Genomic DNA, 115,343 nt, shown 5'->3' with positions numbered 1-115,343 from the left:
CGGCCGCGCACCGTCCCCGGCCGCGCACCACGCGTCTGCCCAGGCCGCGCACCACGTGCCGGCCACGGAGGGAAGGCTCCCCCGCGAAGGCGGTTCAGCCCAGGTCCGACCCGCCGGGTTCAGCCCGCCGGGTCCGACCCGCCGAGTTCAGCCCGCCGGGTCCGACCCGCCGGGTTCGACCCAGGGGAAGCCGCCAGGTTCAACCCAGGGGGAAGGCCGGGGAGGAGGGGCCGTTCTCGGTGAAGTCGGTGGTCCCGGTCTCGTTCTTGATCAGCGGCTCCCACTTGGTGGAGTTCCAGAACAGGACCTGCCGGTCGCCCTGCTCGTCCCTGGCCCCGGCGAGCAGGGTGCCGTCCAGGGCGGTGATGCTCTCGATCCGCGAGTCGAAGGGCAGGGACTTGGGCTCGGCGGTGACCGAGGCCTCGAGCAGCTCCGACTTGCCGGTGAGCGCGTACAGGGTCTTGCCGTCCTTCCAGGCGATGTCCTTGATCGTCCGGTTTCCGTCGGTGTCGACCACGGTCTGGAGGTTGGCGATGCGGGTCTTCTCCCGATCCCCGATGACGGTTCCGACCTGGACCTGCTCGCCCAGCCCGTCCCTGACGACCACCGCGACGTGCACGCCGTCCCGCGCGACCTTGAGCGACTCGATGTGGAACGTCTCCAGGTCGGGGGCGGACACCCGGTACTGGTGCTTGTTGTCGCCGTCGTGCCGGGTGATGACCGAGGTGTGGTCGTTGGGCCGGTCGACCGTCCAGAGCGTGTGGTAGCGGTCCCAGGCCGGCGGGGCGAGGGAGACCCCCGTGGCCCACACCCGCCACTCGCCGCCCGCGGCGAGCGGCGCGACGGAGACGCTCCTTCCGCCCCCGGAGAGTGCCGCCACCTGCTGCAGGGGCTGGCCGCTGATCGCCGGGTTGGTGAGCCCGACCCCCTTCTGGCCGGCCCTGCCCGGCACGATCCGCCCGATGTTCTCCTTGTCCAGCAGCCGCAGCGCGCCGTCGGCGAGATAGAACGGGTAGACGGCGTCGGGGGTCGTCCAGGGGTCGAAGTTCGACTGCTCCTGGGCGTCGATCCGGAGAGGCGCGTCGGGATAGTACGGCTCGCCGTTCACCTTGACCTCGAAGCCCCAGCCGCCCTTGGTGAGCGCGGCGAGGGTCGCGGCGAGCTGGGCCGACATCGGGTCGATCAGGTCGGAGTCCACCCGCCTGGTGAGGTCGACGACGACCCTGTTGTTCTCGATGGTGACGTCGATGAGCTCGGTGTCGGTGAAGGCGGTGCGCACCGCGTCCTTGAGGGAGCTGCTCGGTCCCCGCAGCAGCCGCTCGACCGTCGTCTTGGCGAAGTTGGAGCCGGGGTCGATCGGCACCCGTACCTGGTCGACCACCAGCCCCTTCCACTGGGAGTCGAGGAAGTACAGGTCCACGGGCAGGTAGCCGCGGGCGACGTCGGCCTCGGACAGCAGGAGGCCGTCGGGGGCCATGCTGATGCGCCACTCGCCGTCCGCTCCCCTGGCGAGCGTGAAGGGCTGGTTCAGCGGGCCACCGCTCGGACGGTATCGACCATCCTGGTCGATGATGGCGGTTTTGGTGCCCTTGAGCGTGACCTGAGCCTGCTTGTCCTCATCCGTGAGGGGAGCGAACTCCTCGTAGTCGCCCTGCCGGTAGACCGTGACGCCGCTGCGCGGGTTCCACTTGGCGGCGAAGTCGCCGGTGAGGTATTTGCGGGCCACCTGGAAGCCGGGGTCGTCGGGGCTCGCCATGGCCGCGCGAAAGCCGGTGACGACCTCCTCGGGCGACCAGCCGGCCTTCGGCGGCATGGCGATGACCCGCGCGTACGGATCGCCTAGCGGGCTGCCCTTGCGCTCGTTCTCCACCGCGACGACGGACTTGCCGCCGGTGGGGATGACCGAGCAGGCGGTCACCCCGTAGACCAGGGCGATCGCCAGGAGAACGGTCCCCGCGTTCCGCGCCGGCCCGCGCCCGTGCCGCCTCCCGCCGGTCCGGGACCGCGTCGCGCCTCCTGCCGGCACCGGCCCGTACCGCGCCTCGCGGGTTCCGGGCCGCGCGGCGCCCCCCGCCGGCTCCGGCCGGCGTCGCGCCCGTTCGGTTCTAGTCCGCATCGCGTCCCCCGTCGGCCACCGCCGGCGACAGCACCGGCGTCACGTGCCCTCGCCACGTGCGTCGCATCTCCACCTCCGGGGGTACGAGCGGCAGGGGCGAGCCCCTGAGCACCGCCCCGGCCACCCTGGGCAGCGAGAGCCGGAACTGCGACCCCTCGCCGTGCGAGCCCCACGCCTGAAGCCAGCCGCCGTGCAGGATGGCGTCCTCGCGGGAGATGGCCAGCCCCAGGCCCGTACCGCCGATCGTGCGCGCCCGGGACGGGTCGGCCCGCCAGAACCGGTCGAAGACCAGGTTCTCCTCGCCGGGTTTCAACCCCACCCCGTGATCCCGTACGGCCACCGCCACCGCGTCCCTGTCGGCGGCGACCGAGACGATGACGTCGCGGCCCTCGCCGTGCTCGATCGCGTTGAACAGCAGGTTGCGCAAGATGCGCTCGACCCGGCGGCTGTCCATCTCCGCCATGCACGGCTCGCCGGGAAGGCGCAGGTCGAAGCGGGTGGAGTGGCGCTCGGCCAGCGCCTCGGAGTCGGCGACGGCGCGGAGCACCACGTCCCTGACGTCCACCGGGTCGACGTCGAGGTCGGCCGCGCCCGCGTCGTAGCGGCTGATCTCCAGGAGGTCGGCGAGCATCGCCTCGAACCGGTTGAGCTGGTTCTGCATCAGCTCGGCCGACCTTGCGGCCATCGGGTCGAAGTCCTCGCGGGCGTCGAAGAGCAGGTCGGCGGCCATCCGGACGGTGGTCAGCGGGGTGCGCAGCTCGTGCGAGACGTCCGAGACGAACTGGCGCTGCACCTGGGAGAGCTCCTCCAGCTGGTGGATCTTCAATGCCAGGTTGGCGGCCATCTCGTTGAAGGAGGTGGCCAGGCGGGCCAGGTCGTCCTCTCCGCGCACCTTGAGCCGCTCGTCCAGGCGCCCGGCGGCCAGCCGCTCGGCGGCCTGCCTGGCCAGCCGCACCGGCGTGACGACCTGCCGGGTGACCAGGGAGGAGATCGCGGCCAGCAGCAGCACGAGCCCGGCGCCGACGAGGATGATCATCTGCTGCACCGAGGCGAGAGTCTGCTCCTCCCTGTCCAGCGGGACCAGGTGGTAGATCTCGTACGACGAGTCGAGGCGGGTGCCGATGATCATTCCGGGCACCGGTTGCTCGGGCTGCCCCTTGTAGTACAGCGGGGTGTACCAGGTGCTGTCCTCGCCCGCCTCCTTCTTGAACAGCTCCTCGCGCTGCCTGGGCGGGATGCTGCGGGGGTCGATGTCCGTGGTCCCGTAGAACGCCCCGGGCAGCTCCTCGTTACGGATGATCACCGAGTAGCGGCTGGCCGAGCCCGCGCGCCGCGCGAGCGCCTCCGTGGCCTGGCCGAGCGGGCTGCCCCCCGCCGCCTGCGGCGCCTGGCCCGGCTCGACGGGCTGCTTGGCGGCCTCGGCGGCCGGCTGGTTGAGATAGCCGAGCACCGCGTTCCTGTCGGCCTGCGCCTCGCTCTTGGCCGCGCTCTCCCTGGTCTCCAGGGTGGTCCTGATGATCTGCTGCATGAGGAAGACGCCGAGCACGCCGACGACCACGATGGAGATGACCATCGTGCTGGTGACCACGCGCAGCTGGAGCGAACGCCAGAAGACGCGGCGCGCCCGGCCGGCCACGCGCCGGGTGCGGCGCCGCACACCCCGCAGCAGCTGGCGCGGGGTGCGACGGCGTTTCTTCGGTGCGGGAGGCATCTCGGGGTCCGGGGGAGGTCGGCGGCTAGGCCGGCCCGGCCTTGTAGCCGACCCCGCGGACCGTCACGACGATCTCGGGGTGCTCGGGATCCTTCTCGATCTTCGCGCGGAGCCGCTGGACGTGCACGTTGACCAGGCGGGTGTCGGCCGCGTGGCGGTAGCCCCAGACCTGTTCGAGCAGGACCTCGCGGGTGAAGACCTGGCGCGGCTTCCTGGCGAGGGCGACCAGCAGGTCGAACTCCAGCGGGGTGAGGTTGATGGTCTCCTCCTCCCGCTTGACCGAGTGCCCGGCGACGTCGATCGTGATGTCGCCGATCTGCAGGATCTCCGGCGTCGGCTCGTCGGTGCGGCGCAGCCGGGCGCGGACCCTGGCGACGAGCTCCTTGGGCTTGAAGGGCTTGACGATGTAGTCGTCGGCACCCGACTCCAGCCCGAGCACCACGTCGATGGTGTCGCTCTTGGCCGTCAGCATGACGATCGGCACCCCGGACTCGGCCCTGATGCGCCGGCAGACGTCGATCCCGTCGGCGCCGGGCAGCATCAGGTCGAGCAGGACCAGGTCCGGCCGGGTGTCGCGGAACGCGTCGAGCGCCTTGTCACCGTCGGAGACGAAGGAGGGTTCGAAGCCCTCCCCGCGCAGCACGATACCGAGCATCTCGGCGAGAGCGGCGTCGTCGTCGACGACCAGCACGCGTCCTTTCATGGCCCCTCATTCGGTTTACGCAGTTCGGGAGTTATTGGGATAAACCGCTCGATCGTCGAAGATTACCCTTGTCCGCCTACTGGATGACACCGGTCGACGACCGGGCGTCCAAATGACGAATTTTAGGCGCACGCAACGTGAAACGCGCAGTGGTGCCCCCCTACGGCCGCCGCCGGCCCCGGCGACTGCGGACGCCGGGCGGTGAGGACCACGGTCACAGTCTGCGGTAAACCACGGCGTCTCGGCCATCCCTCCGCCATCTCCGGCGCTCTCCGGAAGGATGAAACGTTCGCGTGATCGCCCGATCACCACGGATGGCGGGTCCACATGTCAGGATTGGGATATGTCAGACGGTCACGGCTCCACCCCCGGCGCTCCCGACACGCCTCCCGGCTGGGCGTCCAACCAACCGCCGCCGTACGGAAACGCCCCGGGATCGCCGTGGACCGCGCCCGGCCCGGCGTCCGGCACTCCCCAGGGCCCGCCCCAGGGGTTCCCGCCGGGCCCTCCGCCGGACCCCGGGCAGCCCTACGGCCAGGCGCCGTACCAGCAGCCGTACCCGCAGGGCCCCTACGGCGCGAGCGCGCCGCCCCCCGCGATGCGCCCCGGCATCATCCCGCTGCGCCCGCTCGGCCTGGGCGACATCCTCGACGGCGCGATCAAGCTGATGCGCTCCAACCCCAAAAGCGTCCTGGGCCTGTCGGCGATCGCCGCCGCGCTGGGCGCGATCCCCCTGGCGGTCGGGCAGGCGATCATGCTCGCCTCTCTCGCCCCGATCGTGGAGAACCCGGCCGCGACCCCTCCCCCGGAGAGTTTCCTCACCCAGTACGGCGGCAGCCTGCTCTCCTTCGCGGTCCAGTTCGTCGCGGTGACGCTGCTGACCGGCGTGCTGACCCGCATCCTGGGCCGCGCGGTGTTCGGCGGCAAGATGACGGCCGGCGAGGCCTGGACGCTGACCCGCAACCGGGTGCCCACCCTCTTCGGGCTGGTCGTCGTGAACCTCCTGATCCTGCTCATCCCGATGGCCCTGATCGTCGGCCTGTTCCTCGCGCTCGGCGCGGCCGGGGCCGGGGTCTCCGCGATGGCGATCGTGGGCGTGGTGGCGCTGCTCGCCTACGTGGCCTACGCCTTCTTCGTCACCACCCGGCTGCTGCTCGCCCCGGCGGCCGCGGTGCTGGAGCGGCGCGGCGTCGTCGACTCCCTGCGCAGGTCCTGGCACCTGGTGTCGGGCGGTTTCTGGCGGACGCTCGGCATCATGATCCTCACCCAGATCATCGCCTTCCTGGTCGGCCAGGTGCTCGCCTTCCCCTTCGTCCTGGGCGGAAGTTTCTTCGCCGTCCTCGGCGGGGGCTCCACCGGCGCGCAGATCGCCTCGGCGGTCCTCATCGCCGTGGGCGTCACCCTCGGCTCGATGATCACCTATCCCTTCCAGGCGGGGGTGAACGGCCTGCTCTACGCCGACCGGCGGATGCGCTCCGAGGCGTTCGACCTGGTGCTCCAGACCGCGGCGATCGAGCAGCGGCGGCAGGGATGGGTCCACGCGTCGGCCGACGACCTGTGGGATCCCTCCATCACGCCCGGGGGCCCCGCCGGGCACGGGTCCCCCGGCCGGGGAGCCCCGTGGTCCCACTCCTGACGTCCCCGATCGACGTCGAGCGCGAGGAGGCGCGGCGCCAGGCGATCCAGGAGCTGCTCAGGTCCGAGTACGCCAAGGAGTCCCTGGTCGACCGCCTCTGGCGGAACGTCAACCAGTTCCTCGGCGACCTGCTCGACCAGGAGTCCCTGGGCGCCGTCGGCAGCGTGGCGGCGCGGGCGGTCCTCCTGGTGATCGTGATCGGGATCGTCGTCGCGCTGCTCCTGATCGCCCGCAGGACCGCCGGGGGCGGCGCCTCCCGCGCGGAGGGGATCTTCGGAGACCGTCGCCTCACCGCCGCAGAGCACCGCGAGGCCGCCGAGCGGCTGGCGAAGGAGAGCCGGTGGGCCGAGGCGGTCCGCGAGCGGCTCCGGGCCGTCGCCCGCGATCTGGAGGACCGCGTGATCATCGACTACACACCCGGCCGTACCGCCGGTGAGCTGGCCGTCGAGGCCGGCCGCGCGCTGCCCGCGCTCGCCTCCGAGCTGGCCTCCGCGGCCCGGGTGTTCGACGACGTGACCTACGGCGAGGTGCCCGGCACGCCCGAGGCGTACGGGGTCATGCGCGATCTCGACGATCACCTGCGCGCGGCCCGCCCGGCGCCCGTCGTGCGGGCGGACGCGCCGTGAACCCCGCCGCGCCCGGACAGCCGGGATCGACCGCACCCGAGACCGCCCCTGAGGCCGCCGAGGCCGTCCCCGAGGCCGCCACCGGGGCCGTCCCCGAGCCCTCCGGGCGGACCGGCACGCCTACCGCCGGGCAGGCCGCCGCGCGGGACTCCGCGACGACCTCCGTCTCGCCGACCGCCGCCGGCCTCTGGCGCGGCGGCAGGGGCGCCCTCCTGGTGGCACTCCTCGTGGTCGCCGTCGCCGTCACCGGCGTGCTGCTCGGCGGCTCCGGCGGGCAGGGCAGGACCCTCGACCCCGCCGGCACCTCGCTGTCGGGGGGCAAGGGCCTGGCCAGGCTGCTGCAGGCGCGGGGCGTGCGGATCGAGCGGGTCACCTCGGTCTCCGAGGCCGCGGCGCTGGCCGGTCAGGCGGGTCCCGCGGGCAGCACCCTGCTGGTGAGCCCGGACTTCCCGCTCGACGAGGACGAGGCGGGGCGGCTCGCCGCGCTGCCCTCGGACCTGCTGGTGGCGGGCGTGCGCACCCACCTGAACGTGCTCGCGCCGGGAGTGGCCCCGATGCGGGAGGCGCGGGCGCGCTCCCGCGAGCCCCGGTGCGGGCTGCCGGCCGCGGAGAGGGCGGGCAGCGCCTACACCGGCGGCGTGGCCCTCACCCCACCCCCGGGGTCGATCGGCTGCTACCCCGCGGACGGGGCGCCCACCCTGGTCTCCCACAGCGGCGCGGGCCGGACGGTCACCGTCGCGGGCGACGGGCAGTTCATGACCAACCTGCGGCTCGCCGAGGACGGCAACGCCGCGCTGGCGATGAACCTCGCCGGCGGGCGGCCCACCCTGATCTGGCTGACCGCCCCCGAGACCGCCGCCCCCGCGGGCGGCGGCAAGGCGGGCTTCTACGACCTGGTCCCCGAAGGGGTCAAATGGGCCGTGGTACAGGTGCTCGTCGCGGTGCTGCTGCTGGCACTATGGCGGGGCCGCAGGCTCGGCCCCGTGGTGGCCGAGCGGCTGCCCGTCGTCGTGCGGGCGGCCGAGACCGTCGAGGGACGCGCCGGGCTCTACCGCGCGCGGCGGGCCCGCGACCGGGCCGCCGCGGCCCTGCGGGCGGGCTTCACCGACCGGGTCACCCCCCGCCTCGGGCTGCCCTCGGGGACGGGACCCGACGCGCTGGTGAACGCGATCGCCGAGCGGACCGGCCAGGCGGCGTCGCACGTGGGCGCCGCCCTGTACGGACCGCCGCCGGTCGACGAGGCGGGGCTGGTAGCCCTGGCCGAATACATGGACATCGTGGAAAGGCAGGTCGGAAAGTCGTGACCACACCACCGGGGAACGGCGGTCTCACCGAGGCGACCTCCGTCGTCAGGACCCCGCCCGGCGCATCCGCCGTGCCCGCCGCGCAGAGCGCGGACCGCGCCAGGGAGGCGCTGGGAGCCCTGCGCGCCGAGGTCTCCAAGGCGGTCGTCGGCCAGGACGCCGTGGTCACCGGGCTGGTGATCGCGCTGCTCTGCCGGGGCCATGTGCTGCTCGAGGGCGTGCCCGGCGTCGCCAAGACCCTGCTCGTCAGGACGCTGGCGGCTGCGCTCTCCCTCGATTTCAAGCGGGTGCAGTTCACCCCCGACCTCATGCCGGGCGACATCACCGGCTCGCTGATCTACGACGCGAAGACGTCGGAGTTCGAGTTCCGTGAGGGCCCGGTCTTCACCAACCTCCTGCTCGCCGACGAGATCAACCGCACGCCCCCGAAGACGCAGGCCGCGCTGCTGGAGGCGATGGAGGAGCGCCAGGTCAGCGTGGAGGGGTCGGCGCGCGGGCTGCCCGACCCGTTCATCGTGGCCGCCACCCAGAACCCCGTCGAGTACGAGGGCACCTACCAGCTGCCCGAGGCGCAGCTCGACCGGTTCCTGCTCAAGCTGACCGTCCCGCTGCCGCCCCGCGACCAGGAGATCGCGGTGCTGGAGCGGCACGCGCTCGGCTTCGACCCACGCGACCTGTCGTACGTCAAGGCCGTGGCCACCGCCGCCGACCTCGCCGCGGGACGCGCGGCGGCCGGCCAGGTACACGTGGGCCCCGAGGTGCTCGGCTACATCGTGGACATCGCCAGGGCCACCCGCCAGTCGCCCTCGCTCCAGCTCGGCGTCTCCCCGCGCGGCGCCACCGCGCTGCTGGCCGGGGCGCGGGCCTGGGCGTGGCTGTCCGGCCGCGCCTACGTCACGCCCGACGACGTCAAGGCGCTGGCCAGGCCCGCGATGCGGCACCGGATCCAGATACGTCCCGAGGCCGAGCTGGAGGGCGCGACCGCCGACGGCCTCATCGACGCCATCCTCGCCTCCGTCCCCGTTCCCCGCTGACCATGGCGCTGACGGGACGGGCCGCGCTGCTGGCACTGCTGGGCACCCTGGCCGTGCTGCTCGCCCCCCGGCCGGGGCCGGCCGTGGCCGGGGTGGCGCTGCTGATCGTGGCGCTGGTCGTGGTCGATCTGCTGCTGGCCGGGAGCGTGCGCCCGCTGCGCTTCACCCGTTCGGGCGAGCGGCTGGTACGGCTCGGCGAGTCGGTCGCGGTCGAGCTGATCGTGGAGAATCCCGGCTCCCGCCGGGCGCGCGGCGTGCTCAGGGACGCCTGGCCGCCGTCCGCCGGTGCCACGCCCCGGCACCTGCCGCTGGACGTGCCCCCGGGCGAGCGCCGCCGGCTGGTCACGACGCTCACTCCCACCCGCAGGGGCGACCGCGAGGCGGTCACGGTGACGGTGCGGTCGCTGGGCCCGCTGGGCGTCGCGGCCCGCCAGGGCTCGCACCGGGTGCCCTGGTCGGTCCGGGTGCTGCCGCCCTTCCTCAGCCGCAAGCACCTGCCCGCCAAGCTGTCCAAACTCAGGGAGCTGGAGGGCCGGCACCCGTCGATGATCCGGGGGCAGGGCACCGAGTTCGACTCGCTGCGGGAGTACGTGGTCGGTGACGACGTCCGCTCGATCGACTGGCGGGCCACCGCTCGCCGCAACGACGTCGTGGTCCGCACCTGGCGGCCCGAGCGCGACCGCCGGGTGCTGATCGTGCTCGACACCGGACGCACCTCGGCCGGCCGGGTGGGCACCGCCCCGATCCCGCTGGCCGGCGAGGTGCCGGGGGGCGCCGGGCGCGAGCGGTCGCGGGTCGTGCCCGGCTGGCCCCGCCTGGACTGGTCGATGGACGCGGCGCTGCTGCTGGCCGCCCTGGCCTCCCGCGCGGGCGACCGGGTCGACTTCATGGCCCACGACCGGGGGGTGCGCGCCTGGGTGTCCGGCACCGGCCGTACGGAGCTGATGTCGTCGCTGGTCAACGCCATGGCCCCGATCGAGGCCGAGCTGGTCGAGGCCGACTCCGCGGGGATGGTCGCGGCCGTCATGGCGCGGGCCAGGCGGCGCTGCCTGGTCGTCGTGCTGACCGATCTCAACCCGGCGGCACTGGAGGAGGGCCTTCTGCCGGTCCTGCCCCGCCTCTCCTCGCGGCACCTGGTGCTCCTGGCCGCCGTCTCCGACCCGCAGGTGGCCGAGATGGCCGCCGGGCGCGGCACCTCCGAGCTGGTCTACGGCGCGGCGGCGGCCGAGCACCTGAGCGCGGGGCGGCGCAGGATCACCGCCCTGCTGCGCCGCCAGGGCGTGGAGGTCGTGGACACCGCCCCCGAGCAGATCGCCCCGGCCCTGGCCGACGCCTACCTGGCGCTGAAGGCGGCCGGGCGGCTCTGAGCCGCGTGGCGCTCAACCGGGCGCCGGGCGCGAACAACCGCCTGCGCGCCGCCTGGCGCTGAAGACGGCCGGGCGGCTCCGAGCCGCGTGGCGCTCAACCGGGCGCCGGGCGCGAACAGGCGATTGTGCGCCGCCTGGCGCTGAAGACGGCCGGGCGGCTCCGAGCCGCGTGGCGCTCAACCGGGCGCCGGGCGCGAACAACCGCCTGCGCGCCGCCTGGCGCTGAAGACGGCCGGCGGCTTCGAGGTGGGGCGCTCAACCGGCGCTGGGGGCCAGGTCGGGGGCGCGCTCCACGTCGCCGCTCTCGCCCGCGGCCGCGGCCCGGCGGCCGAAGAAGATCACGTAGGCGAGGAAGGCCGCCTCCGCGACCACCCCGATGCCGATCCGCGCCCAGGTCGGCAGCCCCGAGGGCGTGACCAGGCCCTCGATGAGCCCCGAGATGAGCAGCACCACGACCAGGCCGAGGGCCACGCTCATCACGGCCCTGCCCTGCTCGGCCAGGGCCTCGGCACGCCTGCGCGGGCCGGGGTCGACGACCGTCCAGCCGAGGCGCATACCGACGGCCGCGGCGAGGAACACCGCGGTGAGCTCCAGCAGGCCGTGCGGGGTGATCAGTCCGAAGAAGATGTCGAGCTTGCCGCGCGAGGCCATCAGCCCGGCGGAGACGGCCACGTTGAACGCGTTCTCCCACAGGACGTAGGGGATCGGCAGGCCCAGAAAGATCGACATGATGATGACCTGCATCGAGACCCAGGCGTTGTTGACCCAGACCTGCCCGGCGAAGGAGGTCGCCGGGTTCTCCGAGTAGTAGTCGGCGAAGTCGTGTTCGACGAGCTGGGTGATCTCCTTGGGGGTGGCGATCGCTCCCTGGACATCGGGGTTCTGCCCCACCCAGACGGCGACGACCGTGGAGACCAGCAGGAACGCGACGCTCGTGGCCAGCCACCACCAGCGGGCCCGGTAGGCGACCACCGGGAAGGAGACCGTGAAGAAGCGGACGAACTCCCGCCAGGCCGGGGTGTGCGCCCCGGTCACGGCGGAGCGGGCGCGGGCGACGAGCGCCGACAGGCGGCCCACCAGGATCGGGTCGGCGGAGGCCGAGCGGACGAGGGAGAGGTGCGTGGCGACCCGCTGGTAGAGGTCGACCAGCTCGTCGACCTCGGCGCCGTCCAGCGAGCCGCGCCGCCGGACCAGGTCCTCGAGACGGTCCCAGGCGGGCCGGTGCGCGGTGACGAAGGCGTCGATGTCCACGCGGGCAGCCTATCCAGTCGAAGGTAGGGTGCTGATTGTGTCCGATGTCGTAACCGGCGAGGCCGTCGTCGTCGAGGTCCGTATCGCCCAGCTTCCGAGCAGGGCCGCGGCGCTGCTGATCGACTTGACGCTCCAGGTCGTGACGCTGTTCGGCGCCTCCCTGCTGGTCGGCAGCCTGGGGTTCCTGAACGATTCGGCACTGACGACGATGGTCTACATCGTGCTCACCGTGCTCGTGGTCGTCGGCTACCCGGTGGCCTTCGAGACGCTCACGCGCGGGCGCAGCCTGGGCAAGCTCGCGTTGGGGCTCCGGGTCGTCAGCGACGACGGCGGCCCCGAGCGGTTCCGGCAGGCCCTGTTCCGCGGGCTGGCGGGGGTCCTGGAGTTCTGGATGCTCAGCGGCGCCCCCGCGCTGATCAGCTCGCTGATCTCGGAGAAGGGCAAGCGGCTCGGCGACGTCTTCTCCGGCACCATGGTGATCTCCGAACGCGTCCCGCGGCAGTACGGGCCGCCGCTGGACATGCCGCCGCCGCTCGCATCGTGGGCGGCGACGCTGGAGCTGTCACGGCTGCCCGAGCAGGTCGCGGCCACCGCGAGACAGTACCTCATGCGCTGGCACGACCTGACCCCCGCCGTCCAGCACGAGATGGGCGTGCGCATCGCCACCGAGATGTCGGCCTTCGTGTCCCCGCCCGCCCCGCCCGGCGTGCCGCCGTTCGCCTACCTGACCGCCGTGCTGGCCGAGCGCCGCCGCCGCGAGCAGGCGCGTCTGTCCCAGCAGTGGCACGACCGGCAGCGGTCCGGTGAGCAGTGGGCCGGTCAGCGGTCCGGTGAGCAGTGGCACGACCGGCAGCGGTGGTCCGGTCACGGCGCGCCCCCGCCCCCGCCCATGCCCCACCAGGCTCACCCGCCGTCGCTCCAGCCCTACCCGGCCGCGCCACCCCCGCCGTACGCGCCCTCAGGGGACGGAAACGGGTCGTACGCCGGTGGTGGGCCGTACGCGCCTCCCGGGTCGGTGCCCGGGCCTCACCGGCCCGACCACCGGCCGCCGCAGCCGCGGATCCCGTTGCCTCCCCCGGCGAACCCGCCCCACCCGGCACCCCCGCCGCCCGCAGCCGGGCCCTCCACGCGGGAGCCCGGCGGCCTCACGCCCGGCGGATTCGTCCCTCCCGCCTGACCTCTTTCCTCGGATTTCCCTCGGATTTCCCCCCGGATCTCCCCCGGATCTCCCTTGGGCTTTTCTCGGACCCCCGCCGGCGCGCTGCCGTACGGGCGTGACGTCGACGGCGGCGCGGGAACGCGAAGAGGGACGGCGGGAGACCCGCCGTCCCTCTCCTCATGAGACCCGCGAACCCGCTACGGGTGTCTCATCGGTGCCGCTCGCCCTCGCGGGCGACCGCGCGTCAGTGACCGTGGCCGCCGTAGGAGGACTGGGTCTGCACGTTCAGCCGGTCCAGGCGGACGCCCTTGGCCGGGTCGGTGAGACGGTCGTCGATCTTGAGGACGTCCAGTCCCCTGCGGAAGTCGCTGGCGTAGATGTAGCCGTTGTAGTAGTACGCGGACCAGATGCCGCCGCCTCCGCCGTCGGGCTCGGGGCCGCGCTCGAAGAAGCCGAACTCCTTCGGCTGGGTGGAGTCGGTGAAGTCCACGAAGGAGACGCCGCCCTGGTACCAGGCCTGGACCATGATGTCCTTGCCCTTGACCGGGATCAGCGAGCCGTTGTGCGCGACGCAGTTCTCGGTGTCGGCCTGGTGACGGGCGATCTTGAAGTAGCTCTTGAAGACCAGCTTGCCGCGGACGATGTCGTAGTAGGCGTTGGCGCCGCGGTTCGGGCCGATCACCTCGTTGCAGGTGGCCTGGCCGCCGCCGCCGAGCTCGTCGGTGAAGACGACCTTGGTGCCCTTGTTGTTGAACGTCGCCGAGTGCCAGAAGGCGAAGTTCGGGTCGGTGACCCGCGCGGTGATCACCGGGTTCTCCCGGTCGGAGATGTCGAACAGGACGCCGTCACCCATGCAGGCTCCGGCCGCGATGTCCTTCTCCGCGTAGACGGTGATGTCGTGGCAGCCGCTGGTCGGCAGCAGCAGGCCCGGCTGCGTCTCGTTGCCGCCGTCGGGGAAGATGACCGGCGTCTTGACCACGGCCGCGGCGGTCGGGTTGCGCAGCGGCACCTTGATGACCGAGATCTTGTCGTGCGGGGGCAGGCAGTCGGGGAACGTGGCGTTCGGGTTGTAGGAGGAGACGTAGAGGTAGACGTTACGCCGGTCCCTGGACTTGCCGGGAACGAGTGTCAGGGTGTGGGAACCGCAGTTGGTCTCGACCGACTTGATGTACTTGGGGTTCTTCTTGTCACTGATGTCGAAGATCCGAACCCCTTCCCACGACTCCTTGACGCTGGCCGGCTGGCCGACGCTGTTGCAGGAGTCGTCGCTGCGGGAGTTGTCGACCGCGGCGAACAGCAGGTCGCCGTGGACCGACACGTCCATCTGGGAGCCCGGGCACAGGACGCCGCTGACGAGCTTGGCGCGCCTCGGGTTCCTGATGTCGTAGATCGAGAAACCGCCGTAGTTGCCGACGTAGGCGTAGTCGCCCTGGAAGGCGATGTCACTGTTGGTGGTGGCCTCAAGACCGGGGAGCTTGGGCAGGGTGCCCACGTGCGTCACGTTGGGGCTGGTGACGATCTCACCGGGTGGGGGAATGTCGGCGGCCTGGGCCGAGACCGTGGACATCAGCATCGCGGCGGCGGTCGCCGCCACCACCAACGCCCGGACGGTCTTTCGGGGAGCGAACACTCGGATGCCTCCTTGGAGCAGACATAAGGCATGCATAAATTAGCAAATCACCCCTCCTGACAGCCGGATCGACGCAACATGACTTTGTCACAATAAAATATGAGATGAACTCTTTACGGGAGTCCGAGAAAAGTTTAGGGTCTATGCCCTTTCTGTGATCTTTGGATTTTTCTCCGCACGCAGGACGGCCACCGGGCGCTCGTCGAGCGCCCGGTGGCCGTCACCGGGTGGTGGCCGTGGCCGTCGTCAGAGGTCGATGGCCGTGACCGCCCTCAGAGATCAGTGACCGTGACCGTGGCCACCGCGGTAGGACGCCTGGGTCTGCGCGTTCAGGATGTCGAACTTGACCTTCTCCGCCTTGTCCGTACGCCGGTCGTGGATCTTCAGGACGTCAAGGCCGAGGTTGAAGTCGCTGCCGTAGATGTGGCCGTTGTAGTAGTACGCGGACCAGAAGCCGCCGCTGAGCGCGGGGGCGGTGTTGTCGGGGCCGCGCTCGAAGAACGCGATCTCCTGCGGGTTGGCCGAGTCGGTGAAGTCGACGACCGAGATGCCGCCCTGGTACCAGGCCTGGACCATGATGTCCTTGCCCTTGACCGGGATCAGCGAGCCGTTGTGCGCGACGCAGTTCTCGGTGTCGGCCTGGTGGCGAGCGATCTTGAAGTAGCTCTTGAAGGTGAGCTGGCCGTTCTCGAGGTCGTAGTAGGCGTTGGCGCCGCGGTTCGGGCCGATCGCCTCGTTGCAGGTGGCCTGGGTGCCGCCACCGAGCTCGTCGGTGAAGATCACCTTGGTGCCCTCGTTGTTGAACGTCGCCGAGTGCCAGAACGCGAAGTTCTGGTCGTCGCGGACCGTGGTGGTCACCTTCGGCTCGATCGGGTTGGAGATGTCCATCAGGACGCCCTCGCCCATGCAGGCGCCGGCGGCGATGTTCTTCTCCGGGTACGCGGTGATGTCGTGGCAGCCGCTCGTGGCCGAGGTGCGCTCGGGGTAGGGCAGGGTCTCACCCGGGTTGCCGCCGTCGGGGAACAGGACCGGGGTGGCGACGACCGAGGCGGACGCCGGGTCACGCAGCGGCACCTTGATGATCGAGATCTTGTCGTGCGGCGGCTGGCAGTCGGGGAACGACGCGTTCGGGCTGTAGGAGGAGACGTACACGTAGACGTTCTTGCGGTCCCTCCCCTTGCCCGGGACGAGCGTCAGGGTGTGCGAGCCGCAGTTGGTCTCGACGGCCTTGATGTACTTGGGGTTCTTCTTGTCGCTGATGTCGAAGATCCGGATGCCCTCCCACGACTCCTTGGTCGCCGCGCTCTGGCCGACGCTGCTGCAGGAGTCGTTGTTGCGCGAGGAGTCGACCGCGCCGAAGAGCAGGTCGCCGTAGACCGACACGTCCATCTGCCCGCCGGGGCAGACCACCGAGCTGACCAGCGAGGTCTTGCTCGGCTTCCTGATGTCGTAGATCGAGAAACCGGTGTAGTTGCCGACGTAGGCGTAGTCGCCCTGGAACGCCATGTCGGTGTTGATGTCCGTCAGCGGACCGGGCTTGGGCACGTTCAGGACGTGCTCGATGTTCGCGCTCTTGGCGATCTCGCCGGGAGCCGGGATATCGGCGGCCTGCGCGGGGAACGCAGCCAGCGCCGTCGCGACGGCAACCCCGGCCACAAACAGGAAACGGCCGGTCAGGCCCTTCCCGAGGGGGGTGGACACTCGTGAACCTCCTTGACACATGCACCCAAATAAAAGGTGCATAAATGCTTAAATGGTTCATGGTGTACGGTCATCCGGCAAGCCGTCACAGTGTCAGTAACTGTTGCCGGTGTGCGGTCTTTACGGACCGGCCCCGCAGGGGTTACGGTCTTTCGTCACTGGACAATCGTGAAGGAGGCGGGGTGCGCGTCGCGCTCATCGTCGTGATCGCCGCCCTGTCTCTCAGCGCGTGCAGCTCCGAGCCCGAGCCGGCCCCGTCCCCTCAGGCGTCGGCGCCGATCATCGTTCCCGGCAGGCCGGGTGAGGTCGCCAGGACCGTCGGCCCGAGCGAGGCCGCCACGCTCGTGCCCACTCCCACCCCCAACGCGGCCGACGTGACGTACGTCCAGAAAATGGTCGTCCACCATCGCCAGGCCCTCGACATGGCCTCCCTGGCCCCGACCCGGGGCGAGCACGTCAGGCTGAAGAGCCTCGCCTCGCGCATCAAGGACTCGCAGGGGCCGGAGATCCAGTTCATGATCTCCTGGCTCCAGCAGCAGGGCCTGCGGGCCCCCGAGCACCACGCCGAGCACGACGCCATGCCCGGCATGGCCTCGCCCGAGCAGATGGAGGCGCTCAAGGCCGCCTCGGGCAAGGACTTCGACCGGCTCTTCATCCAGCTCATGACCGCGCACCACCAGGGCGCGCTCAAGATGTCCGAGCAGGTGCTGATCTCCGGCTCGCACCAGCGGATCGAGGAGCTGGCCAACGACGTCTCGGCCGGCCAGAGCGCCGAGATCCGCAGGATGCAGGAGATGCTGGCCGAACTCTGACGACGGCGGGCGTGACGGCGAGGCTCAGGCGGCGACGCCCGGGAGCGTGGCTACGAGCCGAGCCGCCAGGAGTGGAGATACTCCTCCTGGTCGGGGGTGAGCTCGTCCATCTCGATCCCGGCCGCGGCCAGCTTGAGCCGCGCCACCTCCACGTCGACCTCCCCCGGCACGTCGTAGACCCCCGGCTCCAGCCGCGCCCGCTCGCGGACCAGCCACGCCACCGAGAGCACCTGCGCGGAGAAGGACATGTCCATGACCGCGGCCGGATGCCCCTCGGCGGCGGTCAGGTTCACCAGGCGGCCCTCGGCGAGCAGCAGGAGCCTGCGGCCGTCGGCGAGGACGTACTCGTCGGTGTTGGGGCGCACCCCCCGATGGACGGCGTGCGCCAGGTCGTCCAGGGCACGGACGTCGATCTCGACGTCGAAGTGCCCGGCGTTGGCGAGGATCGCGCCGTCCTTCATCTCCGCCAGGTGCTCGCCCCTGATCACGTCACGGTTGCCGGTGACCGTGACGAACACGTCCCCGGCACGGGCGGCCGCCGCCATCGACCGTACGTCGTAGCCCTGCAGCGAGGCGTCCAGCGCCTTGACGGGGTCGATCTCGGTCACCACGACCCGCGCCCCCAGGCCCCTGGCCCGCTCGGCGACGCCCCGGCCGCAGTAGCCGAATCCGGCCACCACCACGGTCTTGCCCGCGAGCAGGGTGTTCGTGGCGCGCATGATCCCGTCCATGGTCGACTGGCCGGTGCCGTAGCGGTTGTCGAACATCCGCTTGGTCCGCGTGTCGTTGACCGCCACCACGGGGAACCTGAGGGCCTTCTCCGCGGCCATCTGGCGGAGCCTGATGATCCCGGTGGTGGTCTCCTCACACCCGCCGGAGACCGTCTCCAGCAACTCGGTCCGCTCCGTGTGCAGGATGTTGACGAGGTCGCAGCCGTCGTCCAGGACGATGTCCGGGACGATGTCGAGCGCCTGGTGGATGTGACGGTAGTAGGCGTCCATGGTCACCCCGGCCTGCGCGTGCACGACGACGCCGTACTCGCGGAGCGCCTCGGCGACGTCGTCCTGGGTGGACAGGGGGTTCGACGCGGCCAGGGCGATCTCGGCCCCGCCCGCCTTGAGGGTCCCCATGAGCACGGCGGTCTCGGCGGTGACGTGCAGGCATGCGGCGATCCGCAGCCCTTCGAAGGGCCGTTCGGCGGCGAACCGCTCGCCGAGGGCGGTGAGCACCGGCATCGCCCGCGCCGCCCACCCGATCCTCAGCTCTCCCTCGGCCACCAGAGCGCTGTCCACGTCTCTCCCCAGATTGCCGGAACCTCAGATTGCCGGGACCCCGGATCGCCCGGAACCCGGGACCCCGGGACCTCGAACTCCGGGACCCCGAACTCCGGAACTCCGAAACCCGAAACCTCGAATTCCGGAACCCGGAACCCCGGATCGCCCGAAGGCCCCCGCGAAGCCGCGGGGGCCGGTGGAAGTCGACCGAAGGTGTCAGTAACGGTAGTGGTCGGACTTGTAGGGGCCCTCGACGTCCACGCCGATGTACTCGGCCTGGGCCTTGGTGAGCTTGGTGAGCTTCACGCCCAGGGCGTCGAGGTGAAGGCGGGCGACCTTCTCGTCCAGGTGCTTGGGCAGCACGTAGACGCCGACCGGGTAGTCCTCGGTCTTGGTGAACAGCTCGATCTGCGCGATCACCTGGTTGGTGAAGGAGTTGGACATGACGAACGAGGGGTGGCCGGTGGCGCAGCCCAGGTTCATCAGGCGGCCCTCGGCGAGCACGATGATCTGCTTGCCGTCGGGGAAGCGCCAGGTGTGGACCTGCGGCTTGATCTCGGTCTTCTCGATGCCCGGAATCCGCGCCAGGCCGGTCATGTCGATCTCGTTGTCGAAGTGACCGATGTTGGACACGATCGCGTTGTGCTTCATCTGGGCCATGTGGTCGGCCGTGATGATGTCGAAGTTGCCGGTCGTCGTGACGAAGATGTCGGCGATGCCGACGACCTCCTCCAGGGTGGTGACCTGGAAGCCGTCCATGGCGGCCTGGAGCGCGCAGATCGGGTCGATCTCGGTGACGATGACGCGGGCGCCCTGGCCCTTGAGCGCCTCGGCGCAGCCCTTGCCGACGTCGCCGTATCCGGCGACGACCGCGACCTTGCCGCCGATCAGCACGTCGGTGGCGCGGTTGAGGCCGTCGATCACCGAGTGGCGGCAGCCGTACTTGTTGTCGAACTTGGACTTGGTCACCGAGTCGTTGACGTTGATCGCCGGGAAGAGCAGCGTGCCGGTCTTGAACATCTCGTACAGGCGGTGCACGCCGGTAGTGGTCTCCTCGGTGACGCCCTTGATGCGGGAGGCGACCTGGGTCCAGCGGCCCTCGTCGGTGACCGTGCGGCGGAGCAGGTCGAGGACGACGCCCCACTCCTCGGGGTCGTTCTCGCCCGTGCTGGGCACGGCGCCGGCCTTCTCGTACTCGCTGCCCTTGTGGACGAGCATGGTGGCGTCGCCGCCGTCGTCGAGGATCATGTTGGGGCCGTCGTTACCGGGCCACGTCAGGGCCTGCTCGGTGCACCACCAGTACTCCTCCAGGGTCTCGCCCTTCCAGGCGAAGACCGGGACGCCCTGGGGGTTCTCCGGGGTGCCCTCGGGGCCGACCACCACGGCGGCGGCGGCGTGGTCCTGGGTGGAGAAGATGTTGCAGCTCACCCAGCGGACCTCGGCGCCGAGCGCGACCAGGGTCTCGATGAGCACGGCGGTCTGGATGGTCATGTGCAGCGAGCCCATGATCTTCGCACCGGCCAGCGGCTGGGACGCGGCGTACTCCCTGCGGACGGCCATCAGGCCCGGCATCTCGTGCTCGGCGAGCTGGATCTCCTTGCGCCCGAAGGCCGCAAGAGAAAGGTCGGCGACCTTGAAGTCCATGTGTGGTTACCCCTCTGGTTGATGGCGGCGTTCGCCTCACACCCTCGCCCGTCGCGCTCGTCTCGCGATCGGGCTTCGCTCCGGGGCCGGGCTCGCCGTTCCATCGGAACAGTCGACGCCTGCGAGTTTAAGCGGCCTAAGCACCTCCGCGCACCTTCTGAACGGGTAACCTGACACAAGAATGTAAGGTTTCCCGCAAAACCGCTGGAAAGAGGTCACCGATGCGGATCACCGAGGCCGCCGGCAGGCTGGGCATGTCCCCCCGGATGCTTCGCTACCGCGAGGCGCTCGGCCTGCTCCCCCCGGTCAGGAACCAGGGCGCGCACCGGCGGTTCGGCCCCGACGAGCTCTCGGCCGTCGCCCAGAGCCTCGAGCTGGAGAAGCGGTTCGACGTCTCCCCCGCCGAGCTGGCCTTCGCGCTGCGGGCGCTGAGCGAGCCCGCGGTCGCGCAGGCCGTACGGGAGCTGGGGCTGCGGATCGGCCGCCTGCAGGCACCCCGCAGGGCACTGGACTTCGAGAAGGAGAAGGCGCTGCGCCTGCTCCAACGTCGCTCCCAGGGATGACGACGCCACACCCCACGATTGGCAGTATTCCCGGCATGGATTTCCTCACCGGGCTGGCCCGCGCGGAGCAGCGGGTCGCCTCCTTCGACAGCCGGAGGGTCATCGAGTCTCCGCTCACGGACATCGCCGTCGCCGTCGTCCTCTCGGGAACCGCGTTCGTGGCGGCCGCGTTCGCGGACTACGACTACCTCGCGAGGGGGGTGCCCCTGCTGGTCACCGCGTTGCTGGCCACCGCCCCGCAGGCCGTCCGCCGCGACAGGCCCTGGGCGTCCGCGGCCCTCGTCCTGTTCGGCACCGCCGGAGCGGCTGTGTGCGGCGCGGCCCACAGCCCCGTCCTCGTCCTGACGATCGGCGTCTCGGTCGTCCTCTCCTACTACACGGTTCTCCGCCGACTCGGCCGGTGGAGCGCGTGGCTGGTGGCGGCCTGCGTCTCCGGCGCCTCCTTCCTCCTCTTCTTCGACAGGTCCCGGAGCGGCCTGGTACTGCTCATGGTCATCGTGGGCGTGGCCGTGACGACGGCACTCATCGCCGACATGCGGCGGAGCCGCACCGAGGTCGAGGAGGTACGGGCCGACAACCTGGAGGCGCTCAGGAAACAGGCGGCGATGGCCGAGCGGGCCAGGATCGCGCGGGAGATGCACGACATCGTGGCCCACTCGGTCTCGATGATCGCCGTTCAGGCGGAGACCGCGCCCTACACCCTCAAGGACCTGGACGACCAGACCAGGCGGGAGTTCGCCGACATCGCCGCCTCGGCGCGCAACACGCTCACCGAGATGCGCCGCCTGCTCGGCGTGCTGCGCGCCGACGTCACGTCCGCCCCGGAGACCGCGCCGCAACCGGGACTGGCGCTGCTCCCGGAACTGGTCGAACACCACGACGGCGAGGTGGACCTCGACGTGGTCGGCGAGGAGGTGGCGGTGCCCCATGCCGTGGACGTCTCGGCCTACCGGATCGTCCAGGAGGCGCTGACCAACGCCAGGATCCACGCGCCCGGCGCCCGGGTGTCGATCGAGCTGACCTACCGCCCGGCCCTGCTGGTGCTGCGGATCACCGACGACGGCCCCGGCCCCTCGGGAGACACGGAGAACGGGCACGGCCTGGTCGGCATGCGCGAGCGCGCCCTGGCGCTCGGCGGCTGGTTCGAGGCCGGCCCCGGGCCGGCGGGCGGCTTCCTGATCCACGCCGGGCTCCCGCTGGAATGACCGTCCCCGGGAAGGACTCCTCCCCCGGCCGCACCCGCGACGACCGTGGGGTGGCGGGCACGCCGATCCGGGTGCTGATCGCCGACGACCAGCCGATCGTGCTGCGCGGGTTCGCCGCCGTGATCGACGCGCAGCCCGATCTCAGCGTCGCGGGCACCGCCCCCGACGGGGAACGGGCCGTACGGCTGGCACGGGAGACCCACCCGCACGTCGCCCTCCTCGACGTCCGGATGCCCGGGATGGGCGGGATCGAGGCGACCCGCCGGATCCTGGAGACCGAGACGACCAGAGTGATCATCATCACCACGTTCGACCTGGACGACTACGTGTACGACGCGCTCACCGCGGGGGCGAGCGGGTTCCTGCTCAAGGACGTCCGGGCGAACGACCTGGCCGAGGCGGTCAGGATCGTGGCGCGCGGTGATGCGCTGCTCGCCCCCAAGATCACCAGACGACTGATCGCGGAGTTCTCCCGGCAGCGGCGGCCGGTGCCGACCGGCAGCCCGCTGACCCCGCGCGAGGCCGAGGTGCTGCGCCTGGTCGCCAGGGGGCTGTCCAACGCCGAGATCGCGGCACACCTCGTGGTCACCGAGCACACGGTGAAGACCCACGTGGCCCGGTTGCTGGCCAAGCTGGGCCTGCGCGACCGCACCCAGGCGGTGATCCACGCCTACGAGTCGGGCCTGGTCGTCCCCCGTGCCTGAAGAGCACGGGGACCCCGGCGCACCCGCCGGGGTCCCCGTCTCTCCGGACCTGCGGGCTCCGGGATCAGACCGGGCCGTTGACGCTGCTCCTGTCGAGGTCGGGCTCCAGGTAGATGACGCGGGCCTCCGGGACGGCCGCGCGGATGCGCTGCTCGGCCTCGTCGATGCCGCGGGCCACGTCGGCGGCCGTGTCGTCGTGGTCCACCGCGATCTTGGCGGCGACCAGGATCTCCTCGGGGCCCAGGTGGAGCGTGCGCATGTGGATGACCCGGCTCACCTCGGGCGCGCTCTCCAGGGCGTCCGCGATGCGGGTCTCGACCTCGGGCCCGGCGCCCTCGCCGATCAGCAGCGACTTGGTCTCGATCGCCAGGACGACCGCGATCACCGCGAGCAGGACGCCGATCATGATGGTGCCGATGCCGTCCCAGACGGGGTTCCCGGTCACCACGGCCATGGTCACGCCGAAGAGCGCGAAGATCAGGCCGAGCAGCGCGCCCAGGTCCTCAAGGACGATGACCGGCAGCTCGGGCGACTTGGAGCGGCGGATGAACTGCACCCACGACTGGTTCCCCCGGACGTGGTTGGACTCGATGATCGCCGTCCGGAAAGAGAACGACTCGGCGATGATCGCGAAGATCAGCACGCCGAAGGCCCATGCGGGGGTCCTCAGGGCCTCCGGGTGGGAGAGCTTGTGCCAGCCCTCGTAGAGCGAGAACACCGCGCCGATGGTGAACAGCACCACCGCCACCACGAACGCGTAGAAGTAGCGCTCCCGGCCGTACCCGAAGGGGTGCTGGGGCGTGCGCGCCCGCTGGGCGCGCTTGCCGCCCAGGAGCAGCAGCGCCTGGTTGCCCGAGTCGGCCACCGAGTGGACCGACTCGGCGATCATCGATGACGAACCCGTGAAGAGAAACGCCACGAATTTGGCCACGGCGATCGCCAGGTTGGCCGCCAACGCCGCGATGATTGCCTTAGTACCGCCGCCCGCGCTCACGGCAGCCTCCGCTCAGCTCGTTAGTCAGGAAAGACGAGACAAGGATCCTATTGCGAAACCCTTGCCTTGAGTTCTGTGATCGCCGACACAGTGGCCGGGTCGATCCCGTACCCGAGAGCAAGGTACGTACTCGCGAAATCCCCGAGCGCGATCAACGTGGCGAGCCGCTCCAGCGGGTGTGTCCCCTCGGCGGCGATCTGCGTGACCGGGACGCCGCGATCCTCCGCCAGCCGCACCGACACCTCCCGCTGCCGTATCACCCGGGGATGCTCCTCCACGTCGCGCAGCACGAACAGCCGGAGCGACCGGCCGCTCTCGTCGGCGAAGATGTCGCGCTGGGCGAGCGGGCCGTCGAGGACGGCCACCTGGTCGTGACCGGCCTCGGGGAGCTCCCCCCACATCGCGGGATATTTGCCGTTCGTGGTGAGCTGACCGGCCCACCGGCGGGCCGCGACGGCCGCCAGCGGGGAGGACCCCCAGATCATCGGCACGGTCTCGGCGAGCTCCATGGCGAGCGACTTGCCCGGGTTGATGAACGACTCGCTCGCCGGGCGGCAGCGGTGGGCGAGATCCTCGAGGCGCTTGGCCACCTCCTCGAACACCTCCTCGCCGGCCTCGACCAGGCCGAGCTCGGCGGCGGCGACGATCAGCGGGACCGACAGCGCCCACACCGCGGCGCTCACCCGCCCGCCGCTCGCGACGGGCACGAACGGCGCCCCCGCCTGCCTGGCGATCGCGTGGAGCGGCGAGTCGGGCCCGCCGACGGCGAGCAGGCGGCAACCCCGGCGGACGGCCTCGGTGGCCACCGCGAGCGTCTCCTCGGTCCTGCCCGAGCGCGACACCGCGATCACCAGGTCGGTCGCGCCGATCCAGCCGGGCAGCCGGTAGGACCTGACGGTCAGGATCGGCAGCGGGGCGCCGTGGCCGCACACCACGTTGAGGATGTCACCGGCGATGCCGGAACCGCCCATGCCGGCGACCACGACCGCACGGGGCCGGCCGTCCCCGGCGAGCGAGGACAGGCCCGACTCCAGGGCGGCCCTGCGGGAGGTGCGGACCTGCGCGGCCGAGTCGGCCACCGCCCGCAGCATGCCCGCCGGGTCGCCCTCGGCCAGCCGTTTCTGGTCGTCGAGCCGATCGGGCTCCCAGTTCACGACTTACGGGCCTCGTCGACCAGCAGGACCGGGATGTCGTCCCGGACCGGGTAGACCAGGCCGCACGACGCGGAGGTGCAGGACAACTCGTCCACCTCGGGTTCGGCTCGCAGGGGGGACTTGCAGTTGGGACAGGCCAGGATCTCCAGCAGCCAGTCGTCGATCTTCACTCGTTCAGCTCCTCACGACAGCAAGGACCTCGTCCCTGATCGCTGCCATCTGAATCTCGTCGGCCGCCTCGGCGTTCAGCCTGAGCAGCGGCTCTGTGTTGGACGGACGAAGGTTGAACCACCATCCGGGGCCGGAGACGGTCAGGCCGTCCAGCTCGTCGAAGGTGACGCCGTCGCGGGCGGCGAAGACCTCCCGGACCCGCTCCGTCGCCGCGTCCTGGTCGGCGACCGTGCTGTTGATCTCCCCGGAGGCCGTGTAACGAGTGTATTCGGAGAGGATGTCCGAGAGCGGCTTCTCCTGCTCGCCCAGCGCCGCCAGCACGTGCAGCGCGGCCAGCATGCCGGAGTCGGCGAACCAGAAGTCCTTGAAGTAGTAGTGAGCGGAGTGCTCGCCGCCGAAGACCGCACCGGTCCCGGCCATCTCGGCCTTGATGAACGAGTGGCCAACGCGGGTGCGGACCGGGCGGCCGCCGTGCTCGGCGACGATCTCCGGGACGCCCCTGGAGGTGATCAGATTGTGGATGATCGCGGCACCGGGGTGCCTGCCCAGCTCGCGGACCGCGACCAGCGCGGTGATCGTGGACGGGGAGACGGACTCGCCGTGCTCGTCGACCACCCAGCAGCGGTCGGCGTCGCCGTCGAAGGCGAGCCCGATGTCGGCGCCCACGTCGAGCACGGCCTTCTGCAGGTCGCGCAGGTTGTCGGGCTCGATGGGGTTGGCCTCGTGGTTGGGGAAGGTGCCGTCGAGCTCGAAGTAGAGGGCGGTCAGCTCGATCGGCAGCCCCTCGAACACCGTCGGGACCGTGTGCCCGCCCATCCCGTTGCCCGCGTCGACCACGACCCGCAGCGGCCGGATGCCGGACAGGTCGACCAGGGTGCGCAGGTGGTCGGCGTAGCCGCGCAGCAGGTCGCGTTCGGAGACCGTCCCGCCCCCCTGGCCGCCGAGGGTGCCCGAGGCCAGGATCGCGGCGGCCCGGTCGCGGATCTCGACGAGCCCGGTGTCGCCGCCGATCGGCACGGCGCCCGCCCTGCACATCTTCATGCCGTTGTAGCGGGCCGGGTTGTGGCTGGCGGTGAACATCACCCCGGGCAGGCCGAGGCTGCCGCTCGCGTAGTAGAGCAGGTCCGTGGAGCCCAGGCCCGCGTTGATCACGTCGGCCCCCCGCGAGGTCGCCCCCCGGGTGAAGGCCGCGGCCAGCGGCACCGACGACTCGCGCATGTCGTGTGCCACGACGGCGGTCTCCGCCCCGGTCGTCTCCACGAAGGCGGCGCCGACCGCCTCGGCGGTCGCCTCGTCGAGCTCGTCCGGCACGACGCCACGAACGTCGTACGCCTTGAAGATCTTGGCGAGGTCGCCCACTCCAGCTCCACCCTTTACGTCGTGTTCGTGCCCCCCAGCCTAGTAGGGTCAGCGGTCACGCTGTGGCTGAGCGGAGCGCAGCACGCGCAGATGGCCTCGGCGGCCGACCTCGACCCCCTGGCCGACGGGCTCGGTGCCACCGCTCGGCGCGGGTCTGGCCGCCTCGCGGACCGCGTTGGCGAGGGCCTCCAGGTCGTCCGTGCTCGGCGGGGCGCCGTCGGTCGGCAGGCGGACCACCTCCCAGCCTCGGGGGGCGGTGAGCCGCTCGGCGTGCTCGGCACACAGGTCGTAACAGTGCGGCTCGGCGTACGTCGCCAAGGGCCCGAGAACAGCGGTCGAATCGGCGTAGACGTACGTGAGCGTGAAAACGGCAGGCTGACTGCACGCGGTGCGGGAACAGCGGCGGACGGGGCTCACGGTGGGACCGTATCCGGTAAGCGTCCGGGGCGCCACTATCTGAGCGCTCTTAACGAGCGTGTCGCCACAATTCGGACACGTGTCCCGGCTTCCACCCGCCTGTACGGCTTACACCTCCTGTCCGCACGCCTCCCGGTGGCATCTCCCCTCACCCCCGCACCCGCCGTCACGGTTCCCACCCGTCCGCACCGCGGTCACGGCACCTCCCGCCCCCGTCCGGGTCACGTCTAAGCTGGGGCCGTGAGCCCGGCACCCGGCAGACCCCGTTCTCCCCGCAGGCGCGACAGGCACGGTCGCGGCCTGCGCGGCCCGCTGGCGCCCTCGCACGTGCCGATCGCCAAGGCCCGCAGCGAGCGGTTCGACGATCTCGTCCTGGACGCCGTCGACCGGCTCAAGCCCCGATGGGCCAAGCAGTTGTCGGCCGTGGAGTTCGCGGTCGAGGAGGTCCCGCCGATCAGCGAGCTGGGCGACGGCCCCGGGCTGCTGACCGGCGAGCCCATCCCGTTCGGGCGGGCGGAGCCCGCCGCGGGAAACCGCCCGGCCGTCGTGATCATCTACCGCCGCCCCCTGGAGAGCAGGGCACGCGACCGCGACCACCTGGGCGCGATGGTGCACGAGGCGGTGGTGGAGCAGGTCGCGGGCCTGTTCGGTCTCTCCCCCGAGTCGGTCGATCCCGGCTTCGACGACCACGACTGACCACCCGCCTCCCGAGACGGCCACGACCGGCCCTTCCACCTCGCAGGGCGACCACGACCGGCCCCGCCACCTCCAGAGACGACCACGACCGGCCCGCCGCGCTCCAGGGCGATCCGGCGGTCCGGCCGTCTCTCGAACTCTCAGGGTCAGGGCCTCAGGGCCTCAGGGCCTCAGGGCCTCAGGGCCTCAGGGCCTCAGGGCCTCAGGGCCTCAGAGCCTCAGGGCAGGACGGTCGCGACCGACTCGGCGATCGGCGGGACCAGCGCCCACATGCGGGCGGGGGCCAGCGGCTGCACGGTGAGCGCCAGCCCGTCCTTGAGCCGCTCGTCCAGGACGCGCCCGCCGTAGACCGGCCCCGAGCCGGGCAGCGGCTGTACGACCACCGCGAAGGGCCCGTCCACCTTGGTGAGCCCGACCTGCTTGGTCCGCGAGGCGGGGATCTCCACCTGGAACGGCTCACGCGGCTCGCCCTCGCGCGGGACCACCTGCACGCTCACCGCTCCCGCCGCGTCCGGCGCGGTCAGCAGCAGCCGGGAACTCACCTTGCCGCCCGTACGGTTGTCGGCGACGACGCTGCCCAGGTCGACGGGGACCGCTCCGGCGGTGAAGGCCACGTCGGTCCTCGAACCGGTCCCGGTGGCGACGAGCCCGGCGACGATCGGGGTGTCCGAGGTGAGCACCAGCGCGGACGGCAGGCCGCCGATCCCGCTGGACAGGTCGACGGAGACGACGGAACCCGCGGGCACCTCGACGAGCTCGTGGCCCTCCAGCTCGTACGTACCTTCGGAGGTGAGGGCCTTGACCTCCACCAGCGTGTCGACCTCCTCGGCGGAGGCGACGAGCAGCTCGCGCCTCCCTCCGCCGCCGGGGATGCCCGGTACGACGACCCGGGTGGCGGGCGCCGCGGCGACCGGCAGCCAGTCCACGCCGCGCCCGTCGTTCATGATCGCCCGCGCCGCGGCGGTGACCCGCCCCGAGCTGGTACGGACCTGGATCGCCAGGGCGAGCGCCGAGGGCGCGAGATCCAGGACCTTGATCGTGCGGCTCTGCCCCGGCTTGAGGGTGAACACGCCACCGGTGTCGTCGAACACCGGGCCCTCACCCGTGTAGACCATGATCTCCGCGATGGCCGGGGCGGGGTCGGCGTTGGTCAGGTACAGCGTGACGTCCGCCGCGGCCGGCCCCGGCCCGACCAGCCAGGTGCTCGCCACCGGCTCGGCACAGCGCGTCCCGGCCAGTCCCCGCTGCTTTCCCGACTTCTCCCGGCGGGTCTGCGCCACCTCCAGGCCCGCGGCCATGCTCCCTTCGGCCGCGACGACGAGGGGCGGCGACGAGGCCGGCACCTCGTCGTGCCAGAGACGGCCGGGAGTGTCGACGGTGGCCAGGGTCTTGTCCCCGGTGACGAGCGTCGCGGAGCCCGGCTCCCGGCTGCCGGGCGGGGACACCACTCCGACGGAGGCGTCGCCGGGGGACGGGCAGACGGCCGTCACCGAGGCGACGGGCACCTTCTCGAACCCCGGCGCGGGGGTGGCGACGGCCGGCGGCTGGGTGGCGTAGGCCACCCCGTACAGGGCGAGCAGGGCCACCAGGACCAGCACCAGCAGGCTGAACCGGTTCTCGATCAGGGATTTCACCGGGCAGCCAGCTCTCTGCGAGGTTCGGGCAGGTCCTGGGGGACGGCGGGCTCGTCGGGCTCGGTGCGTGACCCCGGCGCGGCCAGGACCGAGACGATCAGCACCAGCACGGCCTGGGCCCAGAGCCAGCGGCCGTGCCAGGGGTCGCCGGGCGGGGTCGCGGGAAGGGCGATCGGCTGGGTGAGCCGCCACACGCCGACCGAGCGGGACAGGCTCATCCTCGCCAGCGAGGGCTGCGAGTCGAGCGCGTGGCTGATCTCCGGGTCGACGGGCGCGGTCACCACGACGAACCGCACGCCGTGGGCGGCGAGGACCCGGGCGTCGTCGCCGCCCCTGCCGGACACCAGCCCGGCCGCGGCGACCCGGACCAGCTCCCTGGGACCGTCGGGGACCGGGATGTCGGCCTCGCCGATCACCGGGGTGCGCCCGCGCAGCACGGTGAAGAGCAGGCCGCCCGGCGAGGCGCGCAGCAGCAGGGTCCGCTCGCCGCCCGCGGAGTTCTCCGCGGCGAGGGCGGGCACGACGTCGCGCACCGTCCCGCGGAGCGGGCCGTCCACTCCCTTGGCGATCCACATGCCCGCCGCGAGCAGCGGCGTGGAGAACGCGACCAGCACGACGCCGAACGCGGCGAGCCTGCGCGCTCCCCCGGCCGCCCGGAACTCCACGACCCGGTCGGCGGTGAGGGCGGCCACCACGAGCATGCCGGTGGCGGCGAAGGCCAGCGGCACGCCCGGCCAGGCGGGGGCCTCGACGTCGCCGTTGATCGAGGTGACGGTGGTCCTGCTCACCAGGATCGCCACCAGCACGCCGAAGAGCGCGACGCCCCAGCCGACCGCGATGACCATCCGGTTGCGGCGCATCAGCAGCGCGGCCAGGCAGGCGGCGAGGAGGCCGCCGGTCACCCAGAGCGGCGGCATGCCGGGACCGCCGGGGCTGAGCAGCAGCAGCGACCCGGCCGGCAGCCCGGGGTCGACCAGCGCAGGCTGGTGCAGCCCGGCCTCCAGCAGGAGCTGCCCCGGGTCGGCGACCACCTGGGCCAGCCAGGGGAACAGCAGGACCACGGGGACGGCGAACGCGACGAGCATCGAGACCGCGACGCCCCTGCGCGGGAAGGCCAGCGCCGCCAGCGCGCCGAGGATCGCGGTCAGCGGGTAGACCAGCGGGGCGAAGGCCGTGCCGACGGCCAGCAGGAGCCCCAGCCCCCAGGCGGCGCGGCGGGCGCGGCGGCGCTCCCCGGCGAGCACCGTGGTGGCGAGCGCCGCGTAGACGGGCAGCAGCACGAAGACCACCGCGGTGCCGAGCCGCCCCGCGGCGACCGCGCCGGTGGCGACCGGCAGGAGGGCGTACGAGGAGGCCAGCCAGACCCTGGTCCAGCGGCCGGGGACCATCGACCGGGTGGCCGCGTACGCGGAGATCCCGGCCAGCGGCACGCAGCCGAGCAGCAGCAGCGACACCGCGAGCCACGTCTTGCCGAACAGCACCGTGGAGAGCACGGCCAGCACCGCCACGTAGGGCGGGGCCCACGCGTCGGTGCCCAGGCCCACCTGGTGGTAGCTCTCGCGGTAGAGGTTCCACAGGTCGGAGGCCCCGCCGATCACCGGGACGAGCGCTCCGCCGCCCAGCCTGGCGCCACCCGTCACCGCGCGCTCGGCGACCAGCGTGACCGCGGTGAGCGCCAGGAAGAGCAGGACGCCGGGGTTGCCGAAGAACCGCTGCATCACCCCGGCGTCGGTGAGCAGCTCCTCGCCGTCCTCCTGCGCGTCCGGCGAGGCGGCCACGGCGTGGTGGCGCCCCGCGGACTCCACGAACCCGCCCCCGGCCAGGTAGCTCTGGGCGCGGTCGACGAGCCGCCGGTAACCGGCGCCGGGCGGGGTGAGCAGCCGGCTGACCGCCGCGTACCCCTGCCTCCTGCCCTTGGCCCGCGCCCGCCGGGCCTTGATCATCCGGATGGGGTGACCGAAGACCGAGCCGAACGCGAGGAACTCGTCCAGCGCGTTGGCGGGCTGCTTGGCCACCAGGAACAGCACCGTGCGGAAGAGCGACCCGAACGCGTTGCGCACCAGCGCCCACAGCAGCGGGCGGGCGGGCAGGTTCGCCATGACGACGAAAAGGGCGTTGCGGCGGTCCAGGCGGCGAGGGTGGTCGCCGCTGGCGGTGATGCGGCGCCGCCGCCGGGTGGCCGCCTCGGCGTGCCAGGCGATCGCCCGGGTGACGTTCTGCACGCGGTACCCGGCGGTCCTGACGCGCCAGCACAGGTCGAGGTCGTCGCGGAACAGCGGCAGCGCGGGATCGAGCCCGCCGACCTCCTCCCAGACGTCCCTGCGGATCAGCATGCCCGCGGTGGAGACCGAGAGCACGTCCCTGGTCCCGTCGTACTGCCCCTGGTCGAACTCGCGGGCCTCCAGCCCGGTGTCCCTGCGGCCGGTACGGTCGACGGTGACGCCGACCTCCAGCAGGAGCCGCCGGTCGAGCCAGTCGCGGAGCTTGGGGCCGAACACCGCCGCCTTGGGATCCGCGTCGGCGGCCTCCAGCAGGAGCCGCAGGGCGTGGACGTCCGGGGCGCAGTCGTCGTGCAGCAGCCAGATCCACTCCCGGCCGCCGCCGGGGCCGAGCCGGTCGAGGACCTCGGCGACGGCCTCGCCGAAACCGGTCGAGCGGGGCAGGGTGAGCACCGCCCTGGCACCGAGGGCGGAGGTCAGCAGCGCGGCGCTGCCGTCCCTGCTGCCGTTGTCGACCCCGACGACCCGGTCCACCGGGCGGGTCTGCCTGAGCAGGGCTTCCAGGGTCTCCCCCAGCCAGCGGGATCCGTCGTGGGAGACGACGATCGCGGTGACGGTGTGCTGGGGGCGCTGGGGGTGAGGGGGGTCGGTGATGGACATACGTCCCGTGTTCAGGAGTGGTGGTGATCGGCGCGACAACGATACGGCACCCTCTGTCTGACTATGTCTTACACCTGGTCGCGCGCACGAAAAAAGGGTCACGTGACCGACGGTCACGTGACCCCGTGGACATATTCGTCAAGCGCCTCGGAGAGGCGTCACATACTTCACTCAGACCGCTCGACCGTCTTCAGCACTTCTTCGGTGTCGATCGGTGTTCATAGTGTTCATAGTGTTCATCGGTGCTCGGACGTCCGGATCGTCCGGATCCCGGAGCGCTCAAACCTTCCCGCCATCCGGTTCGCGGACGGCTCAGACGGCCTCGCGCTTGATCCGGCGGCGTTCACGCTCCGACAACCCACCCCAGATTCCAAACCGCTCGTCATGCTCGAGCGCGTACTCAAGACACTCGGCACGCACCTCGCAGGAGCGGCAAACCTTCTTGGCCTCGCGGGTGGACCCTCCCTTCTCCGGGAAGAACGCCTCCGGGTCGGTCTGCGCGCACAAGGCGCGCTCCTGCCAGCCAAGCTGCTCTTCAGCGATGCTCTCCTGTGCGATGACCAGGTCGGCCACTGCACACCTCCCTGCCGCACGCCCGCAAAATTGGAGCCCCCCTATGAACGCCTCCCCCTTACCCACCCAGAGGAAGGCGTAACAACACGTGTGTAATTACACGCGCGTGGTCGGTGTGGCGTCAAGCGGCATGCTGGTATCCGGGGAAAGACCTGCTCTCCCCGGTTGTGGGTCGTGTGCCTGCCACGACGGCAATTGCACCAGGTGATCGCTTCGACCGCCAGGGGCTCAGTGCTCTCGGCGGTCGGAACCGTACCAGGACATGTTCTGATCCTGACCGGGGCCCACCCTCTCTCTATCCGGGGTTTCCTCATCCGTGACCTGACCTGGGCGTTGTTCAGGCTTGTAGATCGCCGTGGGGTCTATCGGCTGCGAGTCCCACGTCCTGGCGGCGGGCGCGGGGTCGCTCAGCGGGTCTCCCTGGTAGGCGTTCGGGTCGAACCGGAGCGTCGCCTCGGACTGGGGGTCCCACTGGTGGGACTGGTAGGGCGGCGTCTGGGGAGCCTGGGAGGCCTGCGGAGCCTGGGGGGCCGGCGCGGGCTGGGGATTCTGCGGGGCCTGGGGGGCCTGAGAGGTCTGCGGGTGCCCGAACGGACCCTCGTAGCCCGGGGAGCCGTACTCGGGGACGCGCAGCTGGGGCTCGGTGCCACCCTGCTGGGCCTGCTGCTGGTAGCTCTCCGCCTGCTGGTAGGCCTGGGCCATCTGCTGGGACCTGAGATCCACCGGGTCGGGCGCGGAGTAGGACGAGCCCTGCTCGGCCTGACGGCCGAACTCCGTGCCCGAGTAACCGCTGAACGGCTGGCCGTAGTTCTCCGGAGGCTGCGGGAAGGACTGCGGCGGCCGGCCGTCGAACGGCGGGCGCGACCGGTCGTCGAGCGGCTGGTCCTGGCGTCCGTCGGCCGGCGGGTAGGACGCGGGGGCCTGCTGCTCGGGCTGGTGGCCGTACCCGGGCGACTGCGGCTCCTGCTGCCTGCCGAAGCCCTGGGCCTCGGACCGCTGGTAGCCCTGGGAGTCGGCCTGCGGGTACCCCTGCTGATCGGACTGCTGGTAGCCCTGCTGCTCGGACTGCCGCCGGGAACCCGACGGCTGCGGCTCCTGCCCGTACGCCGGAGAAACCGGGGAGGCCGGGGAGAGCGGCGAGGCCGGGGAGAGCGGCGAGGCCGGAGGCTCGGCCTGCTGGCCGAAGAGCGGGTCGGACTGCCCGTAGTCGGGCTGCGACCGGTCCGAGCGCTGGCCGTACGCGGAGGAGTCGGACTGCTGGCCGAAGCCCTGCGAGTCGGGCTGCCCGTACGACGAGGACTCCGAGTACTGGGAGTAGCTCGGCAGGTTGGGGCTGGAGTGCCGCCCGGAACCCGACGACTGCGGCTCCTGCCCGTACACCGGGGACACCGGCGAGGCCGGAGGCTCGGCCTGCTGGCCGAAGCCCTGCGACTCCGGCTGCCCGTACGACGAGTCGGGCTGCCCGTACGAGGAGTCGGGCTGCCCGTACGAGGAGGAGTCCGGGAACTGGGGGTAGCTCGGCAGCCGGGGTTCCGTCTGGGCCTGCGGCTCCACCGGGGCGGCGTAGACCGGCGGGTCGTAGGCCGCGGCCGGCGGGTCGTACGGCTTGGCCGGGGCCGGGGGCTGGACGTCGGCCGCGACGTACGGGCTCGGGGTGTAGCCCGCGGCCGGGGCGGCGGGCTGCTGCGCCTGCGGGTAGCTCTGCGGCTCCGGCTGCGCGTACCCCTGCCCCTGGGGCTCCGGCTGCGGGTAGGACTCGCTCTGGGGGGCGTACTGCTGGTTCTCGGCGGGCGGCGCGTAGGGGGCCTGGGAGTATCCGTCACCGGCCTGCGGCGCGGGGGACGCCTGCGGCACGGACGCCGCGTGGGAGGGCGCCTGCTGGCCGTACCCCTCGGAGGCCCCGGCGGAGCCGTACCCCTCCGAGGCCCCGGTGGAGCCGTGCGCGGGCGCGGGCGGAAGCGCGGGGCGGTTGTACGGGGGCTGCGGGGCCGGGACGGGCGGAGCCTCCTGCGGGTAACCGTGGCCACCCTGCGCGCCCTGGTCCTGCGGGTGGTGACCACCCTGCTGGGGCATCTGCCCCTGAGGGCCCTGAGGCCCCTGAGGACCGGGACCCTGAGGACCGGGACCCTGGGGCCCCTGGAAACCCTGGGCGTGGGGGTACGCGCCCTGCGGAACGCCCTGTCCCTGAGGGCCGGGCCCCTGGGGCCCCTGAGGTCCCTGAGGGTGCTCCTGGAAGGGGACCTGCCCCTGCCCGGGAACGGGCGGCTGGCCGTAGGCGGCGTAGCGCTGGTCCTGCGGGTGCTCCGGGGAGCGGCCGAAGCCGCCGTCCGCGCGGAACGCGCCGTCGCGTGAACCCGCGGGGACCGCCTTCGGCAGCACGTACAGCAGCGCGACCGCGGCCAGCGCGAGGGCGGGCAGGTTGACGAGAAGGAACTCGACCTTCCCCAGGAAACCCTCCACGCCCGCGAACACCCCGCCGAACAGGCCGATCAGGCCGAACAGCACGGAGAGCCCGAGCGTGCCGGCCACCACGAGGGCCATCACCTTCAGCCGCTGGATCACCGGGCCGAGGTTGGTCGCCAGCAGCACGCCGCCGACGAGCAGCGCGGGCACGACCGGCGAGGTGAGCTGCCCCAGAGAGACCGCCGCGCGCTCGGCGAAGGAGAACGATCCGCCCCCGAACAGCAGGCGTTCGATGCCGACGAGAACGCTCGCGGACGCGACGGCGACCATGAGCCACGCCGCCGGTTCCCGGAGCCGGACTGCCTCGACATTGATCACAACTACCCCCATAGGGTCTTTAGGTAAACCCGGGTCAGTTTTGCACATGGCTGACTTTGTTGCCGGTGGTCCCAGGAAGCCCACCAACCCCATAAGCGCTCCATTACACCCTATAAGCCCACATTTCGGGCGGCCAATCAGGCGATCCGGCCAGGGCGGACACCCCTCATAACGATCATGAAAAGACTACTGGGAACCGCCCGCCGACACCCCGCCAACGGGCTCGGTGACCTAGTGGAACACTGGACGGCATGCGCATCGTGTCCCTCGCCGGCGGCATCGGCGGCGCCCGTTTCCTGCGGGGCCTCCTCACCGCGGCCCCCGATTCCGAGATCACCGTCATCGGCAACACCGGTGACGACATCAGCCTCTACGGCCTGCGGGTCTGCCCCGACCTCGACACCGTGATGTACACGCTGGGCGGCGGCATCGACGAGGAGCAGGGCTGGGGGCGGCGGCAGGAGTCGCACGTCGTCAAGGAGGAGCTGGCCGCCTACGGCGTCGAACCGCAGTGGTTCGGCCTCGGCGACCGCGACTTCGCCACCCACATCGTGCGCACCCAGATGCTCGACGCCGGATATCCCCTGTCCGCGGTCACCGAGGCGCTGTGCGCCCGCTGGCGGCCGGGCGTGCGCCTGATCCCGATGAGCGACGACAGGACCGAGACCCACGTGGTCATCTCCGACGAGCGGGGCCGCCGCGCCGTCCACTTCCAGGAGTGGTGGGTACGGCTGCGCGCCTCGGTTCCGGCCGAGCAGATCATCCTGGTCGGCGCGGACGAGGCCTCCCCCGCCCCCGGCGTGCTGGAGGCGATCGCCGCCGCCGACGCGGTCGTCCTCCCTCCGTCCAACCCGGTCGTCAGCATCGGCACGATCCTGCAGATCAAGGGCATCCGCGAGGCGCTGGAGGGCAAGACCGTCGTCGGCGTCTCGCCCATCGTCGGCGGCGCCCCCGTCCGGGGCATGGCCGACGCCTGCCTGACCGCGATCGGCGTGGAGACCACCGCGCAGGCGGTCCTCGAACTGTACGGATCGCCGCTGGTGGACGGCTGGCTGGTCGCGGAGGAAGACGCCGGGGTGGCCCTCGGCGGCGTCGAGGTCGAGGCCCGTCCGCTGATCATGCACGATGTCGAGTCCGCCGCCGCCATCGCCCGCGCCGCCCTGGACATGGCCGTGCGGCTCGCGGGCCGGGACACCGGCCCCCCGGTGCCGTACGAGCGGTCCCCTGTCACGGACGGGTCCCCGGCCCGTGAGGAGGGTTCGCGATGAGCCGGCTCAGGCGCGGGCAGGAGGAGCCCGCCGACGTCAGGCTGGAGATCTTCGCCGTCTCCGGCATCCCCGAGGTGCGCGAGGGCGACGACGTCGGGGAGCTGATCGCCACGGCCATGCCCGACCTGCGCGACGGCGACGTCCTCGTGGTCACCTCGAAGATCTGCAGCAAGGCCGAGGGCCGGGTGCTGCGCGGCGTGAACCGCGCCGAGGCCGTCGGCACGGAGACGAGACGGGTGGTGGCCCGCAGGGGTGAGACCGTGATCGCCGAGACGGCACACGGGTTCGTCATGGCCGCCGCCGGGGTCGACGCCTCCAACACCCGCCCCGGCACGGTCGTCCTGCTGCCCGCCGACCCGGACGCCTCCGCCTCGGCCGTGCGGGCGCGCGTCGGGGAGCTGCTCGGCGTGTCGGTCGGCGTGGTCGTCTCCGACACCTTCGGCCGCCCGTGGCGCAACGGCCAGACCGACATGGCCGTCGGCCTCGCGGGGGTGACCCCCGCGCTCGACTACCGGGGCATGTCCGACGACCACGGCAACGCGCTCGAGGTCACCCTGACCGCCGTCGCCGACGAGTTCGCGGCCGCCGCGGACCTGGTCAAGGGGAAGGTCGCGCAGACCCCGGTGGCGGTGATCAGAGGTCTGGCCGAGTACACCACCGAGGACGACGGGCCGGGAGTCGGCGAGCTGCTCCGCCCGTCCGCCGACGACATGTTCCGGTACGGCTCGCGCGACGTGGTCTTCGCCCGCAGGACCGTCCGCGAGTTCTCCGCGGACCCCGTGGACGGCGACAAGGTCCGCAGGGCGGTCGACGCCGCGATCGCCGCGCCCGCCCCGCACCACACCACCCCGTGGCGGTTCGTCCTGCTGGAGTCCGCCGGGACCCGCGAGAAGCTGCTCGACGCCATGCGGGACGCCTGGATCGCCGACCTGCGCGGTGACGGCTTCTCGGAGGAGTCGATCGTCAAACGGGTCAGGCGGGGTGACGTGCTGCGCGCGGCCCCGTACCTGGCGGTGCCCTGCCTGGTGATGGACGGCTCGCACACCTACCGCGACGACCGGCGCGACGCGGCCGAGCGGGAGATGTTCGTGGTCGCGACCGGTGCGGGAGTGCAGAACTTCCTGGTCCAGCTCGCGGTGGAGGGCCTGGGCTCGGCCTGGGTGTCGTCCACCATGTTCTGCCGCGACGTGGTCCGCGAGGTCCTCGACCTGCCCGCGGACTGGGACCCGATGGGCGCCGTCGCCATCGGCCACCCCGCCGCCCCGCCCAGGGATCGCGCCCCCAGGCGGGCGGCGGACTTCATCGTCGTCCGCTAGGACCTCGTCGTCGTCCGCCGGACCCGCCCGGGGCCCGGTTCCGGCGGGGCCCGGTCAGGCAGGGTCCTGTCCAGGCGAGGCCCGGTCCCGGCGGCGCTTTCCAGGGGCCGGGGCTCCCCGTCCGGGCCTGGCTCGGACCCGCCAGGGACCGGGCCCGGCGGGTCAGCCCTCCCCGTCCCCGTCCCCGTCGAGTTCCATCGCCCGGTTGATGTCGACGAGCGAGTCCTCGTAGCGGCCGAGGGAGCGCAGGACCTCGCCCCTGCGGATGTAGGCCCAGGTGTACTCGGGGTCGAGCTCGATCGCCCTGCTGAGATCGGCCACCGACTCCTCGTCCCGCCCGATCTCGTGCAGGACCGCGCCGCGGCTCGCCAGGGCGCGGTCGTTGTCGGGCTCCAGCTGGAGGGCGTGGTTCAGGTCTCCGAGCGCCTCGTCGAACGCGTCCATCATGCGGTGCGTCTCCCCGCGCGAGACGAGCGCCCAGACACTGTTCGGCTCCAGGCTCAGGGCGTGGGAGAAGTCCGTGATCGCGTCCGCGTAGCGGTCCATCTGGTAGTACAGGTCGCCGCGGGCGTTGTACAGGTCGGCGTCCTCGGGAGCGAGCATTATGGCCCGCATCAGGTCGGTCTCCGCGTCGTCGTACCGCTCGAGCCCGCGCAGCAGCCTCGCCCTGTCACCGAGGAGCCAGACCTGGTCCGGGGTCAGCTCGATCGCGCGGTCGAAGTCGGCCAGCGCCTCGGCGGGCCGGTGAAGCGCCGCGTGGGCCTGACCCCGGCTGCCGATCGCGAACGCGTACTCCGGATCGATCTCGATCGCGCGGTCGAAGTCGGAGACGGCCTCCTCGAACCGCCCCATCCTCCGGTACAGCTCGCCCCGGTTGGCCCACGCGATGTCGTCGGCGGGGTCGAGCCGGAGCACCTCGGTCAGGTCCGCGGCGGCCTCCTCGAAGCGCTCCATCTCCGTGTAGGTCTTGGCACGCTCGATGAGCAGCCTCCGCCGCTGCCCGCCGCCCTCCGAACCGGCACGCGAACTCTCCTCGCTCACCCGCCCAGCCCCCTTTTTCTGGATCACCCCTGTGATCGACCGTAGGCACGATATCCCAATAGATCGCCACATTTCGCCCTGCCTGTACGCGGGCTGGCCCTGTGCACGGCTGTTCAGGGCGAAGCGGCGAACCCGGTCGGACGCGGTACGTCGCACACCCCGCATCGTCCGACGGCGGTGCGCCCGTCGCTCCGCGCCAGGGCGTGCCGCGGTTCGGTCCCGCCGCCGGAGGGGCCGCGGCTCAGCCCCAGGCCAGCCTCTGTTCCAGCAGCCGCTGCTGGGCCGGGTTCGCGGTCAGCTCCAGCGCCCGTTCGTCACAGGCGCGTGCCCGTCCGGCGTGGCCGAGCCGGCGCAGCAGTTCGGCGCGGGTGGCGTGCAGCAGCGGGTAGCGGGCCAGCACCTGCCGCAGCTCGTCGAGTTCGGCCAGCGCCGCCTGCGGTCCTCGGGCGTAGCCCAGGGCGACGGCACGGTGCAGCCGGGTGACGGGCGAGGGCGCCAGACGCAGCAGCATGTCGTAGAGCACGAGGATCTGCGCCCAGTCCGTCTCCTCGAACGAGGTCGCCTCCGCGTGGCAGGCCGCGATCGCCGCCTGCACCTGGTACGGCCCCGGCCTGTGATGCGCGCGGGCGGTGCGCACCAGCAGCGCGGTCGCCGCCTCGATCGCCGCCCGGTCCCACAGCGCGCGGTCCTGGTCGGCCAGCAGCACCAGGTGGCCGCGGGCGTCGAAACGGGCCGGGCCGCGCGCCCGGTGCAACCGGATCAGCGCCAGCAGCCCGGCCACCTCCGGCTCGCCGGGCACCAGGCCCGCCAGCAGCGCGGCCAGCCACTCGGCGTCGTCGACCAGACCGGCGGCCTGGGCGTGCTCGGCGGTGCTGGACAGGTAGCCCTCGTTGAACAGCAGGTAGATGACCGCCAGCACGGCCTGCAGCCGCTCGGCCATCTCGTCTCCGACCGGGACGCGATACGGGATCCCCGCTTCGGTGATCTTCTTCTTGGCGCGGGTGATGCGCTGCGCCACCGTGGCCTCCGGCACGACGAACGCCGCGGCGATCTGCGCCGTCGACAACCCGCACACCACCCGCAGGGTCAGCGCGATCCGCGCCGCCCGCCCCAGCGCGGGATGACAGCAGGTGAAGATCAGCCGCAACCGGTCGTCAGCCGGGGCGGGCTCCGGCCGGCGCAGCTGAGCCAGCTTGGCCCGGTAGGTCGTCTCACGGCGCAGCACGTCCAGGCCGCGCCGCCGGGCCACGGTGAACAGCCAGGCATCCGGCCGGTCGGGGACGCCCTCGACCGGCCAGCGCCGCAGCGCCGTCTCGATCGCGTCCTGCACCAGGTCCTCGGCCGCCGAGAAGTCGCCCAGCAACGAGATCAGACCGGCGGCCAGCCGGCCCGCGTGCTCACGCACCACGCGGGCCAGCACCTCGTCACTGCCGGCGCCCCCATGGACACGACCGCCGGTGGGCCCGGCCATCCTCTCGGTCATGAGACCGGGCGGATCTCCACGACCGGGCACGCCGGCCACGAGCGGGCCAGCTTCAGCGCCTCGTCCAGATCGGCCACCTCCACTTCGGCGAACCCGCTGACCACCTCCTTGCCCTCCACGAACGGCCCGTCGGTGACGACCGGTTCACCGGCGTCCAGCCTCACCGTGGTCGCGGTGTGCACCGGCGCCAGATGCGTATGGTGAGTGATCTTGTCTCCGTGCTCGGCGAACCATCGGCCCACCGCCTCGTAGGCGGCCCGCCGTTCCAGCTCGCCCATCGCCTCCAGCTCCTTGGCGAACTGCTCGGTCTCCACGAACATCAGCACGTACTTCACGTCTTCGCCTCTCGCGTCGTCTGTCGCTGTTGTACCCGGCGCGGTTCTCAGCCGATCGGCAGGACCGCGTACAGGTCGACGCCGCCTTCGCCGGGGTCGGCCACGGTCGTGTACCGCATACCCCCCAGCGCGCCGAACGACCTGAAAGCCCGGCCGGGCCCTTCACCGGTAAGACGATCGGGACGGGTCTCGATACGACACCCACGGTGCCGCGTTTCGAGCGAGCCGTCCGCCGGTTCCCCGAGCCGGGTCAGGCGGGGGTGCGGCAGGTGGGGTGGCACAGCCGCCTGGCGAGGGCGGACAGGAAGACGTCGATGATCTCTTCAGGGCCCTGAGCGACGTGCAGGGAGCCGTTGGTGACGGAGGTGACCTGGGTGAGGGCCGCGCGGTCGAGGTCGGTGCCGAAGGCGAGGACGACGACCTGGACCGGCGCCTCGGGGTCCCACTCCTCGCGCAGCGCCCGCACCAGGCCGGTGCCCGAGACACCCTTGCCGTCGTCCTTTCCCGCCGTGATGACGACGAGGGTGTTGTTCATGTCCTCGTCGTAGACCTCGGTCATCTCCCGGAACCCGGCGAGGATCGAGTCGTACAGGGCGCTGGGCTGCTTGGAGGAGGCGCGCAGGGTGCGGGTCAGCTCCTCCAGGCGGCCGCGCCGGACGACCTGCCCGCCGTCGGGCTCGACGACCGGGCCGATGCGCACCCGCTCGCGCTGGTCCCTGCCCTTGGCCGAGGAGAAGTCCCACAGGCCCATGTGGGTCGAGTCCGGGAAGAGCTGCAGGCCGAGCCTGGCGGCCTCCAGGGCGACGGTCAGCCTGGTCTTCCCCTTCTGCCCCCTGATCGGCTCCGCCATGTGCCTGCCGGTGTCGGTCATGACCAGGATGTTGGTCGGCGGGGCGAGCCTGCTCCACGCCTCCAGCGCCTCGTCGATCATGGCGGGCAGGATGGTCGGGCGGGTGCGGGGTGCCTCGGTGGGGATCTCGGGACCGGGTGAGTACGGGCCCAGGGAGCCGTCGGCCGAGCGGAAGCCCGCCCTGCGGGCCCCCTCCTGGGTCTCCGCGGAGCGCAGCCACGCGGCGAAGGCCCGCGACCCGCTCGCCTTCGCCTCGTCGGAGGAGGTGACCACGTACGGGTAGTCGAGGTTGATCGTCCCCTCGCGGGGGTGCAGGGCGACCACCGGGTCGTCGGAGGGCAGGCGGTTGTGCGCCCACACCGCGGACTCCGGCACGATCACCACCGGCCGCTTCCAGAAGGAGCGGTCGTCGACGGTGGCGAGCATGCTCCGGTAGTCGGGCGCCGACCCCGCCTGCGCCCAGCGGACGAACGCGGTGAGCGCCCGGTCGGCCTCGGGGCCGCTGCCGACCACGTCCCTGGCCGCGGCCACGGTGGCGATCCCGGCCCCGGCGAGCGACGGGTCGGGGACGCGGACCACGTCGGGCTCGTTCTCGTTCGGCCGGATCCGGCCGCGGGTGGTCGAGGGGAAGACCATCCGCCAGTTCATGTCGGTCCTGCCCAGGGCGAAGCGCCGGGCGAGGGACTTGCGGGTGGCGAAGACCAGGGGCGAGGTCGCCACGACGGTCTCGGTTCCGGCCAGGTTCGCGGCGCCCTGCTTGCGGGCGAGGCGGATCCAGGCCGAGGAGTCGGAGATCCAGCCGTCGGGGCGGCGGCTGAGCACCCCGGCGGTGCCGCCGAGCAGGGTCCGCAGCACGGTGGCGGGCGGCTGCTCGGTCACCTGCACCAGCACGCACCGGCCGTCGACGCCCGTCCGGCTCCGGTTGAACCGCCCCGCCGCCTCCATGACAGCCGGGGCGATGTCGATGGCGGCGGCGACGCCGACCAGCACCGGGTCGCGGGCCGAGCACGAGTTCCCCACCCTGCCGGACACCAGGGCGGCACCGCCCACCAGGGCGACCGCGATCGCGACCGCCGCCAGTGACAGGCGCAGGCGAGCCTGACGCCGGCGCCGCTCGATGCCGGCGGCCACGCGGTGTCGACCGGAGGAGGACAAACCCGTACCTCTCCCTACATATGCCTACAAGGGAATGATGATTGTGCCCACGAACCTCTCACGAAAGACGGACAGATGTAGAACTCGTTATAATTTCGCCGACGGCTCCAGGGGGAGCAGCGGGAGGGCGTTGGGGCGAGCATCCGGGCGGACGCTGCGGCAGACGCCGTCGCTCGCCCTGGCCGCGGCCACCCGTCCGGCGTCCGGCACGCCGTAGGAGGTGGTCCGCTGCCGGACCGGCCTCCCGGTCGGGGCGACCATGGCCTCGATCTCGCTGATCGTCTTGAACGAACCGTTCTCCGACCCGGCCATCCTGCTGATCGTCTCCTCCATCAGCGTGCCGCCGAGGTCGTTGACCCCGCCCAGCAGCACCTCGCGGCAGAGCCCGTCCTGGAGCTTCACCCACGAGCACTGGATGTTGGCGATCGCGCCGTGCAGCAGGACGCGGGCCAGCGCGTGCACGGCCCGGTTCTCCCGCGCCGTCGGCCCGGGGCGGGCGATCCCCGCCAGGTAGATGGGCGCGCTGTGGTGGACGAACGGCAGCAGCACGAACTCGGAGAACCCGCCGGTCTCCTCCTGGATGCGGCGGATCAGCCGGATGTGCTGCACCCAGTGCGCGTGGTTGTCGACGTGGCCGTACATCATCGTGGAGGTCGTCGGGATGCCGACCCGGTGCGCGGTGGAGATCACCTCGACCCACTCCCTGGTGGGAAGCTTGCCCTTGGTCAGCACCCAGCGGACGTCGTCGTCGAGGATCTCGGCCGCGGTGCCCGGGAGCGAGTCGACGCCCGCCTCCCGCGCGGCGACCAGCCAGTCCTCGATGGACAGGTTGGTGCGGCTGGCGCCGTTGATCACCTCCATCGGCGAGAACGCGTGGACGTGCATCTCCGGCACCCTGGCCTTGACCGCCCTGGCGATGTCGAAGTACGCGGTGCCGGGCATGTCGGGGTGGATGCCGCCCTGCATGCACACCTCGGTCGCCCCGGCCTGCCACCCCTCCCAGGCGCGGTCGGCGACCTGCTCCAGCGAGAGGGTGTAGGCGTCGGCGTCGGTACGGCGCTGCGCGAAGGCGCAGAAGCGGCAGCCGGTGTAGCAGACGTTGGTGAAGTTGATGTTCCGGTTCACCACGTAGGTGACGTCGTCGCCGGCCGCCTCCCGGCGCAGGCCGTCGGCGATCCGGCAGAGCTCGTCCAGCGCCGCGTCGTCGGCGCCCACCCCGTTCTGGTCGCCGGCGAGGTCCAGCAGGACGAGCGCCTGGGCGTCGCTCAGCCCCGCCGGGTCGCTCTCTGCCTGCCTCAGCGCCTCCCGCACGTCACCCCGCACGATCGAGGAGGCGGCGGGCAGACGCTCCCGCAGCGCCTCCCAGTCGCCGTACACATTGTCGAAGTCGTCGCGGCGGTCGGCGCTGCGGCCCTCGGTGTCGACGGCCGTGTGCAGGTCGACGCGGCCCACGGAGACGAAACCGCCGTCCGGCTCCTGCCAGGGGCGGCCGGTCGGGACCGCGTCCTCGCGGGCGAGCCCGGTCTCCGGGTCCGCCAGGGCGGCCACGTGCGCGTTGAGCCTCGGGTCGAGCCAGGGCTCCCCCGCCAGCACGAACTCGGGGTAGATGGTGAGCCGCTCGCGCAGCGCGAACCCGGCGGCGGCCGTACGGGCGGCGAGGTCGTCGATCTGCGGCCAGGGACGCTCGGGGTTGACGTGGTCGGGCGTGAGCGGCGAGACGCCGCCCCAGTCGTCGATGCCCGCCCTGATCATCAGCTCGTACTCGGAGTCGACCAGGTTCGGCGGGGCCTGCACCCTCATCTTCGGCCCCAGCACCAGCCGGGTCACCGCGATGGTCGCGGCCAGCTCCTGCAGGTCGGCGTCCGGCATGCCGCGCATCGCGGTGTCGGGCTTGGCGCGGAAGTTCTGGACGATGATCTCCTGGATGCCGCCGTACTCGCGCGCCACCCTGCGCAGCGCGAACAGCGACTCGGCGCGGTCCTCAACCGTCTCCCCGATGCCGATGAGGATGCCGCTGGTGAACGGCACGTTCGTCCGCCCGGCGTCCTCCAGCACGCGCAGCCGCACCGCGGGGTCCTTGTCGGGCGAGCCGTAGTGGGCCTGCCCCTTCTCCTCGAACAACCGCCGCGAGGTCGTCTCCAGCATCATGCCCATGGAGGGCGCGACCGGCTTGAGCCGCTGCAGGTCCTGCCAGGTCATCACGCCCGGGTTCAGGTGCGGCAGCAGCCCGGTCTCCTCCAGCACCCGTACGGCCATCGCGCGGACGTAGGACAGCGTGTCGTCGTAGCCGTGCGCGTCCAGCCACTCGCGGGCCTGGTGCCAGCGGTCCTCCGGCCGGTCGCCCAGGGTGAACAGCGCCTCCTTGCACCCCATCGCCGCGCCCTGCCCGGCGATCTCCAGCACCTCGTCGGGGCTCAGGAACAGGCTTTCCAGCTTGTGCGGCGCGGTGGCGAACGTGCAGTATCCGCAGCGGTCGCGGCAGAGCCGTGTCAGGGGGATGAAGACCTTGCGGCTGTAGGTGATGATCCCTTGCCGCCCGACCGCCTCCAGGCCCGCGTCCCGCACCCTCCCGGCGTGGTCGAGGAGGGTCTCCAGATGTTCGTCCCGTGCGTGCAGCAGGACGGTGGCTTCGGCGGTATCGAGAGCTTTGCCGTCGCGGGCCCTGGCCAGAGCCCGGCGCATCGCGTTGTCGGTGGGGTTAGCGCTCATGACGGCACAGTACGGCGCGACACGAACATGTGGGGCGGCGGGTGCCCCCTCGCGGGCCCGGGACCCGCCCCGGGGGGCGAGCGCCGGGCCGGGGACCCGATACTTCAGATCTTCTAAAGCATGCGGTCAAGTAAGTCTCGATAGACGTAAATACTTGCAGACGCATAAATTAGAGATGTCACCAGGAACCCCGCATTCGCGGGAAATCCACCCGGAGCCTCCGAGGAGACCCCCTCGGACCCCACCCGGCAGGAGCCGAAAATGATCGCGTTTCTCATCGTCCTCGTCGCCGTCGCCGTCCTCGCCCCGCTGATCGGCGCCGACACGCGCGACAGCCTCGACTGGCATCGCGACGAACCCTCCCCCGACGAGGGAGCGCTCAGAACGACCGGTAGTCGCGCACGGGCATTCTCGGCCCGCGAGCGGGTGGCCGCACACCGCCCAGCCCCAGCAGCCGGCTGACCCGGTGCCGGTGCCCCCGGTAGGGAGCGAGCAGCCGCAGCATCCGCGCGTCGTCCACCCGCTCGCCGCTGAGCGACCAGCCGACCAGCGACGGCAGGTGGAAGTCGCCCACCGAGACGGCGTCAGCGTCGCCGTGCGAGCGCTGGCGCACCTCGGCGGACGTCCACACCCCGATCCCGGGCAGCGCCCTTAACAGCCGATCCGCGTCGGCGCTGCCCTCGATCGCCTCCAGCTTCCCCGCGTGCCGGGCGGCGTTCGCGATCGTACGGGCCCGCACCGCCTCCGCCCCCGCGCGGTGCCAGTCCCACGAGGGGATCGACCGCCACACCTCGGGCTCGGGGAAGACCCTCATCCCCTCGGGCGCGGGACCCGGCGCGGGCTCGCCGTAGCGGCCCAGCAGCCACCGCCACGCCCGCCACGCCTCGGTGGAGACCACCTTCTGCTCCAGCACGGCCGGGACCAGCGCCTCGAACACCCGCGACGTCCTGCCGATCCTGAGCCCCGGATAGCGCCTCGCCGCGTTCCGCAGCGCCCTCGGCCAATCGTGGCCGGGAACGAACCCCGACACGTCGTCGCCGGCGCCGAGCAGCGCGGGAAGCGTCTCCAGCATCCACTCCGCCCCGGGCCCCCACGCGGCGGCCGCCACCCGGCCACCCGCCCCGCCACCGACCCCGCCATCGACCCCGCCATCGAGCAGGGCCACGCGCAGCGTCCCCGGCCCGTCGGGGGTGCGCGAGGTCCGCCAGAAGACCCCGCCGGGCGCCGTCCTCAGGGTGGGGTCGCCGGTCCCGCGCCGGTGCGGGTCGAGGGCCAGCGCCAGGTCGACCGGCCACGGCGCGCACCACTCACGTTCCCTCACGAAGGTGCCCGCGCCGCGAACGGTCAGATGTCGCTGGAGAAGCGGATCGCGAACTCGGGGAGCACGACGCCCGGCCAGACCCGGCTGCCCGCGATCAACTCGTTCCCCGAACCGACCACGGCGCCGTCGCCGAGGACCACGTCCCTCAGGACCGCTCCAGAGTGGACCCGCGCGCCGATGCCGACCACCGAGTCGACCACGACCGCGCCCGAGTGCACGACGCAGTCGTCCCCGAGCACGCTGCCGCTGATCTGCGCCTCCGACTCCACGACCGCGCGGGCGCCGATCAGGGAACCGCCGGAGACCTTGGCCGCGGGCGAGATCATGGCACCGGACAGGGCGAGGAAGTCGCCGGTGGGCCCCGGCAGGGCCGGCGAGGCGAGACGGCCGAGCACCAGGTCGCGGGAGCCCTTCACGAAGGCGGCGGGCGTGCCCACGTCGAGCCAGTAGGAGGCGTCGGCGTAGCCGAGCACCAGGGCGCCGTCCTCGATCAGGCCGGGGAAGGTCTCGCGCTCGACCGAGACGACCTCGCCCGCCGGGATCGTGTCGATCACCGAGCGGGTGAAGACGTAACACCCGGCGTTGATCCGGTTGGTGACCGGGTTGGGGGTCTTCTCCAGGAAGGCGGTCACCCGCCCGTCCTCGTCGGTCGGCACGCACCCGAAGCGCGAGGGATCCTCCACCTCGGTCAGGTGCAGGGTGACGGCGGCCTTCCTGGCGACGTGCGTCGCGACCTGCTCGCCGATGTCGTGGCCGGACAGGATGTCACCGTTGAGCACCAGCACCGGGGCGTCGGGACCGCAGGTCAGCGCCTCGGCCGCGTTGCGGATGGCGCCGCCGGTGCCGAGCGGGACCTCCTCCGTCATGTATTCGAGCGAGAGGCCGAACGCCTCGCCGTCCCCGAAGGCCTCGGAGAACATCTCCGCCCGGTAGGAGGTGGCGAACACGATGCGCCGCACGCCGAAGGCCCTCGCCCTGGCGAGCTGGTGCGCCAGGAAGGGAACCCCGGCCGTGGGCAGCAGGGGTTTCGGGGTGCCGAGCGTCATCGGACGCAGGCGCGTCCCTCGTCCACCGACAAGGAGGATCGCCTCTAGATCGGGCAAGGGGGTCTCCATCATTCCGCGAGGTTAGCTCACTACTCGGCCGCGCGCTGGTAGGAGAGCAGGTGCGCCTCGGCCGAGGCGTCCCAGGTGAACTCCTTGGCGCGGGCGATCCCGGCCAGGGACAGCGCCTCCCTGCGCTCGGGCGACGAGAGCAGCGTGCGCAGCGCCTCGGCGATGCTCTCGGCGTCGGGCTCGGTGTAGGCGACCGCGTCGCCGCCCACCTCGGGCAGCGAGGTGCGGTGGGTGGTGAGCACCGGCGCGCCGCAGGCCATGGCCTCCAGCACCGGCAGCCCGAAACCCTCGCCCCGCGACGGGAAGGCCGCGACCACCGCCCCGCCGAGGAAGCCGCACAGGTCGGCGAACGACAGGAAACCGGGACGGAGCACCCGCACGGTCGAGGGGACCTCCTCCACCGCGGCGTCCACCTCGACGTCGCGGATGCCTCCGGCGAGCACCAGGGCGGGCGGCTCGGGGATGTTCTCGACGGCGCGGACGAAGCCGCGGATCAGGTTTGGCACGTTCTTACGCGGCTCCAGCGGGCCCAGGAAGGCCACGTACGGGGTGCCGTGCAGGCCGAGCCGGTCGGAGGCGTGCGTGATCTCGCGCTCGGACGGCGGGTGGAACAGCGCCGGGTCGACACCGTGGTAGGCGACGTCGATGCGGGTCGGGTCGGCCGAGAGGATCCTGATCAGCTCGTCCCTGGTCGCCTTGGAGGGCACGATCACCCGGGTGGCGTGCCGGACCGCGGTGCGGGTCGCGGCGCGGAAGAACGCCGCCTTGACCGCGTCGTGCTGCAGCGGCTCGGTGAAGCAGGTGAGGTCGTGAACGGTCGCCACGGTCGGCAGGCCCGAGCTCAGCGGGATCGAGTAGTAAGGGGCGTGGATGACCTGGGCGCCGACCTGCCGGGCGAGGAACGGCAGACCCGTCTGCTCCCACGTCAGGCGCGCCGCCCGGTTGGTGATCCCGTGCGGCCCCGGCACGATCCGCGCGGAAGGCGCCAGGCCGGCGTATCTGGCGGCGTCGGCGCGCTGGCAGACGACCGCGAGGTCGGCGCCCGCCCTGTCCAGTGCGGCGACGAGTCCATCGACATACCTGATCAGCGCACCGCGATCGGCCGGAACCGCGGCCGCGTCCACGAGCACTCTCGGCGGCAAGAAGGATCGCTCCCCTCATGATCCACGGCGGGACGACCGTCCCCTTCTTCTGTTTACTCTATTGCCAGACTCTCCGGAACCGTGGGGGAAATCACACTGCTTTTCCCGAAGCGTGGTCCTTCCGGGACCCCTCGGCGCGGCGCGCGACCAGCCCCGCGAGACCCGCGCAGAGGAGATCGCCGAGAATGATCACAATCCGGGAGCAGAGCGCCGCCGCGATGGCCGATCCCTGGTCCAGAACCGGCGCCAGGACGGCCACCATCGCCACCTCGCGCACCCCCGCTCCCGCCGGGACGACGAACGTCATGATCCCCAGGCACCACGACAGCGCGAACGCGCCGACCGAGAACAGCACCGCGGGAAAGCCGGAGGATCCGAGGTCGTGGACGATCGCCGCCAGGTGCAGCCCGTACGCGATCCAGCCGAGCAGCGCCCAGCCCAGCGCGGTGAGCATGCCCTTGCGGGTGAGCGGGCGCTCCAGTGGCTCGCGCCTGAGCTTCCGCAGCCCGAACCCGAGGACGGCGTTGACCACCCTCGGCTCGAAGGCCACCGCGAGCACCGGGATCAGCAGGAACACCCACGCGTACGGCGCCACCGACCCCGGCAGCGCCGCCAGCAGGGTCACCCCCGAGACCACCAGCCCGCTGCCGAGCTGCACCGGCAGCGTCAGGAAGAACGCCGCCGCGCTCCGCGACCGGGGCACGCCCAGCTCCCGGCCCATCTCCATCTGGGCGATCACCGGCCACAGCGAGCCCGGGATGTACTTGCCCAGCTGGCCCACGAAGAAGACCTTCGCCCCGTCGCGCAGGGGCAGCGGCGAGCCCAGGTCGGCCAGCAACGCCCGCCACGTCATCATCCCGCCGCACAGCGCGGCGAGCACCGCGACCAGCGACAGCACGAGCGACGTCCACGACAGTCGGGCGAACCCCGCGCGGATCTCCTCCCACTGACCCGCCACCACCCACGCGCCGAACCCGAGCGCGACGAGCAGGAAGGCGACACGGACCACCCGCCTCAGGGTGGACCTGCCGGATCCGGTGCCCGCGCTCACCGAGGACCCGCCGCAGTCGCGGCCGGGACCGTACCGGCTCCGGCGATCACGGCGCGACGACCGAGGAAGGGCTCGCCGCAAGCCCGTGGAGAGCTCACAGGGGACGTACCGGCTCTGGCGGCCGGGGCAGGGAGGGGCCGGCCGGGCGGCGGTCGCCCTTGGTCGCCACCCACAGGTAGGTGGGCACCACCGGCAGCAGGGCCCGCAGCACCGGGCGGGGCAGCCTCGACAGCACCCCGCCGGCCACCCGTCCCACCAGGCCGGGGAAGAGCTCGTTCCCGGCGAACGCGGCGGGGGTGGCGAGCACGGGGAAGGTGTAGTCCCACACCCGCAGGCCGCGCACCATCCTCCGCAGGCCCCTGCGGGTCCGGTAGCGCTCGTAGTAGCTGTCGGCCCGGCCGGAGAGCCGCACGTAGCGGTCGGCGAGCGCGGGCGGCAGGTAGGACAGGAACGGCAGCTTGTAGTGCGGCTCCATCACCCCGAGCCGGTTGCCCAGCCCCAGGTAGAGGACGCCGTCGTCGGAGAGCACCCGGCGCATCTCGGCCATGATCGCGTCCGGGTCGACCACGTGCTCGTAGATGTGGTTGAAGACCAGCACGTCGACCGAGCCGTCGGGGAAGGGCAGCGCGGTGCCGTCGGCGCACACGAACTCGACCCGCTCGCCGAACCTCTGGGACGCCTTGCGCAGGCCCGGCACGTCGATGTCGACGCCGAAGGTGCGGCTCGCGCCCGCCGCGGCCAGCTCGTCGGCGATGAAGCCCGCCGAGCAGCCGATGTCGGCGACCGTCAGACCGGCGAGGACGTCCTTGTCCCTGCCGAGGAAGTGCCCGAGCACCGCGACGATCTTCGCGGCCTTCCTGCGGCGCTTCTCCTCGTCCAGCATCGCCGCCTGGAACTCGGAGTACTCAAGCTGCGCGACCCGCTCGGCGCTCATCACTCGCTCACCGTTCCTCTTCCTCCGTCGCCCAGCCTCCGCATGACGCGGTCTGCCACCACTCCGCCACGCCGCCCAAGAGTACCGGTGACCGGTGACCCTACCGCCGGGTAAGGAGGCCGTCGTACCCTGGGCGGATGCTCAGCCGACTGCGGTCAAGCCGCCTCCTGCGGGTGCTGCTCGCGCTGGTCGCGGTGGGTTTCCTCGGCTACGGCCTGGTCAGGAACCGCGACGAGACGGCGGCCGCGATCTCGCAGCTGTCGTGGTGGTCGCTCGTCGGCTCCTACCTGTCGGTGATGGCCGGGATCGGCGTCATGGTGCTGGCCTGGCGGGCGGTGCTGGCCGGGATGGGCTCGCCGCTCCCCCTCGGGAGCACCGCGAGGGTGTTCTTCGTCGGCCAGCTCGGCAAGTACGTGCCGGGCAGCGTCTGGGCGTACGCCGCGATGATCGAGCTCGGCCGCGACCACGACGTCCCGCCCCGGCGCATGTTCGGCTCCGTCTCCCTCGCCCTGCTGATCTCCCTGGGCTGCGCCCTGCTCGTCGCCGCGGTGACCCTGCGCGAGACCCTGATCCAGACGACCCAGGCCTGGTATCTGCTGGCGCTGATCCCCGTCATCGCCGTCTGCCTGCACCCGGCGGTGCTCACCTTCGGGCTCAACCTGGCCCTGCGGATCGCCCGCCAGGAGCCCCTCGGCCAGGGCCGGCTGCTCAGCGGCAGGGCCGTGCTCGTCGCGGTCGCCCTCACGGTCACCGGCTGGCTGGTGTACGGCCCCCACCTGCTGCTCCCGATGGCCGACCTGGGCGCCTCGGGCGCCTCCCTCTATCCGGTGGCGGTCGGCGCCTACGCGCTGGCCTGGGCGACGGGCATCGTCACGGTGATCGTCCCCGCCGGGATCGGCGTCCGCGAGGGGGCGCTGGTGCTCGCCCTGGCGCCGGTGCTCGACTCCCCCAGGGCGCTGGTGGCGGCGGTGGTGTCGCGGGTGATGTTCACCCTGGCCGACCTGAGCTGGGCCGGGATCGGCTTCCTGTGGGGACGCCTCTCCGGCCCCGCGGACCGTCAGCGCGAGGAGCCCGAGACCAGCGTCTCGACGTAGGAGGTCCAGTACGGCTCGGGGTCGACGGCCTTGACCCCGGCGCGCAGCCGCTCGGGCTCGCCCGGCCGGTAGAACGCGGCCAGCGCGGCGCGCAGCGCCTCCACCGAGCCCGGCTCGACCAGCAGCCCGTCCACCCCGTCGGTGACGTGGTCGCCGAGCGTGCCCGCCCGGCTGGCGACGACCGGCACCCCGTGCTCGTGGCCGAGCCACACCTGCTGGCTCGCCGTCCCGCTCCGGTAGGGCAGGACCAGCGCGTCCACGTCCGCGAACAGCCCCGGCACGTCGGCCGAGGCCACGTACCCCGGCCGCAGCTCCACCCGCCCGTCCAGCCCCAGCTCGGTGGCGAGCGCCCTGGTCGTCTCCTCCAGGCCGCCCCAGAACTCCCCGGCGACCCGCAGCGACACGCCCTCGGGCAACGCGCGCAGCAGCAGGTCCAGCCCCTTGTAGGGCCGGACGAGGCCGAAGAACAGCAGCCTGTGGTGCACGCCCTCTTCCGGTCCGCGGCGATCGGCCCCCGACGGGAGGTGCGGGGCCATCTCGGCGACCCGCACGGGCGTGGCGGCCAGGTCGCGGGCCTTGCCCGCCTGTCCCTCGGAGTGGACGAGCACCGCGTCCACCCGGCGCAGCAGCGCCTTCATCAGCGGCGTGTCGTACGGCTTGCGCTCGTGCGGCAGGACGTTGTGGCAGAGCGCCACGACCCGGGTCCGGCGGCGCAGGCCGTACAGGATGCCCAGGTACGGCGGGACCTGCACTGGGCTGAGGACGGCGAGGACGACCAGGTCGGCGCTCCGAAGCCGCCTGCCGGCGCGGACCCAGCCGTCCGGGCGGCGCCAGTCGAGGTCGCGCCGGACGTGCGGGAACGGCTCGCCGTCGGGTGTGTCGGCGGTCTGCTTCCCCGGATACAGGAAGGAGGGGTACTGCGCCCGCCACGACTCGATCACCACGTCGTGCCCGGCGGCCCGCAGCCGGTGGGCGAGCTCGGTGGTGTGCGCGGCCCCGCCGCCCTTGTAGGGGTACGTCGGCCCGACGAGGGCGATCCGCACTACTCGCTCCTGGAGCGCACGATGAGGTCGGCCAGCAGCGCCAGCGAGCCGATGAGCAGGCCGGACAGGAAGATCACGATGGTGTTGCTGGTCAGGTAGAAGCCGTAGCGGACGATGTCGACGACGCCCTTGACCATGCCGATGCCGACCAGCCAGAGCGCGGGCGGCATGAGGACCTTGAGCGGGTTGAAGTACATGACCATCCGCAGCACCTGCAGGATGTAGCGGTAGGCGTCGGAGACGAAGCTGAACTTGGACTTGCCCGCCCGCTTGCTGTAGCCGATCGGCAGGTAGTAGACGTCGTGCTGGTTCGACAGGAACGACAGCGTGATCGTCGTGACGCAGGAGAACCCGGGCGGCAGCAGCCTCAGGTAGGGCTTGGCGACCGACTTGCGGAACGCCCGCAGCCCGCTGTTGAGGTCGGGGATCTTCTGCCCGGCCAGCCGCTCGGCCACCTTGCGGATGAACCACTTGGCCGGGACCCGCAGGAGCTTGTGCGAGCCCTCCTCGCTGGTCCGCGCGCCCACGACCTGGTCGATCGTCGGGTCCTTCTCCAGGATCTGGATGAGCTCGGGGATGCGCTCGTTCGGGTACGTCATGTCGGCGTCGGTCCACACGACGATCTCGCCGTTCGCCTCCTGGGTGCCGATCCTGCGCACCGTGCCGGAGCCGCCGTTGCGGTGGAAGGCCCTGATCCGCATGTTCGGGAACCTGGGCGCGGCCTCCTGCAGCCTGGCCAGGGTCTCGTCGGTGGAGAAGTCGTCGACCGCCACGAGCTCGTAGGTGTATCCGCTGTGGTCCATCGCCTCGCAGATGCGCTCGACCTCGGCGATGACGTGGTCCTGCTCGTTGTAACACGGCAGGACGATGGTCACGTACGGCGTTGCGTCCACGGCTGATCCACTCTCGGGCTCTCGGGCATGCTCTCGACGGGCGAGGATACTCTGCCCGGGCGGGACCCGAGCGCACATCACCTTCTCGGGACGGCTTCCGCTAGCACTCTTGAGCTATCCCCAGCCGGGAACAATCCTCGTCCATGCGCCAGACCGATCTGACACCCGCCGTCCCCTCGACGGCGCCGACGACCTTCGGCGCCGTCCCCGGATCCGCGAGCTTGACGTAGTAGCTCTCGGGAAGGGGAGACTTGCTGGTCTTCTCCCCCCAGACGTACGCGAACACCCGGCGGGCGTGGGCGACGTCCTCGAAGTAGACGCTCTCGCTCTCCTCGAGGGCGAGCAGCCTGTCCCCGACGGCCTTCCTCTCCCCGGCCGTGGCCGGCCCCCGCCCCTTACAGGCGAAGACTGTCCCCTTGCGCCCGCACAACGAGACGACGACGTCTGCCTTGCCCTGCCAGAAGGACCCTCCGAAGGCGAAGACGTTGGAGACGCCCGGCGCCCTGTACATCGCGGCTTCGAACCGCGCGATGTCACGCCACCGGTGAAGCGTGCCCCTGAACGACTCCGGCATGTCCTCCTCCTCGATGGCGGAGAGCAGCGTCTCGTTGTCGGCGTTCTGCTCCGTGAAGTTCGCGTACGCCTCCTCCTGGGACTCGAACTCCACCTCCGCCACTTCCGGCATCGCCCGCAGCCTCGCCTCCAGCGCGCGCCTCTGGTTCGCCGTGATCGCCCGCTTGCGGCACCGCTTGAAGGGGTCCTGATCACGGCAGAGGAAGACGGTGAACGTGACGGTCTGCGGCCAGTCGTCCGGCGGCGGGGACACCTTCTTGTTACCGGGCTGTGGTCCACCGGGAGACGCGGCCCCCCAGGCGGCGTCCTGCAGGAGAGGTGAGCCGACGCTTCCCCCCGCCCCGAGCAGCACGGCGACCGCCACCACGACGGCCGTCAGGCCACGACGAACCTCGGCCCACGTCCGGGCTTGCCAACCGCGCCCCGCCCCCTCGGCGGACGGCTCCCCCGCTTCGAGGACGGCCGTGCCGGAAGGCGCGCGGCCGGAATTCCACGCTCCACTGTTCACAGCGTTCCTCTTGTTCGAACCGGGCGCCGGATCTGTCGCATTCACCATGTCGCCCACAGTGATGGCTGAATATTCAGGTCAACATCCTGAAAGACATGACCGCTTTTTGATCATCAGTGCTGAATATTCCGGGTAACGGTGTATATACGGTCACGGACCGTCACCATCATGGCCAAATCGCTTCGTACCCGCGATGATCACTCGCCGAATCCTTCAAGATCCTCGTCGGCGCGGGAGGCCCACGCGGGGTCTCCGCTGGCGGCACAGCCCACAGCGGGTATGACGAACCCGCGCTCCGGCTCTCCGGCGGGCGACTTCTCGGCTCCGACGCTCACGTGTCGATGTTCGCACGCGGGACGGTCATCCAGACGTCGGCGGCCAGGGACCAGGTGCCGTTGGGGGCGTCGACGAGGGAACGGTCGTCCTGGCGGGTGCGGAGGTTCATGATGTGGACGGGGGTGCCGTATCCGGAGAGCTGCCGGGACTCGGCGGCGAGCAGGACCGGGGTGCGTCCGGCGGCGCGGACGCGGGCGGCCAGGCGGGCGACGTCGGCGGATCTGGGGATGTCGGAGCGGTAGATGGTGAGCCGGGCGGCAGGGAGGCCGCAGACGCCCCGGACGACCTGGGTGAAGCGGGCGGCGGTGACACGCTCGACGACGAGCACCGAGGCGCGCGGCGGGAGGGCCGCGCACATGGTCTCGACCGCGGAGAGCTCGCCGCGGTCGACCGGGCTGAACGCCGTCCCCCCCGAGGTGATCACCGGGGGGACGAGGAGGAGGACCGCCCCGGCCGCGGCGAGGCCCCTGCGCGCGCCCTGGCCGTACCCCGACCTCCGCGCCCTGTCGCGCGTCCAGCGCAGGCCCCAGACGGCGAGCAGGATCAGGCCGGGGATGACGACGGGGACCAGCCGCCGGGCGGCCCACGGGTGGTCGGGGGTGATGCCCGGCCGGTAGAGCGTGGTGACCGTGGTCCAGCCGATGACGGCGAGCGGCAGCAGCCAGCCGGGGGCCGTCCCCCTGACGAGCCTACGCGTGAGCACGACCGCGGCGAGGGTGCCCAGGAGTGCCGCGGGAAGCCCGATGTACCAGATCACCCAGTGCGCCGAGTTCTCGTAGTAGAGCCGGGAGCCGTCGAGCGGCAGGCGGTTGATCCGCTGGACGCCCTTGATGAACTCCGCGGTCACCTGGTCGTCCGACGTGACGGGGTGCCGGACCACGGTCTCCAGCCACGGCCGGGCGGCGAAGGCCGCCGCGACCAGCGCGACCAGGCCGGCGGCGATCTCGGGCAGCCGCCGGACACCGGCCACCCGCCGCAGCGGGGCCGCGAGCCGCGGGGCGAGCGCCGTCGCCACCACGGTGAGGATCCCGACCGCGCCGCAGATGGCCAGCAGCGGGACGACCGAGTCCGACAGGTAGTCCAGGTACGGCCTGGACAGCAGGTAGGCGGCGGCCAGGCCCAATCCGGCCCCCGCCACCAGCCCGCCGAGCAGCGGCACGCCCAGCCGCCCCCCGTCGCGGTCCCCCACCCGGCTCAGGGCGATGAGCAGCCCGGCGTAGACGAGCACGGGGAGCACGTCGCGCAGCCCGTCGATCCTGACCAGGACGGCCAGCCCGAACACCAGCCCCGCCAGGGCGGCCCCCGCCCGCGCCGCCCCCTCACCGGAGGACATGGGCGGCGGGTGACCGGCACCGACGGCACGGGAACGGAGCCTGGCCTCGGCGTCGTACAGCAGGGCGAGGCCGCCGAAGAGCAGGACCAGGGAAGGGATCTCGCTGAAGGTCGTCCGCGAGGTGTAGAGGATCGGAAGGCAGACGGCGAAGGCCGGCGCGGCAAGGAGTGCCCAGCGAGCCCCGGCGAGCCGGGCGACGACCCCCGCGAGGACCAGCACGGCCGCCGCCCCCAGCACCGGCGGCACCAGCAGCAGCCCCGCGACATCGCCCAGCCAGGCGCCCACCGCGTGGAGCATCGGCGCCCCCGGCATGAACTGCGGCACGACCGCGCCGCCGGAGGCGTAGAAGCCCACGCTGTCGAAGTGGAGCGCCGGGTCGGTGCCGCCGAAGGCCCACTCCTGGGAGGGGATCGGCAGCGAGCCGTGCCGGGCCAGCCAGACGCCGTACTGCGCGTAGGTGGCGGGGTCGCGGCGGACGATCAACTGCTCGCCGTGCAGCAGGCCGTTGAAGATCCCGGAGGCCAGGGCGGCGGCGACCACCCCGGTGACCTGCCAGGCGGTCGCCTCGACCGTCTCCGGCAGGCGGCGCAGGCCGTACCGGCACAGCAGCGCGACGGCCGCCAGCCCCAGCGGGACCGCGACGAGCGGCCGGAACCAGCCGAGCAGCAGCAGCGGCAGCCCGGCCAGCAGCCAGCCCGCCAGGACGAGCACGGGCACGACGGAGACCACGGCGAGCACCCTGCCCGCCGAGGGCCTGCGCGTACGGTCCAGCCAGCCGGTGGTCATGATGCGAACCGAGCGTAGTGCCACTTCCGGCCCGCACCTGGCACGCCGAGCCCGGACCGGGGCCGGGTCCGGGCGAGGCCGGGTTCAGGCGGGGCCGGGTCCGGGCGGGGCCGGGTTCAGGCGAGGCCGGGTTCAGGCGGGGCCGGGAGCCGAGGGGACCCGGGGGCGCGGACACGGGTCCGGCGCGAGCGCGGGGCCAGGTCGAAGCCGGTAGCGTACGCGCAGCATTCGAGGAGGGGGACGAGTGATCGGGTGGGTGCGGCGGTGTCGCGGGTTCCGGGGCGACCGCGAATTTCCTGACCGCCGCGGCCTCCGGGACCGCCTCCGGTTCCAGCTCCGGGACCGGGAGCGGGAGCGGGAGCGGGAGCATATTCGCCTCCTGGACCGCCGCCTGCTCCTGGAGCACCGCTGGTTCCTGGTCGTGCTGGTCGCGGGGATCGCGCTGCGGGTGATCACCATGCTCGGCTACCGGCCCGCGCTCTGGTTCCCCGACTCCTACACCTACGTCGTCACCGCGCTGAAACCCCGGCCCGACCTGGTCCGCCCCGCCGGGTACCCGATGTTCATGCGGCTGCTCGAACCGTTCCACGAGTTCGCCGTCGTCGCGCTGGCCCAGCACCTGCTCGGGCTGCTGGTCGGCGTGCTGGTCTATCTCACCGCGCGGCGGCTGCGGGCGCCAGGCTGGGCCGCCACGCTCGCGTCCGTCCCCTCCCTCCTGGACGCCTACCAGATCCAGCTGGAGCACCTGCTGGTCTCCGACACCCTGTTCGCGGCCCTGGTCGTGTCGGCGGCCTGCCTGGCCGTGCGCGAGTCCGCCGGGTGGCGTACGGCGTGCGGGATCGGGCTGCTGCTCGCGGCGGCGACGCTGACCAGGACCGTCGGGCTGCCGCTGGTGGCCCTCTTCGCGGCCTGGCTGATCTTCAGGGACCGGGGCCGGGTGCTCGCGGCGGGAGTGATGCTCGCCGCCGCGACGGTGCCGATCCTCGGGTACGGGGCCTGGTTCCACGCGACGTACCAGCGGATCGGCATCGTGGGCGCGAACGGCGTCTTCCTGTACGGCAAGACGATGACCTTCGCCGACTGCGGCGTGATGCGCCCGCCGCCCGACCTGGCGGTGCTCTGCGACCCCCGCCCGGCGGCACAGCGGCCTCCCGCGCAGGAGTACGTCTGGGCGCAGGACTCGCCGCTGGTCAGGCTGCCCGGCATCACCTTCACCCGGGCGAACGACACGCTGGCCGGGCGGTTCGCGTCGCTGGCGATCCTGAGCCAGCCGCTGGACTATCTCGGCTCGGTCGCCTCGGAACTGGCCCGCTCGTTCACCGTGGGCCGCCCGGTCTACCCGGACCAGGAGATCTACGACTACTACCAGTTCCCGGCGACACCGCCCGCGCCGCCGGGGCGCTATCCGGCGACGGTGGGCGCCGAGGCCGCGAAGCGCTACGAGAGGGGCCCGATCTCCACCCGGATCGTCGAACCGTACGCGGGCTGGATCCGTACCTATCAGGGAATCGCCGGACTGCCTGGCGCGGCGGTCCTGGTGATCCTGCTGCTACCGCCCGCGGCGGCGTGCGTCCGGCGCTTCCGCCCGGACTCCACGGCGTGGGCGCTGCCCTGGTCGGTGGCGGTGGTGCTGCTGGTGATGCCGGCGGCGGTGGCGGAGTTCGACTACCGGTACGTCCTGCCGGCCGTGCCCGCCGCCTGCCTGGCGGCGGCACTTGTCGTACGTAAACCTAATTTCAGTAACATTCCTACTAATGTCCGCATTTGAGTATGCTGGCCGCCGAATCATCATGGCGGTGTCAGGGGGCGGTCTTGGCCAAGTTCGCATCATCACGACTCCTGGCGCGCACCTCGTGATCTACCCTTTGGGCTCGATGATCGAGCACGAGCACCGGACGACGCCCCCCAGCGGGAGGCTCGCATGAGCGACCACCGGCAGGCGGCCGTCAGGGACCGCCGGAGCGAACCCGCCTCCCACGGCCGCCGCGGCGCGCGGCGCGCGGGAGGGGACGGCCCCCCTCAGGAAAGCCCGCAGAGAGACCTCCCGACACAGCCGGGTGAGGCGACGCCGAGGGGCAAAAACCGCAAGCAGCGGCGGCTCACCACCGGCGCCTGGGCCGGTATCGCGGCGACCGGCCTGCTGGTGCTCGGCACCCTGGGCGGCTACGGGGTCTACCGCAACGCGGTCGGCAACATCGACGACCTCGAGCTCGGCAACAAGCTCGGCAACAACCGCCCGGCGCCCGTCAAGGGCGCGCTCAACGTGCTGATCGTGGGCTCCGACACCCGCGAGGGCGACAACCTCAAGTACGGCCAGAAGATGGCCGACGCGGGCAAGCGCACCGACACGATCATCCTCATGCACATCGCCCCCGACCGCGACAAGGCGACGTTCGTCAGCTTCCCCCGCGACTCGGTGGTCGACATGCCCGCCTGCCAGTCCGAGACGGGCGCACCGGTGGCGGCCCGCACCGAGATGATCAACGCCGCCTACAACGAGGGCGGCATCACCTGCACGATCACCACGATCGAGGCGCTCACCGACATCCGCATCGACCACTTCGTCGAGGTCGACTTCACCGGCTTCAAGAACATCGTGGACGCCCTCGGCGGCGTCAGGGTCTGCCTGACCAAGCCGGTCGACGACAAGAAGGCCAAGCTCACCCTCCCGGCGGGCTGGCACCTGTTGGCGGGCGAGAAGGCCCTGGGCTACGTCCGGCTGCGCGGTTACGGCGACGGCAGCGACATCGGCCGCATCAAGCGCCAGCAGGTCTTCCTCAGCCAGGTGGTGAAGAAGGCCACCAGCAGCGAGCTGCTGACCGACCCCGTCAAGATGCTGAGCTTCATCAACACCGCCGCCAAGTCCGTCCGGATGGACTCGGAGCTGGCCAAGGACACCGGCACCCTGTTCGAGATCGGGAAGAGCGCCCAGAAGCTGACCGCGGGCGGCGTCAAGCTGATCACCGTCCCGTGGGGTCCCCACCCCGACGACCCCAACCGCGTCGCCTGGGTGCAGCCGTACGCGAACCAGCTGTTCGCCGCGATCAAGAACGACACCGAGGTCACCCCGCCCCCGGACCCCAAGGCCAAGCCGGCCGTCAAGCGCGAGCAGGTCAGGATCCAGGTGTTCAACGGCACGGACACCCCGAACAGGGCCAGGGAGGTCGCCGCCGAGCTGGCCGACCAGGGCTTCGTGGTCACCCACGTCGGCAACGCCCGCCCGGCGACCGGCAACGTGCCCACCACCACGGTGCGCTACGCCAAGAAGGACGCCGCCGACGGCGTCTCGTACGGCGACGCGCTGGCCGCCAGGCTCTCCGGCGACAAGCGCGCCCCGGTCGCGGGCAAGGTCAGGCCGGTCACCACCGAGAAGTACGTCCCATCCGTGGCGCCCCCGCCCACCCCGGGGGGCAAGGCACCGACCGGGCCGGTCATCCAGCTGATCATCGGTGCCGACTGGCCGGGCGTCCGCGCCCTCCCGAAGATTCCCGACGCCCTCACGGACAAGGTCGTCGACAGCAAGACCAACCCCTGCACCTGACGTCCCCTTCGCGGCGGCCCGGCCGCCCCGGCGGGACGGCCGGACCGGCCGCTGTGACCGGATGTGACCGGATGTGACCGGATGCGGCCGGGTGACCGGGCCGGGCCGGACGGCGGTGCGACCGGCCGCCCGGCCGGGTGAGCGGGCGGAACCGGACCGCACGGACGGAGGCGGCGGAGCCCGGCGAACCGGACATCATGCTCGGGTAGCGGAGAGTCACCGTCCGGGGAGGCGTCGGGAACCGGCTGTTCACCGGGCCGTGGACAGTCACGATTACCCGAGAACCGCCCGAATCAGAGTGCGTGTGTGCGACAGAGGGCGCACAGTCGGTTTAGGGTTGGTCAAGGCCGCGAGGCGAACGCCCGCCCGCACCTCCGGCCCGCCCCCGGGCACCCCGCCAGTCTGCCCGACTACTCCCCGGTCTCCGACAGATAGCTGAGCCTTCCCCTCGTGAGCGACATCCGATCCTTCCAGGTGCCGGCCCCCCAGGACGACGGCGGTTCCGAACCCGGCTCCGGCGGGTCCACCGGCGGGCAGGGCCGGAGATCCGCCCCGTGGCCCGGTCACGCGCAGGCGCCCGGCGGGCCCCAGCCCTCATGGCCGGAGCCGCCGTCCCCGGGTCCGGCCGCCTCCGGCAGGGCGTCCCGGCGCGACGCCGGGGGCGATCGGGAGGAGAGCCCCGGCGAGGTCACCGAGTGGGGGGCTTACCCGGCGTACCGCGAGCCGCACGCCGGCGGCCCTCACGACTCCCACGACCCGCTCGACCTGTCCAAGCCCCTGAACGCCGAGCCGGTCCCCCAGGAGCCCTCGTGGGGCCGTGAGGAGCCCTCGTGGTCCCAGGAAGGTCCGGCGTGGGCGCAGGACTCGTCGTGGGCGCAGGCGTCGTGGGCGCAGGAGGACTCCTCCCCCTCGGTCCCACCGCGGGTGCGGGAGGACTCCTCCCCCTCGGTGCCGCCGCGGGCGCGGCAGGATCCCTCCCCCTCGGTGCCGCCATGGGGGCAGGAGGACTTCCCCCCGTCGTGGGCGCAGGACGGCCCCACTCCTCCGCAGGGCGCCCCCCAGGTGCCGGCGCCCCGGCCCGACTGGGCTCCGCCGCCCACGTCGCCGCCCACGTCGCCGCGCGTCCCCCCGCCGCCGGGAGCCGCGCCCTCTCGGGCTCCCGGCCAGGCGCCCGCCCCCGGATATCCCGGGGTCCCCGGGGATTCCCAGCTTCCCGGACGGCCACGGCTGCCCGGAGAGCCGCAGGCTCCCGTGCGGTTCCCGGACACGGGACGACCGCCGTCCGCCCCGCGGCCCCGCCAGGAGCCGCGGCCGGCCGGTGAGCGTCCCTTCTCCTACTGGGAGAACACCAGCCGGGAGAGCGAGCCCTCGTTCTGGAGCCAGGGCCCGCAGGCCGAGCAGGAGCTGCGGGCCGAGCGCGAGCGCGAGCCGGTCGCCGAGGAGGAGGCCCCGGCCCCCGCGGCCAGGAAGAAGCGCGAGCCCTACCTCGACAACGTGAAGTTCGTCCTGATCGCCCTGGTGGTGACGGGCCACTCGCTGGTCCCCACCCTGAAGGCGCACTCGGCGGAGGCCGCGTACCTGTTCATCTACATGTTCCACATGCCGGCGTTCGTGCTGATCAGCGGATACCTGGGCCGCAACTTCTGGAACTCCAACGCGAAGATCAACAAGCTGGTCGACACCCTGCTGATCCCGTACGTGGTCGTGGAGATCGGCTACGCGCTGCTCCGCTACGGGCTTGGCCAGAAGTGGACGCTGACGATAATTGATCCGGCCTGGCTGAACTGGTATCTGCTGGCCCTGGTCCTCTGGCGGATCTCCACGCCCATCTGGACGCGGATGCGGCAGCCGCTGCTGGTCGCGGTGGTCATCTACATGGCCGCGGGCTTCTCGGAGATCTCCGGCGACTTCAGCATCGACCGCTTCTTCGGCCTGCTGCCGTTCTACGTGCTCGGCCTGCTGCTCAAGCCGGAGCACTTCGACCTGCTCAAGCCCCTCTGGGTCAAGATCACCTCCGCGGTGGTCCTCGTCGGCGCCGCCGGGGTGGCGATCGTCATCGCGCCCCGCGTCCCCCTCGACCCGATCTACTTCCGCTACAGCTTCAAGGCCATGGACATGTCCTGGTGGCTGGGCTTCGGCGTGCGCGGCGCCGTGCTGGTCGCGGCGCTGGTCATGACGGTCGCGGTGCTCGCGCTGGTGCCCCGGGGCGAGACCTGGTTCTCCGACCTCGGCACCCGCACCCTGTACGCCTACCTGCTCCACGGCGTCGTGGTGGTCATCGCCAAGGACCAGGGCTGGCTGAGCTTCCCCTGGCTGTACGGCCCGCTGGGCGTGGCGGCGATCGCGTGCAGCTCGCTGGCCCTGGCCATCGTGCTGTGCCTGCCGGAGACCCGCAAGCTCTTCAAGTGGATGCTCGAACCCCGCCTGGTCTGGCTCTACCGCCGCCCGTCCCCGCCCGCCGACACCACTGCCGCTACCACCGCACCGGCCGACGCCGCACCCGCCGCCAGGGAGAGTTCAGCGCCAGTTACCCGGTAATTAACCCCACACATCCGGTGATGACGGAACGAACCCCCAGCATCGGGATATGCGGGTATGCGTCGCGACAATCGCTCATCACCCAGAGGACGCCCGGATCATGCATCGGCAGATCCGTTCGCTCCTCGACGCCGGGCATGAGATCACCTACGTCGCCCCCTTCACCGACTGCAACGTCACCCCGGATCCGGGGATCCGGGCGATCGACGTGCCCCGGGCGACCGCCGGGCGCCGCAGGCGGGCGCTGAAGGCCGCCCGGGGGGCCCTGAAGCGCGGGGTGGAGGGCGCCGACCTGCTGGTCGTACACGACACGGAACTGCTGTTCCGCCTGCCCAGGCGCCGCCCCGCCACCGTCTGGGACGTGCGAGGGGACGGCGGGAGCGCCTGGGGCGCCTGGGGCGCTGACGCGCCGGGCACCGACCTCGGCCTCCCCGGCCCCCTGCGCCGGGCCCTGCCCGCGCTGGTACGCCGGGTCGAGGCCCGCGCGGAGCACCGCCTGCACCTGATCCTGGCCGAGGACTCCTACCGGGAGCGGTTCTCCGGCCCCCACCCGGTCGTGCCCAACGCCGCCTACGTGTCCCCGACCCCGCCCCCGCCGCCCGGCCGGAACCGGGTGGTCCACGTGGGCCACCTCTCCGAGGCCGGAGGCGTGGCCGAGCTGATCGAGTCGGCCCGGCTGCTGCTCCCGTACGGGATCAGGCTCGACCTGATCGGCTCCGCCGACGTCCGGATCAGGCCGCTGCTGCGGGACGCGCAGCGGGAGGGCCTGCTCGACTGGTACGGCTACGTGCCCAACCGGCACGCGCTGCGGATGGCCGAGGGGGCGATCGCCGGCCTGTCGCTCCCGCACGACGCGCCCGGCCCCCGGCCCGTACCAGCCAAGATCATCGACTACATGTCCCGGGGAGTCCCGGTGATCACCACCCCCCTGCCCGCCGCGGCGTCCATGGTCGAGAGGACCGGGTGCGGTGTCGTCGTCCCCTTCGGGGACGCCCGGGCTGCGGTACGGGCGGTGCTGGCGTTGCGGGACGACCCCGAAGGGGCGGCCGCGACGGGCGCGCGCGGCCACGCCGAGGCCCTGGCCCACCACAACTGGCCGGACCACGCGGGCGCGTTCGTCGGGCGGCTGGAGGAATGGGCGGGCAAACCAGTGACGTCCGGCCTGGAGATTGGTGTACTGGAGGCATGGCACGCCATCTGATTCAGGGGCGCGAGGTCACCATGCCGGTCCGCGTCCGCGACGTCATGGTCTGCAGCGCGTCCTACCTGGTCAGGGCGGACGCCGCGCGGGCGGTGATCGCCTACTCGCATCTGGACGTCGCCGAGGTGCTGCCCCGCAAGGCCCTGTGCACGCTGGTGTTCGCCGACTATCTCGACAGCGACCTGGGCGGCTACCACGAGTTCGGCGTCGCCTTCCTGGCCAGGCCCCCCGGCTCCGGCCATGTTCCCCGCGGGGGGCTGCGCGCGAACCTGGCCGAGCTGCACCGCACCGGCGCCGGGGCGTTCGTCCACTGGCTCCCGGTCGACCAGGGCTTCACCCTGGAGGCGGGTCGCGCCATCTGGGGCTTCCCCAAGGAACTCGCCCACATCGACCTGCGCATGTCCTCCCCCTACAAACGGTGCATCGTGCGCAAGGACGGCCGCCTGGTGCTGGACCTGCTGATCAAACCGGGCGTCCCGGTCCCGGGCACCGGCATGATGACCCCCCTCGACGCCTACAGCCACCTGGACGGCATCACCCGCCGCATCCCCTGGTCGCTGTCCCCCCGGGGGATCCGCACGCGCCCCGGCGGCGCTCTCATCCGCCTGGGCAACCATCCGATCGCCAAGGAACTGAGCGAGCTCGGCCTGCCCAAGCGCGCCCTGGTGACGAGCACGGTCGCCCACCTGGCCATGACGCTCGGCGAGGCCAAGGAACCCTGAGAGCACTGAGAACCCTGAGAGCGCGGGGAGCACGGGGAGCGCTGAGAGCCCTGAGAGCCCTGAGAGCCCGGGGAGCCCGGGGAGCCCGGGGAGCACTGAGAGGAGCCGCCCGCGGGATCAGGCGTCGAGTTCCAGGAGGGGCAGCTCGGCCCTCGTCGGCAGGCCCTGCCAGTCGCTGGGCCCCGACGAGGCGAAGGCCGCGAGCAGGCCGCCCCGGCGCAACCGGTCGGCCGGGTGCAGGCCTTCCAGCAGCGCGCTGAGATAGCCCGCGACGAAGGCGTCCCCCGAGCCGTTGGGGTCGACCACGGGCGCGGAGAGGCTGGCGGCGTCGTGGCGGACACCGTCGACCCGCACGCTCGCCCCCCGGGCGCCGCGGGTCACGATGACCTCGCGATCCCCGGTGAGCGCGGGCTTGACCAGGTCGAGCTCGGTCTGCCGGACGAACAGCACGTCGGCCGAGCAGGCCAGCACGCTGAGGATCTCCTCGGCCTCGCGCAGGTCGGGCCAGAGCTGGTCGTGGTAGTCGATCGCCACCGAGACCGCGACCCCGGCGGTCCGCGCGGCGCGCACGGCGGCGTGCATGGCGTCGCGCGCGCTCAGCGCGGCGGTGATCCCGCTGACGTGCAGGACGCGGGAGGCCGCGATCCGGTCCACCGGAACGTTCCCCTGGGCGAGCCTGACGCCGGTGCGGTAGTACGTGACCCTGGACGCCTGGCCGAGCCTCGACTCCTTCAGGAGGATCCCGGTCGGGGACCCCTCGTCCACCCGGGCGTCGGAGACGTCCACGCCCTCGCCGCGCAGCGCGGTGAGGATCCTGGCCCCCAGCTCGTCGCCGCCGACCTTGCCCAGCCAGCCCACCCGGTGGCCGAGCCGGGACAGCCCGACCGCGACGGTGAACTCGGCCCCGGCGACGTCCAGCCTGGCCTCGTGCTCGTGGCGGATCCGGCCGCTGGTGACGACGCCGAACGCCTCGCCGAGGGTGTAAACGTCCACTGCGGATCGGGGATCAGACGATCGGCGGGCGGCCGAGGCGGAGCATGCGCCAGGCGGTGTTCCAGCCCATGGGACGGCGCTCGCCCGCGGGCTCGCGGAGCCCCTCGGTGAAGCCCTTGAACCAGGCGCGCAGGGCCGGCTTGGAGCGCTCGCGGACCAGGGTCAGCACGATCCAGTTGAGGAGGTAGAGCGCGGCCAGCGCCCAGGGAAGGTTGCGGCGGGCCAGCCAGACCCGGTTGCGGGCGTTGAGGCGGTAGAAGTCGGTGTGCCGGGTCGGGGGGACCTGCGGGTGGTACATGACCGTCTGGGCGTCGTACTCGATGCGGTAGCCCTCGCCGAGGAGCCTCCAGGCCAGGTCGGTCTCCTCGTGGGCGTAGAAGAAACGCTCGGGGAGACCGCCGACCTGGAGGAAGGCCGAGCGGCGGATGGCGCACGCGCCGCCCAGGAAGGTGGTGACCGGGGAGGACCGCTCGGGGTCGCCCGCGCGCAGGCGGGGGACGTGGCGGCGCTGGCCGATGCCGCCGTCGGGGTCCTTCACCCTGAAGGAGACGACCGCGAGGTCGTGCTCGGTGGAGAAACGCTCCCGCAGGTGGGAGACGAGTCCCATGTCGGCGTACCAGCCGTCGTCGTCGAGGAAGAGGACGACGTCGCCCGAGCACTCCTCGACGCCGCGGTTGCGGCCCGCGGGAATGCCCGCGTTGTGGTTCAGCCGCACGCTTCTGATCGAGGCCGAGGACCCCGGGGGCACGGTGGCCGACAACTCGGGAACGTCCGTGCCGTTGCCGACGATGACCACCTCGACGTCACCGTCGACCTGGTTCAGCGCGGACTCGACCGCCCGGTCCAGCTCGGGGACCCGGTTGCCCATGGTGAGGATGACGCACGAGATCTTCAACGGGTCATCGTCCTGACGCGTCGAGAGCACGTACGGAGCATACTTTCATGACCACCGAGTCTGCTGGGCCGGGAAATCTGGCGGGGCTGGAGTTTCCCGGTATACCGGAGTTTCCTGGTATACCGGGGGACAAGCGTATCGGAACCGCTGGCGAACACCTGCCAAACAGCGGGGTGTTCGCACTTACGACGCGCCCGGACGCCATCCGGTTCCTCATGAAAGCCGCCTGGACGCCAGAATGCTGATCAGATGCAGGATCGTCTGCAGCACGGCGACGACCACGCAGGCCACCACGAGGATCCTCGTCGCCGCCAGCCCTCCGTTGAGCGCGTCCCAGATCGCGGCGACCACGATGAGGAGGGACAGCTCGACCGCCTGCACGATCCGGTGGAATTTCAGCGCCGCGGCCGCCCTGCGCGCCATGCCCAGCCCGCGCGACCGGAAGTGCTCGGCCGATGACTCGGTCGCCGCGACCAGCCCGGAGCGAGCCCGGGCCACGTCGACCAGGTCGGTCTCCGCCTTGATCAGGATGGCGCCGAGCGCGGCGGCGAACCCGATCACGGTGTACCAGTCGGGCAGGATCTCCGACGCCCGGAAACCCAGCCCGATGAGGATGGCCGCCTCGGCGAAGTAGTGGCCGACCCGGTCGAGGTAGACGCCGGTGATGGAGGTGCGGCCGGTCCAGCGGGCCAGCTCGCCGTCGGAGCAGTCGAGCAGCAGGTAGAGCTGGACCAGCAGGGCCGCGAGGACGGCCGCCCAGAGCCCCGGCAGCGCGAGCACCGCCCCGGCCAGCAGGCCGGTGAGGATCATCAGCCAGGTGGTCTGGTTGGGGGTGATCGGCGTCTTGGCGAGGAACCAGGTGACGTAGATCGACAGCTTGCGCATGTAGAGCGCGCCGGCCCAGTGCTCGCCGCTGTTGCGGTCCATGGTCGAGTGCGGCTGGGCCACCGCACGGAGCTCAGCGACCGACGGCCCGGACATAATCCTCCACCCGATCGTGAATCTCCGGCTCCGACAGGCGCAGGTGCTCAAGGATCGTGTAGCGGCCGGGGCGCGTGGCCGGGGCCAGCATGACCGCCTCGGTGAACTGGGCCGGGGACAGCCCCACGTCGATGGGGGTGACCGGCAGCTCGTGCCCGCGCAGGCAGTCGACGACCTGGTTGAGCCTCCGCGAGTCCTCGCGGAGGAAGAAACAGAATGCGGCACCTATCCCGGCGAGCTCGCCGTGGTTGGAGGTGCCGGGAAAGAGCTGATCCACGGCATGCAGGATCTCATGGTCTCCGCCACTCGAAGGACGCGAGGATCCGGCGACCACCATCGACATGCCCGACAGGATGAGCGCCTCGGCCAGCACGGTGAGGAACGCGTCGGACTCGATCGAGTCGGATCTGCCGATCACCGCCTCCGCCGAGGTCCTGGACATCGCGCAGGCCAGGCCGTCGATCGGCTCCCCGCGCTCGCTCGCGCCGAGCTGCCAGTCCTCGATCGCCGAGAGGTTGCTGACCACGTCGCCGACCCCGGACCGGACCAGCGAGGCGGGCGCGTCGTGTACGAAATCGAGATCCACCATGATGGCCAGCGGCATGGGCACGCCGAAGGAGCCCTTGCCGCCGTCGTGCGTGAGCGAGGCCACCGGCGAGCAGATCCCGTCGTGCGACAGGTTGGTGGCCACCGCCACCATCGGGATCCCTGCCAGCGACGCGGCGTACTTGGTCACGTCGATGGTCTTGCCGCCGCCGATGCCCACGACCGCCTCGTACGCGCCCTTGCGCAGGTCGGCACCGAGCGAGATCGCCGCGTCGACCGAGCCGTCGGGCACCCGGAAGACCTGGGCCTCGCCGAGCGAGGGAGTGATCACCGAGGCGATCCGGTCTCCCTGGCCCGCGCCCACGGCCACCGCCACCCGCCCCGAGGTCGCCACCCTGCTGTCGGCCAGCAACGAGCCCAACTGGGCGACAGCGCCCCGGCGCACCTCCATGGACAGGGGGGCCGGGAGCATCCTGGCTAGTATCGGCACGCGATCTCCCGCGCCTTGGCGAGGTCGTCGTGGTTGTCTACCTCGACCCACGGGACGTCGCCGATCGGAGCGACGGCGATCTTCTCGCCGCGGGCGACGAGCTCCTGGTAGCCGTCCTCGTAGTAGAGCTGCGGGTCGCGCTCGAAGGTGGCCTGGAGGGCGTCGGCGAGACGGTCTCCGATGCCCGGCCGGATGAGCGTGGCGCCGATGTACTCACCGGCGGCGGCGGCCGGGTCCATCAGCTTGGTGATCAGCCGCAGGTGGCGGTCGCCGTCCAGGGTGACCTTCATCTCCTCGTCGGCGAGCTTCTTGACGTCGTCGACCGCGAGCAGGATGTCGGTGGTCGCCGGCGCGGAGAGCAGCGTCTCCTCCACCGAGACGGGGTGCACCGTGTCGCCGTTGACCAGGAGCACGCCCTGGTCGAAGTAGTCGCGCGCGCACCACAGGGAGTAGGCGTTGTTCCACTCCTCGGCCTTGTCGTTGTGCACGAGGGTGAGCTTCACGCCGTGCCGCCGCTCCAGCTCGGCCTTGCGCTCGTGTACCGCCTGCGCCTGGTAGCCGACGATGACCACGACGTCACGGAGATCGGCCGCCGCGAGGTTGCGCAGCGAGATGTCCATGATCGTGGTGTCGCCGTCGACCGGCACGAGCGCCTTGGGCAGCGTGTCCGTGTACGGCCGCAGGCGTCGTCCGGCCCCGGCGGCCAGCACCATTCCCAGCAACGTGCACTCCTCATTCGGGTGAGAGCCTCCCGGCGGGCACTCCTAGGCCCCAAAGATTAGTTGCCTTCGGACCCTGATCGTGTAATCCGGGGTTCGCCGGACGTTCTCAATCGTGTGCGCCGAGGTCGGCCGCGTCCACCCCGGTGTCCACTCCGGTGTCCACCCCGACCCGCGGGGCGGCCAGCCAGCAGGTGACGCTCTCCCAGGAGAAAAGGCACCACAGGTAGAGCGCGAGCAGGGCGAACACCAGCGTGACCTGCCCGGCGAGCCCGCCGAGGGCGATCAGCAGCATCCGGCCGTCCCAGCCGAGCCCGGAGGTGGCCAGCCAGGACGGCGGGTAGACCCGCTGCCTCAGCCGGTAGACGACGTCGTAGTGGTGGAAGGCCATCGCGCCGAGCAACATGAAGATCAGCCACGGCGGCACGTCGTGCGCGAAGCCCACCGAGGCCACGAAGCCGTACTCGGTGAGGCGCAGGATCGGCGGCACCAGCCAGTCGAGCCGGCCGTCGTGCGGGTGGGAGCTTCCGAGACCGGCCAGCAGCAGCGCCACCGCGGGGGCGAACACCGCCGGCCCGTCGGTGCCGGCCACCCCGACCAGCAGCAGCACCCCGGTCACGAACATCCCGACGATCGCGGGCGGCAGCGGCGGGAGCTGCCCGGCCACCAGGGCGCCCATGCCCCTCGACAGCACCCCGTCGTCCCGATAGGCGACCACGACGCTCCGCGGCACCGGCGCCATATGCACAGAAATCATGATCGCACCTGTTTTCCCACTCGCCTGGCGGAAGATCCGTCCCGCCGGTCGCGGACCCCGCCGCCCCGGGCCGTTCGTCGTGCCGGTCACGGCTCCCACCGCCCCGGGCCGTTCGTCGTGCCGGCCATGGATCCTGTCGCCCCGGGTCATCGGCTGAGCGACCTGCCCATCCGGCCGAAGAGGATGTAGAGGGCGGCGATCCCGCCCCAGGCCAGCAGCGCGATGAAGGTCACCCGGGCGTTGAAGAGGGCGGCGGTCACCGCGATCAGGGCCATCCGCTCCCCGATGGGCAACACGATGATCTTCTTGAACCAGCGGGTGAGCGACGCCTTCTCCATGGCCCGCGAGAGCCGCACGACCGCGTTGCCCGCCCCGGGCCCGGCACCGTCCCCGGCGGCCGCCCTGCCCAGAGAGTCCGCCCGCCCGCCTCCGGGACCCGCCGCCCGCTCGTCCCCGGGCCCCGCCGCCCGCTCGTCCCCGGGCCCCGCCGCCCGCTCGTCCCCGGGCCCCGCCCGCTCGCCTCCGGCGCCGGCGGCCGGTGCGCCGGCCCCGTCTTCCCCGCTCTCGCCCGCGCTCGGTGTCCGCCCCGCGTCGGCCCCCGCGAACGCGGCCCGCCGCTCCGGCAGGTACGGCGCCACCGACCGCCTCGCGTCACCGGCCGGGTCGGCCGGCGAACCCGCCTTCCCGGCCCAGGCCGCGCCCACCCGGCTCGCGTCGGCGCGCGCCCCCGAGTACGAGAAGTCGATCGTGTGGCGGAGCATCTGCAGGATCATCGCGGACACCGCCAGCGCCCAGATGCCGTCCGGGCCGCCGCCCGCGACGTCCAGACCGGCCGCGTACCCGATGGCGAGGCCCAGGTAGACGGCGTACTCCTTGACGCGGTCGAAGGTGGCGTCCAGCCACGCCCCGAGCGGCGAGAAGGTCCGGGTGTAGCGGGCGAGCTGGCCGTCGACGCAGTCGAGCACGAACGACAGGTAGAGCAGGACCGCCCCGGCGATCAGGCCTGGCCGGGTGCCCACGGAGAACCAGATCGCGGCGAGCGCGGCGAAGCCTACAGAGATGCCGGTGACCGCGTTCGGCGTCAGGCCGAGCCCGGCGACCGCCTTCACGAGGTGCCTGGACCAGGAGCTCACCCCGTACGTGGCGAAGAAGCCGTCGCCGGTCTTGACCGCGGCGTCCAGCCGGGCCTCGCCCTCGTCGACCTCGGCCAGCCGGGACACGGCCGTGTCGGCGTCCGCCTGCCCGGCCATCCGGTCGGCGTGCAGGCGGCCGAGCCTGGCCGCGCGCACCTGGACGCCGGAGCGGACCAGGCCGACCAGGAGCAGGCCGGGGGCCTCGCCGCCGTCCATCGGGCCGAAGGCGCCCGTCTCGGCCAGCTCGGCGAGCGTCTCGGCGGTCTCGGCGAAGCCCGCGAGGTCGGACACGCCGACCTGGAAGGCGCCTCTGAAGGTGCCGTTGGTCTCGCCGGCGGCCTCGTGGAAGGAGGTGCCCGCGGCCACCACGGACCTGCCGTCGGTCCTGACCGGGGGGCGCGCCGGACCCGGGGCAGCGCCCACCCGGCCCGCCTGGTCCACCCGGCCCGCCTGGTCCACCTCGCCCACCAGCGCGCCGGTGTCGCGGGCCGGGTGCTCCACGAGCATGGCCAGCGCCTCGGTGTGCGCCACCAGGTCGCCGGCGACCACCAGCACCGGGCCGATGGACGAGCGGGCCACCTTCGCGATCCTGCGCAGGTCGTCGGCGAGCCCCCTCGACCCCTCGGTCCCGATCATGTGGGTACCGCCGGGCGCGTGGATGATGTCGCTGGAACGGGCCACCACGTGCACGTCCCGTACGGGAAGGGAGGCGAGCTGGCCGGTCAGCCTGTCGAGCAGGGTCCCGCCGGAGCACCTGAGGCCGGACGTCTCGGTGGTGGCGAGCACGACCGCGACCGCATGCGAGGCGTCGGACGGGGCGATGGCGTGAGGGTCAGGCAATCCGGGCTCCTTCGTATCCGACGGGATCACCGTACGAATCGGGGAGTGCGCACTCAGCGTAGCTAGATCTTGACGGGATAGCACGGGAGCACGCCGGACGATCGGGTACGCACCCATTACGCTCGCCATATCCGAACTGTCAAAGGAATCTGATCGTGGCCGAACGTGAACCGCGTCCCCGAACCGTCGGTGTGGTCCTGGCAGGCGGCGTCGGCCGGCGCGTCGGCCACGACACCCCCAAGCAGCTGCTGGAGATCGCCGGCAGGACGATCCTCGAACACACCCTCGCCCTGTTCGAGGGATCACCGGAGATCGACGAGATCATGGTCCTGATGGCGCCCGGCTTCACCGGCGAGGTGGAGCGGATCGTCGAGCGCAACGGCTTCACGAAGGTCGGCAGGATCCTGGAGGGCGGCGCGAGCCGCCCGGAGACCACCTGGCGGGCGCTGCGGGCCCTGGGCGCGCAGGAGTGCCTCGTGCTGCTGCACGACGCCGTACGCCCCCTGGCGGAGCCCAGGATCATCGCCGACTGCGTCGAGGCGCTGAGGACCTTCTCGGCGGTCGAGGTGGCGATCCCGAGCTCCGACACGATCGTGGTGACCTCGCAGGGGCCGCACGGGGAGATCGTCAGCGACGTCCCCGACCGGGCCGGCCTGCGCCGCGTCCAGACCCCGCAGTGCTTCCGGCTCTCGGTGATCCGCGAGGCGTACGAGCGCGCCTTCGCCGACCCCGGCTTCGGCGACCGGCCGCCCACCGACGACTGCGGGGTGGTGCTGCGCTACCTTCCCGACGTGCCGATCCACGTGGTGCCGGGCAGCGAGCGGAACATGAAGGTCACGCACCCGGTGGACCTGTTCATCGCCGACAAGCTCCTCCGGCTCGCCGCGAGCGACGTCCCCGCCCGTTCCGGCACCGCCCTGCGCGAGGCGCTCGAGGGCAGGACCGTGGTGGTGTTCGGCGCGGACGGCGGCGCCGGCGCCGAGGTGGCGGAACTCGCCGGGCACCACGGCGCCCGCGTGTTCCCCCTCCTCGGCTCACCGGGCCTCCCGCGGCCGGCGGGCTCCCCGGGGTCACCGCCCCCCTCGGGAACACCGGACCCCTCCGAGACGCATGACCTTCCCGGTACGCCGGACCTTCCCGATGCGCCGAGCCTTCCCGGTACGCCGGACGGCGTCCGCGTCGACGACTTCCGGGCGGTGGCCGACGCGCTCGCCCGGGTCGTCAAGGAGACGGGCGGGATCGACTACGTGGTCAGCGCGGCGGGCGCGTCCCCGGGCAGGATCGACGCGGTGGACGACACCGCGATCGCCGAGACCGTGAGCCTGAACCACCTGGGCCCCGTCACCGTCGCCAGGGCGGCCCTCCCCCATCTCCGCGAGACGCGGGGACAGCTGCTGTTCCACGCCCCCTCCCGCGCCCGGGACGCGACGGGAGACGGCCTGCGCTCCTTCGCGGGAGCCGCCGTGGCCGGCCTGACCCGGGCGCTCGCGGAGGAATGGGCCGGGTACGGGGTGCGGGTCAACTGCGTGGATCCCGGGCGGGCCGAAGCCACGGCGCCGCCGGGCCCGCCCGCCCCGCACGCCGTCGCCCGCACCTCGCTGGACGTGCTCGCCTCCGGCGTCACCGGCCAGGTCGTCGACGCCCGCCCCTGAGCGCCATCCGCCCCGGCGGGGTCAGCCGCCCTCGCGGTCGGGCTTGCCGAGCCTTCTCGGGCTCGTCAGGAAGCCCCAGCCCCACGACATGTGCATGGTGACGTACACCAGCGGCAGCCGGACGAGCGCCGGGGCGGGCAGGCCGCTGCCGGTGACCGCGGAACCGGCCAGGATCGCCGCCAGGTAGCCGCCCGGGATCAGCAGTCCCGGCCAGAAGAACGGGGAGACCACCAGGCCCGCGAGGATGGCCAGCACGGCCGTGGGCGGCGCCAGGTAGCGCAGGTTGATCGTGCCCTCGTGGGTGCGGGCGACCACCCTGCGCCAGCGGCCGTAGTGGAAGTACTGCTTGGCGAGCGCCTTGAGGTCGGGCCTGGGCCGGTAGGAGACGCGCATCCGGGGCTGGAACCAGACCAGGCCGCCCGTCTCGCGGATGCGGTGGTTCATCTCCCAGTCCTGGGCCCGCTGGAAGTGCTCGTCGTAGCCGCCGACCCGCTCCAGCGCGGCGCGGCGGAACACGCCGAGGTAGACCGTGTCGGCCGGGCCGGCGGTGCCGCCGGTGTGGAACCGGGCGCCGCCGACACCGATCTTGGACGTCATCGCGCGGGCCACCGCCTGCTCGAACGGCGTGACGCCCTCGGCCGCCATGACGCCGCCCACGTTGTCGGCGCCGGTCTCCTCAAGGGTCTCCACCGCGACCTGGAGGTAGTCGTCGGGGAGCATCGCGTGGCCGTCCACCCTGGCGATGATCGCGTTGCCGGAGGCGGCGATGGCGGCGTTGAGCGCGTTGGGGGTGCGGCCGGTCGGATTGGGCACGACGACCACGCGAGGGTCGTCGGCGGCGATTTCGTCGGCGACCTCCTGGGTACGGTCGCGAGAGGGGCCGATCGCGAGAACGACCTCGATCGGTCCCGCGTACCGCTGCGAGAGCACCTGACGCACCGCCTCCCGCAGATGGCGCTCCTCGTTCAGCACCGGGATGACGATGGAGATGGGGGGCCAGACACGTGTCTCGGAAGACGACGCCGGCGCGGGCGAGTCGGGGAACTGCTTCATGGCGTCGCTCACGCTACTGTACGAACGGGTACCTCATCGACCCAGCTGGAGCCTAGGGGGCCATGCATGCGCGACCCGGAGGAGGATTCGGGTGTGCACGTAGGCGGCGACGCCTACGGCAGCGTTCGGGTGAACCCGAGGCGTGATCGCAGGTCGGCGAGGGGTGCCCGCACCAGGCGGCGCGGTCTCGTGATCGCCGGCGCGCTCTCGTGCCTGGTTCTGGGCAGTTCCGGGGTGACCTGGGCGCTGACCAATTACGCCACGACGAAGATCGAGGCGGTCGACGCGGGGGTCCCCGGCTCGCGGTCGATCACCGGCGCCATGAACATCCTGGTGGTCGGCGTCGACAAGCGCGACGACCTCACCCGAAAGCAGCAGAACCAGCTCAAGCTGGGCCGCGAGACCGGCGAGCGCACCGACACCATGATGGTGATCCACGTGTCGGAGGACCACAGCAAGGTCACCGTGGTCAGCCTTCCCCGCGACACCTGGACGACGGTCCCCGGCAAGGGCATGCACAAGATCAACGCCGCCTACCAGCTCGGCGGCCCGAAACTCGCGACGCGCACGGTGCAGACCGCCACGGGCCTGACCCTGCACCACTACGTCGAGGTCAACGTGCTGGGCTTCATCGAGGTGGTCGACGCCCTCGGCGGCATCTCGGTCTGCACCCCGGTCCCGATCAACGACCCGAAGACCGCGCTCGACCTGCAGCCGGGCACCTACTCCTTCGACGGCGTCAAGGCCCTCTCCTACGCCCGTACCCGCGCCACCGCCCGCTCCGACCTCGACCGCATCGACCGCCAGCAGCAGGTGATCTCCGCGCTGCTGAACCAGGCGCTCAGCGGGGAGACGCTGACCAACCCGGTCAGGCTCGCCTCGTTCGTCGACACCGCCCTCGACACGATCCGGGTGGACGACGCGCTGCGCGGGGACCTGCTCGGCCTGGCCGACCAGCTCAAGGACGTCTCCACCGACGACGTCGCCTTCGCCACGGTCCCGCTCGCGGACGTCGACTACAAGACGCCGACCGGCGAGTCCGCCGTGCTCTGGGACAAGGAGGCGGCCAAGGAGCTGTTCCGCAGGATCGCCGCCGACGAGACGCTGGTCAAGCCCGCCAAACCCGGCAAGTCCACGCCCACCCCGGCGGCCTCCCCCTCGGCTCCCGCGCTGACCGTCGCGCCCTCGCGGATCGCCCTCAGGGTGCTCAACGGCACCACGATCACCGGCCTGGGCGCGCAGACCAGGGCCGACCTGCAGAGAGTCGGCTTCCTGGTGCCCGAGACCCCGGGCAACACCCCGCAGAAGGACTTCGAGAAGACCGTCATCCGGTACGGCCCCGGCCGCGAGGATTCGGCACGCACGGTCGCCGCCGCGCTGCCCGGGGCGGAGCTCCGCCCGCTGGAGAGCCTGGGCGACAAGATCGAGGTGGTCGTCGGCCGGAAACACGCCCCGGCGAAGAAGGTCACCGTGAAGGAGACGTCCGCCTCGCCCGCCCCGAGCGCCACCCCCGCCGCGACTCCGACAGCCAGAACGGCAACGGACAATATCTGCAAAAAGTGAGCTAAGTGCATAACAACCCTCCGTCAGGGCAGCTAAAAGGCACGGAGGTGATGATCGTGATCTCAACATTCGATGTTCGGACATGGCGCAGTGGCACCTGTGTGGTCGTGCAGGCGACGGGCGAGCTCGACATGGCCGTGGCTCCCCGGTTGCGAGCGGAGATCGACGGTGCCCTGCACGAGGCGGGCACCCCGAACCTGGTGATGGACCTGACGGGAGTGCCGTTCTGCGACTCGGTGGGACTGGGGGTCATCGTGGGCACGCTCACCCGTCTCAAGGAGGCCCACGGCCGCCTCATGCTGGTGGTGAGCCCCGGCATGATCACCCACCTGTTGACGATCACCAATCTCGACCGGCACTTCGAGACGCGGGACAGCCTGCGCGAAGCGCTCGACGCCATGGCCCCGAGTCACTCCTCGGGCTGACCTCTCCCAGGTCAGGCCGGCTTTCCCAGCCGGCTCACGCCTCTCTCCCGTCATTCGGGAAACGGTTTTCCCGCACGTCCACACCCCTGTGCCGCCGAGGTCACAAAGCTGTTTCCTCGAATAGCTGGCACATATGCAGGTTGGCATCTACACTTCGCTTCGAAGCTATACGATCACGGAAAGCGATGATTCGCACCGTTAGGGAGTATCGTGGCTTCAGATAGTCCACCCCCTCCGCGCCCGCACGACGCGACCGGGGAGGCGACGATCTGAGGCCAGGCGTCAGAGCGACACCCCCTGGCCGGATACGTACATTCACGTGAGCCTGCAGGGAAGTGGGCGATGAACGCACTTCAACTCACGAGCGAGCACGCGAACGGCTTCGTGGTCATCACGGTGGCCGGCGAGCTCGACCTCGCCACCAGGCCGGACCTGTCGGCCTTCACCCAGGACGTCATCGACGTCCGCCCCGGCACGGTCATCATCGACCTGGCCGGTGTCACCTTCATCGACGCCTGCGGCCTGAGCGCGCTGATCGCCGTCAAACGGTACGCACGCGAGCACGACACGCCTCTGCTCCTGGCCGGAGCCCCACCGGTCGTCCTGAAGCTCCTGAAACTGACCAACCTCGACGCCTCCTTCACCGTGATCTCCCGCACGGTGGCGATGGGCCCCCCACCGGGCTGCTCACAGGCCGCCTCGCACGTCCAGGCGACCAGCCCCCTCGCCGACCGCTAGACGAACACCAGAAGGGCCGGCCCGCGCCCCGAAGGGCGAGCGGCGGCCGAGAGACCGTCCGGCGCATGAAAAACGCGACCAGGTATGGCTCGCCGTCGCGAAAATGGCACTTTTCCGTCATGCCATATCGGGGGAAGGTGAAGAGGGGCATCTCGACCAGCGGAGGCGAGCTTTGACGAAGGCCGTGAAAACGACCGACAACACGAAGCTCGCAGGGGAAGAGAGCAGGCAGCTCGCGTTCGACGGCAGGCAACTGACGTACGAGGAGCGAGGAAAACCCGAGGGCATCCCGATCTTCATGTTGCACGGCACGCCGGGAAGCCGGGTCGGCCCGCGCCCTCGCGGATCCGTCCTCTACCGGCTGGGCGTACGCCTGATCACCTTCGACCGCCCGGGCTACGGCGGCTCCACCCGGCTGCAGGGGCGCTCGGTCGGCTCCGTGGCGGGCGATGTCGAGAGAATCGCCGACCACCTCGGGATCGAACGGTTCGCCGTGATAGGCCGGTCCGGAGGAGGACCCCACGCCCTGGCGTGCGCCGCGCTCCTGCCGCACCGTGTCACCCGCGTCGCGGCCCTGGTGAGCCTCGCCCCGCCCGAGGCGGAGGGGCTGGACTGGTTCGGCGGCATGACGCGGTCGAACATCGTGGAGTACATGGCGGCCCTCGCGGGCCTCAACCGCCTGACCGAGATCCTGACACCGGCCGCGCACGCCATCCGCAGCGACCCGACCCACCTCATCAGCGGCCTGTACGACGAACTGCCGGAGGCCGACCGGCGGGTGGTGGCCAACCCCCGTATCCGCGCGATGCTGCTGGAGAACTACGCGGAGGCCCTGCGCCACACCGCCGCCGGGTGGATCGACGACGCGATCGCCTTCTGCTCCCCCTGGGGCTTCGATCCGGCCGACATCACCGTCCCGACCCTGGTGTGGCACGGCGAGAAGGACAGGTTCTCCCCCGCCGACCACTCGCGCTGGCTGGCCTCGCGCATTCCCACGGCCCGGATGACCGTCCAGCCGGAGGCCGCGCACTTCGGTGCCCTGAACGTGCTGCCCGACATGCTCCCCTGGCTGGCCAACCATGAGCGAATCATCTGATCACCAGGACTGCGGTTCGAGATCGCGGTTCACCCGGCGCCACGCCGCGAGGTCCGCGACGTAGGGGTGGTCGTCGCCCAGCGCGCGCCGCATCGCGTTCAGCACCCGCTCGCGCATCTGCCTGGCCTCGGCCGTGTGACCCACGGCGTTCAGCGTGATCGCCAGGTTCGCCTCGCAGACGAGGACGTCCGGATGCTCCGCGTGCAGAACGGCGCGCAGGCTTTCGAGGGTCTGCCGCTCCAGCGCCTCCGCCGCGGGCAGGTCACCGAGCTCCGCCAGGCAGCCGGCCGTGCCGATGGCACTGACCAGGGTCGAGGGATGGGTGGCGCCCATCCTCGCGGCGAAGACGGCGAACGTCCGCTCCGCGAGATCCCTCGCCTCCCGGAGGGCACCGAGTTCCCGCAGGTAGATCGCGAGGTTGTTGGCGGCGGTCAGGGTGTACGGGTGATCCTCTCCGTACACGCGCGAGAAGTGGCCCATGGCGTCGGCGGCGAGATCGCGGGCGCGGTCCACCTCCTGGGTGAGGGCGAGGCAGGAGGCGAGCTCCAGGCTCGCGACGAGGGTGTCGGGCATGGTCGGGCCGTACCGCGCCGAATACTGCGCGACGGTCTCCTCCGCCTGCCGGCGGGCCTCGGACTCCCGTCCGGCCCTGCGCAGGGCGGTGGCGAGCCCGTTGGCGGTGCGGAGGGTGTCGAGCCAGTCGTCCCCCAGCACCTGGCGGTACTGCTCCAGGGTGACCCTCATCATCTCCAGGCAGTCGCGGAAGTTCCCGAGTTCACGCAGGTCGCGGGCGAGACTGGCGGCCGAGTAGAGGGTGTAGGGATGAGTGTCCCCGAGCACCACCTTGCGACGGTCCGTCGTCTCCTGGTCGAGGTCCCGCGCCCGCGCGAAGTGACCGGCCAGCCTGAGGCTGGTGCCCAGGTTGTGGGCGGCCATCAGGGTGCGGCGGTGATCGATGCCGAAGAGCTCCTTGAGCCGCTCGTACGTCTCGCCGTCCATCTCCAGCGCCTGCTGGAAGTCTCCCAGCGCCCGGAGGTCGGCCGCGAGCCCACCGGCCGTCATCAGCGTGTACACGTGGTAGTCGCCGAGCTCCCGGCGCTGCTGGGTGAGGACCTCGGTGTCGACGGTGCGCGCCTCGCCGTAGCGCCCCTGGGAGCGCAGCGTGTTGGCCAGGTGGAACCGGAGATGGACGGTCTGCCTGTCCCCCTTTCCCAGCTTCTCGTTCCACTGCTCCTCGAGCTGCGAGCCGAGCTGGAGACTCGCGCCGAACTCACCGCGCTTCCACAGGTAGCGGACGCGGTCGATCAGCAGCCGCCGGGTCTCCTCCTCGTCGCAGCCCGCGGCGGCGGAGGGTACGAGGTGCGGCCAGATCTCCTCGTAACGGGGCCAGTTCTCCGGGTCGTCGGTGTCACCGACCCTCGGCCGGGCCGCCACCAGGACCCGGTGCACGTCGTGGACGGTGCGATCGAGCTGATCCGCGTCCATCTGGCTGCGGACCACCGCCTGGATGAGCCGGTGGACCTGGATGGAGTTGTCCGCCTGGTCGACCTTGGCCAGCGCGTAACGGCCGAGCTGCAGGATGACGGGGCCGAGCATGAGCTTCTCGCGCACCGCCTCGTCGAACGGCGCCAGGCAGTTGACCATGGCGTCGGAGTACAGCATGTCGAGGGAGATCGGTTCGGGTGCGAAGAACGCGAGCAACTCGAGCAGCCGGACCGAGGCGGGTGACCGCTCCCTGAGCCGGTCGAACGACAGGTTCCAGGTCGCCATGACCGGGATGGGGTAGTCGCTCTGCGGCTCGGCGAGGGCGAGCACCTCGGTCAGCCGCCCCTCGAGTTGCTCGACGTACTGCCCGGCGGGCATGCCCGTCTGCTCCAGCCAGGCACCGGCCTGCTCGATGGCGAGCGGGAGATCCCCGAGTGCCCGCGCGACCCTGTCGGCGTCCTCGGAGGCCAGTCCCGGCGCCCTGCGCAGCAGGTGTTCGATGCTCTCCTGGCGGGTGAAGACGTCGACCGCCAGCGGTTCGGCGACGCGCGACCAGTCCGTGTTGCGCGAGGTGATGAGGACGTGTCCCGCGCCGCTGGGGAGGAACCGTTCGAGATCCTTGGGGTTGTCGGCGTTGTCGAAGATCAGGAGCCAGTTCTCGTAGGGATCTCCTTGGCGCAGTGCCTCCCGGGCGGCCTGCGCCGCCTCGGCGACGTTGTCGCCGACACGCAACCTCAAAAGCGGCGCGAGCTCGGCCATCACCGGGTTGATCTGGTCGAGGTGCTCGGCCGGGATCCACCAGACGACGTCGTAGTCCGCCATGAAGCGGTGGGCGTACTCCAGCGCCACCTGGGTCTTGCCGACACCGCCGAGGCCGTACACGGCCTGAGGGAGGACGACCGTCCTGTTGCTTCCGACGATCTGGTCCCTGAGCCGGTCCAGGACGGCGTTACGGCCGGTGAACGTCGCGTTCCTGGTGGGCAGGTTCCAGACCGGGGGACGTGTGCCGGGGAAGCGCGGGCCGACCGACCCCGGGTCGTCCGAACCCTCGGCCGAATGGGCCGGCCTGCCCACCACCCGGAGCAGGGCCTCCGTGGCCTGGGGTTCGTCGAGCCTCATCAGGTCGGCGCTGCTCCGGTCACTGAAGGGAGGGACGAGCCGTATGTCCGTCACCCGGACCGGGACAAGCCAGTCGGGAGCCACCGGATCGGCCCCCCGGGGAGTCTCGATGACGGCCCGCGCCTCCGCCGAGCGGAGATAGGCGGCGGAGAGCACCGCGACGACGCGGGAGGCGTAGGGGTTCGTCTCCCACCCCTGGACGTCACCGGGCGGGGTGAGGCCGCCCCTGCGGACCCGGAAACCCGCCCGGGTGAGCGTGGCCTCGATCCACTCGGCCCACAGACGATCTTCCGGAACGTGGCTGAGCGTGACGACCGTCGGAACGTTGAGCGTCTTCCTGTGGAGGAACTTGTCCCTGACGCGCAGCCGGAGTTCCTCCTCCATGAGGGGCAGGGACCGGATCTCCCCATTGGTGATCACTCCGACGAGCCGTTCGAAGGCGGCCAGGAGGGAGTTGGGCGACCCGGGGGCGTCGCCGAACGCCGCCAGCGTCTCCTCGAACCCGTAGAAGGGCTTGTAGGGGATCTCCACCCCTCCCCAGTAGGCGCGCAGTTCCCCGGCGTCCATGGAGGCGGGGAAGCGGTCGAACTGGCGGCGGGCGAACGACCGCCCGGCCTCCAGCCTCTCCTTCTCGCTCTCGTCGATCCGCATCGGCACCGGCAGGATCCGGATGCCTCGCTCGTGGTAGCGCTCGTCGATGTGGCGGGCGATCGCCGAGGCGCCCTCGATCCCCTGGTCGCTGAGGGTGAAACAGACCACGAGGGTGTCGGGAAACTGCACGGTGCAGATGTCGGCCATATCGCTGAGGCCGGTCCGGCTGTCGATGAGGATGTAGTCGTAGTTGCGCTTCATGTCGGCGCGCATGGCGTCGAAGAACGTGCCGCCCTTGAGCTCCTCGTAGAAGTCGTCCCAGTCGAACGTCGACAGCAGGGAGGCGTAGTCGCGGTTCTGGCGGCCGGCGGAGAGGAAGTCGAGGCCGCCCTCTCCCGGGAACTCCTCCCACTCCAGGGAGACCGCGTGCCGCAGCACCTTCGCGTAGTCCAGATGCCAGGGGCCCGACCGGGGCTTCTGGCTCCTGGCCGCCATGGCGTACTCGTTGGTCATCTCGATCACGCCCGGCGTCGCGCCGATCGTCGCCCCGTCGAGGAAGGGCCGGAAGAACTTGTGCAGTCCCGGAGACTCCAGGTCCCAGTCGACGACCAGCACCCGCTTGCCGTTGGCCGCGAGGATCCAGGCGGTGTTGGCGAGGGCCATGGTGCGCCCGGTACCGCCCTTGTACGAGTAGAAGGTGATGATGTGGCCCTCGGGGGCGTCACTCATGGGGTGCCTCCGCGTCATAGGCGTCGGGCGAGGACTGGGGACCTTGCAGGCGCGGACGCTCGATCGAGGGTTCTCCCTCGGGGGGATGCGCCGGGGCGTGCCGCAGGTACTGCGCGGCGGTGGAACGCGCGGTCTCGGCCATGGCCCTGCTGAACTCGGGGAGCGAGGAGACGACGGTGACCGCGGACTGCGCGACGCGGCCCGCGGTCATCTTCCTCGGCAGGCTGTCTCCCAGAAGCGCTCTCAGCCGCGCCTCCGCCTCGGCGGTCTCCGGATCGTCGCGGTTCAGCACCAGTATCACCGCGACCCACTGCTCGCCCGACTCGTCCACCCGGCGCAGCGACCGCAGCAGGCCCTCCGAGCCGGCGGCCCAGATGTCGAGCAGCAGGACACAGGGGCACGCGTCCGTCGCGGCGTCCGACGGCCCGGCAAGGAGACCGGGTTCGGGGCTGTATCCGAGATAGCGGATGATGTTCTGCGCGTGTTCGACCAGCGGTATCTTGAGAACCGGCTCGTACGGGTTCCATTCCAGCGGGGTCGCCGCTTTCTTCCGCCCCTTGGGATGATTGGAAGCGTCGGGAGACACAACGGTGACACGGATGCGCCGGCCGTTGGGGCGATGGGCCTTGTAATACCCGAAGGCGCTCTCCACGGAGTGGTAGTCGGGCGCTTCCATCAGCGCGAGCTTGGAATTCTTTCCGGCTTCGACGATCCGCCGGGCCAGCTCGTAGACGGCGCGCTCGTAGACCGTGTTGAAACGCCGGAGCTTCATGATTCCGTAGAAGCCGTGTTCCTCGTAGGATTTCGAGGTCGGGTCCAGATTTCCCAGCTGGATGTCGCTGACTCCCTCGGGGAGATCCTCCATGCCGACCGGCACCCAGACCGCGGGCACGATCGCCTCGATCCTGCCGAGACCGAGCTCCTCATGGCGCGTGATCCGTCGCGAGAAAGCCGCCCACTCCCTGCCGCACTGCTCGCTTTCGAAATAACGCTTCGAGTACAGCGGGACGAAGACCCTGCAGGTCGCGATGGCCTGAGCCAGCCGGTCCGGCCAGACACTCCCCGGGTTGAGACTCCGATCTATGAACCCCGCCACGGCACCGTGCGACAGTTCGCTCATTTGCATCACGTGCCTGCACAGATCGTCGAACAGCTTATGCACCCACTGATCGGGATCACTGCGATCGCTTAAGTCGTGCTTCGGCGTGTGCGCGTAACTGAGAAAGAAGTAGGGACCGACTCGTGGATCATCTAACACGAGCAGTCACACCTCCCGGCGGGCACTTGACGCCTCGAGTATAGGGTGACATGCCGAAGTGGCAAATACCGTCATATTGCGGAGAGTACACATAAGACTTTATATGCACACCCGTGTTCAAAAAGAAGCGCTCGAAACAGCGACAACGTCTCGGCGGACAGCGCGGCGCGCACGGGTTCCGCCCCGTCAATGATCACCCGGACGAGATGGGGAAGACCCGTCGACGGCACCGTCGGACGGGTGAAGGCGATATTCGCACACCGGAACAACGAAGTAAACGACGGAGACATGCGGGCGGATGGTTCGCGGCATCCGGACGAACGACCTGACGCCGCCACCGTGAACCGGCGGCGCGTCACTCCACGCCCGTTCTCGGGTCACCCCGGGAGCGGCGTGCTCCGGCCCCATGACTCCCGATGGGCGTCGGCCCTGCGCCGGGCCTCGTACTCCGCCTCGGGGGAGACCGGCTCCTCGAGCCAGCGGCCGACGCTCTCGGCCATCGCGTTCACGAACTTCCTGCCCGTCGCGGTCAGCGCGCCGGAGCCGTCCAGGGTCTTCAACGCCTGCGCCGTCTGGCTCCGCCAGTGGGCGAACTGGATCGCGGCCCTTTCCGCCTCCGCCCCTCCGTCGAGAGTGCGCCGCACCCGCCAGAAGTCCGTCACGGCGATGTGGGCGTACGTGCCCTGCAACAGCCCTTCCAGCGGCCGGGGGTCGTCGCGCCAGGGAGCGTAGTAGAGCGAAACGTCCTTGGCGTCGTACAGGTCGAGCATGTCCAGCACCGCGCCCAGCTTGACGTGCTGGAACTCGTGGATCAGCAGGAGCGCCAGGGTCGCGGCGTCGGAGGGCGCCGCCGCGGCGACGGCGCCGAAGGCGTCACGCGCGGTGGAACTGACGTCCCTCCCGTCGTCACGGGGAACCAGCGGGATGATCGTGGTCAGCCCGGCGGCCATGGCCGGGGCGTAAGCGGGGTGATCACGAACGATCAGCTTCCAGGCGTCGTGGAGAAGCTCGCTCCACCGCTCCAGCTCGGCCTCGCTCAGCCGGTCCGCGGCGGGCCACCGGTGACAGTCACGGTAGGGGTCGATGTCGTCCAGGGCGACGGACAGGTCGCCGACGACCAGCCTGCGCACCGGCGACCAGCCCGGCACCGCCTCCCGCGCGCCGACGTCCACGCGCCGGCTGTGCCCGTCCGCGTCGACGGCGAACCAGCCGTCACCCGTCGTGACGGTCGCCGTGCCGGTGAGGCCGACGTCCAACCGGCCCAGACCGGGCAGGTGAAGCGCGCCGTCACGGACGGGCACGCGAAGGGACGTCTCCATCCCGGCGCGGAGAGCCGCGGTCACCGCGATCGCGGAAAGATGGGCGTCGTCGGCGCGGCCGTTCATGTGCTGGACGGCCCAGACCCGCACGTAAGGGTGAGCCAGGACGGCGTTGAGCGCCTCGGGAGACTTCCGGTCGACATACGTGAGCAGCCGCCAGGCCTCCGGCGAGGCCGCGACGGTGCCGATCTTGCCGAGGAGGGCACGGCGCATGGTTCGCTGGACCGTCTCCAGAGCGAGCATCGCACCGCTCCCCCCGTAACCCGTGGCGAGCGCGGCGAGGTCTCCGGCCCGCAGCGTGTGGGGGTCGAGGCCGGTGATCGCGTCGTTGACGTGCGTGATCAGGCGTAGCAGATCGGCGCAGTAGGCGCTGGGATTGTCGAAGGCCGACCCCGTGCGGTAACGGTGGGCGTAAAGGCCCCCGCCGCAGGTCTCGACCACCGGACACGCCCGGCACCGGTCGCACAGGCCGGCCAGGCCGACCTGCCTGTCGCCGAAACCCGGGTGGCGGGCGACCTCGTCCAGGCAGTGGTCGCGGACGCCCAGCCCCGTGGCCGGGGCGCCGTCGTAGGTCGTCTTCAAGGAGTCGACCTGCTCGTACGAGCCGTCGGTCTCGATGACGACCAGGTCGTTCGGCTGCAGGCCGAGCGACTCGGTGAGGCTGCTTCCGTTGCCACGGATCCGGAGCGCGGAGTCGAAGATCCGTACGGCCATCGGCCTTCCGTCGGCCATCCACCGGTCGAACACCTTGATCAGCCAGTCGCCGTGGGCCCCCTCGGGCGACGGTGGCCGGTCCCACGTGGTGTGGGGAAGCAGGAAGTCGATGTGAGGCGGTTCGAGATCGGCCAGCGCCTCGTAGACCACGACGGGGTCGTTCGCGATGTCGACCGTGCACAGCAGTCCGGCGTACAGGCCCGGGTGGTGGCGCCTGAGCAACTCGACCGCGCGGATCACCTTGTCGTAGCTGCTGCGGCCGTTGGCGTACTTCCTGTGGCGGTCGTTGGCGGCCCGGTCTCCGTCGAGGGAGATACCCACCTTGATGTCGTGCTCGGCGAAGAGGTCGCAGAAAGCCTCGTCCAGCAGAACACCGTTCGTGTGGATGCGCAGATCCAGCGCGCAGACACCTTCGAGCGCCCCCCGGATCTCGTCGGCGATCCCGGCGAGCCTGTCGCGTCCCGCCAGCAGTGGCTCGCCGCCGTGCAGGACCACGTGGACCTTGGGAAGCCCGTGACGGCTCGCGTGGTCGGCGATCCTTCTCGCCGACCACGCGATCGTCTCGTCGGACATCACAACGGGCCGGCCGCGCCAGCTCTGATCGGCGTGCTCATAGACGTAGCAATGATCACACGCGAGATCGCACCTGCTCGCGACCTTGAGCACGAACTGGCGGAACGGGGCGGCGGGCGAGTTCAAGGCGGCTGGTCGTCGGAGGGCGGTTCAGATGGAGGAGTTGAAAGCGGCGACGTCGACCTGCCGCCCCGACGGTTCTGGAAGAACGCGCTTCAGGAGCCCCGCTTCGGCCCATGAGCCGACGCGAGCAAGGGAAAAACCATTCAAGTCAGGTATGTCGGTTTCGAGCCTCGACTCGATGTCCCCGAAGGTATCGTTCTTCACGTCGGCCATCCGTTTTAGGATTTGATTAGCGCAGGGCTTGAATGTCCACCGAAACGATGCGGCCATTCTTAGTAATGGAGCTGTAACTCAGCGTACACGATGTCGCGATCAAAGAGTGGACCGTACCTCTGAGGTTAGCCTCTCACATGGAAAGGACCACCCCGCAAGGGTACACATATAGGCCGGTCTGGATAGATCTCCCTGGCGGATCGGCCAAACTTTTACCTCCCGGGCGGCCATGGTGAAGAGCAATTTGCCCCGGCAAGGGATTGAATGGCGCCTCCAGTGCCCATAGCAGTGGAAATTACGCTCTAGACATACTTGGCGGCACTTAAGCTAGATGATCCATTTGCCCCATAAGAGAAGTATGTTGGCTTATGTCCGTCTCTCCTGTCCGGCTCAGACCGATTCGACCCCTTACATCCGGTCGTCAAACATCTGCAACTTCCGACGAGAGCCGCCGCGTCCCGCCCCAACCTCCGCAGGCGAACGGATGACATTCATCTCTCACACGAATATCCGCGTTCATCCGCAATAAAAGCAGAATCACCTGTCATGCGCACAAAAATCATGGGCGTGAGCGGAAGGATCTTTTCGGTATAACAGATTCAATCGGTAACAGCCGGCCGAAAGCCTGCTCACATTCTACCGATCCACCCCGAAGACCAGATCCTACTTCGATTGCTTGACGGGCGACAGATCCAGATCGAAGATGCACAAGAAAGGGAAAGGGACTGTTCGCAATCACCGGCCGCACCGACATGACACAACACCAAAGGAGAGGTAATCACGCAGGAAATGCGCCCCCGTATCGTGATCACGGGACATCGTGATCTCACCCCGCCCACGACGAGGCTCGTCGAAAAAGCGATCAGACGATTTCTCACGCCCTACGCCCCCGAGATGGTGGGCGTCTCCTGTCTCGCCGAGGGCGCGGACCAGATCTTCGCCAAAGTGGTGCTCGACCTGGGCGGACTCCTCGAAGCGATCGTCGTCGCCGAGCAGCACCATCTCACGCTCGCCCCTCCGTACAGGGCGTCCTACGGACGCCTGCTCGGCCGGGCCGGAACGATCAGGCGGCTTCCGTTCTCCTTTCCCTCACCCGAGATCTACGCGAAAGCGAACAGGGAACTACTGGAAGGGGCGAATTTCATGGTGGCCGTATGGGACGGGCGTCCGGAAAACGGGATTGGGGGGACAGCCGAGGTCGTAAGGGAAGCACAGGACAGAATGATCGACGTACGGGTGCTGTGGCCGCGAGGAGCGGCGCGTGCGAGCGCGGGCGTCTCCTGTGACAACCAGCCCATCCCATGAGATGAGGGCGATCCCGGAGTCCCAGCTGCCGGCGCTCTACCGCGCCGCCGACAGGGGCGCGGTGGTCGGGCAGCGAAGGCTGATGAAGGCCACCGCCCTCCGCCTTGGTTCGCTGGTCCTGGCGGCCGCTTTCGGCTCCTTCAGCCTGAACAGCGGGAGGCTGGACATAGCGGCGGTCCTGTCCGCGACGGCCCTGGCGACGGCCCTCGTGACGGATGTCTACCTGCTCACCATGCGCCCCGACCGTCAGTGGTACGAGGCCAGGAGCACCGCGGAGTCCGCCAAGACTCTCGCATGGCGTTACCTGGTGGGCGGAGAGCCTTTCGGTCTCCTCGAGGACGAGGAGAAGACGGATCGGTTGCTGCACCGCAGATACTCGGAGATCACGAACGGCATCCACGAGTTCGCACCGGTTCCGCCCGACGACGGTGCCGCCCAGGTGACCGAGGTGATGCGCGCCGTCCGAGCCCTGCCGCTGGACGAGCGCAGGCGCCATTACGCCATCGGCCGCATCTACGACCAGCGGTCGTGGTACACCGCCAAAGCCATCCACCACGACAACCGGGCGGCGCGCTGGTCGGTGACCCTGGCCGCGATGGAGGCCCTCGGCCTGGTCGGCGCGGTGCTGAACGCGGGACAGGTCATCGACCTGGATCTCCCCGGGATCATCGCCGCGGCCGCGGCCGCGGGGGTCGCGTGGCTGCAGACCAGGCAACACCAGAATCTGGCCCGTTCCTACTCCGTCACCGCCCTGGAACTCGGGGACATCGCGTCGAGGCTGGACCGGCCCATGACGGAGAAGGAGTGGGCGCGCTTCGTCGAGGAGACGGAGAAGATCCTTTCCCGCGAGCAGATGCTGTGGTGGGGCTCCCACAACTGACCGGTGCGTCCTGGCCGTCCTCACCCTCACCCCGCCCGAGGTGCGCCAGGGAAGCCGCCCCGGTCAGGCACCCCGCCCGAGGTGCGCCCGGGAAGCCGCCCCGGTCAGGCGGACTCCCTGATCACCAGCGTCGGCTCGAAGATCCGCGAGGTCACCGGATGGTCCGGATGCTCGATGTGGGTCAGCAACAGCCGTCCCATCTCGGCGGCCATGTCCTCGACGGGGTGGCGGACGGTGGTGAGCGGCGGGCGGCAGGCCAGCGCCGCGCTGCTGTCGTCGAAACCCACCATGGCCACGTCGCCGGGCACGCTGCGCCCGTGCTGGCGCAGCACCAGCAGGGCGCCCTGGGCCATCAGGTCGTTGGCCGCGAAGACGCCGTCGATGTCGGGATGCTCGGCGAGCAGCCGTTCCATCGCCACCTCGCCGCTGTGGAGGGTGAAGTTGCCCTCGGCGCAGGGGACGTAGGGATGGCCGTGCACGGCCATCGCCTCCTGGAAGCCCGCCAGGCGGTCCTGGCCGGCCGGGACGTCGAGCGGGCCGGAGATGGTCGCCGGCCTGCGGCAGCCCCGGGCGACGAGATGGTCGGCGGCCAGCTTGCCCCCGGCCCGGTGCCCGACGTCGACGTAGCTGATCGGGATCGGCCTGGCCGGTCTGGCGAAGAGCACCGCGGGCAGCGAGGCGTCGGCGAGCAGCTTGGGCAACGTGTCCTCGGCGCTGATGGAGACCAGGATGGCCCCGTCGACGTTGCCCCGGCGCAGGTAGCCGATGACCTGGTCGCGGGTCTCCGGGGTGTCGGCGAACATCAGGATCGGATAGATGCCCAGCGGGCGCAGGAAACCGACGACGCCCCCGGCCACGCGCCCGAAGAACGGATCGGCGAAGACGTGGCCGGGAAACGGGCTCTCCTCGCTGCTGCCCGCACCGGAGACGATCAGGGCGATCGTCCCCGTACGCCGGGTGACCAGGGAGCGCGCGGCCTGGTTGGGAACGTAGCCGGTGAGGGCGATCGCCTGCTTGACCTTCTCCTGGATCGCGAGATCGACATTGCGGATCCCGTTGATCACGCGCGAGACCGTGGCACGGGAGACTCCCGCCGCCCGCGCCACATCCTCCAAGGTCGGGGGTGCCGACACTCGCGGCAGGCCTTCGCTCATAGGGCTTTTATAGCACAGCGAGAGAGCGCTCTCCCGAGGGCTCTTCCGAGGTCGGCGGCTCCGTGCCGAGGAGCACCGCGGCGCTCAGCGGCAGGTCGGCGGCCGAGCGTCCGGCGAGCACCGTGAAGACGCCCTCCTCGGCCCGCCAGGCGTGATGCTCGGCCGACCAGTGCCGGAAGGCCCGCGCCGGGACCTCCACCGTGACCTCGGCGACCTCGCCCGGCCCCGCGTCGGCGAGGGCGTAGCCGGCCAGCCAGCGCGCGGGACGGGTCACGCCCGTCTCCGGCCGGGACAGGTAGACCTGGACGACCTCGCGGCCGGCGCGCTCGCCGGTGTTGCGCAGCCGTACCCGGACGGGCAGCGGGCTCTCCGGGGAGACGTCCCAGGGCACGGAGACGTCCTCGTATGACCAGGACGTGTATCCGAGGCCGTGCCCGAACCAGTACGCCGGCGGCTCGGGCTGCCGCAGCCAGGCGCGGTACCCGATGTCGAGGCCCTCGGCGTAGGCGAGCGTCCCGTTTTGCGGGACGGTGGAGACGAGCGCCCTGTCGGCCCAGGTCGTGGGCAGCCGGCCACCGGGTTCGGCCCGGCCGAACAGCACGTCGGCGAGGCCGTGCCCCGCCTCCTGCCCGGGGAACCAGCTCAGGAGCACGGCCGGCACCTCCTCGCGCCACGGCAGGATCATGGGGCCGCCGGAGTTGACGACCACGACGGTCGCCGGGTTGGCCGCGGCCACCGCCCGGACCAGCTCGTCCTGGCGTCCCGGCAGCTCCAGGTGCGTACGGTCGGCGCCCTCGTTCTCGATCTCCTCCGTGGAGCCGACCACGACGATCACGGCGTCGCAGGTGCGGGCGAGCTCGACCGCGGCGGCCAGCTCCACCTCGTCGGCGCGCCGGGGCGGGTCGGCGGCCAGGACCGAGGCGATCCCGCTGCCGGGGTCGAGCCGCCGCCGGGAGACCAGCTCCACGTCCCGGCCCGCCGTCACGGGGAACCGGGCGCGCCGGTACGGCGGGGACAGGTGCACGGTGGCGGGGTCGTCGGTGTCACGCTCCACCTCCTCGTCGACCAGGACGTGACCGTCCGCCTCCAGCAGGACGTGGCCCCATCCGGCGACGGCCAGCTCCCACATCCCGTCCGCCTCCGGACGCAGCAGGGCGCGGATCTCGACGGTGGCGGCGGTGTCGATCCGCGCGGGCTCCAGGACGCGGCCGGTGAGCCGGTGCTCGGCGTGGATCTCGGCTCCGGCGCCGTCCAGCAGCCGGACCAGGACGCCGGGCTCACCGGTCAGGGGGTCGCGGGCGTTGTCCGTGCCCAGCGGGGTCGGCCGGTCGTCGAGGTGCGGGCCGGGGCGGTGGAGCACCTCCGCCGTACCGGACAGGGCCTCGCGGATGCCGTCGAGGGGGGACACGACGGACACGGGGTACACGCCCGCGCTGCCGCCTCCCTGGATCCGGGCGGCGGCGGCGTTCGGCCCGAGCACGGCGACCCTGCGCAGGCGCGAGGGGTCGAGGGGAAGCAGCGAGTCCTCGTTGCGCAGGAGGACGGTGCTCGCGGCGACGGCCCTGCGCAGCAGCGTGCGGGCGGCCCCGTATCCTCCCCGCTCGCCGCCGTCCTCCCGCCCGGCGGGGCCGGGGAGGGCGGGCGGGGCGTCGGCGGCATCGGCGTCGAGGTCCAGCGCGCCGACCCGGGAGGCCAGCCGGAGCAGGCGCCGGACCTTGTCGTCGATCGCGGCCTCCGGCACCTCGCCCGCGCGCACCGCGGCGACCAGCGCCTCCCCCCAGGTGCCCTCAGGACCCGGCATCGCGAGGTCCTGCGCGGCGCGGGCGGCGGGACCGGTGGAGCGGACGCCGCCCCAGTCCGACACGACCACCCCGTCGAACCCCCACGCCCCCTTGAGCGGGTCGGCCAGGAGAGGGCTCTCCGACATCGTGGTCCCGTTCACCCCGTTGTAGGCGGACATGACGACCCAGACGCCTGCCTCCACCGCGGCCTCGAACGGCGCCAGGTACAGCTCGCGCAGGGTCCGCTCGTCGACGCGGGCGTCGAGGGTGAGCCGTTCGGTCTCGGAGTCGTTGGCGACGTAGTGCTTGGCGGTGGCCGCCACCCCGCCCGCCTGGACGCCCCGGACGCAGGCGGCGCCGATCCTGCCGGTCAGCAGGGGGTCCTCGGAGTAGCACTCGAAGTGGCGCCCGCCGAGCGGCGAGCGGTGCAGGTTGAGCGTCGGGGCGAGCAGGACGTCCACGCCCTTGCGCCGCGCCTCGCCGGCGAGCAGCCCGCCCAGCAGTTCCACCAGGTCGTCGTCCCAGGTGGCGGCCAGCGCGGTCGCGGAGGGCAGGGTCAGGGAGGTGCTCCGCTCGTCCCACCCCTCCCCGCGCACGCCGACCGGGCCGTCGGAGGTGACCATGGCCCGCAGCCCGATGCCCGGCTCCGCGTGAGTGGACCACACGGTCGCCCCGGTGAGCAGCCGCACCTTGCGTTCCAGGTCCAGCTTCTCCACCAGCCGGTCGAGCTCGTCGATGCCCACGTGTGTTTCCCTTCGCTGTCGGAGAGCGCTCTCCAGTACGTCACGGCGCTCCCGCGCTGTCAATGTCCGGCAGCGGACACGCCGGGGCCCGCGTGGGGGAAGGCTCTGTCGAAAAAGGCCCTGTCGAGGAAGCCCTTGCCGGGAGAGCCCCTGCCGGCAAGGTCCTCGCCGGGAAAAGCACGTGCCCGGCCCCGGCCCGCGGGTGCCGGAGTCCGGGGCACCCGAGGCCGGAGCCGGGCACATGCGGTCAGGGAAGCTCGAAGTTCTCCGTGAGGGCGGCGCCGCGGTGCGGCTTGTACAGGTCGTAACCGCGCGGGTTGCACTGGAGGCCACCGTTGATGCAGTGGGTCACCAGGGCGTCCAGGATGGCGGGGTCGTCCCAGGCGTTGAAGAAGTCGTAGTGCCAGGTGTAACCGCGCCCGCTGGCCAGCCGCGCCTGCGACAGGTCACCGCTGGCGGGGAAGGCGATCTTGAACTCCAGCATCGGCACCGCCACCGGGTGGCTGGGCGGGCAGTAGCCGCTGACGGGGTAGGACATGTGGCTCTTGTGGTTGGCGCTGTCGAGGTTGACGCCGTCCCAGCAGCTCGGCGCCTGGTAGCGGACGTTCACCTGGCTGCCCGCCACGCAGGACGTCGGGATGTCCCAGCTCTTGGAGATGTCGCCGCACTCGAAGCCCTCGACGGCGCCCGGGGAGTCGCGGAACTCGGCCAGCGTCGCGGTCGGGCTGCCGACGACGAAGCGCAGGCCCTGCGGAAAGGGCTGCACCTCCCAGTAGTTGAGGATGCCGGACTTGTAGTAGATGACCTGGTTGCCGGTCGGCTCGATCAGCTCGTTGCCCTTGTAGAAGCTCGGGAACCAGTAGGCCGACCTGTCGTGCGGGTTGGTGCACGAGGTGCCTCCGCCGAGGAGCGACGACTGCGTGCTGTTCGCGTTGGTCGTCCTGTTGCCGACGAAGGTGTGCATGTGCGAGGCGCCGGGCAGGCCGGGGTAGATGATCGGGTCGTCGGGCCGGTTCGCCGTCGGGGAGCAGTTGGCCTGGAACTCGTGGTGCGTCACCTCGTCGGTGAACGTCGGCTTCGGCCTCGGGGTGACCGGGGAGCCGCCGGTGCCGTACACCTTGAACTCCCACAGCGAGTAGCCGTAGCCGGTGCCCCGGGCGGTGCCGTGCATCCGCACGTACCGGCCCGAGCCCGAGACGTTGAGGGTCTGGGTGCCGCCGGTGCCGGTGGTGGTGGAGTAGACGTCGGTCCAGGAGGAGCCGTTGGCGGACGTCTGGATCTTGAACGACCTGCCGTACGCGCCCTCCCAGTTGAGGACGACCTGGGAGATCGTCGCGGTGCCGCCCAGGTCGACCTGGAGCCACTGCGGGTCGGCGGCGGCGCTGGACCACCGGGTCCCGTTGTCGCCGTCGAAGGCGGCCCCGGCGCCGTAACCGCCCCCTTCCGAGGAGGAGGCGGTCGCGGGCCGGCTCTGGGAGATCAGGCCGTCCGCCGCACCGGCGGGGGAGATGATCACCAGACCGGCCGCGACCAGCGCGGTGAGGGTGGCGGCGACCAGTCCCAGGCGGAACCTGACTGGACTTCGGGATGGGCGCATTGCCTCTCCTTCAGTGGGGGGTGGCCGTTGGGAACGGCACAGGGAGAGCGCTCTCCTATGAGGTTGATCCCCATTGTTGCGAATTGTCAAGACGACAGCCAACCAATCCGAAACCCGCCGTTCACGTCACCGACACAGGGACGCGCCCGCTTTCTCGCCGCGGACGCGTCGACGGACGTGCGGGAAAGTGGACTTTGAAGGGATATGTCCATCGAGGCGAGGTTTCGGGGGCGTGAGCAGCGCGTTTCGATCTCGCGAGAAGAAGGGCCTTGACACCGCTCGATCTCCAAGCGCACCCTCGATTACGGAGAGCGCTCTCCCCCCTCGCCGTTCCCTGGCGGGCATCCCCCTTTCGAGGAGAGATCGTGTATCCAGCTCGTAGTTCGGGCCGCTTCCGGTTGGGCCTGGTCCTCGCCGCCCTGGCGGCACTGGTCCTGTCCGGCCTGGCGTTCACCGGCCCTGCGGCGGCGGCCGACGGCCTGCTGTCGCAGGGCAGGACGGCGACGGCCTCGTCGTCCGAGGGCGCCGGTTACGTCGCGTCGCTGGCCGTCGACGGGAACCTGACGGGCACTCGCTGGGCCAGCGCGTTCAGCGACCCGCAGTGGCTCCAGGTCGACCTCGGAGAGACGGCCACGATCAGCCGGGTGGTGCTGACCTGGGAGGCCGCGTACGGCAGGGCCTTCAAGATCCAGACGTCGGCGAACGGCTCCTCCTGGACCGACGTCTACTCGACCACCACCGGCACCGGCGGCACCCAGACCCTGGACGTGACCGGCTCCGGCCGGTACGTGCGGATGCACGGCACCGCCCGGGGGACCGGCTACGGCTACTCGCTGTGGGAGTTCCAGGTCTACGGCAGCACGGGCGGCCCCCAGGAGCCGGAGGAGCCCGAGGAGCCCGGCACCTGGACCGAGGTGTGGAAGGACGACTTCAACGGAGCGGCCGGCACCTCCCCCTCGGCCGCCGACTGGATCCTGCGCACCGGCACCTCCTACCCCGGCGGCGCCGCGAACTGGGGCACCGGCGAGGTCGAGACCATGAGCGCCTCGACGGCCAACGTCTCCCTCGACGGCACCGGCAACCTGAACATCAAGGCGATCAGGGACGGCGCGGGCAACTGGACCTCCGGCCGGATCGAGACCCAGCGCACCGACTTCGCGCCGCAGCCGGGCGAGCTGCTCAGGTTCAGCGCCCGGCTCAAGCAGCCCGACGTCGCGAACGCCCTGGGCTACTGGCCCGGCTTCCGCGCGACCGGCGCCGCCTACCGGGGCAACTACAACAACTGGCCGTCCGTCGGCGAGACCGACATCATGACCGGCGTCAACGGCCGCGACCAGCTGGCCAACACCCTGCACTGCGGCACCGCGCCCGAGGGCGTGTGCAACGAGTACAACGGCCGCACCAGCGGTTTCGCCACCTGTGACGGCTGCCAGACCGGCTATCACGAGTACGCGCAGGTCATCGACCGCACCAAGACCGACGAGGAGATCCGCTTCTACCTCGACGGCAGGCAGACCTGGGTCGTGCGCCAGAGCCAGGTCGGCGTCACCGCGTGGCGGGCGGCCCTGCACCACGGCTTCTACCTCCGCCTCGACCTGGCCATCGGCGGCTCGCTGCCCAACGCGCTCGCGGGAACCACGACGCCGACCGCCGCCACCACCTCCGGCGGCGTGCTCAGCGTGGACCGGATCTCGGTCGCCAGGCAGGCCGGCACCGTCCCCGCCGCGATGACCGACCCGGCGACCCCCGCCGGGCCGAGCACCGTCAGGGTGACCGGTTCGCAGGGCAACTGGCAGCTCCAGGTGAACGGCGCCCCGTACGTGGTCAAGGGCCTGACCTACGGCCCGCCGCAGGCCGCGGCCGACGGCTACATGCGCGACCTCAAGAACATGGGCGTCAACACGATCCGCACCTGGGGCGTCGACGACACCCACACCCCGGCGCTGCTCGACAGGGCCGCCCAGCAGGGCATCAAGGTCATCGTCGGGCACTGGCTCAACCAGGGCGCCGACTACGTCAACGACACCGCGTACAAGAACAGCGTGAAGAACGAGATCGTCGCCAGGGTGAACGCCCTCAAGGGCCGCCAGGGCGTGCTCATGTGGGACGTCGGCAACGAGGTCATCCTCACCATGCAGGACCACGGCCTGCCGGCCGACGTGGTCGAGCAGCGGCGGGTGGCGTACGCGAAGTTCGTCAACGAGGTGGCGCAGGCGATCCACGCCGCCGACCCCGACCACCCGGTCACCTCCACCGACGCCTACACCCACGCCTGGACCTATTACAAGGCCCACTCCCCCGCCCTCGACCTGCTCGCGGTCAACTCCTACGGCGCCATCCACACCGTCAAGCCGGACTGGATCAGCGGCGGGTACACCAAGCCGTACGTCGTCACCGAGGCCGGGCCCGACGGCGAGTGGGAGGTTCCCAACGACGTCAACGGCGTCCCCGACGAGCCGACCGACCTGCGGAAGCGGGACCAGTACACCGCCAGCTGGAACGCGATCAAGGGCCACCCCGGCGTCGCGCTCGGCGCGACCGAGTTCCACTACGGCCTGGAGAACGACTTCGGCGGGGTGTGGCTCAACACCACCACCGGCGGCTGGCGCAGGCACGGCTACCACGCGCTCAAGGCGGCCTACACCGGGCAGCCCTCGGCGAACACTCCCCCGGAGATCACCTCGATGACGGTCGGCTCGCAGACCGCCGTCCAGGCCGGGAAGACCTTCACCGTCGAGGTCGCCGCGACCGACCCGAACAGCGACCTGATCCGCTACAACCTGATGTTCGGCAACAAGCACATCAACGGCAACCGCGGCTTCGACAACGTCAGGTTCGTCCAGACCGGCCCCGGCAGGTTCACGGTGACCGCGCCGGAGCAGATGGGCGTGTGGAAGGTGTACGTGTACGCCTTCGACGGGCACGGCAACGCGGGCATCGAGCAGCGGTCGTTCCGCGTCGTCCCGCCGACGGTCGCCGGGACCAACGTGGCTCTCGGCAAGCCGACCACCGCCTCCTCCTACCAGCCGACCGGCGACGGCGGCCCGTTCACCGCGAACCGGGCCACCGACGGCAGCTTCACCTCCCGGTGGGCCAGCGAGTGGGCCGACCCGCAGTGGATCCAGGTCGACCTCGGCGCGACCACCGCGATCAGGCACGTCCAGCTCGGCTGGGAGGGCGCCTACGGCAGGGCGTACCAGATCCAGACCTCCGCCAACGGCTCGACCTGGACCACCGTCCACTCGACCACGACCGGCGACGGCGGGTTCGACTCCGTCGACCTCAACGCGTCGGCCAGGTACGTCCGGGTGAACCTCACCCAGCGCGGCACGGCGTACGGCTACTCGCTCTGGGAGTTCGGCGTCTACAGCTAGTTCCTCGCACGAACCCGATCGACGGTGCCGCTCTCACCGCGTCCGGCACCGCGTCCGGCCCGCGAGGGAGCCGCACGCGCGAGTGACAGCCCGTTCCGAGGACACGCCGCCCGGGTCACCGACCCGGGCGGCGTGTCACCGGCCTCCTCCCGGAAGCCCTCCGGAAGTCCCGCGTCGGAAGTCCCGCGGAAGCCCTGCGAGGCTTTTGATCCCGACCGTCAGGCAACGCGTGAGGAGGGCACCGCCCAGGTTCTGCAGGAGCCGGGGTCGCCGCTCCTGAAACCGCGGTCGAGCCAGTGGACGATGTTCTTGCCCCTGGCGAACCGGCTGTCCTTCTTGTAGTTGTAGTCGCCGTTCCCCTTCACGAGTTCCAGCAGCGCGGGCCAGCCCTCGCTGCCCTGCCCCGCGCTCTTCCAGACGCTTCCCAGGAAGACTCCCCCCAGGCAGTCCGCCTGCAGGGTCGCGCGCCGGGCCTGTTCGAGACTCTCGGCCTGGCTCTTGTACGGCAACGAGCTGTGACCGTTGACGATGCCGGTGAGGGCCTGCAGATGACGGCCGTAGAGCCCGGCGACGTACTGGAAGTGGCAGAACACGTATCGAAACCCCGCTCCCCGCTCCCCGCTCCCCGCGACAGCCGCGGCCACGGTCGGCCGGGCATGGTCGACGTGAGCCCGCACGATCGCGGTTCCTAGAGCGTCCCGACGTACGCCCAGTCGCCCGCGTGCCGGGCGAAGCGGCTGTGCTCCTCCATGTGGCCCGCCTCGCCGCGCTCGACGTAGTGGGCGCGGAAGCGGACGGCGCCCTCGGTGTGGAAGGAACTGCCGCCGGTCGTCTCCAGCACCTCCAGGCGTGTCCACCGGACCGAGTCATCGAGCTCGACGACCGGTGGACGCGTCGACGGATGCCAGGTGCGCAGGAGATACCCGGCGTCGCCGACGCCGAAGGCGCTGAACCGCGACCGCATCAGCGCCTCGGCCGTCGTCGCGGACGCCTCGCCGCGGTGCAGCCGCCCGCAGCAGTCCCCGTACGTCGCGGGCAGCCCGCACGGGCATGAGGTGTCGGGCGCGGAACGGGCTCGGGACCGTGGATCACGTCGTGGCACGTCCCCAGTATGCCGCGAGCTCCACCGGGCCCGTTCCCTGCGCCTCAGGCGCGGCCCGGTGACCTGCGCGGTCCGTTCCCCGGGCTCGCCGGGCAGGTCCGTTCCCCGGGCTCGCCGGGCAGGCGTGAGAGCCGATCACCGTACCCGTCTCCGGCTCGGCGACCTACGGGACATGCCCCTGGCGCCCGTCCCCGGCACCGCTCGCGCGCCGGGCGCGGACCGCCATGATCAGGCAGGCGACGAAGGCGAGGGTGAAAAAGATCGCCAGCGGCCAGACAAGGCCGGGAACGGGATCGCACTCCGGGTCGTCCCACGGCACCCGTTTGAAGACGATGTCGCCGTCGTAGACCGGGCACCTGCTGTCAGGGTCGAGGTGGAGGAACGGCAGTTGCGTCAGACCGTAGGCGACCGTCGCCCACGCGGCGCAGGCCGATCCGGCCGCGAGCCCGCGCCAGAACCCGGGACGCCGCGACGCCGTGCCGCCTCGCCATTGGGCGCGTACCGCCCCGATGCCCGCCGCCAGAGCGAGGACGCAGGCCGCCAGAGCGAACAGCGGCCACGCCGCGACGAGCGCCAGTCCGGCGACAAAGAAGAACCCCAACATAGAGGGGCGAATCTACACAAAAATCGACGGAACGAGGCGTCGCCCGCACCGTCCATGCTCCCGTTTCTCAGTTCCCCGCCCGACGGTCGGGCCAGAGTCCCGTCGCCGCCAGCGCCTCCTCCGGGGACGAGACGTGCCTGACGCCGGCGACCGGATGCCCCTCGTGGTCGAGGATCCGCCAGCCGCCGAGCTGGACCACGGGGACACGGCCGTGCCGCATCGCGAACGCCAGCTCGGAGAGGGTGCCCCACGACCCGCCCACGACGATCACGGCGTCACCCGAGTTGACGATGACGATGTTCCGCGCCTCCCCGACACCGGCCGGGATCACGATGGAGAGATCCGGATTGGCGCCCTCCCCGTCCGCCCGGGACAGGATGCCGACCACCGTCCCGCCCGCCGATCTGGCCCCGGCCGCCACGGCGGCCATGACCCCCGTGTAACCACCGCAGATCACCACCGCACCGCGCTCCGCCAGCAACCGGCCGACCTCGCGGGCATTGGACTCGTCTTCGTCCGTGCAGTCGCGCGGGCCGCACACCGACACCTGGATCGTCACGACGGGATCATGCCCGCGAGCGACGACCATCGACCGGGAATCCCCGAGATGCCCGCAGCACGGGCGGCGAACGGAACGCCCCATCAACGGCGGGGATCACCGCCGGCAGCACGGTTGTGACGGTGCCGGTGCCGTCCCGACAAAGGGTGCCGTTCGCGCCGGCGTGCGGGATGCCGGGCCAGGTGATCGGCCGCTCGTCCTTGGTGAGCGCGATGCAGGAGCACACCAGCGCGTCTTGGAACGTGCTGGTGAGGGCGTCGGGCAGCGAATGCACGAGGAAATGCTCCTGGGAGGCAGGGGAGAGGACACGCGGCGCCCCTGGGTCCGCAGATCTTCACGATGTGGATCGAGAGCACAGAGCGGATCCTCGCGGCCGATGCAGGGGTGAGCACGCCCCGCGCACCTGACCGGTCTGGCCGGCCAGGCCGGCCTGGCCATTAGGGGCGACCCGGCCGACGTCCAAGGCAGGCGTACCGAGCGGAGGTGAAGGATTTATGAAACGAATCACACTCCGGTGTTGTGTGGAATTGTACGTAGAACGCTTATATGCACCCGCGCTGCTCACGGATCAATCAGCTGACCTTGACCTCCCTGACCAGTGCCTTCACCAAAAAGTACGGCAGTTGCACGCCGCCCAAGCCGCAGCCGCGGCCGCGGCTTCCGGGAATTCTGATGCGACATCTTGTTAAGCTCCCCTATGGGGGGTTAGCGGCTTTTCGCCCGAAAATCGAACTTTAAGCGTTATCGATGCATTTTGCATGCCCGGGAACATCGGGACTGCTCCCCCGGCGAGGCGAAAGCGCACCCGTATCAGCGGTATGGAAAGGGAACGTGTGAAACACGTCTACAAGGTTCTGGCCTATCTGATCGCCGTCGAAGTGGCCGTGCAGGCGGCGGCGGCGGTGTGGTTCGAGGCCGGGCTCACCGTATTCATCGGACAGGGCGGGGTGCTCGACAAGACACTCGCGGAGAGCGGTGAGGTGCCCTTCATTGAGGTCTTCGGTTTGGTCGTGCACGGGCTCAACGGGATGTTCGCCATCCCGGCCCTCGCGCTGATCCTGCTGATCTGCTCCTTCTGGGCGAAGGTCCCCGGCGCGGTGAAGGCGGCCGGGCTGGTGCTCCTGCTCGTCGTGCTCCAGGTCACCTTCGGCATCATGGGCGGCAACATCCCGCTCATGGGCGCCGTCCACGGGATCAACGCGCTGCTCCTGTTCGCCGCGGCGCTGTACGCGGCGCGGCTCAAGGCGGCCGCACAGGTACCGGCCACGCGGGAAGCACAGCCCGCGGCCCACGCCTGACATGCGCAGGAGTCGTCTGGCCTTCGCGAGTGCCGCCACCGTGGCCGTGCTCGGGCCGCTGCTCTGGCTCTGGCAGGACAGCCTGATGCCGGACACGTACTCGCTCACGGACATGGGGTACGCCGACTACGGCGGCGGGCCGGGCGGCTCCTCGGCCCACGGCGGGCACGCCGCCCATAGCGGGACCGCGCGTGACGTCACCCAGCTGGCCGCCGACGCCAAGCGTCCGGCGGATGTCGCCGTGACCATGGTCGCCCGCAAGCAGCGGTTCCGCCTGCCGTCCGGCCGTGACTTCGACGGGTACACCCTCAATGGCGCCTCCCCCGGCCCGACCGTCAGCGCGGTCGAGGGGCAACTGGTCGAGGTCCGGCTGGTCAACGAGTCGGTGCCAGGCGGCATCACCCTGCACTGGCACGGCGTGGACGTGCCCAACGCCGCCGACGGCGTGGCCGGGGTCACCCAGGACGCGGTCGGCGTCGGCGAGCAGTTCACCTACCGGTTCGTCGCCGACCAGACGGGCACCTTCTGGTACCACTCCCACCAGATGTCGCACGAGCAGGTGCGCGGCGGCCTGCTGGGGGCGCTCGTGGTCACGCCGGCCTCCGGTGCGGGCAAGAGGGTCGACGTCGTGGCGCTGTCTCACCTGTATCGCGGGGTGCGCACGATCAACGGGTACGAGGGTGACGTCCGCGTCGAGGCGCCGCCCGGCGCGCGGGCCCGGGTGCGGGTGATCAACACCGAGTACGGCGTCATGCAGACCTGGGTGAGCGGCGTCCCCTTCCGGCTCGCCGCCGTGGACGGCACGGAGCTCAACGGGCCCGCGCCGGTGCGGGACACCGCCGTGGCGGTGGCCGCCGGCGGGCGGACCGATCTGGAGGTGACCATGCCGGCGGACGGCTCGCCGGTGCGGGTCCACCTCGGCGGGCCGACCGGCGTCGTGCTCGGCTCGAAGTCGTACGACCTGCCTCCGCTTCCCCGCCCGGCGGCGACGCTGGACCCGCTCACCTACGGCACCCCGGCGCGGCTCGCCTTCGACCCCGCCGCGCCGAACCGGCGCTTCAACTACGACATCGGACGCCGCCCCGGCTTCCTGGACGGCGTCCCCGGACTGTGGTGGACCATCAACGGCGGGCTCTACCCCGACGTGCCGATGTTCCACGTGAGGGAGGGCGACGTGGTGCGGATGCGTGTCTCCAACCACAGCGGCGAGGCCCATCCCATGCACCTGCACGGCCATCACGCGGTGGTGCTCAGCCGCGACGGCGTGCCCGCCACCGGAAGCCCCTGGTGGGTGGACTCCCTGGAGGTCGGCTCGGGCGAGACGTACGAGATCGCCTTCGTCGCCGACAACCCGGGCCTGTGGATGGACCACTGCCACAACCTGCCGCACGCCTCCGAAGGACTCACCGCCCACCTGATGTACGAGGGCGTCACCACCCCGTTCACCGTGGGCGGCCCGGCGGGGAACGTGCCGGAGTGAGCTGTCACGGCCTTCAACGGTGGCTTCTCCTGGCGATAGAGCCTGGGGCCTTTTCCATCTCGGCTAGCTGCTAGCGAACCTCGAAGACCATCCGCGCCGCGCGCCGGCGCACTTCCTGCGGGATCCCGCCGGCGGTGGCCTGGCCCGGGCGTACCTCCACCGACGATCAGCGAGATCCCACCCTGTCCCTGCCCCGGCAGCCGCGCGGCTGCCGGGACGCCTTGCCGGACGGCGCCCTGATCGTCGCCCATTTCTACGACGTCGAGTCCGGGCGGACGAATCCGGCCGCCCGGGGCCGCGACAACGCATACGAGGCGTTCGACGGTCCGGGAGCTTCCTCCGGACCGGGTTCTTGCTGTTCAGGCGCCTACTTCAGGAGCTGCCTGGCCATCACCATGCGCTGGATCTGGTTCGTCCCCTCGTAGATCTGGGTGATCTTCGCGTCGCGCATCATGCGCTCGACCGGATAGTCGCTGGTGTAGCCGTACCCGCCCAGGAGCTGGACGGCGTCGGTGGTGATCTCCATGGCGGCGTCGGAGGCGGCGCACTTGGCGGCGCTGGACAGGAAGGTGAGGTCCTTCTGCGGCTCGCCGTGCATGGCCAGCTCGGACCTGGCCGCGGCGGCGTAGGTGAGCTGGCGGGCGGCCTCCAGCTTCATGGCCATGTCGGCGACCATGAACTGGACGCCCTGGAACTCGGCGACGGCCTTGCCGAACTGCCTGCGCTCCTTGACGTAGCCGATCGCGTAGTCCAGCGCGCCCTGGGCGATGCCGAGCGCCTGGGCGGCGATGGTGATGCGGGTGTGGTCCAGGGTGGCCAGCGCGGTCTTGAAACCGGTGCCGGGCTCGCCGATCATCCGGGACGCGGGGATCCGCACGTTCTCCAGGATGACCTGGCGGGTCGGGGAGCCCTTGATGCCGAGCTTGCGCTCCTTGGCCCCGAAGCTGACGCCCTCGTCGCCCTTCTCCACGACGAACGCGGAGATGCCCCTCGCCCCGACGCCCGGCTCGGTGACGGCCATCACCGTGTAGTACTCCGACACCCCGGCGTTGGTGATCCACATCTTGGCGCCGTCGAGCACGTAGTGGTCGCCGTCGAGGACCGCGCGGGTCTTCATGGCGGCGGCGTCGCTGCCCGCCTCGGCCTCCGAGAGGGCGTACGAGAACATCGCTTCGCCCCGCGCGACCGGCGTGAGATAGCGCTCCTTGAGCTCCTCGGAGGCCGAGAGCAGCAGCGGAACGGTGCCGAGCTTGTTGACGGCGGGAATCAGCGAGGACGAGGCGCAGGCCCGCGCCACCTCCTCGATGACGATCACCGTCGCGAGGGCGTCGGCCCCGGCGCCGCCGTACTCCTCGGGGATGTGCACGGCGTGCAGGTCCGCCGCGACGAGCGCCTTGTAGCTGTCCGCCGGGAACTCCGCCGTCTCGTCGGCCTCGGCGGCGCGAGGGGCGATCTTCTCGTCGGCGAGGGCCCGGACCGTCTCGCGGAGCATCTCGTGCTCCTCGGGCAGTGCGTAGAGAGGGTAGCTCATGGGCAAATACTAGGACGTCCAACAAAATCTGGAGCGCTCCACCCCATGTGATATGTACTCCGGCGTTTGCGCAGGTGGCAAAGTAGAAGCGCTAGATGCCGGTACCCTGTCGGCAAAGAATTGGGCAGAACCGAAAGGAGCACCAGTGGCCTACCGCCTGACGATGGTGGGAACCGGATACCTCGGTGCGACGACGTCCGCATGCATGGCCGAGCTGGGCTTCGAAGTCCTCAGCCTCGACGTGGACGCGGAGAAGATCGACCGCCTGCGGGCCGGCGATCTGCCCATCTACGAGCCGGGTCTGCAGGAGATCCTGCGGCGCAACCTGGCCAACGGCCGATTGCGCTTCACCACCTCGTACGAGGAGGCCGCGGCCTTCGGCGACGTGCACTTCCTGTGCCTGGGCACCCCCCAGAAGCCGGGAGAGTACGCGGCCGACGTGTCCTACCTGGACGCCGCGATCGAGTCGCTCGCCCCCCACCTGAACCGCGAGTGCCTGATCGTCGGCAAGTCGACCGTCCCGGTCGGCACCGCGCAGCGCCTCGCCGACAAGCTGGCCCGGCTGGCACCCATCGGCGCGGGCGCCGAGCTGGCCTGGAACCCGGAGTTCCTCCGGGAGGGCTTCGCGGTGAAGGACACCCTGCACCCCGACCGGATCGTGCTCGGCGTCGCCTCCGACAGGGCCGAGAAGGTCATGCGGGAGGTGTACGCCTCCATGCTGGAGATGGGCACCCCGATGGTCATCACCGACTACCCCACGGCCGAGCTGGTCAAGGTGGCCGCCAACGCCTTCCTCGCCACGAAGATCTCCTTCATCAACGCGATGGCCGAGGTCTGCGAGGCCGCGCACGCCGACGTCAAGCAGCTGTCCCTGGCGCTGTCCTTCGACGACCGCATCGGCGGCAAGTTCCTGAACCCCGGTCTCGGCTTCGGCGGCGGCTGCCTGCCCAAGGACATCCGGGCCTTCATGGCCAGGGCCGGGGAGCTCGGCGCCGACCAGGCATTGACCTTCCTGCGGGAGGTCGACGCGATCAACATGCGCCGCCGCGCCCGCATGGTCGACCTGGCCCGCGAGCTGGCCGGGGGCTCCTTCCGGGGCTGCACGGTCGCGGTGCTCGGCGCCGCGTTCAAGCCCAACTCCGACGACATCCGCGACTCGCCCGCCCTGGACGTCGCCGTCAAGATCAGCGAGCAGGGTGGCCGGGTCACCGTCTACGACCCCGTCGCCCAGGAGAACGCCCGCAAGGCCCATCCCGGGCTCTCCTACGGCGCCTCCGCCCTGGACGCGGCCAAGGACGCCCACGTCGTGCTGCTGCTGACCGAGTGGCAGGAGTTCATCGCCATGGATCCCGAGGAACTGGGTTCCGTGGTGGCCTCCCGCAAGATCGTCGATGGTCGCAACGCCCTCGACGCCGAGACCTGGCGGGCCTCCGGCTGGCACTACCGCGCCCTCGGGCGCCCCTGAGCCCGGCCCGCCCTTCGCGCGCCGAGCCCTTCGCGGCCCTTCGCGGCCCTTCGCGCGTTCCCGGACATGACAACGGGTTCCCGGTTGATCCGGGAACCCGTCGGGTAAGCGTCGACTTCTCAGGGACCACATAGGTCACCGTGGCTTTCTCGCGTCATTCAGTGCCAGACCTCACCAGTGGTCCCAGCGGTACCAGCGACGCCAGCGGCGACGACGGCGACGGCGATAGCGCCAGTACGGATCGTGGGCGGGCCAGCCCCCTCCCGGGAACATCGTGATACCCATGAGGACGCCCCCTTTCGCAGTAATCTCGCGGATATGACAATTACTACGATATGGGACATATAGCCACAAAAGGGACTAGCCGCTTCTAGATTAGCTATAGAACGTTTTTGAGGGTTATTACGGTAAGACCGCTCCCATTGTGGCGAATGCGGGTCGCCTCGCGAAACCACTTCTTCCTGTGCGTTCGACAAAAGGACCTTTACCCTGGCGAGAAGCCGGCGACCGTGAGGGTGAGCCCCGCGAGCACCGCTTCTTTCACCAGGCCGGACCGGTACGCGATCCGAGCGCGGCCATCGGGTAAAGCTCCCGGAAGGCACCCGGCGAGAAGGCCCCGTCCTCGGCGGAGGCCTTCTACCGGCCCCGGTCCCGCCCGGTCAGTTGTCGAACTCGCCGAGCTTCACGCCCCCGACGAAGGCGTCCCACTCCGAGCGGGTGAAGAACAGCTTCGGCCCGTCGGGATTCCTGGAATCGCGCAATACGTAAAGAGAGCCCGAACCGGCCTTGTGACCCTCCGCCGGGGCGTCGATCACGGCCACCTCGACGCAGTTGCCGCCGTCGTCCCCCTCCGGGGTCGCCCTGCGCCAGACGGCCCTGCTGAGGTCTGCTTCCACGTCGTCTCACCTTCGCTATGTCGGCGGTCGCCCGTTGGGCGGAGTGTTCGAGCGGATCGCCCCCGTGACCGGCACGCCTGCGCCACGTCCCGGGAGCACCCCGTGACGCGTCCCTCCGGCACCGGGCTCCCACGAACGGCACCGGTCTCCACGAAGGGCACCGGCTCCATGAGCGGCGGCGGTTCCGTGAGCGGCGGCGGGTTCCACGAGGACAGTATCCGGACCGCCCGCGACGTCCGCAACGACAAAGGCGCAGGACGCGCGCCCGGCACGGCGACCCGTCCGGAAGACCGTGCGGCGTCGGCGGTGACCGGGCCGCACGACGCCGATGGCGGCCACGGAGCTCGTCCGGGCGTACGACGTCGGGGGCCGCGGGGGCCGGGGCCACAGGGCCACAGGGCCACAGGGCCACAGGGCCACGGGGCCACAGGGGCCACAGGGGCCACAGGGGCCACGTCGGAGGCCGCGAGGGCTAGCGCGTCGAGACGGAACTCACCGCGGAGTCGACGGGCTTGCCGCCCTCACCCGCGCCCAGGCTCCCCCACACCGCCAGCACCGCCATCGTGAGTCCGAGGACGGCGCGGATAGCGTTCCTCATGATTCTCAACCTCCGAGATATTTGAAGATCCTCCCCCTTCCCTCCGCGTCCTCTTCTATCCGCGATGCTGTCAAGCCATCGGCCAAAAGTGGTGATATCAGGCGCCGAGCTGGGCGGCCTCGGCCCGGAGTCTCGCGCCCTTGGCGTGGGCCTGATCCTTGAGAGCGACCTGGAACGCCTCCATCTTCACCCGCAGCCCCTCGTCGGCGGCGGCGAGGATCCGCACGGCCAGCAGGCCCGCGTTGCGGGCGCCCCCGACGGCGACGGTCGCGACAGGAACCCCCGCGGGCATCTGGACGATCGACAGGAGAGAGTCGAGGCCGTCGAGATACTTCAGCGGGACGGGGACGCCGATCACCGGCAGCGGGGTCACCGACGCGAGCATGCCCGGCAGGTGAGCGGCTCCTCCGGCACCCGCGATGATCACCTTTAGCCCGCGCCCGGCCGCCTCCGCGCCGTACGCGATCATCTCCTCGGGCATGCGGTGCGCGGAGACCACGTCGGCCTCGAACGCCACCCCGAACTCGGCCAGCGCCTCGGCGGCGAGTTTCATCACCGGCCAGTCGGAGTCGCTGCCCATGACGATGCCGACGGTGGTCATTACGTCTCCTTGCCTCGCGGCCCGAGGGCCGCGCGCGTTCGCGGTGGTGCCGTGGTCAACGCCGGTGTGGCGCTTTCGTCGGCGGTACGGGGGCTCCGGACGATCTCGGCGCCCTTCCGGTGGTGCGGGGGCTTTCGGCGACCCCGGCCCCTCGCGGTCCCGGCGCCCCGGCGCGGGCCGGGATGCGGGCAGGAAGGGCGAAGCCGGGGATGCGGGCCGGAAGGGCGAACCTGCCAGCCCGCCGGCTCAGGTGTATCTTCCCTCGGTGAGGTAGACGGCGGCGTGCCGGGCACGCGCGCGGACCTCGTCCAGGTCGGTGCCCATCGCGGTGACGTGGCCGATCTTGCGCCCCGGCCGCACCTCCTTGCCGTAGAAGTGGACCTTGATCCCCGGGTCGTGGGCCATCACATGCTCGTACCGGGAGAAGATGTCCGGGTCGTCACCGCCCAGGAGGTTGGCCATCACCACCACGGGGGCGGTCGGCGCGGGCGACCCGAGCGGGAGGTCGAGGATCGCGCGCAGGTGCTGCTCGTACTGGGAGGTGCGGGCCCCGTCGATCGTCCAGTGGCCGCTGTTGTGCGGGCGCATGGCCAGCTCGTTCACCACCAGCCCCGAGGAGGTGGCGAACATCTCCACGGCCAGCAGCCCGGTGACGCCCAGCTCCTTGGCGATGGTCAGGGCGATCCGCTGGGCCAGCGCGGCCCACTCGGGGTCGAGGCCGGGAGCGGGGGCGAGCACCTCGACGCAGATGCCGTCGCGCTGGACGGTCTCCACCACCGGGTAGCTCACGCCCTGCCCGTGCGGCGACCTGGCGACCAGCACGGCGAGCTCCCGCTCGAACGGCACGAACCCCTCGGCCATCAGCGGCACGCCGGAGGCCAGGACCTCGGTCGCGTCGTCCGCGGAGCGGCAGACCCAGACGCCGCGCCCGTCGTAGCCGCCCCGGACCGCCTTGAGCACGACCGGCCAGCCGTTCTCCGCGGCGAACTCCTCGACGTCGGCGGCCGTCTCGACCCGCCGCCAGGGCGGGCAGGGCACGCCGATCGCGGTCAGCCGCTCGCGCATCACGGCCTTGTCCTGGGCGTGGACGAGCGCGCCGGCCCCGGGGTGCACGGCGAAGCCGTCCTCGGCCAGGGCCCGGACGTGCTCGGTGGGCACGTGCTCGTGGTCGAAGGTGACCGCGTCACATCCCTTGGCGAGATCGCGCAGGTCGGCCAGGGACCGGTAGTCGCCCAGACGCACGTCGGCGATCACGCGGGCGGCGCTCTCGTCGGGCGAGTTGGCCAGCACCCGCAGCTCGATGCCGAGGGCGATGGCCGCCTGCTGTGTCATCCGGGCCAGCTGGCCCGCTCCGATCACGCCGACGACGGGTCCGATGGGACTGGCCAAAGAAGGGCTGCTCACAGCGGTTAAGTTTACTGTCACGCGGTACGGGACCGGGCGGCGGGCGGATGGCAGGCGGGTGTCGGGCGACCTGCCGGGACCCGCGAAGGGCCTGCCGGTGACCGGGAACGGCCGTCCGCGGGCGCTCAGTCCGCCGTGAGGGTGGCGAGGCCGCGGCGCAGGCCGGTCGTGGCGAGCTTGGAGCCGCTGCCGCCGATCACGGTGGCGACGAGCACGACCTCGGTCCCGGTCAGTTTCGCGGCTCTGGTCCTGCCGGTGAAGCCGCGCAGGTCGGCCCTGCCGTAGAGGGGACGGGCCAGCGAGGAACGGCCCTGACGGGCTCTCTGCCGGTATTCGATCTCCAGGGCGTGGATGACCAGGGCGCCGCCGGTGGGCAGCAGCAGCGCGCGCTGAGGGCCGACGAGCAGGCGGACGTCGGCGGTGAGGCGGTCGGGCCGCACGCTCAGCGGCCGCCTGACCAGATCGTCGAAGAGGCCCCGGACCGGGTCTCCCCTGGGGAAGGTCACCCCGCTCACCCCCGCCGGGTCGGTCAGGTAGGTCAGGTAGCGCTGCGGCACGAGACGGGCCCTGACCCCCGTGTCGGGGTCGTCGGCGGGTACCGCGCCCTCGGTCGGCTCGCGGATCTCGCCCAGGATCGGGATGGGACCGGCGCCGAGCCGCCACTCGCCGTCCTCCTGGAGGAACAGGAAGTAGGCCGGGTCGGGCTCGCGAGCCAGGGCGACGAACCAGCGGTCCTGGCCGTCGACGCCGGGCAGGTACAACTCCACGTCGGTGTAGGACTTCCTGGCGGGGGCTGGGCGGCCGTTCCGGGTCGCCTCGCAGGCACGACCGCCCAGCGCTCTCTCCGCCCAGGTGGTGAGCTTCCCGACGGTCGCGCAGTCCCGGTCGCGCCAGGCCTTGTCGAGTCTTCCCAGCAGCGCGAAGGCCTTGGACGCCTCGGCGAGCTCCACCCCGGCGGACGCCTCACGCGACGGGCCGGTCTCGGGGGCGGTACCCGGCGTGTCGCTCCCCGCGCCACAGCCGGTCATCATCGACAGACCGAGGATCAAGGCGAGGAGTCGGCGGCGCAAGGGTTGATCCCCGGGGTAGTGGCCGTCGCGTACGGCAGTCCGTCTGGACCGATCACAGGAAGCGGAGGTTTCTGGGGGCTTCCCGTGATCTGGGGGATCAGCGTAACGCCAATACCCCCTATTTATCCGGCCTTATACGACATTTATTGAAAAAGTACCTGTTGACGGCTATGGACATCAACGAGTCAACCTCGCGCGGATCATGCCTCCTCACCGGTAGCCTGGCCCGAAGAGTGTTCGAGGTCCTCCGACGCGGCGGATCAGCAGCCGACCCCCGAAAGGACCGTGCAGGAAACGTGGAGTTTCTCCGACTCGCCTACCGGCGGCTCGCCGAGCTGGCACGAGAGCTGGCGAAGTTCGGGACGATCGGCGCGGTCGCCTTCGTGATCGACACCGGCGGCACCAACCTGCTGAGGTTCGGCGTCGGCTGGGGGCCGCTCACCTCCAAGGTCATCGCCACGATCGTCGCGGCCACCTTCGCCTATCTCGGCAACCGCTACTGGACGTTCAGGCACCGGGAGCAGAGCGGCCTAGCCCGCGAGTACTTCCTGTTCTTCGTCCTCAACGGCATCGGCCTGCTCATCTCGCTGCTGGTGATCGGTTTCGTGACCTACACCCTGGGTCTGCAGGACGTGCTGAGTTACAACATCGCCCTGCTCACCGGCACCGCCCTCGGCACCCTCTTCAGGTTCTGGTCGTACAAGAAGTGGGTCTTCCTGCCCGGCACGCCGCCGGACGAGCCGGCCGGAGCCCTCCCCGGCACGCCACCGAGCCGGCCGGCGACACCGAACAACCAGGTCAACGGCCACATGTATCTCCTGAACAAGACCTCGGAGGAGAACGCGCCGCCCCCCGGCCCGCGTTAGTAGCCCCCCGGCCCGCGTTAGTACCGCCGCCCCCGGCCCGCGTTGGTACCTACGCCCCCTGCCGGCGTCGGCCCGCCGCGCCCCGGTCGGCACGGCCCCCTTCGCGCGGCCCGGAAGCCGTCACGCCCGGAAGCCGTCACGCCCGGAAGCCGTCACGCCCGGAGCCCCGGCCGGAGCGCTCAGGCGGGCCCGCGCACGACGCGGTTCCGGCCCGGCTCGCCCACCTGGCGCAGGAAGAACGCGAACGTCGCCGGACGCGCCCGTACGAGCTCCAGGCGTCCCCCGTCGGCGGCGGCCAGCGCCCTGGCGAGGGGCAGGCCGAGACCCGTGCTGCCGCGCCCGCTCACGTTCCGTTCGAAGACCCTGGGGGCCAGCTCGTCGGGAATGCCGCTCCCCTGGTCGGCGACCTCGATCACGATGGACCTGTCCCTGGCGCTGGTGGTCACCGTCACCGTGCCGCCGCCGTGCTCCAGCGAGTTCTCCAGCAGGGTGGAGATCACCTGGCCGATGCCGCCGCCGGTGCCCAGCGCCTGGAGGCCGCGCGTGCCGACCAGGTTCAGCCGCCGCCCGGCCCTGCGGAACGCCGGGCCCCACTCGATGAACTGCTGATCGAGCAGCACGTCGAGCTCGACGATCTCGGACTGCGCCTGACGCTGCCGTCTGGCGGTGGCCAGCAGCTCGTCGATCACAGCGGTGAGCCGCTCGGCCTGCACGATGGCGGCCTCGCCCTCCTCCTTGACGATCCCCGGCTCGTCGGCGGCGGCGACGATCTCCTCGAGTCTCATGGTCAGGCCGGTGAGCGGGGTGCGGAGCTGGTGGGAGGCGTCGGTCGCGAACTCCCGCTCCCTGGCCAGGAGGTCGGAGATGCGGGTCGCGCTGCGGTCGAGCACCTCGGCCACCCGATCGAGTTCCTGGATGCCGTAACGGTGCTTGCTCGGTCTGGCGTCACCGGAACCGAGCCGCTCAGCGATCATCGCAAGGTCGCTGAGCGGTAACGTCAGGCGGCGTGACTGGACGATGGCGAGCCCGACCGCGACCGCGAGGGCAGCGGCGGCGAGTCCCAGGATGAGGAACAACCACGCGCGGACCTCACGCTCCACTCCCGTCTTGTCCCGGCTGACCGCGACGTACACGCCGTTCTCCGACTGTGCGTCCTCGGTCATCTTCTGGCTCTCGGGGGGCTCGGTGCCCACCGTTATCACCTGGGGAGGAGTCCCCTTCGCGTAAATCTGGATGTAGAGATCGGGATACTTGCGTTCCAGCTGTTGCTCGTCGACGGGCTGGTCCTGGATCCGGGCGTACTCGACCTCCCCGAGCAGGCTTTTGGCATGGGAGGAGAGTTCCTGGGTCGCCTCCTCCTCGATGAGCCGGTTGACCGCCACACCGAGGGGAATGCCGAGCAGCAACACCCCGATGACCGCGACGAGGAGAGTTGAGGAGAGCAGACGGCGGCGCATCTCCTACTCGCGCTCGAACCTGAAGCCGACTCCTCGAACGGTTGTGATGTATCGGGGCTTGGCGGCGTCGTCACCGAGTTTCCGGCGTAGCCACGAGATGTGCATGTCCAGGGTCTTGGTCGAACCCCACCAGTTGGTGTCCCACACCTCGCGCATGATCTGCTCTCGGGTAACCACCTTTCCGGCGTCGCGGACCAGGACCCTCAGCAGGTCGAACTCCTTTGTGGTCAGATGCAGCTCCTTGTCTCCCATCCACGCGCGACGGGAGTCGGCGTCGATGCGCACGCCCTGGACCACGGGCGTCTCGGATGTGCCGCGCCGCAGCAGCGCGCGGACGCGCGCCAGCAGCTCGGCGAGGCGGAAGGGCTTGGTCACGTAGTCGTCGGCCCCGGCGTCGAGGCCCACCACCGTGTCGACCTCGTCGACACGGGCGGTGAGGATCAGCACGGGAGTTCCGTGGCCCTCGGCGCGGATGCGCCGGGCCACCTCCAGGCCGTCCATCTCGGGCAGGCCCAGGTCGAGAACGATCAGGTCGATGCCACCTGACAGCGCCCGCTCCAGAGCCTGCGGGCCATCAGGGCTCACCTCTACTTGATAACCCTCGCGGCGCAGAGCTCGCGCCAGTGGCTCGGAAATCGAGGTGTCATCCTCGGCGAGTAGTACACAGGTCATGTTGCGATCGTAGGACCTTAGGGGATCGTTTCCCGGGTACAGCGCGCGGTTTGACTCGTCGTTGACCTATCCATTGACCTGGGCAAACACTGATAAATCCCGGATAGTCATCCCGCAACGGCCGAGGGCCACGGAGTAGGTCTCCCGCATTGGAAGTCCCTGGAAAGCACAGGCTCACCAAAGGATGGAGCGACAAAACAGAACACGCCCTGCCAGAAGGGATCCGGCGGGCGTGTTCTGCTTGATTCACCTCAGGAGGCCGACGGCGGCTCGGCGTAGCGGGCGAGATAGAGCTGCTCTCCAAGACTCCCGATGAGACCGAGCTCGGTCTCCAGGTAGTCGATGTGGCGCTCCTCGTCCTCGAGGATCTCCTCGAACAGGCGGGCCGAGGTGGCGTCGCCCTTCTCCCGCATCAGGATGATGGCCGGCTTCAGCCGGGTGACCACCTCGAGCTCGACATCCATGTCGGCGCGGAGCTGCTCGGCGACGGTCTGGCCGATGTGCAGGGTGCCCAGCTTCTGGTAGTTGGGCAGGCCTTCGAGGAAGAGGATGCGATCGGTCAGCTTCTCCGCGTGGCGCATCTCGTCGATGGACTCTTCGCGGGTGTATTTGGCCAGCCTGGTGTATCCCCAGTTCTCCTGCATCTTGGCGTGCAGGAAGTACTGGTTGATCGCGGTCAGCTCTGCGGTCAGCTGCTCGTTGAGCAGTTCGATGATTTTCTTGTCGCCCTGCATGGCGAGCTCCTCGTGCTATGCGGTCGGCATTAAATCTTCGGACCGCTTTAGGATCGCACAGATTTTGCGCACGCAAGAAGCACAGTCGCCACCGGCGCCCGTGGCATCACGGATCTGGCGCGCACTCTTGGCCCCTGCCGAGATGCAGTCGTGCACCTCGTTCTCGGTGACCGCGCGGCAGAGGCATACGTACACGGGGATGCGACCTTTCTGGAGGTTATCATAGGTTAGGCACACCTAAGCTAACTCATTTGGTTAGGCTTGCCTATGTGAACTAGGACACAAACCCTTAATCCCTCCGTCACAAGCACGAATTTCCCGTCTGGAAAATCCCATCCCGACCTGCGGAAACACCCCGGGCGGTCCCGGCGGCGCCCCGCGGACGTCTCGCCGGCACGAATCCCCGCGAGCACGGGACACGCCCGCCGAAAACACGAACGCGCCCCGGCGAAGGCCGGGGCGCGTGATCGGGCCGAGCGCGGTGAACCGCGGGTCAGTGGCCTCTGGCCAGCCACTCCTCCAGGTGCCCCGCCTCCGCGCCGATGGAGGTGGAGGCGCCGTGACCGGTGTGCACGGCCGTACCCGGCGGCAGGTCGAGCAGCCGCCCCTTGATCGACTCGATGATCGTGTCGAAGGAGGAGAAGGACCTCCCCGTCGCGCCGGGACCGCCGTTGAACAGGGTGTCGCCGGTGAAGACCGCGCCGATGTCCGCCCCGTACAGGCAGACCGCGCCCGGGGCGTGGCCCGGCGTGTGCAGCACGGTCAGCTCGATCCCTCCGGC

General features: G+C 71.2%; 94 protein-coding genes (1 of these 94 cut by a window edge). 31 read left to right on the top strand and 63 right to left on the bottom strand.

Translation table 11 applies throughout. From position 1 onward, the window contains the following. Window positions 1-199: 199 nt before the first annotated feature. The 3 genes from AB0F88_RS08915 to mtrA form a co-directional block, all read right to left on the bottom strand. A complete protein-coding gene (locus tag AB0F88_RS08915) occupies window positions 200-2,026 on the bottom strand; it encodes an LpqB family beta-propeller domain-containing protein (protein WP_362679258.1) in 1,827 nt (608 codons plus the stop codon). Window positions 2,027-2,105: 79 nt separating this feature from the next. Next, entirely contained in the window at window positions 2,106-3,827 is a 1,722-nt protein-coding gene (gene mtrB / locus AB0F88_RS08910) for an MtrAB system histidine kinase MtrB (RefSeq protein WP_362679255.1), read from the bottom strand. 25 nt (window positions 3,828-3,852) lie between these two features. Continuing rightward, window positions 3,853-4,530: an MtrAB system response regulator MtrA gene (gene mtrA, locus AB0F88_RS08905; protein WP_030907316.1), complete on the bottom strand. Its 678-nt coding sequence runs from the start codon at window positions 4,528-4,530 to the stop codon at window positions 3,853-3,855. Window positions 4,531-4,873: 343 nt separating this feature from the next. Between mtrA and AB0F88_RS08900 the strand changes: the two genes are divergently transcribed. The 5 genes from AB0F88_RS08900 to AB0F88_RS08880 all read left to right on the top strand — a co-directional run bounded on the left by AB0F88_RS08900 (window position 4,874) and on the right by AB0F88_RS08880 (window position 10,497). After that, window positions 4,874-6,166, top strand: a complete 1,293-nt coding sequence (locus tag AB0F88_RS08900; RefSeq protein WP_362679252.1) for a hypothetical protein — start codon at window positions 4,874-4,876, stop codon at window positions 6,164-6,166. After that, complete coding sequence (locus tag AB0F88_RS08895; RefSeq protein WP_362679249.1) at window positions 6,151-6,792, top strand: DUF4129 domain-containing protein; 642 nt, start codon at window positions 6,151-6,153, stop codon at window positions 6,790-6,792. Before AB0F88_RS08900 ends, AB0F88_RS08895 begins: the two co-directional genes overlap by 16 nt. Next, window positions 6,789-8,096, top strand: coding sequence for a DUF4350 domain-containing protein (locus tag AB0F88_RS08890; protein ID WP_362679246.1), 1,308 nt, complete (start codon window positions 6,789-6,791; stop codon window positions 8,094-8,096). The genes AB0F88_RS08895 and AB0F88_RS08890 overlap by 4 nt, the downstream gene beginning before the upstream one ends. Before the next feature lie 71 nt (window positions 8,097-8,167). Beyond that, window positions 8,168-9,130, top strand: a complete 963-nt coding sequence (locus AB0F88_RS08885; RefSeq protein WP_362680598.1) for a MoxR family ATPase — start codon at window positions 8,168-8,170, stop codon at window positions 9,128-9,130. A gap of 2 nt (window positions 9,131-9,132) precedes the next feature. Beyond that, window positions 9,133-10,497: a DUF58 domain-containing protein gene (locus tag AB0F88_RS08880; protein ID WP_362679243.1), complete on the top strand. Its 1,365-nt coding sequence runs from the start codon at window positions 9,133-9,135 to the stop codon at window positions 10,495-10,497. A 255-nt stretch (window positions 10,498-10,752) separates the two neighbouring features. Here AB0F88_RS08880 and AB0F88_RS08875 read toward each other — a convergent pair whose 3' ends face one another. Then, complete coding sequence (locus AB0F88_RS08875) at window positions 10,753-11,748, bottom strand: stage II sporulation protein M (RefSeq protein WP_362679240.1); 996 nt, start codon at window positions 11,746-11,748, stop codon at window positions 10,753-10,755. A 37-nt stretch (window positions 11,749-11,785) separates the two neighbouring features. On the opposite strand from AB0F88_RS08875, the gene AB0F88_RS08870 reads away from it, so the two are divergent. Next, the gene (locus AB0F88_RS08870) at window positions 11,786-12,925 is read left to right on the top strand and encodes an RDD family protein (RefSeq protein ID WP_362679237.1); all 1,140 of its coding nucleotides are present in this window, start codon (window positions 11,786-11,788) and stop codon (window positions 12,923-12,925) included. Window positions 12,926-13,151: 226 nt separating this feature from the next. Here the strand turns inward: AB0F88_RS08870 and AB0F88_RS08865 are convergent, their stop codons facing one another. Both AB0F88_RS08865 and AB0F88_RS08860 read right to left on the bottom strand, forming a co-directional pair. Beyond that, window positions 13,152-14,537, bottom strand: a complete 1,386-nt coding sequence (locus AB0F88_RS08865; protein ID WP_362679234.1) for a hypothetical protein — start codon at window positions 14,535-14,537, stop codon at window positions 13,152-13,154. Window positions 14,538-14,816: 279 nt separating this feature from the next. Continuing rightward, window positions 14,817-16,238 (bottom strand): hypothetical protein, encoded by a 1,422-nt coding sequence (locus AB0F88_RS08860; RefSeq protein WP_362679231.1) that lies wholly within the window; start codon window positions 16,236-16,238, stop codon window positions 14,817-14,819. 182 nt (window positions 16,239-16,420) lie between these two features. On the opposite strand from AB0F88_RS08860, the gene AB0F88_RS08855 reads away from it, so the two are divergent. Then, window positions 16,421-17,050 carry a DUF305 domain-containing protein gene (locus tag AB0F88_RS08855; RefSeq protein WP_362679228.1) on the top strand — a complete coding sequence of 210 codons (630 nt, stop codon included), beginning with the start codon at window positions 16,421-16,423 and terminating at the stop codon, window positions 17,048-17,050. Between the two features lie 50 nt (window positions 17,051-17,100). On the opposite strand, the gene AB0F88_RS08850 is transcribed toward AB0F88_RS08855, so the two are convergent. Further along, entirely contained in the window at window positions 17,101-18,342 is a 1,242-nt protein-coding gene (locus AB0F88_RS08850; RefSeq protein ID WP_362679225.1) for an adenosylhomocysteinase, read from the bottom strand. Between the two features lie 198 nt (window positions 18,343-18,540). Continuing rightward, window positions 18,541-19,968 carry an adenosylhomocysteinase gene (gene ahcY / locus AB0F88_RS08845; RefSeq protein ID WP_362679221.1) on the bottom strand — a complete coding sequence of 476 codons (1,428 nt, stop codon included), beginning with the start codon at window positions 19,966-19,968 and terminating at the stop codon, window positions 18,541-18,543. A gap of 221 nt (window positions 19,969-20,189) precedes the next feature. Here ahcY and AB0F88_RS08840 point away from each other — a divergent pair, with 221 nt between their 5' ends. From AB0F88_RS08840 to AB0F88_RS08830, 3 genes are read left to right on the top strand one after another with little or no spacing between them, the layout of a single operon-like run. Continuing rightward, on the top strand, window positions 20,190-20,531 hold the full coding sequence (locus tag AB0F88_RS08840) for a MerR family transcriptional regulator (protein WP_362679218.1): 342 nt from the start codon (window positions 20,190-20,192) through the stop codon (window positions 20,529-20,531). A 35-nt stretch (window positions 20,532-20,566) separates the two neighbouring features. Further along, on the top strand, window positions 20,567-21,736 hold the full coding sequence (locus AB0F88_RS08835) for a histidine kinase (RefSeq protein WP_362679215.1): 1,170 nt from the start codon (window positions 20,567-20,569) through the stop codon (window positions 21,734-21,736). Then, entirely contained in the window at window positions 21,733-22,440 is a 708-nt protein-coding gene (locus tag AB0F88_RS08830) for a response regulator transcription factor (RefSeq protein ID WP_362679212.1), read from the top strand. The genes AB0F88_RS08835 and AB0F88_RS08830 overlap by 4 nt, the downstream gene beginning before the upstream one ends. Window positions 22,441-22,504: 64 nt before the next feature. Here AB0F88_RS08830 and AB0F88_RS08825 read toward each other — a convergent pair whose 3' ends face one another. The 5 genes from AB0F88_RS08825 to AB0F88_RS08805 are packed head-to-tail and all read right to left on the bottom strand — an operon-like array spanning window position 22,505 to window position 26,535. Next, entirely contained in the window at window positions 22,505-23,434 is a 930-nt protein-coding gene (locus AB0F88_RS08825) for a cation diffusion facilitator family transporter (RefSeq protein ID WP_362679209.1), read from the bottom strand. A 47-nt stretch (window positions 23,435-23,481) separates the two neighbouring features. Beyond that, window positions 23,482-24,588: an SIS domain-containing protein gene (locus AB0F88_RS08820; protein WP_362679206.1), complete on the bottom strand. Its 1,107-nt coding sequence runs from the start codon at window positions 24,586-24,588 to the stop codon at window positions 23,482-23,484. Then, entirely contained in the window at window positions 24,585-24,758 is a 174-nt protein-coding gene (locus AB0F88_RS08815) for a Trm112 family protein (RefSeq protein ID WP_012888128.1), read from the bottom strand. Before AB0F88_RS08815 ends, AB0F88_RS08820 begins: the two co-directional genes overlap by 4 nt. 4 nt (window positions 24,759-24,762) lie before the next feature. Then, entirely contained in the window at window positions 24,763-26,118 is a 1,356-nt protein-coding gene (locus AB0F88_RS08810) for a phosphomannomutase/phosphoglucomutase (RefSeq protein WP_362679203.1), read from the bottom strand. A gap of 48 nt (window positions 26,119-26,166) precedes the next feature. Further along, the gene (locus AB0F88_RS08805) at window positions 26,167-26,535 is read right to left on the bottom strand and encodes a DUF3499 domain-containing protein (RefSeq protein WP_329090499.1); all 369 of its coding nucleotides are present in this window, start codon (window positions 26,533-26,535) and stop codon (window positions 26,167-26,169) included. 240 nt (window positions 26,536-26,775) lie between these two features. Between AB0F88_RS08805 and AB0F88_RS08800 the strand changes: the two genes are divergently transcribed. Then, window positions 26,776-27,231, top strand: coding sequence for a metallopeptidase family protein (locus tag AB0F88_RS08800; RefSeq protein ID WP_362679198.1), 456 nt, complete (start codon window positions 26,776-26,778; stop codon window positions 27,229-27,231). Between the two features lie 218 nt (window positions 27,232-27,449). Here the strand turns inward: AB0F88_RS08800 and AB0F88_RS08795 are convergent, their stop codons facing one another. The 4 genes from AB0F88_RS08795 to AB0F88_RS08780 all read right to left on the bottom strand — a co-directional run bounded on the left by AB0F88_RS08795 (window position 27,450) and on the right by AB0F88_RS08780 (window position 35,098). Then, window positions 27,450-28,865, bottom strand: a complete 1,416-nt coding sequence (locus AB0F88_RS08795) for a DUF5719 family protein (RefSeq protein WP_362679196.1) — start codon at window positions 28,863-28,865, stop codon at window positions 27,450-27,452. Next, window positions 28,862-31,744: a glycosyltransferase family 2 protein gene (locus tag AB0F88_RS08790; protein ID WP_362679193.1), complete on the bottom strand. Its 2,883-nt coding sequence runs from the start codon at window positions 31,742-31,744 to the stop codon at window positions 28,862-28,864. Before AB0F88_RS08790 ends, AB0F88_RS08795 begins: the two co-directional genes overlap by 4 nt. 312 nt (window positions 31,745-32,056) lie before the next feature. Next, window positions 32,057-32,317, bottom strand: a complete 261-nt coding sequence (locus tag AB0F88_RS08785) for a WhiB family transcriptional regulator (RefSeq protein WP_037969494.1) — start codon at window positions 32,315-32,317, stop codon at window positions 32,057-32,059. A gap of 228 nt (window positions 32,318-32,545) precedes the next feature. Beyond that, entirely contained in the window at window positions 32,546-35,098 is a 2,553-nt protein-coding gene (locus tag AB0F88_RS08780) for a hypothetical protein (protein ID WP_362679190.1), read from the bottom strand. Window positions 35,099-35,349: 251 nt separating this feature from the next. Between AB0F88_RS08780 and cofD the strand changes: the two genes are divergently transcribed. Together cofD and AB0F88_RS08770 are read left to right on the top strand one after the other, a co-directional pair. Then, window positions 35,350-36,366, top strand: coding sequence for a 2-phospho-L-lactate transferase (gene cofD, locus AB0F88_RS08775; RefSeq protein ID WP_362679187.1), 1,017 nt, complete (start codon window positions 35,350-35,352; stop codon window positions 36,364-36,366). After that, a complete protein-coding gene (locus AB0F88_RS08770; RefSeq protein WP_362679184.1) occupies window positions 36,363-37,682 on the top strand; it encodes a coenzyme F420-0:L-glutamate ligase in 1,320 nt (439 codons plus the stop codon). The genes cofD and AB0F88_RS08770 overlap by 4 nt, the downstream gene beginning before the upstream one ends. Before the next feature lie 162 nt (window positions 37,683-37,844). Here AB0F88_RS08770 and AB0F88_RS08765 read toward each other — a convergent pair whose 3' ends face one another. The 10 genes from AB0F88_RS08765 to AB0F88_RS08720 all read right to left on the bottom strand — a co-directional run bounded on the left by AB0F88_RS08765 (window position 37,845) and on the right by AB0F88_RS08720 (window position 50,818). Continuing rightward, window positions 37,845-38,723: a tetratricopeptide repeat protein gene (locus AB0F88_RS08765; RefSeq protein WP_362679181.1), complete on the bottom strand. Its 879-nt coding sequence runs from the start codon at window positions 38,721-38,723 to the stop codon at window positions 37,845-37,847. Window positions 38,724-38,964: 241 nt separating this feature from the next. Beyond that, window positions 38,965-40,206, bottom strand: a complete 1,242-nt coding sequence (locus AB0F88_RS08760; RefSeq protein WP_362679178.1) for a sigma-70 family RNA polymerase sigma factor — start codon at window positions 40,204-40,206, stop codon at window positions 38,965-38,967. Further along, complete coding sequence (locus AB0F88_RS08755; RefSeq protein WP_362679175.1) at window positions 40,203-40,541, bottom strand: YciI family protein; 339 nt, start codon at window positions 40,539-40,541, stop codon at window positions 40,203-40,205. The genes AB0F88_RS08760 and AB0F88_RS08755 overlap by 4 nt, the downstream gene beginning before the upstream one ends. Window positions 40,542-40,791: 250 nt before the next feature. Continuing rightward, window positions 40,792-42,522: a substrate-binding and VWA domain-containing protein gene (locus AB0F88_RS08750; protein ID WP_362679172.1), complete on the bottom strand. Its 1,731-nt coding sequence runs from the start codon at window positions 42,520-42,522 to the stop codon at window positions 40,792-40,794. A gap of 111 nt (window positions 42,523-42,633) precedes the next feature. After that, the gene (locus AB0F88_RS08745) at window positions 42,634-45,255 is read right to left on the bottom strand and encodes a bifunctional FO biosynthesis protein CofGH (RefSeq protein ID WP_362679169.1); all 2,622 of its coding nucleotides are present in this window, start codon (window positions 45,253-45,255) and stop codon (window positions 42,634-42,636) included. Window positions 45,256-45,634: 379 nt separating this feature from the next. After that, window positions 45,635-46,576, bottom strand: a complete 942-nt coding sequence (locus AB0F88_RS08740; protein WP_362679166.1) for a DNA-3-methyladenine glycosylase 2 family protein — start codon at window positions 46,574-46,576, stop codon at window positions 45,635-45,637. Window positions 46,577-46,599: 23 nt separating this feature from the next. Further along, a complete protein-coding gene (locus AB0F88_RS08735) occupies window positions 46,600-47,694 on the bottom strand; it encodes an NDP-sugar synthase (protein WP_362679163.1) in 1,095 nt (364 codons plus the stop codon). A 17-nt stretch (window positions 47,695-47,711) separates the two neighbouring features. Beyond that, on the bottom strand, window positions 47,712-48,833 hold the full coding sequence (locus AB0F88_RS08730; protein ID WP_362679160.1) for a glycosyltransferase family 1 protein: 1,122 nt from the start codon (window positions 48,831-48,833) through the stop codon (window positions 47,712-47,714). A 91-nt stretch (window positions 48,834-48,924) separates the two neighbouring features. Beyond that, window positions 48,925-49,842 carry a lysylphosphatidylglycerol synthase transmembrane domain-containing protein gene (locus AB0F88_RS08725; protein WP_362679157.1) on the bottom strand — a complete coding sequence of 306 codons (918 nt, stop codon included), beginning with the start codon at window positions 49,840-49,842 and terminating at the stop codon, window positions 48,925-48,927. Between the two features lie 136 nt (window positions 49,843-49,978). Further along, window positions 49,979-50,818 carry a class I SAM-dependent methyltransferase gene (locus AB0F88_RS08720; RefSeq protein ID WP_362679154.1) on the bottom strand — a complete coding sequence of 280 codons (840 nt, stop codon included), beginning with the start codon at window positions 50,816-50,818 and terminating at the stop codon, window positions 49,979-49,981. A 137-nt stretch (window positions 50,819-50,955) separates the two neighbouring features. Between AB0F88_RS08720 and AB0F88_RS08715 the strand changes: the two genes are divergently transcribed. Beyond that, the gene (locus AB0F88_RS08715) at window positions 50,956-51,912 is read left to right on the top strand and encodes a lysylphosphatidylglycerol synthase domain-containing protein (protein ID WP_362679151.1); all 957 of its coding nucleotides are present in this window, start codon (window positions 50,956-50,958) and stop codon (window positions 51,910-51,912) included. On the opposite strand, the gene AB0F88_RS08710 is transcribed toward AB0F88_RS08715, so the two are convergent. From AB0F88_RS08710 to AB0F88_RS08690, 5 genes are all read right to left on the bottom strand, one after another. After that, window positions 51,876-52,955 carry a glycosyltransferase family 4 protein gene (locus AB0F88_RS08710; RefSeq protein WP_362679148.1) on the bottom strand — a complete coding sequence of 360 codons (1,080 nt, stop codon included), beginning with the start codon at window positions 52,953-52,955 and terminating at the stop codon, window positions 51,876-51,878. The two genes, AB0F88_RS08715 and AB0F88_RS08710, sit on opposite strands and share 37 nt — an antisense overlap. Continuing rightward, window positions 52,955-53,848, bottom strand: coding sequence for a glycosyltransferase family 2 protein (locus AB0F88_RS08705; protein ID WP_362679145.1), 894 nt, complete (start codon window positions 53,846-53,848; stop codon window positions 52,955-52,957). Before AB0F88_RS08705 ends, AB0F88_RS08710 begins: the two co-directional genes overlap by 1 nt. Before the next feature lie 100 nt (window positions 53,849-53,948). Then, on the bottom strand, window positions 53,949-54,929 hold the full coding sequence (locus tag AB0F88_RS08700) for a permease-like cell division protein FtsX (RefSeq protein WP_362679142.1): 981 nt from the start codon (window positions 54,927-54,929) through the stop codon (window positions 53,949-53,951). 197 nt (window positions 54,930-55,126) lie between these two features. Continuing rightward, a complete protein-coding gene (locus AB0F88_RS08695; protein ID WP_362679139.1) occupies window positions 55,127-55,264 on the bottom strand; it encodes a hypothetical protein in 138 nt (45 codons plus the stop codon). Continuing rightward, entirely contained in the window at window positions 55,261-57,384 is a 2,124-nt protein-coding gene (locus AB0F88_RS08690) for a hypothetical protein (protein WP_362679136.1), read from the bottom strand. Before AB0F88_RS08690 ends, AB0F88_RS08695 begins: the two co-directional genes overlap by 4 nt. Window positions 57,385-57,628: 244 nt before the next feature. Between AB0F88_RS08690 and AB0F88_RS08685 the strand changes: the two genes are divergently transcribed. From AB0F88_RS08685 to AB0F88_RS08665, 5 genes are all read left to right on the top strand, one after another. Then, window positions 57,629-59,152 carry a hypothetical protein gene (locus AB0F88_RS08685; RefSeq protein ID WP_362679133.1) on the top strand — a complete coding sequence of 508 codons (1,524 nt, stop codon included), beginning with the start codon at window positions 57,629-57,631 and terminating at the stop codon, window positions 59,150-59,152. Window positions 59,153-59,305: 153 nt separating this feature from the next. Continuing rightward, window positions 59,306-60,925, top strand: a complete 1,620-nt coding sequence (locus AB0F88_RS08680; RefSeq protein ID WP_362679130.1) for an LCP family protein — start codon at window positions 59,306-59,308, stop codon at window positions 60,923-60,925. A gap of 450 nt (window positions 60,926-61,375) precedes the next feature. Further along, the gene (locus AB0F88_RS08675; protein WP_362679128.1) at window positions 61,376-63,463 is read left to right on the top strand and encodes an acyltransferase family protein; all 2,088 of its coding nucleotides are present in this window, start codon (window positions 61,376-61,378) and stop codon (window positions 63,461-63,463) included. A gap of 100 nt (window positions 63,464-63,563) precedes the next feature. Then, on the top strand, window positions 63,564-64,664 hold the full coding sequence (locus tag AB0F88_RS08670) for a glycosyltransferase (protein ID WP_362679125.1): 1,101 nt from the start codon (window positions 63,564-63,566) through the stop codon (window positions 64,662-64,664). After that, window positions 64,649-65,386: an acetoacetate decarboxylase family protein gene (locus AB0F88_RS08665; RefSeq protein ID WP_362679122.1), complete on the top strand. Its 738-nt coding sequence runs from the start codon at window positions 64,649-64,651 to the stop codon at window positions 65,384-65,386. Before AB0F88_RS08670 ends, AB0F88_RS08665 begins: the two co-directional genes overlap by 16 nt. Before the next feature lie 117 nt (window positions 65,387-65,503). On the opposite strand, the gene AB0F88_RS08660 is transcribed toward AB0F88_RS08665, so the two are convergent. The 7 genes from AB0F88_RS08660 to AB0F88_RS08630 all read right to left on the bottom strand — a co-directional run bounded on the left by AB0F88_RS08660 (window position 65,504) and on the right by AB0F88_RS08630 (window position 72,740). Continuing rightward, the gene (locus tag AB0F88_RS08660; protein ID WP_362679119.1) at window positions 65,504-66,379 is read right to left on the bottom strand and encodes a sugar kinase; all 876 of its coding nucleotides are present in this window, start codon (window positions 66,377-66,379) and stop codon (window positions 65,504-65,506) included. Between the two features lie 13 nt (window positions 66,380-66,392). Then, window positions 66,393-67,274, bottom strand: a complete 882-nt coding sequence (locus AB0F88_RS08655; RefSeq protein ID WP_362680596.1) for a glycosyltransferase family 2 protein — start codon at window positions 67,272-67,274, stop codon at window positions 66,393-66,395. Between the two features lie 213 nt (window positions 67,275-67,487). After that, a complete protein-coding gene (locus AB0F88_RS08650) occupies window positions 67,488-68,255 on the bottom strand; it encodes a CDP-alcohol phosphatidyltransferase family protein (protein WP_362679116.1) in 768 nt (255 codons plus the stop codon). Further along, entirely contained in the window at window positions 68,233-69,273 is a 1,041-nt protein-coding gene (locus AB0F88_RS08645; RefSeq protein ID WP_362679113.1) for an iron-containing alcohol dehydrogenase family protein, read from the bottom strand. The genes AB0F88_RS08650 and AB0F88_RS08645 overlap by 23 nt, the downstream gene beginning before the upstream one ends. A gap of 5 nt (window positions 69,274-69,278) precedes the next feature. Continuing rightward, on the bottom strand, window positions 69,279-70,013 hold the full coding sequence (locus AB0F88_RS08640) for a phosphocholine cytidylyltransferase family protein (protein ID WP_362679110.1): 735 nt from the start codon (window positions 70,011-70,013) through the stop codon (window positions 69,279-69,281). Window positions 70,014-70,119: 106 nt separating this feature from the next. Further along, window positions 70,120-70,767 carry a DUF5941 domain-containing protein gene (locus tag AB0F88_RS08635; protein WP_362679107.1) on the bottom strand — a complete coding sequence of 216 codons (648 nt, stop codon included), beginning with the start codon at window positions 70,765-70,767 and terminating at the stop codon, window positions 70,120-70,122. Between the two features lie 146 nt (window positions 70,768-70,913). Beyond that, window positions 70,914-72,740 carry a CDP-alcohol phosphatidyltransferase family protein gene (locus AB0F88_RS08630; RefSeq protein WP_362679104.1) on the bottom strand — a complete coding sequence of 609 codons (1,827 nt, stop codon included), beginning with the start codon at window positions 72,738-72,740 and terminating at the stop codon, window positions 70,914-70,916. 155 nt (window positions 72,741-72,895) lie between these two features. Here AB0F88_RS08630 and AB0F88_RS08625 point away from each other — a divergent pair, with 155 nt between their 5' ends. Further along, the gene (locus AB0F88_RS08625; RefSeq protein WP_362679101.1) at window positions 72,896-74,392 is read left to right on the top strand and encodes a bifunctional cytidylyltransferase/SDR family oxidoreductase; all 1,497 of its coding nucleotides are present in this window, start codon (window positions 72,896-72,898) and stop codon (window positions 74,390-74,392) included. 21 nt (window positions 74,393-74,413) lie between these two features. On the opposite strand, the gene AB0F88_RS08620 is transcribed toward AB0F88_RS08625, so the two are convergent. Then, complete coding sequence (locus tag AB0F88_RS08620; protein WP_362680593.1) at window positions 74,414-75,445, bottom strand: ExoA family glycosyltransferase; 1,032 nt, start codon at window positions 75,443-75,445, stop codon at window positions 74,414-74,416. A gap of 93 nt (window positions 75,446-75,538) precedes the next feature. On the opposite strand from AB0F88_RS08620, the gene AB0F88_RS08615 reads away from it, so the two are divergent. The 4 genes from AB0F88_RS08615 to AB0F88_RS08600 all read left to right on the top strand — a co-directional run bounded on the left by AB0F88_RS08615 (window position 75,539) and on the right by AB0F88_RS08600 (window position 79,267). Beyond that, window positions 75,539-77,008 (top strand): LCP family protein, encoded by a 1,470-nt coding sequence (locus AB0F88_RS08615; protein WP_362679098.1) that lies wholly within the window; start codon window positions 75,539-75,541, stop codon window positions 77,006-77,008. A 56-nt stretch (window positions 77,009-77,064) separates the two neighbouring features. Further along, a complete protein-coding gene (locus AB0F88_RS08610; RefSeq protein ID WP_362679095.1) occupies window positions 77,065-77,433 on the top strand; it encodes an STAS domain-containing protein in 369 nt (122 codons plus the stop codon). A 342-nt stretch (window positions 77,434-77,775) separates the two neighbouring features. After that, a complete protein-coding gene (locus AB0F88_RS08605) occupies window positions 77,776-78,171 on the top strand; it encodes an STAS domain-containing protein (protein WP_362679092.1) in 396 nt (131 codons plus the stop codon). A 172-nt stretch (window positions 78,172-78,343) separates the two neighbouring features. Continuing rightward, on the top strand, window positions 78,344-79,267 hold the full coding sequence (locus tag AB0F88_RS08600) for an alpha/beta hydrolase (protein WP_362679089.1): 924 nt from the start codon (window positions 78,344-78,346) through the stop codon (window positions 79,265-79,267). Here AB0F88_RS08600 and fxsT read toward each other — a convergent pair whose 3' ends face one another. The 4 genes from fxsT to AB0F88_RS08580 all read right to left on the bottom strand — a co-directional run bounded on the left by fxsT (window position 79,268) and on the right by AB0F88_RS08580 (window position 87,391). Continuing rightward, complete coding sequence (gene fxsT / locus AB0F88_RS08595) at window positions 79,268-83,191, bottom strand: FxSxx-COOH system tetratricopeptide repeat protein (protein ID WP_362679085.1); 3,924 nt, start codon at window positions 83,189-83,191, stop codon at window positions 79,268-79,270. After that, window positions 83,184-84,449, bottom strand: coding sequence for a TIR-like protein FxsC (locus AB0F88_RS08590; protein ID WP_362679082.1), 1,266 nt, complete (start codon window positions 84,447-84,449; stop codon window positions 83,184-83,186). The genes fxsT and AB0F88_RS08590 overlap by 8 nt, the downstream gene beginning before the upstream one ends. 377 nt (window positions 84,450-84,826) lie before the next feature. Further along, window positions 84,827-87,181, bottom strand: a complete 2,355-nt coding sequence (locus AB0F88_RS08585) for an FxsB family cyclophane-forming radical SAM/SPASM peptide maturase (RefSeq protein ID WP_362679079.1) — start codon at window positions 87,179-87,181, stop codon at window positions 84,827-84,829. A 24-nt stretch (window positions 87,182-87,205) separates the two neighbouring features. After that, complete coding sequence (locus AB0F88_RS08580) at window positions 87,206-87,391, bottom strand: hypothetical protein (protein ID WP_362679076.1); 186 nt, start codon at window positions 87,389-87,391, stop codon at window positions 87,206-87,208. Between the two features lie 894 nt (window positions 87,392-88,285). On the opposite strand from AB0F88_RS08580, the gene AB0F88_RS08575 reads away from it, so the two are divergent. Next, a complete protein-coding gene (locus tag AB0F88_RS08575) occupies window positions 88,286-88,696 on the top strand; it encodes a hypothetical protein (protein ID WP_362679073.1) in 411 nt (136 codons plus the stop codon). 1 nt (window position 88,697) lies between these two features. Continuing rightward, the gene (locus AB0F88_RS08570; protein ID WP_362679070.1) at window positions 88,698-89,576 is read left to right on the top strand and encodes a DUF4231 domain-containing protein; all 879 of its coding nucleotides are present in this window, start codon (window positions 88,698-88,700) and stop codon (window positions 89,574-89,576) included. 104 nt (window positions 89,577-89,680) lie between these two features. Here AB0F88_RS08570 and AB0F88_RS08565 read toward each other — a convergent pair whose 3' ends face one another. From AB0F88_RS08565 to AB0F88_RS08555, 3 genes are all read right to left on the bottom strand, one after another. Continuing rightward, a complete protein-coding gene (locus AB0F88_RS08565) occupies window positions 89,681-90,730 on the bottom strand; it encodes a LacI family DNA-binding transcriptional regulator (RefSeq protein WP_362679067.1) in 1,050 nt (349 codons plus the stop codon). A gap of 7 nt (window positions 90,731-90,737) precedes the next feature. Continuing rightward, window positions 90,738-93,254, bottom strand: coding sequence for a glycoside hydrolase family 3 C-terminal domain-containing protein (locus tag AB0F88_RS08560; RefSeq protein WP_362679064.1), 2,517 nt, complete (start codon window positions 93,252-93,254; stop codon window positions 90,738-90,740). 247 nt (window positions 93,255-93,501) lie between these two features. Then, the gene (locus AB0F88_RS08555; protein WP_362679061.1) at window positions 93,502-94,851 is read right to left on the bottom strand and encodes a DUF1996 domain-containing protein; all 1,350 of its coding nucleotides are present in this window, start codon (window positions 94,849-94,851) and stop codon (window positions 93,502-93,504) included. 365 nt (window positions 94,852-95,216) lie between these two features. On the opposite strand from AB0F88_RS08555, the gene AB0F88_RS08550 reads away from it, so the two are divergent. Beyond that, window positions 95,217-98,225, top strand: coding sequence for a discoidin domain-containing protein (locus AB0F88_RS08550; RefSeq protein ID WP_362679058.1), 3,009 nt, complete (start codon window positions 95,217-95,219; stop codon window positions 98,223-98,225). 218 nt (window positions 98,226-98,443) lie between these two features. Here AB0F88_RS08550 and AB0F88_RS08545 read toward each other — a convergent pair whose 3' ends face one another. From AB0F88_RS08545 to AB0F88_RS08525, 5 genes are all read right to left on the bottom strand, one after another. Then, window positions 98,444-98,902 (bottom strand): hypothetical protein, encoded by a 459-nt coding sequence (locus tag AB0F88_RS08545; protein ID WP_362679055.1) that lies wholly within the window; start codon window positions 98,900-98,902, stop codon window positions 98,444-98,446. A gap of 11 nt (window positions 98,903-98,913) precedes the next feature. Continuing rightward, a complete protein-coding gene (locus AB0F88_RS08540) occupies window positions 98,914-99,327 on the bottom strand; it encodes a YchJ family metal-binding protein (RefSeq protein WP_362679052.1) in 414 nt (137 codons plus the stop codon). A 163-nt stretch (window positions 99,328-99,490) separates the two neighbouring features. Then, window positions 99,491-99,931, bottom strand: coding sequence for a hypothetical protein (locus AB0F88_RS08535; RefSeq protein ID WP_362679049.1), 441 nt, complete (start codon window positions 99,929-99,931; stop codon window positions 99,491-99,493). A gap of 67 nt (window positions 99,932-99,998) precedes the next feature. Next, window positions 99,999-100,490: a TIGR00725 family protein gene (locus tag AB0F88_RS08530; RefSeq protein ID WP_362679046.1), complete on the bottom strand. Its 492-nt coding sequence runs from the start codon at window positions 100,488-100,490 to the stop codon at window positions 99,999-100,001. A gap of 7 nt (window positions 100,491-100,497) precedes the next feature. Then, window positions 100,498-100,764: a hypothetical protein gene (locus AB0F88_RS08525; protein WP_362679043.1), complete on the bottom strand. Its 267-nt coding sequence runs from the start codon at window positions 100,762-100,764 to the stop codon at window positions 100,498-100,500. Between the two features lie 544 nt (window positions 100,765-101,308). On the opposite strand from AB0F88_RS08525, the gene AB0F88_RS08520 reads away from it, so the two are divergent. Beyond that, on the top strand, window positions 101,309-101,788 hold the full coding sequence (locus tag AB0F88_RS08520) for a hypothetical protein (protein ID WP_362679039.1): 480 nt from the start codon (window positions 101,309-101,311) through the stop codon (window positions 101,786-101,788). 1 nt (window position 101,789) lies between these two features. Continuing rightward, complete coding sequence (locus AB0F88_RS08515) at window positions 101,790-103,268, top strand: multicopper oxidase family protein (RefSeq protein WP_362679036.1); 1,479 nt, start codon at window positions 101,790-101,792, stop codon at window positions 103,266-103,268. Window positions 103,269-103,635: 367 nt separating this feature from the next. Here AB0F88_RS08515 and AB0F88_RS08510 read toward each other — a convergent pair whose 3' ends face one another. Further along, window positions 103,636-104,799: an acyl-CoA dehydrogenase family protein gene (locus AB0F88_RS08510; protein WP_362679033.1), complete on the bottom strand. Its 1,164-nt coding sequence runs from the start codon at window positions 104,797-104,799 to the stop codon at window positions 103,636-103,638. Between the two features lie 163 nt (window positions 104,800-104,962). Here AB0F88_RS08510 and AB0F88_RS08505 point away from each other — a divergent pair, with 163 nt between their 5' ends. Continuing rightward, window positions 104,963-106,264 carry a UDP-glucose/GDP-mannose dehydrogenase family protein gene (locus AB0F88_RS08505; protein ID WP_362680590.1) on the top strand — a complete coding sequence of 434 codons (1,302 nt, stop codon included), beginning with the start codon at window positions 104,963-104,965 and terminating at the stop codon, window positions 106,262-106,264. Window positions 106,265-106,923: 659 nt separating this feature from the next. Here AB0F88_RS08505 and AB0F88_RS08500 read toward each other — a convergent pair. The 5 genes from AB0F88_RS08500 to AB0F88_RS08480 all read right to left on the bottom strand — a co-directional run bounded on the left by AB0F88_RS08500 (window position 106,924) and on the right by AB0F88_RS08480 (window position 110,833). Continuing rightward, window positions 106,924-107,160, bottom strand: coding sequence for a DUF397 domain-containing protein (locus AB0F88_RS08500; RefSeq protein WP_362679031.1), 237 nt, complete (start codon window positions 107,158-107,160; stop codon window positions 106,924-106,926). A gap of 472 nt (window positions 107,161-107,632) precedes the next feature. Continuing rightward, entirely contained in the window at window positions 107,633-107,758 is a 126-nt protein-coding gene (locus AB0F88_RS08495) for a hypothetical protein (RefSeq protein ID WP_362679028.1), read from the bottom strand. A gap of 97 nt (window positions 107,759-107,855) precedes the next feature. After that, entirely contained in the window at window positions 107,856-108,359 is a 504-nt protein-coding gene (gene purE / locus AB0F88_RS08490; RefSeq protein ID WP_362679025.1) for a 5-(carboxyamino)imidazole ribonucleotide mutase, read from the bottom strand. A 246-nt stretch (window positions 108,360-108,605) separates the two neighbouring features. Next, complete coding sequence (locus AB0F88_RS08485) at window positions 108,606-109,763, bottom strand: 5-(carboxyamino)imidazole ribonucleotide synthase (protein WP_362679022.1); 1,158 nt, start codon at window positions 109,761-109,763, stop codon at window positions 108,606-108,608. A 125-nt stretch (window positions 109,764-109,888) separates the two neighbouring features. After that, window positions 109,889-110,833, bottom strand: a complete 945-nt coding sequence (locus AB0F88_RS08480) for a hypothetical protein (RefSeq protein ID WP_362679019.1) — start codon at window positions 110,831-110,833, stop codon at window positions 109,889-109,891. Between the two features lie 296 nt (window positions 110,834-111,129). Between AB0F88_RS08480 and AB0F88_RS08475 the strand changes: the two genes are divergently transcribed. Beyond that, window positions 111,130-111,699: a GtrA family protein gene (locus AB0F88_RS08475; protein ID WP_362679016.1), complete on the top strand. Its 570-nt coding sequence runs from the start codon at window positions 111,130-111,132 to the stop codon at window positions 111,697-111,699. 179 nt (window positions 111,700-111,878) lie between these two features. Here AB0F88_RS08475 and AB0F88_RS08470 read toward each other — a convergent pair whose 3' ends face one another. From AB0F88_RS08470 to AB0F88_RS08450, 5 genes are all read right to left on the bottom strand, one after another. After that, window positions 111,879-113,156 carry an ATP-binding protein gene (locus tag AB0F88_RS08470; RefSeq protein WP_362679013.1) on the bottom strand — a complete coding sequence of 426 codons (1,278 nt, stop codon included), beginning with the start codon at window positions 113,154-113,156 and terminating at the stop codon, window positions 111,879-111,881. Between the two features lie 3 nt (window positions 113,157-113,159). Next, the gene (locus AB0F88_RS08465) at window positions 113,160-113,828 is read right to left on the bottom strand and encodes a response regulator transcription factor (protein WP_012888073.1); all 669 of its coding nucleotides are present in this window, start codon (window positions 113,826-113,828) and stop codon (window positions 113,160-113,162) included. 251 nt (window positions 113,829-114,079) lie between these two features. Continuing rightward, entirely contained in the window at window positions 114,080-114,562 is a 483-nt protein-coding gene (bfr, locus tag AB0F88_RS08460) for a bacterioferritin (protein WP_362679010.1), read from the bottom strand. A gap of 15 nt (window positions 114,563-114,577) precedes the next feature. Then, complete coding sequence (locus tag AB0F88_RS08455) at window positions 114,578-114,757, bottom strand: (2Fe-2S)-binding protein (protein ID WP_362679007.1); 180 nt, start codon at window positions 114,755-114,757, stop codon at window positions 114,578-114,580. A gap of 298 nt (window positions 114,758-115,055) precedes the next feature. After that, window positions 115,056-115,343 carry the final stretch of an MBL fold metallo-hydrolase gene (locus tag AB0F88_RS08450; protein ID WP_362679004.1) on the bottom strand. 330 nt of this gene lie beyond the right edge of the window, so only the last 288 of its 618 coding nucleotides appear in the window; the start codon falls outside the window, past its right edge; its stop codon occupies window positions 115,056-115,058.

This window comes from Streptosporangium sp. NPDC023963 (assembly GCF_040639135.1).
Lineage (GTDB): Bacteria > Actinomycetota > Actinomycetes > Streptosporangiales > Streptosporangiaceae > Streptosporangium.
Note: the sequence above shows the minus strand (reverse complement) of the source record. Positions and strands in the feature narration are given on the sequence as shown.

Excerpts from the sequence above, each read along its gene's own strand:
- mtrB (WP_362679255.1), bottom strand. The coding sequence starts at position 3,827 with ATGCCTCCCGCACCGAAGAAACGCCGTCGCACCCCGCGCCAGCTGCTG.
- mtrA (WP_030907316.1), bottom strand. The coding sequence starts at position 4,530 with ATGAAAGGACGCGTGCTGGTCGTCGACGACGACGCCGCTCTCGCCGAG.
- AB0F88_RS08900 (WP_362679252.1), top strand. The coding sequence starts at position 4,874 with ATGTCAGACGGTCACGGCTCCACCCCCGGCGCTCCCGACACGCCTCCC.
- AB0F88_RS08880 (WP_362679243.1), top strand. The coding sequence starts at position 9,133 with ATGGCGCTGACGGGACGGGCCGCGCTGCTGGCACTGCTGGGCACCCTG.
- ahcY (WP_362679221.1), bottom strand. The coding sequence starts at position 19,968 with ATGGACTTCAAGGTCGCCGACCTTTCTCTTGCGGCCTTCGGGCGCAAG.
- AB0F88_RS08840 (WP_362679218.1), top strand. The coding sequence starts at position 20,190 with ATGCGGATCACCGAGGCCGCCGGCAGGCTGGGCATGTCCCCCCGGATG.
- AB0F88_RS08835 (WP_362679215.1), top strand. The coding sequence starts at position 20,567 with ATGGATTTCCTCACCGGGCTGGCCCGCGCGGAGCAGCGGGTCGCCTCC.
- AB0F88_RS08830 (WP_362679212.1), top strand. The coding sequence starts at position 21,733 with ATGACCGTCCCCGGGAAGGACTCCTCCCCCGGCCGCACCCGCGACGAC.
- AB0F88_RS08790 (WP_362679193.1), bottom strand. The coding sequence starts at position 31,744 with ATGTCCATCACCGACCCCCCTCACCCCCAGCGCCCCCAGCACACCGTC.
- cofD (WP_362679187.1), top strand. The coding sequence starts at position 35,350 with ATGCGCATCGTGTCCCTCGCCGGCGGCATCGGCGGCGCCCGTTTCCTG.
- AB0F88_RS08770 (WP_362679184.1), top strand. The coding sequence starts at position 36,363 with ATGAGCCGGCTCAGGCGCGGGCAGGAGGAGCCCGCCGACGTCAGGCTG.
- AB0F88_RS08760 (WP_362679178.1), bottom strand. The coding sequence starts at position 40,206 with ATGACCGAGAGGATGGCCGGGCCCACCGGCGGTCGTGTCCATGGGGGC.
- AB0F88_RS08745 (WP_362679169.1), bottom strand. The coding sequence starts at position 45,255 with ATGAGCGCTAACCCCACCGACAACGCGATGCGCCGGGCTCTGGCCAGG.
- AB0F88_RS08735 (WP_362679163.1), bottom strand. The coding sequence starts at position 47,694 with ATGATGGAGACCCCCTTGCCCGATCTAGAGGCGATCCTCCTTGTCGGT.
- AB0F88_RS08720 (WP_362679154.1), bottom strand. The coding sequence starts at position 50,818 with ATGAGCGCCGAGCGGGTCGCGCAGCTTGAGTACTCCGAGTTCCAGGCG.
- AB0F88_RS08715 (WP_362679151.1), top strand. The coding sequence starts at position 50,956 with ATGCTCAGCCGACTGCGGTCAAGCCGCCTCCTGCGGGTGCTGCTCGCG.
- AB0F88_RS08690 (WP_362679136.1), bottom strand. The coding sequence starts at position 57,384 with ATGACCACCGGCTGGCTGGACCGTACGCGCAGGCCCTCGGCGGGCAGG.
- AB0F88_RS08680 (WP_362679130.1), top strand. The coding sequence starts at position 59,306 with ATGAGCGACCACCGGCAGGCGGCCGTCAGGGACCGCCGGAGCGAACCC.
- AB0F88_RS08670 (WP_362679125.1), top strand. The coding sequence starts at position 63,564 with ATGCATCGGCAGATCCGTTCGCTCCTCGACGCCGGGCATGAGATCACC.
- AB0F88_RS08665 (WP_362679122.1), top strand. The coding sequence starts at position 64,649 with ATGGCACGCCATCTGATTCAGGGGCGCGAGGTCACCATGCCGGTCCGC.
- AB0F88_RS08650 (WP_362679116.1), bottom strand. The coding sequence starts at position 68,255 with ATGTCCGGGCCGTCGGTCGCTGAGCTCCGTGCGGTGGCCCAGCCGCAC.
- AB0F88_RS08645 (WP_362679113.1), bottom strand. The coding sequence starts at position 69,273 with ATGCTCCCGGCCCCCCTGTCCATGGAGGTGCGCCGGGGCGCTGTCGCC.
- AB0F88_RS08635 (WP_362679107.1), bottom strand. The coding sequence starts at position 70,767 with ATGATTTCTGTGCATATGGCGCCGGTGCCGCGGAGCGTCGTGGTCGCC.
- AB0F88_RS08620 (WP_362680593.1), bottom strand. The coding sequence starts at position 75,445 with ATGAAGCAGTTCCCCGACTCGCCCGCGCCGGCGTCGTCTTCCGAGACA.
- AB0F88_RS08605 (WP_362679092.1), top strand. The coding sequence starts at position 77,776 with ATGAACGCACTTCAACTCACGAGCGAGCACGCGAACGGCTTCGTGGTC.
- fxsT (WP_362679085.1), bottom strand. The coding sequence starts at position 83,191 with ATGAGTGACGCCCCCGAGGGCCACATCATCACCTTCTACTCGTACAAG.
- AB0F88_RS08580 (WP_362679076.1), bottom strand. The coding sequence starts at position 87,391 with ATGGCCGACGTGAAGAACGATACCTTCGGGGACATCGAGTCGAGGCTC.
- AB0F88_RS08575 (WP_362679073.1), top strand. The coding sequence starts at position 88,286 with ATGGTGGGCGTCTCCTGTCTCGCCGAGGGCGCGGACCAGATCTTCGCC.
- AB0F88_RS08570 (WP_362679070.1), top strand. The coding sequence starts at position 88,698 with ATGAGGGCGATCCCGGAGTCCCAGCTGCCGGCGCTCTACCGCGCCGCC.
- AB0F88_RS08565 (WP_362679067.1), bottom strand. The coding sequence starts at position 90,730 with ATGAGCGAAGGCCTGCCGCGAGTGTCGGCACCCCCGACCTTGGAGGAT.
- AB0F88_RS08555 (WP_362679061.1), bottom strand. The coding sequence starts at position 94,851 with ATGCGCCCATCCCGAAGTCCAGTCAGGTTCCGCCTGGGACTGGTCGCC.
- AB0F88_RS08535 (WP_362679049.1), bottom strand. The coding sequence starts at position 99,931 with ATGTTGGGGTTCTTCTTTGTCGCCGGACTGGCGCTCGTCGCGGCGTGG.
- AB0F88_RS08520 (WP_362679039.1), top strand. The coding sequence starts at position 101,309 with ATGGAAAGGGAACGTGTGAAACACGTCTACAAGGTTCTGGCCTATCTG.
- AB0F88_RS08515 (WP_362679036.1), top strand. The coding sequence starts at position 101,790 with ATGCGCAGGAGTCGTCTGGCCTTCGCGAGTGCCGCCACCGTGGCCGTG.
- AB0F88_RS08510 (WP_362679033.1), bottom strand. The coding sequence starts at position 104,799 with ATGAGCTACCCTCTCTACGCACTGCCCGAGGAGCACGAGATGCTCCGC.
- AB0F88_RS08505 (WP_362680590.1), top strand. The coding sequence starts at position 104,963 with ATGGTGGGAACCGGATACCTCGGTGCGACGACGTCCGCATGCATGGCC.
- AB0F88_RS08495 (WP_362679028.1), bottom strand. The coding sequence starts at position 107,758 with ATGAGGAACGCTATCCGCGCCGTCCTCGGACTCACGATGGCGGTGCTG.
- purE (WP_362679025.1), bottom strand. The coding sequence starts at position 108,359 with ATGACCACCGTCGGCATCGTCATGGGCAGCGACTCCGACTGGCCGGTG.
- AB0F88_RS08470 (WP_362679013.1), bottom strand. The coding sequence starts at position 113,156 with ATGCGCCGCCGTCTGCTCTCCTCAACTCTCCTCGTCGCGGTCATCGGG.
- AB0F88_RS08465 (WP_012888073.1), bottom strand. The coding sequence starts at position 113,828 with ATGACCTGTGTACTACTCGCCGAGGATGACACCTCGATTTCCGAGCCA.
- bfr (WP_362679010.1), bottom strand. The coding sequence starts at position 114,562 with ATGCAGGGCGACAAGAAAATCATCGAACTGCTCAACGAGCAGCTGACC.